Genomic DNA, 115343 nt, shown 5'->3' with positions numbered 1-115343 from the left:
GTGCTAATACATTTTGTAAAATAATTGGCGTATCAGGACTTGTGCCTAAATATTGTGTGTTTCCATTCATGTTGATGTCGTATTTTTTGTATCCACTCACTGCATATGTAGGGAAGTTTAAGAAATTCCCTGGATCGTTTAGTACTTCAGAAAGAAGGTCTGGTGTATCTGGATTGGTTCCTGAATATTGTACAATGCTATCACCATTTACATTTCCTGTCCACATGGCAACTTTTCCAGCAGCCATTCCAAAGGTAGTTTGCGCATTTGTACCAAAGGTGATTTGGTTTGCAGCATCGGTAAAATCTACAGTAGTGGACATACCAGATAAAGCGAAAGCGCTACTAGAAATGATTCCTAAGTGGTTTCTATGTTTTATAGCTATATAGTAATTTCCAGTATGAGCATCAAAAGATAGGGCAGTAGTACCATCAACCGAAACAATATCGCCGTCACGTTGTAGTAAGGCAGATTGTGCCGTTAAAACTAAACTATTATTATTTGCATCGCGTAATTCAACCCAAACCCAATCTATAATAGCATCATTTCCTGTACTATCAAATACGGTTGCTTCACACGAAATCATATCAGCATACGGACTTCTTGTTGGAATGATTCCAGCAATACGTAAATCATCACGCATTAGGTTTTCTTCTCCTGTATTTGGATTTAACGCAGCTCCTTGCAAGAATATTTTTGGAGAAAAGACTATCGTTTCGCAGTTAGCATCGATTCCTCCATCATCAATATTCCAGTTATAATTAACTATTAAATTTTGTCTTGCTGAAGCGCTTAAGCAATATGCACTTGTAGCATCTAAACTTACATCATAAGGAATATCATCAACTCCAACTATAGGATTACTATCTGTTGCCCAACCAATTAAAGTATCGTCATAATTAGCGACAGACATTCCAGAATATGTAAACATATTCTCTGCAGTTAGAACATTGCTCAAATCCCAGGTTGCAAGATTTTGATCAAATGTGGTTGCTCCGTCGAACATATAACTAATGTTATCTACACTCTGAACATCCCAAGAGCCAATGTTTTGATTGAAGCCTTCATTACCGCTAAACATCCCAAACATAGAAGTTACACCACTTACATCCCAGCTACTAATATTTCCATTAAAATGAGTTTCCCCATTAAACATAAACTCCATGTTTTTAACACTAGTTACATCCCAATCATTAAGATCTCGGTTAAATGTATTAGCATCGCTAAACATCCCTTCCATAGTAATTACGTTACTAACATTCCATCCATTAATGTCTCCGTTAAATTGTAAAGCATCGCTAAACATCAAGGTCATATCTGTAACACTACTTACATCCCATTGAGTTATATCTCCAGTAAATAAAACTGCTTCGAGAAATGTATACTTCATATTTTCAACATTACTTACATCCCAACCACTTAAATCTGGGTCTGTAATTTCGTAACAAACTGCAAACGCAGCAGACATATTAGTAACTTGCGATACATCTGGACTATCACTTGCATTTAGTTCCATGTTACTACAATAAGTAAAAGAATATGCCATAGATTTCCATTCTAGGTCTCCCCAAACATCTATAGATTTTAGTTTTGCGGCATTGCTTATATCGTCACCCCCATTACCTGCAGACATATGTGGAAAAACGCCTTCAATTCTTACTTTATGGTCTCCAGCTGTAAGGTATGTGTGCGATATATTTCCTGTTACATTTAAATCTACTTGTCCATCTCCCCAATTAATATTATAATCATAGACAAATGGTCCCTCTAATACATCTGGTAAACTTGGCAAGTCTGTTGAACTGGTATAAATAGTTATAGACTCATTGGCTTCTGTTGTTTGCCATGTGGTTGCAAAAAAGCCACATTCTCCACCATCTGAAATACCCCAATTGTATGGTGGATCAGATAATATACCTCTAGCAGCAGCTCCGTCACAGTATACACTGTTACCTCCATTAAAACTCACTCCAGTTGGTATTTGAGTTTCTCCTTCTGATGTATCTAGCGTACTCCAACCAATTAATAAAGCATCGTAGTTTTCGGTAGAAAGTGCAATTTCTTTAAACATATTATTAGCATTTGATAACATACTAATGTCCCAATCACCTAAGTTTTGATCGAAAATTTCGGCATTAAAAAACATACCTTCCATGTTAGTAACCGAACTTACATCCCAATTATTTAAGGGTTTATTGAATAACTGAGCATTGTTAAACATATAGCTCATGTTGGTAACATTACCCACATTCCATGCATTGATGTCTTGGTCAAATAGATATGCATCAATAAATAGGCGACGCATAGAAGTTACATTACTCACATCCCATGATCCAATACTAGGATTAAATAAGGCAGCACTGCATTCTCTAAACATTTCGGCCATACTTTCTACTTGAGATAAGTTGGGTACATCGGTTGCATTCATTTCAAGATTCGTACAATAGCTAAAAGCACTCTCCATCGTTGACCAAACTTGTGTTCCCCATTGGTCTATAGAAATTATTTTCTTGTCATTATTATTTAAGGCATCTTCAAAATAAATACGGGGAAAGTCACCAGAAATACTTATTTGATAGGTTCCTGCATTTTCATAGGTGTGTGAAGCATCTCCATTATGATTTATAGTCGTATTCCCATCTCCCCAATTAACAATGTAATTATAACCCGTTCCTGTTGTTGGTATTCTAACACTTTTATCGGTATCATCAAGAAACCATGTTGTTTTAAATTTGTTTTCTTCTGGTGTTAAACAATAAGCGGGTAGATACGTGTCATCTGTAGCAATATTCCACCCATAATCTGCTATTAATAATGCTCTAGCAGTATCACCTTCGCAATAGAAGCTATTTCCTCCACTAAAGGTAATACCTGTTGGGATGTCGTCTACGCTATCTCCAGGGCTTGTATCTGTTGCCCAACCGATTAACAGCGCATCATAATTAGCAACAGAAAGTTCAACTCCGCTAAACATTCCATTAGCTCCTAAGGTACCATTAGCCGTATTTAGAGAACTAATGTCCCACGCACCTATGTTTTGATCAAATGCTGTGGCTCCTGCAAACATTTCGTACATATTGGTAACGCTACTCACATCCCAATTCCCTATGTCTTGATTGAAAGAAGTCGCATTACGAAACATGGTATCCATTACCAACACATTTTCAACATTCCAGTTTGAAATGTCTCCATCAAAATCTGAGGCGTTATAAAACATGCTTCTCATATTGTCTACAAGACCAACATTCCATCCTCCAATTTCTTGATTGAATGCAGCAGCACTGAAAAACATGTTTTCCATATTTTCAACCAGAGCAACATTCCATCCTCCAATGTTTTTATTGAAAGAACTTGCTGAGTTGAACATACTCTCCATGTTGGTTACATTACCAACATTCCAACCACTTATGTCTTGATCGAAGGTTGAAGCTGCAAGAAAAAGTCCAAACATATCTGTTGTGTTGCTTACATTCCAACCATTAATGTTTGCATTAAAGTTAGTTGCAGATGTAAACATTTGTCTCATGCTAAGAATAGTACTCATTTCCCAATCATTCATGCTGTCATGTCCTGTGAATGCTTGACATCCAGAAAACATAAAATTGGTAGAAGTTACCAATGATAAATCAGGACTATCTGTAGCTGTTAATTGTACGTTAGAACATCCTTGGAATGCATTCTCCATGGATGACCAAACACCTGTTCCCCATTGATTTATTTCAATAATTTTATCTTTATCACCTTGGTTGTTAAAATAGATTCTTGGAAAGTTTCCAAAAATAGCGATTTCATATGTGCCTGCTGAATACAAAAAGCTTGTAGCGGTATCGCCATCTGTATATGTTATACCATCACTATTAAATGTTGTACCATTATAATTCCAATCAACTTGATAATCATAACCTGTTCCTGTTGTAGGTATAGTAATGGTTCCATTGTTTTCTACTGACCAAGTAGTAATAAAATAATCTGAATCACTACAGCCTCCACCATCTATAATATTCCAAGAATTATCTGTATTTAATATATTCCATGCATCTTCGGCAGCACAGTATCTACTGTTTCCACCATGAAAACCAGTATTCACAGGAATATCATCAATGCCATCACCAGGAACTGTACTACTATCTGTTGCCCAACCCATTAATATGGCATCATAAACAGCAGTAGATAACATCACGTTTTCGAACATACCGTCCATCTGAAATTGAAGCATACTGGACAAATCCCAATTGCCTATATTTTGATTAAAACTTGTTGCTTTAAACATATGAACCATTCGTAGAACATTGCTCGTATTCCAATTACTTATACTTGCATTTCCTATAAAAGACGTCTCCTGAAAGACGCGACTCATATTTGTAATAGTGCTTACGTCCCAATCCCAATTAGCTGTAGAGCCGTCAAGATTTGTGCTAAAAGCAAACATAAAATGCATATTATCTGCATTTGATAAATCTGGCGTGTCTTGTGCTGTAACGTCTATATTTTCGCAACCTGTAAACGCTCCAAACATACTGGTCCAAGGATTTGTTCCCCATTGATTAATGTCGATTATTTTATGATCTCCACTTCCACCACCAAAAAATATTCTTGGAAAGTCTCCTCTAATGGCTACTTTGTATTCACCAGTACCTGCATATTGATTTGAAGGACTTGTTGCATCTCCAGTATAAGTTCCGCCACTATTAAATCCATTAACGGGATCATAATTCCAGTCTACTTCATAATTATAAGTTTCACCTGAAGCAGTAGGAATGGTTATGCTTAAATCTGCAGGATCACTAAGGTTCCAGGTGGTAATAAAATGAGTGTCATTACAATTATTTATAGTAATATTTGCAGTACAAGAATCAACCGTTCCACAAGAATTGAAAACGAATAGTTCTTGCTGTGTCGGGCAATCAACAGGTTCTATAAAAGCTAATGTAGATTTTATAGAGCTATTATCATAACTCATACTAAATTCGGCATCTGTTGTAAAATCAGTCCCTGTGAAAATTACAAAATAACCATAATAAACCTTTCCTTCTTCAAGAGAACCTAATAGGCCTGTTGTTGAGCCTGATTGAACAGGCATTCCAGTAAGAGATTGACTAAAATTAATAGTAGTCTGTTCTTCATCGTAGATAACAAAAATCAACGGTTTGTTGGTATTTATCGTAACTGTAGCTGTACCTGAGTTTTCAGGAATAAAAGTCATTTTTTTATGATAGTATTCATCGCCATTTACATTTTCTATAATAGGCGTAGCTGTTGTCATTGTTTCTTCTATATACGAAGTTGAAAATGCTTTAAACCCTGTAGATCCATCATCTATGTCTTGAGGATATACTTTACCATTGTTTGCATCAAGCTCTGCTTGGGTTAGATCAATATCTTGACAAACCGCATTGGCAACTGTAGAGTTTATAACAGATACAGTCTGAGTACAAGTAACGATGTTTCCTCCATCATCAAAGGCATATAAGGTCGTTTGATTATCCGTTCCGACATCAGTACAGTCAAAGCTTAAAAATGCTTCTGTGGTTATGATATTTTGGTTAACCGAGAACGTGAAATTTGCTGTTGCATTAAATGCTTCACTACTAATTTCAACAAAATAAGTTTTATTGGCTATTAAATTGAACTCGGCAGGACCGTCGTTTGGCGAACCATCTCCATTAAACAATCGAAACGAATTTGAGATATATCCAGGACCGTCAAAAAGCCCTTCACCTGTCATTAGTAGCGGTCTTTGATCATGTAAGGATAATAAAAAACGATCATTATTTGAGGACGATGTAGTTCCAGAAACACTAAAGTCATACTGACCATCTTGCGGTACTTGGAAAGCATAAACGGCTACATAGTGCGTATCTAATCCGCCGCCTTCAAAAATATCAGTAGGACTATTGGTATCTATTACTCCAGAAAAGGAATTCCCTAAAAACCCAAAATTGAGGTTTCCTGAATTATCTGTAGATCCATTGTCTAAATCGATAGGAAATACGTCTACCGTAGCTCCATTATTTAAATCTGCTGTATAGTCTTGACATACTATCACGGGATCAAAGGTGTCATTAACCGTTACAAAAAGAGAGCAGAATGATGTGTTTCCAGATTCATCTGCAGCTTCTATTTTGTTATACGTAGTACCTACGGGGAATTCACTTCCGCTAGATAAGCCAGAAGGATAGGTAACGCTTAAGTTTGCTACATCGGTACAGTTGTCTAGAAATGTGGTCGTATAATTAACGATAACTCCTGTTCCTGTTGGACTGTTATCCACAACAATGTTATCTGGACTTGTGGGTGTAGGTGGTTGATTGTCTTCAACTGTAAATGTGAATTCGCACACTGCCGTTTCTCCAAAATCATTAGTAGCTGTATACTTCATAAGCGTATCTCCTATAGGGAAATCACTTCCAGAAGATAAACCTTCTACTTGTGTAACTATTGCGCCGCATGATGTATTTGCAAGCGTTGGAATATTAAAAGTAATGTTGTTAGTACAGACATCTGCATCAGTAAAAAATGTTTGGTCTGAAGGGCAAGTTTCAAATGCCAGTGCTGCTGTAGTCACTGTAATTGTAGAGTTACAACGGCTTGTTAGACCAGCGTTATCTTCCACAATTAATTCGATAGGGAAAGTACCTATATTACAATTAAAATTAAGGTCTGTACTATTAATAAGTGCATCTCCTTGATAGGTCACAGTATTAGCTGGAGTGTTAGTTGTAATATCAAAATAATAGGTTTCTCCACCTATTAAATTAAATGACTGGTCTCCAAAAGTAAATACGCCACCAGTATTCCTAACAGTGAAGCCTGCGTATTCATCTCTATCTGTTTGAAAATTACCACTATTTCTAACAGGAACATCATCCCATAAAACCATAACAATTCCTTGATTGTCACTGCTCGTTCCATTAAAGATAAATTCATAGTTTGCTGTGACAGGAGGCGTAAACGAATAACTATTAATGTAATAGGTTTGGCCGTTACCAAGTAGTTCATCAGTTGGACTAGTATTACTGGTAGCGCCATTAAAATTCATTGCGCTTAATGAAAGTGATGCTATACTACAGTTATCTGAAGAACCGTTATTTATATCTGCTACGCTTACAGTAGCTAAACCATTTGCGTCTAATTCTACAGTAACATCTTGGCATGCTGCATTAGGCGCTACGTCAATAACCGTCACTGTAAAAGATTCTGTAACCGTATTACCTCCGCCGTCAGTAAACGTAAATGTATTTGTTGTAGCACCTACAGGGAATGGTCCTGTACCTGATACTCCAGTAGTTTGATTAATAACACCTATGCAATTGTCATTTAATACGAGTGTGTAAGGAGAAATATAGCCTTCGCAAGTATCAGTTAGGTTAATTGTTTGATCGTTAGGAACTCCTGTAATAGTAGGGATTGTATCATCTATAACTGTAACGCTAAAAGATTCTGTAGTAACATTACCTCCAAGATCTGTAAAGGTAAGTGTATTTATAGTGGTACCCACTGGAAATGGTCCTGTGCCAGATATTCCAGTTGTTTGGTCTGTAACTACTCCGGGACAATTGTCAGTTACCATTGGTGTGTATGCAGCAATAAATCCTTCACAAGTATCAGTTAAGTTAATTGTTTGATCGTCAGGAATTCCTGTAACAGTAGGAAAAACGAGATCTTGAGGCGTTACTGTAAATGTACAATCTGTAGTTAAACCTGAACTATCTGTTGCCCTATGGGTCACGGTTGTTGTTTGATTAATTGGAAATATGGATCCGCTTTCAGGACCTGCAATACGAACTATAGATACAACCTCACAATTATCTGTAAATGTTGGTATGTCATAAGTTACAGGTGCAAGTCCGCAATTGTTAACCACAATGTTTTGTGGGCAAGACGTGTTTATAGGTGATAAGTTGTCTACAACGGTAACTGTAGTATCACAGGAATCGGTATTTAAAGAGGCATCATTTACAGTTAAAGTCACCGTGTTAGCTCCTAGATTAGTACAGTTAAAACTGCTTTTACTTATAGATCGAGAAACCACACCTCCAGGAGTATTATTATCAATGTCTAAAGGGCTTAAAGTTGCTTCTCCATTTGCATCTAAATAAATAGTAGCATTTTTACATTGTGCAGGAGGAGCAATTACATCGGTATAATGTATTTGAAATTTTTGATCTCTACCACCATCTCGCTGCCAATAACTAGTTGATGGATTTCTATACATAAAAAAACCGTCTGGATAGGTATTACCAGTACCTATATTAGATTGATCAACTTGGTAAGTAACCTTTCCAACAGTACCAGTTATTATAAATGTATATTTTGTGCCACTTACAACAGGAAAAGATGGTGTTAATTCAATTGTTTGTGCTGTTTCTGTTGAACTAGTTCCCCAATTTACAGCTTGTTGATACACAGGAGCTACCGTATTTACTCCTGTAAATGGCGGTGTACCTGCATATATATTTAACGTACCAGAAACAGATGCTGTAACTTCGGTTGTAAATACTTTAATACTTTGGATATGACCATTACAATCTGCTGTAAAGGATTGACCGTAATCATAACTAGTACTTCCAAACTCCGTATCGGAGACGTTTTGATAGATGTTATTTGGAACAGCACAGGTTTGTGCAAAAATAAAGTTTGATGATACTATAAAACAAATCAGTGGATAAATAAGTGCACTTTTTTTCATAAGGCTGTGGGCGGTTATTTTTTGCAAAAATATGCCTACACTAAGAAGAACAGCTATTTAGAAGGTATACAAAAGGGTTATATAGAGGTTACAAAAGGGTTACAATTTTGATTTTTTATTACTTAAAATATTGACTATCAATGTTTTTAGTGTGTATTTTAATAAGAGTTTAAAAACTCATGTAAATCATCGTTTGCTGTAAGGTTTAGTTTTTTTCGAAGTCGATTACGATTCATTTTTACAGAAGCTGGATTTATATTTTGTAGCGTAGCTATTTGTTTTGTGTCCATATTAAGACGGATTAAAGAACACAGTCGAATGTCATTTTTAGTAAGATTGGAAAAGTCACTTTTCAATTTTTCATAAAAAGAACTACTCAAAATATCTATTTGATTATGAAAATTTTCCGTACTCTCGTTGACTTTAATTTTATTTTTAATCTCTGTTTCTAGATTGTCTAGTTCGCTAGCTCTTTTTCTTCCCGTTGAAGATTTTACACTTTCTAACTTTTCTGCTAACACTAATGCCCATTCTTTATTGTTGGTAATATCTAAGGCAAGATGTTTTAAGTCTTTCTTTTTATAATTAATTTCATTTTGAAGCATTTCATTTTGAAGCTTTTCAAGCTTTATTTGCTCCTTTCTTCTACGTAAGATAAATAGAACGGTTGTGAAAATAAGCCCAAAGATGATTGCTATGATTGTTGTAAATTTCCAAAATTGAACAGAAGCTTCTTCTTTTATTTTTGCTTCTTTTATTTTTTGTTTTTCTACAATTTGAAGACTATCAATGGTTTTTTGTTTCTCATAGGAATATTTAGCATCTAACTGTGCAAACTCCTTAATGCTTTTTACATTTAAGTCTTTTATTTGTTGTCGTTTATACAATCTATAATAGGAGAAAGCTACCTCATGTTGTTTTAAGTCTGTATATGCATTACTTATTGATAGATAGCGATTAGCCAATAAGTTTTCTAGTTCCATTTCAACAACTAGTTCTAGAGATTTTTCATAATAGAAAAGCGCTTTTTTGGGTTGTTTTAATTTTCTATAAGCATATCCCAATGCTTTATAGCTTCTTTCCATTCCAGTTTTATCATTAATGGTTGCGCTTATTTCTAAATCTTGCTTAGAATAGGTAAGTGCTACTGTATAATTTTTTTTGCGACGTTCATAGCCTGATAAATTTGCTAAAGCTAAAGTCTTTCCTCTTTGGAATTTTATAGAGTCTGCGTATTCATAAGCTGTAATTGCATATTTTTTAGTTTGTTCAAGATCTTTATTAGTATAGTATACGGCAAAAGCATTTAAGATATTTACAACTTCTTCTTCATTATTATGTTTTTTAGCTAAACTTAGTGCCTTCGTATAAAATTGAAAAGCTTTCAGGCTATCTTTATAGTGATGATAAATTCTACCTAAATTTCGATATGATCTACCTAAAGTAAATGTTTCTCCAATGATTTCTTTTATTTTTAAACTTTCCTGTACGGTCTTAAGACTTAATGTATAGTTTGTTTGCTTTCTATAGTTATACCCTAATTCATCTAAGATTAAAGCCTTTTTTAATAAAAAATAAGGACTTTTTACTTCTTTGCTTAGTATTCGCTCATTAATAATATTTACTGCTTTTTCAAAATTGAGTTTAGAGTTTTTAAGGTTGGTATACTTTTCTTTAACTCCTAAATCGTATAAAGATTCAACTTCGATACTATCGTTTTGTGCATTTGATGAGAAGACAAAAAAGAATAGTGCAATTAGACAACATACGGTTTTGTTAAACCTTGTTATAGTTGAAAAAAGAATGGAATGATAGAAAATCATATAACGATTTGGGCTTGTACTTTTGTAAATGTATAAATTAAGGAATAAAAATGAACAATTGATGGTTGTATTTTTACTACATTTCTTTTCGTGTAGAGATTGAAATATTGATAGTTAGTGATTTATGTGCTTTCGACTTCAAGATAAGATTTAAGTAACTAATTTTACTAGAAAATTGTTTTAAAATAGAAGTTGACTGGTTAAAACACGAATACTGAAATTAATTTTATTATGAGACTTCTAAAAAAGAGTAAATGCAACAATTGTATTAACTATCGCCTAATTAGTACTACTGAACTATTTCCATTTAATGTAGATTTACATATTCATAAAAGAAGAATATTATTTATATCTAAAAATATGACTCAAAAGTATTATAAACTAGTAGCTCTTTTCGTTTTAATTGTATCATGTACTGATACTAAGATAGCGGACGTAACAACAACCAAAACTACTCCTACAACATCTATGGGAAACTATAATAATAAAGCAATCCAAGTATATACAACGGCTAAGGATACTGAATTAAGATTGACCAAAACGAGCGAGCAAACATTTAAAAATAAGGTTCAACCTTTAGAAACAGAAATTGCCATTTTTGTAAACCCAGCAAAAACCTTTCAAGAGTATTTAGGAATAGGAGGCGCAATAACAGATGCTTCATCTGAGGTGTTTTCTAAATTAGATGATGCACAACAAAACAAATTGTTGCAATCTTTATTTGGGAAAGATGGAATAGGTTACAACATTATCAGGACTAGCATCCATAGTAGTGATTTTGGTTTAGGAAGTCATACGTATATTGAAGAAGGTGATACAGAATTAAAGACGTTTTCCATAGAAAAAGACAAAGAAAAAAGGTTACCTTTTATAAAAAGAGCTATTAATTTGATTGATGAAAATGATTTAGTCTTTTATGCTAGTCCATGGAGCCCGCCAGCTTTTATGAAAAGTAATAAAAATATGTTGCAAGGAGGAAAGTTGCTTCCAGAATTTCGTCAAGCTTGGGCTAATTACTATGTGAAATTTATAAAAGCTTATGAAGCAGAAGGTATTCCAGTTTGGGGATTAACCATACAAAACGAACCCATGGCAACACAACGATGGGAATCTTGTATCTACACAGCCGAAGAAGAACGTGACTTCTTAAAAGACTACTTAGGGCCTACACTAGAGAAAGAAGATTTAGGAGATAAAAATATTGTTGTTTGGGATCATAATAGAGATTTAATTACCAACAGAGCAAATACAATTTTTGGAGATCCAGAAGCATCAAAATATGCTTGGGGAATTGGTTTTCATTGGTATGAAACTTGGACAGGTGGTTTGCCAAAATATGATAATTTAAAAAGCATAAATGAATCGTTCCCTTCTAAAAATATGCTATTCACAGAAGGTTGTCAAGAAAGTTTTGCTACAGAAAGATTACACTTTTGGCCAAATGCAGAGCGTTATGGAAATTCAATGATAAACGATTTTAATAGTGGTGTTGTTGGTTGGACAGATTGGAATATCTTATTAGATGAAAGAGGCGGACCAAACCATGTTCAAAATTTCTGTTTTGCGCCAATTCATGCAAATACAAAAACTGGCGAACTTATATATACACCAACTTACTATTATATTGGTCACTTTTCAAAATTTATCAAGCCAGGCGCATTGCGCGTAAGCACAACAACAAGCAGAACTACTATTGAAAGTACATCGTTTCAAAATAAAGATGGAAAAATTGTTACGGTTGTTATGAATAAAACCGATCGTAAAATTGCGTATAAACTGATTGTAGGAAATAGTGAAACATTATTAGAAATTGAACCGCGAGCAATGCAATCAATAATTTATTAAAATAGAATACCCAATAAGTTTTCAACCCAACATTATGAATAAAAAACTTGTTTTTATTGCATTTGTAGTATCATTAGGCGGATTCCTTTTTGGTTTTGATGCCGGAATCATTTCTGGCGTTATGTCGTATGCTGGTCCTGAATTTGATTTGAATGAAATACAATCTGGTTGGGTTGTAAGTTCTCCTTCGTTTGTAGCTATGTTTGCAATGCTATTTTCAGGAAGATTAAGTGATATTTGGGGACGAAAAAAAACACTAATTCTTGTGGCTTTTCTATATGCAATATCTGCGATACTATCTGCCGTAGCAACTTCTTATGAAATGCTGTATATAGCAAGAATGATTGGAGGTTTGGCTTTTGGTGCAGCCTTAGTTATAGCGCCTATATATATTGCTGAAATTTCATCAGCAGAAAATAGAGGAAAATTAGTTTCATTACAACAGTTAAATATCGTTTTTGGTTTTTTTGCTGCATTCTTAAGTAATTATTTATTCAACAAATATAATACAGTAGAAAGTGGTTTTCTAACAGATGAAAACGTTTGGAGGTGGATGCTAGGCGTAGAATTACTACCTGCAATATTCTATTTCATTTTCTTGTTTTTTGTACCTAAAAGTCCACGTTGGCTGTATTTGAAAAATAAATATGAAGATGCGAAAAAAGTATTAGAGCAAATTCATGGAAAAACAAAAGGCGAACTAGAAATTACTTCTATAGAAGAAAACATACATGCTGCTAAAAACAAATCGCCTTTAAAAATTAAAGATCTATTAAAACGATCGTTACGTTTTATTTTAATCATAGGCCTAATTGTAGGTGTCCTGCAACAAATTACAGGAATAAATGCAGTTTATTTCTATGCGACTTCAATATTTAAGCAAACAGGTATTGGTACAGATGCAGCCTTTTCATCAGGAGTTTTACTAAGTACAATTTCAGTGATTTTTACTTTTGTAGCCATCTATTTAATTGATAGAATGGGCAGAAGACCTTTATTACTTATTGGTACAGCTGGTATTGCAGTTAGTCTATTAATATGTGCCTATAGTTTTAACCAAGCAACTTATCAATTATCAGAAGAAAAAATTAATCAATTTGAATTTTCTGATTCCCAAAAATTAATGCCTTTTGCAGGGAAAGTATATGAGAATGATCTCGATTTTAAAAACGAAATAAAAGCTGCATTAGGAAACAAAACATATAATAAGAATGATGGAGCTATTTTAGAAGCTGCAACTACGATGAATGCCACTTTAGTTTTGATTGGAATATTAGGGTTTATAGCCTGTTTTGCATTTTCACTCGGACCAGTAATGTGGGTATTACTATCAGAGTTATATCCATTAAAATATAGAGGATTAGCCATAGGTGTAATTGCCTTTGTCAACTCGTTAATCAGCTTTTTAGTGCAGTTAGTTTTCCCTTGGGAATTATCAAACTTAGGAAACGCACTCACCTTTTTTATATTTGGGACGATTGCGTTAGTTGGCTTTTTTATAATGTTAAAAATAGTACCAGAAACCAAAGGTAAATCTTTGGAAGAACTAGAAATGGAGTTAGTTGTAACTTAGTAAAAGTTTATTAAAAGAAGCGAAGAATTGTTATTACATAATTTAGATTCATATAATATTCTAAAGTTTTAGTAAGTAAATTTCTTTAATAAGCATTTCTCAATTATGAACATACCTAAAAACACACACATTAATCTTTCTCAAATACTCAATCAAAAAAAATGAGCTTTGAAGGTTCGGGCTCGCAAAAATTGTAAAAACCTGTAATTTTTAAATTACAGGTTTTTAATTTTGTATGGTCTTACGGTTTAGTTTTTTAAAACTTTTAATGTAGTTGCTTCTCCTTTATCGTTTAAAACCTTCAGAAAGTAAATTCCTGAAGGTGCATTAATTTCAAAAGATATCTTATGTGCGTTATTAAATTTTTGGGAAAGTATTGTGTGTCCAACCATGTTTGTCAATGTTATATTAATAGTATTGTATAGACTATTTAACTGAACCATTACTTTTTTGTTGATAGGATTATTTAAAAGATGAATATTGTCTTTAAATTCATTATTTTCAATTCCAAGAGTTGTTAGTAATGTTACTGTTATAGTAGAATTTGTAGCGACAGAACCACAATTTTGTGCAGACATTTGAAATTCATAATTTCCGCTAGTGGGCGGAGTAAAGTTAAATGAAGCGTCGTCTCCACATCCAGATCCTGAATATCCAACTGGAGCGCCTCCTCCATCTGAAAAAATTGTAATTTCAGAATCATATGGAGTTCCACATGATGTTATTAAATATGTGCTTCCTGCAGTCATGTTATTTATTTGTGCGTGTTCATTCCACCAAATTGTTGTACAAAGTGTATTTGGATTACCAACAACAAAGGTAGATGCATCCATATCTGCGCAAAAATCTGTAGCTCCATTATATGAACATTGCGCATTAATAAATTGCATGCTTATTAATACTAAAAAGAAAAAGTAAATTTGTTTCATAATTTGTAGTTTATAGTTTTATTAGGAGAAAACGATATTTTAAGCAGCAGCTTTGTTAATGATGCTTTCCAGTTCTTTAAAAGTTTTTTCTTGTGTTCCTTTTAGCAATGCTTGTTTTATGAAACCTGCTATAATTTCAATAATATTTCTACGCACTTTTACACTTTTTCCAAAATATGCATGCATCATTTTATTGGGAATAATATGGTTAACCTTCACAGTATCTTTATTCGCGAAAAATACTTTTACAGCATGCATTCCGCTTTTTTTAATAATAATACATTGCTCCATTTGACCATTAACATCTGTTCTTTGCTCCCAAATATCATACTCTTTTGAACATTCAAATTTTGATTCTTTTTCTAAAAACGTATATAGTTTTTCTAAAGAATTGTAGTCCTTTTTAATTTCAATTAAATTTTCCATATGTTTGATTTTAAATTAGTTAATAACTACTTTTTTTGTGTATGTTCTGTTCAAAAAGTTTAGTTTTAAAATGTAGATACCTTTTGCTAAAGAATTTGTAACGATTGTATTTTCTGTTCCTGATGCCGATTTTGAGCCAGAAATATCATACATAGTATACTCTTTAAACTTAGCATTATCAGGATACATTACGCTAATTTCATCTATAGTTGTAATCACTTTTATATGATTAACTAATTCAAAATTAGAAACGCTTAATACATCTTCTGTTACTGTATTGAAACCTGTCCATAATGCGCCTGCATCTGTAACATAAGCCGCTGTTGTACCTGTTGGTATGTGAAGATCAATGTTTCCACGCTCAATGATACCAAATGTATCTCCTGTTCCAGTTACTATAGTTGGAGGAGTTGTGCTCTCTGAAGTAACACTTATTAAAGAGTTTCCAATAAAGGCAGAACCTCCAATGCTATTGATATTACTGTGGAGTACAATACTGGTTAATAAATTGTTGCGAAAAGTAATGCCGCCTATGCTTGTTATGTTGCTAATAAAATTAATGTCAGTTAATTGGTTAGAATTAAAAACTCCATCAGGAAGAACTGTAATGTGATCTGGAATTGAAACACTACTTATTAAATTATTACTAAAAGCAAATTCATCAATAGTATTGACATTGGCAGGAATAATAATACTAGATAATTGATTGTCTTTAAAAACAGCATTAGCTATTGTAGTTAAATTATTAGGAATCGTAATATTGCTTAGTTGATTATTTTCAAAAGCACTACCAGCTATAATGGTTACACTATTAGGAATTGTAATATTAGCTAATTGATTATTTCTAAACGCAGCAGCACCAATATCAGTGATCGTATTAGGAATAGTAACATTTGTTAATTGATCATTTTCAAAAGCAGCAGCTTTAATACGAGTAACACTAAATGTTACCGAGTTATTAGTAACCGAGGCTGGAATATTTACAACTGTTCCTCCAGTGGTGTCATAATCATTAATTTGAACTGTGTTTGGTGATGAAGAAGTAATTTGATATGTAAAATAACCATTTACAAACGTTTGCGAATGTCCTATAAGATTTACAAATAGGATTATTAAAATAAGTATAGTTTTTTTCATTATTTTCTGTTTAAGTTTTAAGGGAATCATTTTTAAATTTCAATAAAAGATCAGTGATAAGGATGTAATGATTATAACTATTGCAATAAATTTTAAAATTCTCATCTTATATTTAAAGTTTAGGGGATTCATTTTGAGTTAAAGAATAAAGCTTTTAATTAAACATTGCTCAATTAAAAGCTCTATAGAACTTTCCTAAATGATTAATGGAATCATTTTTTAGCCATTAGCGGCATGAATTTCTTCTTCTTTAGAAACTTCTTCATTAGGATCTGTAATTGGTGCCTCTGAAGTTTGGTTTTGATTTCTAGTTTGAGTTCCTCCAGTAATCTTACCTAATAATGTTACATTAATTTTGAAAACTTCTAATTTTTGATGTTTCATGATATTATATTTTTAAGTTAATAATGATCCAAAGAAACTTCTTTGTGGAATAAAAATAAACCATTGATAGTGGCGCTTTATAAAAGCTCATTGCTAAGTGATAAACGCTTTCGATATTGGGATAAAAGGAATCTTTGTATGATTCAAATTTTAAATTTGATATACATATAAATAGCTGAGGTTTGTAAATCGTAGTCAAATGAAAGTTAAGACTTCTAGTTTGTTAAGATTATTCTCTACAAGTGTAATTTACGGTTGATACAAGTATTTAATTTTAATAAATAGTATCTTATAAATAAGAGATATGTGTTTTAATTCTAGTTTCGAAATAAAAAACAGGATCACAATTATTTAGTTGTCGAAAGTCTCAAAAAAAAGATTCTGAATAAGAATAAAAAATGCCTTTATCTAAAGAGTAACTTTATGCACTGTATCATTATAAAGGTAGTATTCGTATGTAAAAGTGATGAACGTACATGAAATAGTGACAAACGATTTTATATGTTTTTGTTGAAGTTTCCTTATTGTTTAGAATAATAATATTTTTGTCAAACAACTCATTCTCATGCTAAAGAAAAAGTATTACTTTTTTATTATTGCGACATTGTTTTATTGCGTTTCTGTTACTGCGCAAAATTATGTGTACCAACATTTCTCTGTAGATGATGGTTTACCTAGTTCAGAAGTATATGATGTATATCAAGATAAACAAGGATATATTTGGTTTGCAACAGACAAAGGACTTTCTCATTACAATGGATACGAGTTTAAAAACTATACAACAAGTGATGGTCTGCCCGGAAATACAATTCTAAAATTTTACCCTCAAAAAAATGGACAAATTTGGTGCTATGAATATCATACGCAAAAACTATTTTATTTTAATGAAATGTTTGATGGTTTTCATTTGTATGAATACAATGATGTTTTAAAGAAAGAACTTAGAAGAGGTAGCATTATAAAAAGTATTTCTCTTATAAATAATGATATATATATAGGCGGATATTTTATGAATGGATTTACAAGTATAAATGATAAAGGGAAGCTAGTAAAAAAGTATGTGGATGAGAATTTTTATACTGAATATCATGAAGATATGAAGTTTGGTATTAAAAATGGAGTTTTTTTTATGTCATCTAATATTCCAGAAAAAGAACCAATAATATATATAGAAAGAGGATCAGTATCTAATAACATAAATGGAATTTCTTTAGATAATGACATGAGTATATTTATGGCAAATCAGGAAGTTTTGATTAAAAAAAAATTAACTGATCATATCATATACAACAAAAAAACACCAATCGGAATAAAAGTAATAAATGATGATTCCTTTTTTATAGGGTATAGAAATGGTGGTGTTAAAATTGTTGATTATTGCGGTGAAACACTTAATGAATTCTTGCCTAACGAATCAGTGTCTAATTTTTTAATAGACAATGAAGGAGGTTATTGGTTTACAACGGTTACATCAGGTGTCTATTATATTAAAAATGCAGAAATCCAAAGTATCGAAACTAATAAAGTTGTATCGTTAACAAAAGATGATGATGATAATTTGTTTCTAGGTTTTGAAAACGGTGATATCGCCAAAAAAGCAAACGATTCCATACAAAACATTTACACTTCTACATATGAATATCCTTCAACAATAGTAGAGTTTAACACTAGTACGAATGCATTATATGGCGTGTCCGATCGTAAAATAATGAACTTTAATACAAAAGAAGTTATTTGGGGCAATTACGTAAGGAGTCTATCATTTGCTAGAAATAAGTCATTTTTATCTTCAAATTTAACATATATCTTAGAGAAAAATAAAGACAATTTCAGGAGAACTGATGTGTCATTTTTAATACAAGATGTCGTTTGGTATAATGACACTATTTTAATAGCAACTTCAGATGGTTTGTATGTGAAGAAACAAGATTCAGTATTTAATATAGCAAATAAATTAAACGTATTAAAAAGTAGGTTAGATGATATAGATGTAAATTATAATACAAATAAAGCTTATATAGCTTCACAAGGTTCAGGTGTTATAGTATACGGAGATACTGTTTATAATATTTCCAAAAAAGAAGGAATTTCTAGTGATATTATCAATGAAGTACATATAGAAAATGATTCCATAATATGGGCATGTACAAATAGTGGTTTAAATAGAATAGTATTTCAAAACAATGATGAATATTCAATTACGACACTGACCAAAGAAGATGGTTTGATAAGTAATGAAATAGAAGATGTAGAAATTATAAATGATACTGTTTGGGTCGGAACTGTAAAAGGGTTGTGTTATTTCTCAAAAAAAATAGTAAACCAGAAGGAAAAGGCAAAAGCTAATTTTTTATCTCTAAATGCAATTACAGTTAATGGAGAACAGCAGCAACTAAATGACAAGCTCAGTTTGTCATATTCTGATAATAAACTGAGTTTTCATTTACAGGCTATAACGTATAAATATACTGAAAATATAAGGTATCAATACAGATTAAAAGAAACTGGAGAAGTCTGGGAACAAACGACAAATAGAGTAGTATCCTTTCCTTCATTAAGTCCTGGGAAATATACTTTTGAAGCCAAAGCATGTGTGTTGAACAATTGTACTGATACTACTGTATCGAAAGTATTTATAATTCATCCTCCATTTTGGAGAACAAACTGGTTTTATGCATTAAGTATTCTTCTATTCTCTGGACTTATTTACATATTCTTTAAAATAAGAGTGCTAACGTATAATAAAGATGTGATAAGAGAATTGATGCGTTTGATTATAAAATATTTAAAAAGAAAAGAAAAATATCTTTTAGTCAGATCAAATGGAGAAGATATAAAAATAAGTACCCATAAAATACTGTACCTAAAATCACAAGGGAATTATTTGGATATTATTACCAAAGATGAAACGTACACAATACGTTGCAAAATAGGAACATTTATTCATGAAACTCCCGATCCTTTAGAATATTTGCGTATCCACAAATCACATATAATTCGTATTGATCAAGTATCTGCAAAAGGTAGAAATTGGGTGGTTATCAACAAAGAAAAAATTGCTGTTGGTAAAACCTATTTGAAAGAACTTGATAATATAAAATTGTAGAATTTCTATTTGTCACTATTTTTACTTCTTTCGTCACAAACCTAGTAATAGAAGGTGTTTTTATATTATAGCCGAATATTTTTGCGCATTGTAATTTTCTAAACATTTTATAATGATAAAAAAAATACTTTGTGTTATTGTCTTATTTCCAATTATAATTATTGCTCAGAATACCTATGTTCCTGATGATAATTTTGAACAAGCGCTTATTGATTTAGGGTATGATTCAGGATCATTAGATGATTATGTTCCTACTGCAAATATAAATACCATTACTGACTTAGATGTTGGACAAAACAATATAACTGATTTAACAGGAATTGCAGACTTTATAGCGCTTCAAACGGTAAGAATTTCAAATAATCAAATACTAACAGTCGATTTTACAAGTAATAGTAATTTAACTCATATATATGCTACATTTGGGGATTTGACAAGTATTGATATTACAGGTTTAACAAATTTAGAAGAAGTATATCTTACATTTAATAATTTGACGAGTTTAGATGTGAGTTCAAATACTTCACTTACAAAACTTGAGTGTAATGCTAATAACATCACAAACCTTAATGTAAATAATAGCTCATTAATAGATTTAGTTTGCTCTGGAAATGATTTAACAACATTAGACCTTTCTGGAACTACTGCTTTGAAAATATTACAAATTAATGGAAATCAATTTGCAGAAATTGACCTCAGTAACAATACAGATCTTTTCTTTTTAAATCTAATTGGAAACCCAATTGAAGGATTAGACCTAAGTAATAATGTATTGTTAGAAACGCTTTACCTAAATTTAAGCGCTAACCTAACTACATTAGAGCATTTAGATTTAAGCAATAATCCACTCCTAAAAGGATTGTATGCCGAATATGCAACAAATCTGAAAACCATAAACCTAAAAAACGGAAACAATACTGCGATTACTACATTTTATGTAACTGATACTCCAAATCTTACCTGTATTGAAGTTGATGATGCAACATATAGTACTAACAATTGGACTTCTGTTGATGCGCATGTAAGTTTTAATACGGATTGTAATTATCTATACACATATGTGCCAGATAATAATTTTGAACAAGCTTTAATAGATTTAGGATATGATTCTGGAGTTTTGGATGATTATGTATTGACAGCAAATATTAGTGGAATCACAACTTTAGATATAAGCAACAAAGGAATCGTTGATATAACTGGAATAGAAGATTTTTCAATGCTAACTAGCTTAAACTGTCAAAACAATCTAATAGCAGCAGTGGATTTAAGTAATAATACACAGCTAGAAACATTAATTCTATGGCAAAACTCACTGAATTCAGTAGATCTAAGTGCAAATACTTCTTTAACATATTTAGACATTGATGAAAATAATTTGACAAACCTAGATGTAAGTGCCAATACGCTTTTAGTAGAACTATATTGTAATAACAACCAACTAACAACTGTAGATGTAACTGCCAATACACAACTTCAACAATTTCAATGTGCAATCAATCAAATCTCTAGTGTAAACGTAAGTAACTTAACAAATCTCAACACATTAGTGACCTATGAAAATCAATTGACAAGTATTGATGTAACTGCAAATGCTGGTTTAGAAATTTTATCCGTTGGAGACAATCTTTTAACAACAATTGATATTTCAAACAATGTATTATTAAAAGAATTTTATGGAAGTTACAATCAATTTACTACAGTAAATACAAGTACAAATACACTTTTAGAAAGGTTTGAAGCAGGCTTTAATCAAATAACAAACCTAGATTTTACTACAAATACCTTAGTATATCGTATTGCAGTTCCTGATAATTCGTTAGCAGGATTAAGCCTAACAAACAACACACAACTAACTGTACTATCAATTCACTCCAATAATGTAATATACCTAGACGTAAGTAACAATACGTTGTTAGACCAACTATATTGTAATAATAACAATCTTGCTGGACTCAATGTTCAAAACGGAAACAATACAAATTTTCAATACTTTTTTGCAGGCTCAAATCCTAATTTAGGCTGTATACAGGTCGATGATGCTAGTTGGAGTAATACACACTGGACAAACATTGATCCATCATCTACTTTTAGTACTAGTTGCAGTACTCCACAACGAACGTACGTACCTGATGATAATTTTGAACAAGCGCTAATTGACTTAGGATACGATTTTGGTCCATTAGACGATTATATATATTCAGAAGCAGTAGAATTGCTTATATATTTAGATGTTTCAGACAAAAATATAGTAGATCTTACAGGTATTGAAAGCTTTGGTTTGCTAGAAATTTTAGACTTCCACAATAATGATGTAGTTACTGTTGACTTAAATAATAATATTCAACTAAAAAGACTTTTTTGTAACAACAATCAACTAACGAGTTTAGATGTTGATGGATTAGGTTTTCTAAATACTTTAGATGTTAGCGACAACGCACTCACAAATATTTCCACAGGAAACAATACTCAACTTACTCATTTTTATTGTAATAATAATCAATTGACAAGTGTTTATCTAGAAGAAAACGGATTGCTATATCACTTTGAATGTGGCGATAATATGATAACGAATTTAGATCTATCTTTCAATACTAGCTTATTCCATTTAGATTTCAGAAATAACCAAATAAGTACAATTAACTTAAGCGGTTTAACATCTTTAGGTATACTAATAGGGACAAACAATGCTTTAAGTACTATAAATTTAAATTCAACTGGATTACTCTATTATCTATATCTAGGCGAAAACATGCTCACTTCTGTGAATACGACTAACATGTCAAATTTATGGGTGTTAGACCTTCATGACAATCAAATAGGAACACTCGATGTTTCTAACAATCAAAATTTATTACAATTTAGTGCTTCAGATAATTCGTTAACTGAATTAAATATTCAGAATGGAAACAATACGAACATGACATTCTTCAATGTGCTAAACAACTCAAGTCTAAATTGTGTTTTTGTAGATAATGCCAATTGGAGTACGACGAATTGGCCAGACAAAGATGCTACAGCTACGTATGTAAACAATCAAACAGAATGTAATTTACTAAGTGTTGAAGATACTGAAATGTCAAGTCAATTGACTGTATATCCAAACCCAAGTAGTACATCTACAAACATAGGTTTTGGTAAGAGTTATGCAAAAGTTACGATAGACATATATGATGCAATAGGAAAACAAGTTTTTACAGCTAATTACAACAATGTAGATAGGATAAAACTAAACACAACTAATTACACAGCAGGAATATACTTCATAAAAGTAATCATCGAAAATCAGCAAGAAACGATCAAATTGATTGTAAAAAAATAAACATCCTTAAAATATAGTACTAATCTTATCAAGCTGAGTTTTCCTTCTGAGAAAGATAAAAGTGAAATTCAGTTTATCATAAACAAAGAGAAAATGAAAATAAAACTATCAAACATAATTAAGTTTACAACAATTTTTCTGTTTACAACAATTACCTGTAATGCTGCAGATTTAATAGTAAGAAATGGCGGAGCTGGAGGAACATACGCAACCATATCAGCTGCAATAACTGCCGCAACTGATGGTGATAGAATCATCATACGACCAAAACCTTCGAATGTTCCTTACTTAGAAAGTTTAACTATAGATAAATCATTAACATTTGTCAGTGAAATTCATGGTGACAAGTATGAAGTACAAGGAAATATCAACCTTGCGTTTGTTTCTAATAGAAAAATTATAATTCATGATCTTAATTTGATTAATTTCAGATCTATCTCTGAAAATGGTTCTAGTTTTCTACCAACTGATACAGAACGAGCCGAAGTATATATTATAAATAGTACTATTTCTGGTGATATTTTATTAGACTATGCACGCTCAACAATAAATGTTTTTGGATCTAGTTTTGATGAATTAGAATTTGTACATGGAAAAATTATTGGAAATGAAGGAAGAGAAATACGCCTTAATTATGAAGGCGGAAATAATGCAGTATCTAATGAGGACGTTTATATCATTGCCAATAAAATAATTAATGGTTCTCTACAGTGTGAACCACGTTACAACCTAAACATATACAATAATTTTATTCAGGCAAACTCATCTTCACAAATACCATTAATTTTAGCAACTGGAAGCGTTGGTTCATCATATACGTATATGGTTGTAAATAATTATATAGAGACTACAAATACTCATACTGTTCAAGTAGCAACATCTTCTTCTGGAATGTCCATTAATTTAATTAATAATATTATCAATGCGCAAAATTCAATACATTATGAAGTTTTAGTAAATTCTTCCAATCCTTATGTTCAATTAATCAACAACATGTCTCCTACAGATTTTAGAGTTAATAGTAATGCAGATGTAGATACAAATAATACCGCCAATGCTACACTATCAACTACAGACTTTTTTACCACAGGCGATAATATCAATGCTGGGGTTTCGGATGCTATTTATACAGATATTGATTTAACAGTAAATGATATTGGTCCTTACGGCGGATCGTTTACTTGGGCAAACTTTTGGACTGGCGAAGTGCAAAAGCCGCATATTAGTTTTTTGAATACGCCTAGAACAATTTTTAACGGCACCACAACTTTTGAAGTAAATGGAATAGGAACTACTAATTAATTGCAACATGAAATACTATAGTTTATTTTTTCTGTTATGTTTTAGTATTTGCTCTTTTAGTCAAGTTAATTTAAGTGATACAGAATATTTTTGGGATACAGATGCAGGTGAAGGGAACGGAATTGCTTTTTCTGCAACGGATGGCAATTTTAATAATGCTTTGGAAGCTATTCTAGAAAGCGGAATTACAGTTCCTGCTACAGGTTTACATACGTTTAATATTCGATTAAAAAACTCAAATAATGTTTGGGGACCAATTTTTACGCAAGTAATAAATGTGAGTTCCGATATTGTTGCAGCTTCAACGACTTTAGCTGATGCGGAATATTTTTGGGATACAGATCCAGGCGAAGGCAGCGGAACTTCTTTTTCTGCAACCGATAGTAATTTTAATAATGCTTTAGAAGCTATTCTAGAAAGTGGAATTACAGTTCCAGCGACTGGTTTGCATACATTTAATGTGAGATTAAAAAACTCAAACAATACTTGGGGACCAATCTTTACGCAAGTGGTAGATGTAAGTTCGGACGTTGTTGGTCAATCAGTAACTTTAATTGATGCCGAATACTTTTGGGATACTGATCCTGGAGAAGGTAACGGCATTGCCTTTTCAGCAACTGACAATAATTTTGATAATGCCTTAGAATATCTATCTGAATCATCAATTGACATTATAAATCCAATAGGAACTCACGCATTCAATGTACGTATTAAGAACTCTAACAACATTTGGGGACCTGTATTTACACAAGTAATAGGTGTTGAAACTACGTTAAGTATAACGGAGAATTCTTTTGGAGAAACATTTATTTTAGCTCCAAACCCTAGTCGTTCAGCTACAAACATAAAGCTAGGTTCTCAATATGCTAAAATTCAACTTCAAGTGACAGATATGTTAGGAAAACGAATCTTTGTTGCTAATTACAATAATACAGATACTATAAGATTAAGTACCGCTAATTACACAAAAGGAATGTACCTTGTGACAGTAGTTTCTGAAAAGAAAAAAGCGACGATTAAATTAATAGTCAAGTAATCTATAACATAGGATAAATTAAAAATGTGTTTTTACACAAAGGTTTATCTCCTTCAAATACGCAATCAAAAAAATTAAATTTTGAAGATTCGGACTCAAAAGAGCGAACAAATTAACATTCTTGTTTTTTGTTCGCTTTTGCTATTGTTTTAAACTTACAAATAATGAAAGGGTTAGATGAGGTAGAAACTTAGTAAGATTGCTGAGTCGAGTATGACATTATAAGATATATAACGGTTTTTTATTACTTCGTTAAACATAACATTTTCATTTTGCTATCTCAAAGACAAGAAGTAAATTACACAAACTTTAATTGATATTAATAAATATATAACGACCTAAACCATTTTTAATAACAAGATGATTAAAAAGAAGCACATATTATTAATACTATTAGCAGCAATTTTAGGAAGTTGTGTCAAAAATGAAAAACAGGTTGAACAACAAAATTTTGATTATTTAGCCTTCAGTAAAAATGTGTTAAACTACAAGGTTACTCCTAAACACAAATTTGATAAAACTGGTTTAATGTTTTCAGATCAAGGAGCTTGGTTTGGATATAGTTTACAAGATTCAATATCAAATAGTGTAGGTTTTTCAGGTCCTTTTTTAATGACACAACAAAATGGAGTTTGGAGTAGTCAATCACTTGCTAGCTTAAGTCTAAAAGGAGAAAACAATTCTAAAATTATAAATTGGAACACTTCTCTAAAATCGCAACATAGTTTTTCTAGTCATTTAGAACAAACCTTTCAAAATGAGCAACTTCAAGTAAAACAAGAACTTGTATATGCATCCGGTCACACGGCGCTTCAAAAAATAATCATAACAAATACTACTTCTAAAGGCATCACGCTTCATCCTTCGGTAAGTGGAAAATTATTCGACATTGATATTACAGTAACTTCTGAAGATGAAACTATTGTGCTTTCATCTAAAAAATCGAATGCCAAAGGATATATAAAATTTCTTGAGGAATCAACATCAATAATGACTGTGGAAGATTATTACAATGCACATTTTGAAACATTATTTTTGGAGCCAGGAGAATCAAAAACCTATATCATAAGTCAAACTTTTATATTTCCTGAATATTCTTGGGAAGATGAAAAAGGGTACATTACTTCCAGTAACTTTGATGCTATTCTGAAAGAAAGAAAACTAGAAAAAAACAACCAACTAAAGGCACTTATTACGAATCTAAAACATACATTCAATGATTCTATTTACAAGCAAGTTATAACGAAAGCACAGCTAACATTACAAAACAATTGGCGTATTCCTGCTGGAGAAATTAAACACGAAGGTTTATTTCCAAGTTATCACTACAAATGGTTTAATGGGTTTTGGTCATGGGATTCTTGGAAACATGCTGTTGGACTTTCCTATTACGATACTAATTTGGCTAAAAAACAAATCAAATTAATGTTTGAGTTTCAAGATGATGATGGTTTTGTTGCCGATTGTGTATATCGAGATACTACTATTGAAGCTCATAATTATAGAGATACAAAACCGCCTTTGTCAGCTTGGGCTGTTGCCAAAATTTATGAAAAAGATAAGGATATTGAATTTGTAAAATATATGTATCCGAAACTTGAAAAATATCATCAATGGTGGTATAATAAGCGCGATCATGATAAAGATGGATTGTGTGAATATGGTTCTACAGATGGTAGTTTAGTTGCAGCAAAGTGGGAAAGCGGAATGGATAATGCCATTCGTTTTGATGATTCTAAAATTCTTAAGAATGGTGAAGATGCCTATTCGTTAGATCAAGAAAGTGTAGATTTAAATGCATACTTATATGCTGAAAAACTATATTTAGCGCAACTTTCTGAAGCATTAAAAAATAAAGATGCATTACAATATAGAAATGAAGCAGAAACCTTAAAAGCAAAAATTCAAAAACAATTTTATGATGAAATAGATGGCTGGTTTTATGATACTTCATTAGATGGAAAAACATTTATAAAAGGAGAAGGAAGTGAAGGTTGGACAGCTCTTTGGGCAAATGCAGCCACACAAAAACAGGCGGAAGCAGTAAAAATAAAAATGATGGATTCTGCAAAATTTTATACTAAAGTTCCGTTTCAAACAATGAGCGCAGATCATCCAAAATTCGATCCTTTAAAAGGCTATTGGCGTGGACCAAATTGGTTAGATCAAGCATATTTTGGTGTCAAAGGTTTGCGCAATTATGGTTTTCATGCGGAAGCAGACAAAGCAACAATTCAAATCATAAAAGGAGCAGAAGGGTTACTAGGAAAAGGAAAAGCGATTCGTGAAAATTATCACCCATTAACTGGTAAAGGCTTACACGCTCAAAACTTTAGTTGGAGCGCTGCTCATATCATACAATTACTATCAAAATAACATGGATTACAACGCTATAAAAATTACAATAAAACAAGCTGAAAACATTCTCTTTGAGCTTTTTAATATAACAGGAACAGCAGTTGTTCTTCCAGGTGAAGTAGATTTTAATTTTAGAATAAAAATAGAAAATGAAGAAGGCTATATTTTAAAAATATCTCGACCTGATGAAGATGAAAACTATTTAGACTTTCAGCAAAAACTATTACAATTTTCAGATCATAACGGTAAAAACCTTATTACTCCAAAAGTTATAAAAGACATAAACGGGAATGCTATTTCTGAGATTACAGATGATGTTGGTAACACGCGAAAAGTACGTTTGTTAACGTGGATTTCAGGAAGAGTTTGGAGTAGTGTAAATCCACAATTAGACACTTTACGTCTTAGTCTAGGAGAACAATGTGGTTCTTTAACAAAAGCATTAGATGGATTTGATCACCCAGAAGCGCATCGCAAATTTGTTTGGGACGTAGCACAATCACTTTGGACAAAAGAGCACCTTAATTTATTTGCTGAAGAAGAACGAACAATTCTTTCAACGTTTCAACAACAATTTGAAGATTCTCAAGAAACATATTCTAAGCTGCGAAAAGCAGTTGTACATAATGATGCAAATGATAATAATGTCATTGTTTCCGATGATGTATTAAATCCAACTGTAAAAGCAGCTATTGATTATGGAGATGCCATTCATACACAAATTATCAATGATGTAGCTATCACCTGTGCATATGCAATTATGGGACACAATGATCCATTAACTGCTGCATTACCAATCATAAAAGGTTATCATGCTAGCTTTCCTTTGCAGGAAGAAGAACTAATGTATTTATACACAACTATAGCAATGCGTTTGGTCATTACTGTAACGAAATCTGCGATCAATAAAATTAAAGAACCAACTAACGAATATCTATTAATTAGCGAAAAACCAGCTTGGGAAGTGTTAAAAAAGTGGCATTTGATTCATCCTGAATTTGCTGAACTTAATTTTAGAGAAGCCTGTGGTTTTACAGCGCATCCAAATCAAAGTACGTTTGAAAATTGGGCACGTAAAAATGATTTTAAACTCTCTGATTTGTTTCCCACTATTGCTAAAAATGAAGTATATCATTTAGACTTAAGTGTATCTAGCAAATGGATTGGACATCAGGAAGAATTTAATGACTTAGAACTATTTCAGTTTAAAATAAATCAACTTCAAAAAACAATTCCTACTAAAATTATTGCTGGAGGATATTTAGAACCACGACCAATATACACTTCTACAGAATATGACATTGTTAAGAATAATGGTCGCGAAAGTAGAACCATTCATTTAGGTGTTGATTATTGGTTACCCGAAAATACTGCTGTTCATGCGTTACTTGATGGAGAAGTAGTTATTGCTGTAAATGACGCAGGGAATAAAGAATATGGTGGTTTGGTAGTTTTAAAACACAACATAGATAATATCTCATTTTATACCCTATATGGTCATTTAACGGTTTCAAGCGCAACGCAACATGCTATTGGAGATCATATTAAAAAAGGAGCAAAAATAGCAGAATTAGGCAATTATCCTGAAAACGGAAATTGGGCGCCACATTTACATTTTCAAATAATGCTTTCTTTGTTTAATTATACAAAAGATTTTCCTGGAGTAGCATATTTTAGTGAGATAAACACATGGAAAAGTCTTTGTCCAAATCCAAATTTATTATTTAAATCGGATGCTTTACAACAAAGCGATACAATTACAAACGATGAATTACTCAACTACAGAAAACGACATTTAGGCAAAAGCCTAAGTCTTCAATATAAAGTGCCTATTAAAATGGTGCGCGGAGCTGGTCAATATCTAATGGATCAATATGGACGTAAATACCTTGATACGGTAAACAATGTAGCGCATGTTGGTCATGAACATTATAGCGTGGTAAAAGCAGGCCAAGAACAAATGGCATTGATTAATACCAATTCGCGCTACTTACATGAAAACATCAATACTTTAGCCAAAGAATTAATCGAGACATTACCGCCAGAACTTTCTGTGTTGCATTTTGTAAACTCAGGTAGTGAAGCAAATGAATTAGCCATGCGAATGGTGAAAGCAAATACAGGCGAACGCGATATTATTGCAAGCGAAGTTGGTTATCATGGAAATACAAACATGTGTGTTGATATCAGTTCCTATAAATTTGATGGTAAAGGCGGAACTGGCGCACCAGAGCACACTCACATTTTTCCAATGCCTGATGCTTTTAGAGGAAAATACAGAGGTGAAAATACAGCAGATGCGTATGCTGAAGAAGTGCAAAAACAAATCGATATTGTTCACAATAAAAAACGTGGTGTAGGAGCATTTATTATTGAACCAATTATTAGTTGTGGTGGACAAGTAGAATTGCCAGAAGGTTTTCTAGCGAAAGCTTATGAGAAAATTAGAGCAGTTGGTGGTTTGTGTATTTCCGATGAAGTACAAACAGGTTGTGGACGTATGGGAAAAACCTTTTGGGGATTTCAATTGCATAATGTAATTCCGGATATTGTGACCATCGGAAAACCGTTAGGAAACGGACATCCTATTGCTGCAGTAGCGTGTACCCAAGAAGTCGCTGATAAATTTGCGAACGGAATGGAATACTTCAACACGTTTGGTGGAAATCCAGTTTCTTGTGCTATAGCCACTGAAGTATTGCGAACAGTAAAAAGAGAAAAACTTCAAGCAAATGCTTTAGAAGTTGGCGAATATTTAAAAACGGAACTCAAAAAACTAGCGATAGAATTTCCAATTATAGGAGATATCCGTGGACAAGGTTTGTTTTTAGGAATTGAATTGGTTGATGTAAATTTGAATCCATTAGCCGAACAAACAGATTATTTAGCCAATAGAATGAAAGATCATGGAATCTTAATGAGTACAGACGGACCAGATCACAATGTATTAAAAATAAAGCCTCCAATTGTATTCACCAAAGAGAACGCAATAGAACTATTAGTTTATTTAAAGAAAATCTTCGCAGAGGATTTTATGAAGCAAATCTAATCTCCAATAAAACATATTTTTTTATCAAAAAACAATCAAGCACATGACCAAACGTTTATTTAATTTTTCAGCAGCAATACTCTTACTATTTTTAGTTGGATGTAAATCTACTCAAGACACACAAACGATAGTAAAAGAAGTTTCAACTTTTGAAAGATTGGCCGGCATAAAAAATGTTGTCAAAATAGAAAAAAGAAATCCTATCAGTCATTTTGATGAGAACTATGAAATTTGGTTTGAGCAACCTATAGATTACAACGATTTATCTAAAGGAACCTTTAAGCAAAAAGTATATGTAGGTTTTGAAAATAATACACTTCCAGTATTTGTGGAATTACAAGGATATGGAATTTACACAGAAAAAGCAGGAGAACTTGCAACGCATTACAAAAGCAATCAATTAACAATAGAACATCGATATTTTAATAATTCGCGCCCAGAAAATATTGAATGGAATACGCTTACAGTTGAGAATGCAGCAAAAGATCAAGCTAACATTATAAATGCTATTAGAAATGCTATCTATCCTGATGCTAAGTTTATCACAACAGGAATTTCCAAAGGTTGCCAAACAACAATGGCGCATCGTAGATATTTTCCAGAAAACGTAGATGCATGTGTATGCTATGTAGGTCCATTAAACTATCAAAGAGAAGATCCACGAGTATATGAGTTTTTAAAAAATGTAGGTACGCAAGAAGAACGTACTAAAGTAACTAGCTTTCAAGAATTATGTTTTGAAAATAGAGCTGAACTACTTAAAATTTTAGAAAAAACAGCTAAAGAAAGAGGAATGACTTGGGAATTTGGTGTAGAAAAAGCAATGGATTACACCATTTTAGAATATTCTTTTGCATTCTGGCAATGGGGAAATAAAGCTCAAAGTATTCCTCTTAAGACAACAGATATTCAAGAAATTTACAATCATTTAATTGCTGTTGTTGGTTATGGTTTCTTTGAGCGTAAAGCTGTAGATAATTTACAACCTTATTTTTGGGCTGCTTTAACAGAACAAGGAATTTACGGATATGAAACTGCTCCGTTTAAAAAATATTTAGGTACTGATGAAGTGTATAAGTTTGATTGGGCTTTCCCTGATGGAGTTTCTAAAAATTACGATTTAAAACCTATGCAAGAAATCAAATCATTTTTAGATACGGATGCACAAAAAATGATTTTTATTTATGGTGAATATGATGCATGGAGTGCTACTGCTGTAGAACTTAAAAATGATGCGAAAAACCGTGATATGTACAAATTTGTCAAATCGAAAGGAGATCATAGAACTCGTATTAGAAATTTCACCAAAGAAGAACGAGAAAAAATATATGCTATTATTGATAGTTGGCTTAAGTAATTTGATCATTAATAATGAAGCTAATTGCTTTTAAATCATAGATGTAAAACAAAAGATGGTATAAGTAGTCGGAAGTGATTATTTTATAATTTTGGTTAAATTGTGTTTATACACATTTCCAATTGGAATGATAGTTTCAGAAATTTTCAATCGATTTCCTTCGATGGTTTGTATCTTTTTTATCGCAATGATAAACGATTTATGAATGCGTAGGAACCGATTTTCGGGCAATGATTTTTCAAAATTTGTCAAGCGATCTAAAGTTGTAATTGTTTCATTTTCTAAATGAATTTTTACATAACTGCCTAAACTTTCCAGATAGAGAATATCGTCTAATTGTACTTGATGAATTTTTTTATCTCCTTTAATAAAGATGCGTTCAACGTTCGTTTCTTGAGTTGCCATTTGAATAGTTTTCGGTTTGGAACTTCCTTTTTCAGACAAATCCAATAACTTTTTATGATCTTGGGCTTTTTGTACAGCTTTCAAAAAACGTTCAAAACTAAACGGTTTTAATAAATAATCGATCACATTCAATTCGTAACCTTCCATTGCATACTCTTGATACGCAGTAGTGACAATAACTAACGGTGGATTTTTGAGCGTTCGTAAAAAATCTAATCCTTTTAGTTTTGGCATATTAATATCTAAAAAGATCAAATCAACTTCGTTTTCATGTAAATAATTGATCGCTTCAAAAGCAGAATGACACTCGTTCTCGATGGTTAAAAACGAGAGGTTGTCACAATAATTCTTTATAATTTTGTGCGCTAAAGGTTCATCATCTACAGTAATACAATTCATTAGATATTTAATTTTAAATCCACACAAAACACAGTTTCTTCTTTAGTAATATGTAATTCATGCGTATTTGGATAAATTAAAGATAATCTTCTTTTTACATTTTCAAGTCCTATTCCTATTTCATTTTTTTCATCGACTTCATTAAAATTATTCTCAATATGAAAATGAAGAAACTGTTCTTTTACAGTTAGTTTAATTTTTAAAAAAGCATCTTTTTCGAGCAAATCAAATCCATGTTTGAAGGCATTTTCTAAAAACACAATCAAAATCATGGGAGCTATTTGCAATCGATCATTCGTAATTTCTTTTTCAAAACTAATTTGTCCACGGTTATGATGTCGCATTTTTTGTAACGCAATAAAATTTTCCAAATATGTTACTTCACTAGTAAGAGAAACAGTTTCCTCTTTACAGTCATAAATGGTATAACGCATCATCTCAGAAAGTTTCAAAATAATATCCGGAGATTGATCTGATTTTTCAAGCGAAAGCGCATATAAATTATTCAATGTGTTGAAAAAGAAATGTGGATTAATTTGATTTCGTAATAGGGATAATTCTAGTTGAAGTCGATCATTTTCAATCTGTTTGATTCTAGAAAGTTGAATGAACCAACGATAGGAAAGGTTCAGTAATGTTGTAATCAACATAATAAACATCATGGCAAAAACTCCATTAAAAGGACTTTTCTTTTTCTCATTAATTTCATTAAACCAATGTTCGTCTATCCAAGGTTCTACAGTTCCTATAAATAATCCCCAAACAACAATTAATAAAATTAAAAACAGGGTGTATTGAATGTACTTTTTAGGAACAAGATATCTAGGAATCAACCAGTATACTATTAGGTATATAGCTGGAGCTAATAAAAAAATAATGCTTGATGAAGCTTGTAAAAAGTAGATTGAAAAAGTAGTAATAGATAAGGTTTCCCAAACTGAAATAGAGAATAGCATTGCAATACACACAGAAATACTAACTAATAGTAAAGCGTGTATGAGTATTTTTTTTTTGATAGATATCGTTTCCATAATTCGTACAATCACAAAAATATAAAAAGGAATAGAAGCGTCCTATTCTATTTAATAAACACGACATATTTACGCATGAACGCTTTGTTTTTATCAATAAACAAGGTTAAAGTATCACAGATGACTCTTTATGTTTAAAAACGGACTGTTGGTTAAAAAAAGTTGAAATGTAATTGGCTTAATTATTCTTTTGACACAAGATTTAAAAACATTCATCACATGAAGCTCACAATACAAAACTTAAACAAAACATATGCTAATGGAGTAAAAGCATTAGATAATCTTTCTTTAGAAATAGAAACAGGAATGTTTGGGTTATTAGGTCCAAATGGCGCAGGAAAATCTTCTTTAATGCGAACACTGGCAACACTTCAAGAAGCTGATACTGGAACTGCGTATTTAGGAGAAATTGACATCCTAAAAAATCCAATAGAACTCCGAAAAGTACTAGGTTATTTACCACAAGAATTTGGTGTATATCCTAAAATCACTGCGAAGCAATTGCTAGATCATTTGGCAATACTAAAAGGAATCTCACAACGAAAAGAGCGAAAAGAATTAGTGAATTATTTACTGCAAAAAGTAAACTTATACGAAAAACGAAACAAAGCTGTAAAAAGCTTTTCAGGAGGAATGAAACAACGTGTTGGTATTGCACAAGCTTTAATTGGAAACCCGAAACTTATTATTGTTGATGAACCAACTGCAGGATTAGATCCAGGAGAACGCAACCGATTTCACAATCTTTTAGCGGACGTAGCCGAAAATGTGATTGTAATTCTATCGACACATATAGTAGAAGATGTAAAAGAACTATGTCAAAATATGGCAATTATGAATCACGGAGAATTGATTTGTAAAGGAAAACCAGAAGCTGTTATTGAAGAATTAAACAATCAGGTATGGCAAAAAATGATACAGCGTACAGAATTGGAAAATTATGCCAATGATTACAAAGTAATATCTAACAAAATGGTAGGAGGAAAACCTTTAATTCATGTCCTAAGCGATAAAAACCCAGGTGAAGGATTTGAACAAGTACAACCTACATTGGAAGATGTCTTTTTTGCAAAAATCAATACGATTCAACAGTCTAACTAATCAAAAGCTATAGTATGTTTATAACATTTTTTCTCAAAGAAATAAAAACCGGTTTCAAAAGCCCGATGCTTTACATTTTTTTCTTCTTATTCGCGCTCATAACTACTATTGGAGTTGTCAATGAAAGGATTACACTTGGCGGATCGGTTGGAAATACATTTAAAAATGCGCCTTACATTATGTCGGTTTACATTGGCCGATTGTCATTATTTGCAGTACTCATTGCAACAGCATTTTTCAATAATGCTGCTTTAAAAGATTATCAGCACAATTTTAGTAGCATTCTTTTTAGCACCGCAATTGATAAGACGAGTTACTTTTTCGGGCGCTTCTTTGGCGCACTAATATTAGCTATTATTCCATTACTAGGAGTTTTCGTAGGATTTATGTTGGGAACGGACATGGCTGTTGATATGGAAATGATTTCCCCAAATAGAATGGGCGTTTTATATGGAAAAGCATTTGTAAATAACTTCTTCCTGTTCATTTTACCAAACATGTTTATTGTTGGCGCACTAATTTTTGCAATAGCAAATAAATGGAAAAGTACCATAGTATCTTTCATTGGAACAATTTTGATTATTGTTGGATATTTAATTTCTGGAGCATTTTTAAATGATGTAAGTACAGAGAGTTGGGCTGCATTGACAGATATTTTAGGAATCAATGCATATACAATTGATACAAAATACTTTACAAGTCTTGAGAAGAATACCGAAATCGTATCATTCAGTGGATTGTTAGTGTTGAATAGAATCGTTTGGATTGTTATTGCAACGGTAGTATTGGTAGCTTCATACCTGTCGTTTTCATTTACACAGAAAAATCAAAAAGTAAAAAAAGAGAAGAAAGCTATACTTACAGAAACGACGCAACTAGTTAGTTTGCCAAAGGCGAAAAGCAGTTTTGATTTCAAATCACAAAAAGCACAATTTATAAGCTTCTTTAAAATTAATTTCTTTACGCTATTTAAAAGTAATACGTTTAAAATTATGCTCATTATTGGCGCGTTAATTTTAATAAACAAACTTGTCAATGGACTTGAATATTATGGATTGCAATCGTATCCTGTAACCAATAAAATGTTAGATTTTAGTCGTCCAATAAGTATGATTGTTGGAATGATAATGTTAGTATTTTTTAGTGGAGAATTGGTTTGGAGAGCGCGCGCAAATCATATCAGTGGCGTTATTGACGGAACACCACACAATTCTTTAATAGTATTAATAGCAAAAATAGTTGCCTTAATAAGTATTAACGTAGTATTTGACATTTTCTTAATTATTGTCTCTATTATATATCAGTTATCAAATGGCTATACAAATCTAGAACTTGGCGTATATGCACTAGATTTTTTATACTCAGGATTGCCGTTATACATTACTTGGGCATGTATTTTCATTACGATTCAAATTGCTGTAAATCATAAGTATATAGCCTATTTCATTGCTGTGTTATTATTATTTCTGTTTGAATTTATTGTGGTTGATGCATTTGGAATTCAATCATATATGATGAATCTTGGGTTTACACCAACGTATACATATTCTGACATGAATGGTTTTAGTATCGCAGCAATTGCTAAAAATTGGTTCAATCTGTATTGGATTTTATTCGGAATAGTACTCGTAACTTTTACAAGTATTTTTTGGGTCAGAGGAAACTTAACCGGAATAAAAAATAGGTGGAAATCTGCTAAAAAACAATGGACAAAAAGTTACATCGTATGCTTAACAATTGTTTCAATTTTATTTGTAGCAACAACAAGCTTTGTGTACTACAATACGCAAGTAGTCAATGTATATCATTCAGTAGACGAAATTAAAGATATGCAAGAATCGTATGAAAAAAAATACAAGCAATACGATGGCGTTTTGCAACCAAAAATTACAGCTATTGATTATGATATTGCCATTTATCCAAATGAGCGAAATGTAGTAGCAAAAGCAAAAGTTACGATACAAAATAAAGGAAATCAAGCGATAGATTCTTTACATTATTCTTTGTTAAACTTTACAAGTTTTGGTAATGAAGGTATATTATTAAAAAAGTCCGATTGGAAAAAAAAGGTAACAATTCCGAATGCAGTATTAGTGCATAATGATACAACATTAGGATATCAAATCTTCAAACTGCATACGCCATTACTACCGAATGAAACGATGCAAATTGAATTAGAAACAACCTATACAAGCCAAGGTTTTGAAAATTCAGTATCTAACATTCGTGTAGTTCAAAATGGCACATTCTTCGATAGCTCTGATATTTTGCCAACTTTCGGATATGAAGTTTATAATGAAATTTCAAGTGCTAGTGATCGTGAAAATAGAGGTTTGGCAAAACATGAAGGAATGAAATCATTAGACGATGAACATGCAAAAGCAGAAAATTACATTACCAGAAACATGTCAGATTGGGTAAATATTTCAACAACGCTATCAACAGTAAATGATCAAATTGCAGTTTCGCCAGGAACTTTAGTAAAGCAATGGACTGAAAATGAACGTTCATATTTTAAATATAAAAATGATCATGTTTCATTAAACTTTACCAATTTTATGTCCGCCAAATATGAAGTGACTCGTAAAAAATGGAACGGAATCGACATAGAAATCTATTATCATAAAACGCACGATTATAATATTGACATTATGATTGCTGCGGTAGAAAAATCATTGAGGTACTATACAGAGAATTTTGGTCCGTATTATCACAAGCAAGCAAGAGTCGTAGAAATTCCTAGGTATTACAATTTTGCGCAAGCGTTTCCAGGAACAATGCCATATACAGAAGGTGGCGGATTTATTACAAATCTTTCAAATGTAGAAGATTACAACATCATCTATTCAACAATTGCACATGAAATTGCACATCAATATTGGGCACATCAAGTAATTGGCGCTAATGTGCAAGGCGCAACAATGTTGTCGGAGAGTTTTGCAGAATATTCATCCTTGATGGTTATGAAAAATGAATTGAAAGATCCTATTAAAATGAAGAAGCTATTAGCGTATGATTTTGAACGTTATCTCAAAGGAAGAAGTGCTGAAAATGGAGAAGAAAAGCCATTATATATCGTAGAAGATCAAGGATACATTCATTATGGAAAAGGAAGTTTAGTATTATACGCGTTACAAGAGTATATTGGAGAAGACAAAGTAAATGATGCATTGCGAGCATTTCTAAAAACATACGCGTACAAAGATGTTCCGTATCCAACAACATTAGATTTTTTAACCTATTTAGAACCGCAAATTCCAGCTGATTTAAAGTATGTGTTAACTGATTGTTAACTGATTGGTTAAAGAAGGTTACTTTATATGATTACAGTGTAACAAACGCGACTTATGAAGCAAAATCGAACGGAAAATTTGAAGTTACTATGGCCATTGAAGCTACTAAGTTTACTATAGATAGTGCTGGAAAATCACACGAAGTTGCACAGCACGATTGGGTTGAAATTGGCGTATATGCTGATGCTGAAGAAAAAGAATTGCTATTTGTAAAGCGTGTGCTAATTACAGCCAAACAGATGAATTTCACTTTTGAAGTAGACAAAATTCCTGCAAAAGCAGCTATTGACCCGAAACGTTTATTAATAGAACGTGTAATTGATGATAATGTGAGCATTGTAATTGAAACAATAAGGTAATGTATTATGTTGATTGTATGTTGTTTTTAGGATTTCTAATTTCTTTTAATAACGATTAACCAAAGAAAGTCAAACATTAATGTCTGACTTTCTTTGACTAAAAATACGTTTGAGATGTATTGTTATACTGGTTATTTAGGACATTGTTTCTCCGCTAGTTTTGAAAATTCTTTAAACTGCTTTTTTGTTTTCGTTATATTTTTTCCTAAGTTTTCAATTACAGTTCTTTTCCATCCTTTGTCTCCTATTGGATGTCTTTTTCCATTAGGCGGCATTACTTCGACAACTTTTGTCTTTTCACCCCAATAGTTTTTGCCAAAAAACCGGCTTATACATTCTTCATATTCCAATAATACAAAGACAGAATATCCGTTCATACCTATTAATTTTTTGTCAGCAGCTTTTTTAATTTTATCTAATCCTTTCGTAATTTTTCGAATCATGCTTTTTCCACCAGGAGATAAAGTTTTTCCAGGAGTTATAACGCTAAACACTTTTAAGAAAGTGAGTGCGTTTTTAAAGTCTTTAGCATCATCTACATCACGTCCTTTTGGTACAAATATAGTTTTAATGGCAGAGCAATCTCTAATGTCTCCTAATGTGCATTCCTCTTCAGGGTCATTTAGTAATAAAAATACAGGATTCATCAAAATTTCTAACTGATGTGCAATTCCTATTAATAAAATACCAGCTTCTAATAAAGCAGCTTCTACTATTCTACAGCCAAGCGATTTGATGGGTTCAAAATTTTCAGTTGCATTAGGTCCAATGATCCAGTAAAGTACATCATCCGCTTTGTATTGTGACTGACTTAACCATTGCGAACTTTCATACTGCTGTAATGCTTCGTCAAGACGTTGAACTTGCTGATTGTAAATTTTTAAATCTTCATGAAATTCTTCTGGGACTTGTTTTAAAATTAAATTTATATCTGGAATTTTTAAAAGTTCATTAATACTTGTTAAAGAAATTTGTCCTTTTCCTTTTTCGATAACTGTTGCTGCGTTTCTCAAATCGTTGGCAAAACGTTTTATTTTTGGAAGAAACTCTACCACAGTATCTACAGCAGCTGCACTTTGCTCTAATCTTTTTGCTATTGATGTACATGTTGGTCCTATAAACAGACTTCCTATAGTTCGAATTACTTTTGGTAGCACTAATAAATTTGGCACTACATCTTCATCTGGAAGAAACTCATCTAGTTTGCCTTCAACGGCTGCTTCAAGCATTATGTTAAGTCGAGTTTCTCCAATTCCTGAAACATTTAGTATTGATTCAAGATCAATAAATTTTCCAAAGATTTCTTTTTGCTGAATAATTTTTTCACCTAACGTGCTTCCAATGTCTTTACCTTCCTTTTCAAAAGCTTTGTCAATAAGTTCATTTGTTAAATCTTCTAAATTTAAAAAGGCAAGAAGTTTGCGTTTTCCTAATTCTTTTTTCATCTTTTTTTAATTAAGGATTAATTATTTTTTAGATGGCTAGTATCAAAAAAGTAATTCGTGTGGAGTAAAAGTGTGGGAGTTTTATGAAGGCTAAAGTATTTAAAATGAAAACACAAAATGACTTTATGGGACGAATAACAAGTATTTGATTACGAATTACATATAAGGTGTAAAATCTATTTATGTAAACAAAACTATAGGAGTGTTGAAAATGAATAATTGATCATTTTCTAGAAATTAAGACAATGATTGAAGTTGTTTTTTTAATGATTTTAATAACTAATGTTTATTGATAAACGATTTCAATTTCCTCAGTTAGAGGAATACTTTGACAGCTTAAAATGTACCCTTGTTTTACTTCTTCATCACTTAAAGCAAGGTTCTTTTTCATGTGCACTTTACCGTTTTCAAGTTTACATATACAAGTAGAACAAACGCCGCCTTCACAAGAATATGGTGGTTCTTTTCCAGCATTAATGAGTGTTCTTAGAATGGTTTTTCCTTTCGGAATAGACACTTGAATATTTTCTCCGTTAAGATGTGCTGTTAGTTTTGCATTCTCAAAAGCAACTGTAGTATCTTTTGAATCATTTCCTCCAAAACTTTCAATGAATATGCGTTCATCTGGAACATCCATATTCTTCAAAGCCTTTTTTGTGTTCTCAATCATTGTACCCGGACCACAGATGTAGTACTCAGTATTTTGCGCATAAGGCGGATATTCATTGATAAACCATTCAATGGCTTCAGTATCTACACGCCCTTTTCTAAAAGACTGTTCTTTAGATGTGCTCCATAAATCACTCCATTTACTTTTGGGACGACTCAACGTATGAATCAATATAAAACGATCTTGATACTCATGTTGTAATTTTTCTAATTCCTCTTTAAACATGATGGATTCTTGATTCCTATTTCCAAAAATCATGTGTACATAACTGCGTTCTTCTGTTAGCAGAATAGTTTTTAATATCGATAGAATAGGAGTAATGCCACTTCCAGCTGAAAACAAATAATAGGTTTTGTAATTTCCTTTTTTTAGTGCTGCAAAAAAACGTCCATCTGGTGGCATAATTTCTACAAGGTCGCCAACTTTAAGATTGTCGTTGATATAATTAGAAACCAATCCTTCTTTTACACGTTTTACACCAATACGCAAAGGTTCTTCTAGAACGGGAGAACTACACAAGGAATACGAACGTCGTACTTCTTCACCATTTATATTAAATTTTAAAGTTAAGTACTGACCAGGTTTATAAGTGAAAGTGTCATATAATTCATAAGGTACATCAAATGCAACTGATGTTGAATCTTCAGTTTCTTTTTTGACTTCTAATACTTTTAGTTGGTGAAATGTATTCATTGTTTAAACGTTTGCGTTAGGGATTGAACGATTTGTTTGAGCTCCTCGAAGAGAGCGAGTAGTGAAAGCCCGACCTTTATGGGAACGCCCAGATATTAACTACGATGTTTTTCTATCCATTCCTTCACAACACTTTGAAACTTGCTTACGGCAAATTCGCCTCGTTGTGCTTGCGCTCCGATACTAAACATTGGAGAACTTAACGATTTTTGTTGTTGCTCGCAGGCATAAATATCTTCTTCCATAAAATTTCCTGACGCCATTGGATCACTGGTATCGCCTTCGTATTTTCCTTTGTTGCCATATTTACTCCATACACTACTCATAGCAGATTTTGCCGCCTGTTTGGTATATCCCCATTCGCTTGCATTTGCAGTTTTGGTACGAAATGTAACCAATGTTCTGTCTGGCGCCAAAGGGATTACATGAAACGTGCTCCAAGATGATTCACTTTCGGCAAGTCCTATGTTTGGAAAAAACCAAGGTACATAAGCGCCTATTTTATCAACTGGTATGTGATCGATTAATGGTGTAGGTGATGCATTTTTAAAATCATCCATATACTCTTTTACTAAAGGTTCGTAAAACCAATAATGTGGTCCTTCCCAACCATATTTTGCTTTGGCATGATCGTACATGTTTAGTGTACCTTCATGTAAATGTGCCAAATGGTAGTGATCAATATTGTTTTCAATTACAATTTTCCAATTTGATTTTATTTCTTTCGTGTATATTCCTTCTTTATATTCTACTAATTCTTCAGGGATATGTGGACCTAAATGAGGTTCTATAGCACCAAAATATTCCATGATGTTGGGAGCATCTTTGTCTGGATGCACAAATAACATTCCTTTAAATATATCTACAGATGCTTCATGAAGATTTAAACCGCATTCATGCAATTCTTTATTACATAAGCTAGGAAATTCTTCTTCTTTTTTTGGAACACTGATTAATTTTCCTTCTAAATCGTATGTCCAATCGTGATAAGGACAAGTAATTGCTTTTTGTCCTTTACCAACGGCTCTTAATAATTGCGTTCCGCGATGGCGACACATATTATGGAAAGCGCGTAAGCGATTATCACGGCCTTTTACAATAAAGATATTATTCAATCCTGCTTGTATAGAAATGTAATCTCCAGGATTAGCCACATCTTCTATTAAACCTGCAAATTGCCAAGTTTTACTAAAGATGTGTTCCATTTCCAAATCAAACCATTCCTGAGATGTATACGCTGTAACAGGAAGTGCATGCATCATTCTTTCCTTTTTCATATTAAATATTCTAAATTATAACTGTCCAAAATAATTATACCAAGTACTAATTTCATGTTTTTTTATTCTTCAGGCATCCAATCTGGAGGTTTTACAAAAACTAATATTTTGTTTTTAATACCTTTTACTTTTCCAAGTTTTCTTGCCAATCTGGTTAATCCATGAAAAAATACTTTTACTGGATTTACACTGTTTAAAGGTTCAGAAATTCCATAGATTACTTTTTCTTCTTCAACTTCGAAAGTATCTAAGATGCGATCCCAAATGATTAAAATTCCAGCATAATTTTTATCCCAATATTGTTTGTTAGAACCATGATGTGCTCTGTGATGTGATGGCGTGTTGAAAATGTATTCAATAGGTTTTGGAAGCTTTCCAATCATTTCTGTATGTAAAATAGCTTGAAACGTTTGTACAAATAATTCTGCGGCAAACATTAAAAATGGATTGAAACCTAAAAACACAGCAGGAATTGAAAATAGTAAGGGGAAAATACCATCTAAAGGTCCAAAACGATAAGCTACAGACATATTAAAATGTGGCGAACTGTGATGCACTGTATGTGTTGCCCAACCAATTCCTATTCTGTGCATCAATCGATGTTCCCAATAATATAAAAAATCAGCTAATAATATGGCAGTAGCAACAGTAATCCAATTCATTGGTAATTGTGGTAGAATAGAAAAGTCTGAAGCAAATGTGTATAGTTTTAAGATAAATAATCCGCCAAGAATATATTCTATTGCCTGAAAAGCAAAAACAGTAAGCACATTAGCTACTGAATCAAGGAGTACATCTTTATTTAATCGCTTTAAATATAAATAGCGAAGTAATTCAATGATGAAAAATGGAATGATAATATATATTACACTTAAATCATTAAATGCATAAAAAAAGTAATCTACCAAATCTGTGTTTAACACAGCTACATTTAAATACTCAGCCACATAATGTGGAATTCCAACGATGGTTGCTATAATAGCAATACTATAAACTATTAATCGTGTGTTGCTCATGTTATTTTAGTTATAGTTAGATTGTCTTTTCCAAGTTTCTTTATACAATTGTCCTTCAACTGTCATGCTTACTTCAAGTGTATTTGCGTCTATCATTTTAAAAATAACTTCGTAATAACTTCCGCCTGGCAAGTACATTTTTCCATTCACATAGGTTCGATCCTTGGGAGTAACATTCGTTAAAAAATAATCTTCTTTTTTGTTTTTGCCTTTATATTCAGTTGTTCCATCATTATAATAATGTATTTTTCCAATGAACTTAGCTTCTAGTTGTTCGATTTCGTAAACAGCTTGGTAATAATCATTTTTGACATTCCAAACACCTATAATATTATCTTGTTGTGCACAAGATGTGACAATTGAGAAGAGTAAAAGTGACGTGAAAACTAATTTTAAGTACTTCATAATAAACTAATTTAATTTGATTACAAAGATCATCATCATATCATTTCCATTTTTTGACTTAAGTCAAAATCTCAAAGAAATCAGGATTATCAATAATATAATCATACACAGAGTAGAAAATTAATAGTGACCAAACCGCTATCATGATCCAATATAACTTTGGTGTTTCTTTTTTTGAAACTTCTTCTACAAAATGAATTGTGCCAGTTTTTAAAATATTAATAAAACCAAGTAATAAAAAGATGATCCAAAACCAGTTCCAATTAAAAATAATGGCAAGGAACATTAAAATTAAAGCAAGAAAGGTTTTCCATTTTTTCATATTAATAGTAATTATAATCTATAACTAAAGTTGAAAGCGAATAAGTCGCCATTAGAATCCAACTAACTATAATAAACCAATATAATACTTGATTTTCTTTTTTTGAAATTGGCTCAATAAAATAAGTTACTCCAGAAGAAATATCAGGAATTACCCAAAATAAGAATAAAACTCCCCAAGCCCATTCCCAGTTCATTAGTATTGCTATATACATTAGAATGAGTGCAACTATAGTTCTCCATTTTGTTGTTGTCTTCATGTTTAAATGTATGAATGTTAAATAATTATTCCAAATCTACGTAGCATCTTCTTTTCCATATTCCAAAAAAAGGAAAACTGGCCAAATAGCCATCCGTAGGCGACTAAGAATAGTTGATAACATATAAAGCTTAGAAAGATAAAAAGTGGATAGTATATAAATGGGTTTAAATTATCTAATGTGATACCTATAACCTTCAGGATAGGCCTTCCGATTGCTATGGAAGATGAACCTGTGATAGAGAATACAAAGAATATGACAATCAGTTGCCAAGGTTTTTCAATATTCCAACGTGTCATTAATTTTTTCATGTGTTTATGTTTATTGTTTTTCAATGGTCACATGTTGTTCGCTATTAATCATTTCTTTGGGAGAGAAACTTTTTAATATGCTCGTTTCATGTGTCTGTGTTTTATCAAAAGCAAAACTATACTTCGACTTAAAGTTTTGTTTTGACTTAAATCAAAAAAGATAAATAAAAGGTTTTCGTGTATGATTTTGACATAGATCAAAAAAAAGATTTTACATGACATTTAGTTTTGTCGTATAGAAGTATTCAACATGAGAAAAGCAATTTTAATAAGTATTATGATATTATTTTTTTCCTGCACTAAAAAGGAGAATCCTATGATAGGTTTATGGAAGGTTGATAGTAAATTTTATAAGGCTACTTGTGAAATTCTTGAAGAGGATGATACAATTAAAGGAGTCGTTATTTATTACAATGATAATACAACGGAATATAAATATAAAGAAGGAGAACCCAAAAGTTATTTTTTCAACAATGTAAAAGAAAAAGATGGCGCTTATGTAGATGCTATTTCTGGAGCTACAAAAACTGAAAATTCAAACAAAACTGCAACACTTACTTTAATAAGTAAAGATACTTTAGAAGTAATTACTTATATCATGCAAAAACCTTTAAAAGAAATTTGGACACGTAATTAGAACACTATAATTTATTATGAATAAAACAATTAAAAAATTAAGCTTTTGCACGCTTTTATCAATATTGATGTTAAGCTGCGCTACTGATGATATTAGAAATATTGCAGGACCAAGCGGATCTATTCCAAATCCTAATCCAACTGGTCCAACTGCCGTTAATCCTGTTGATATTACATCGGATGGATTTGATTTTATGGAAAAAATGCAAGGACATTGGGTTGGGACTAATTTAGTTATAAACCAAGAATATCCATGGTTTGCTTGGGATTATAGAGCAATTTCTCCATCTCATACATTTGGAATTCACGAAGGTGGTTCTGCGGGTAATTTATTGACTTCATTTTTTGTTACAAACTATAAAGGCAAGCGTACTATTATGGCACGTAATGGAGGTTTATTAAATGGTATTTATAGAACAAGCTATTTTGTTATGGACAAAGTAGAAGATAGAGATAATGGACGTTATTATAGATTAGTAGATGCTAAAGGAGGTGACGGAATTATGTATATGGAATTACGATTTCCAAATAATACTGATAGCTTATATTTTAATTCTTACACCAGTAATTTAGGTGGTCGTATACCTAATAGGCATATGACATTTAAAGGTAAAAGAATGCATGAAAATTTAGCACAAGAAGCTGCTACTGCAATAGGATATCCGCAGAATACTGTAGATGTAGGATTGGATTTTGCTGAAGGGTTTATGGAGGAATACTTCTATATAAGAGATGGAATTACAGAAGCCAATTCATCTACATTTTTAGCAGTACAGGAAACTAATAATATTTTTGAACTAGCGCCACAATCAGGCGATCCATATATCATTACAGATCATCCAAGTTTGGGTTATATTCAAATTGACATCGATAGAGGAGATATTCCTGACGATCAAACTTTACTCTTGTATCTCTCTAGAGATCCACTTACAGATGAGAACGGTTATTTTACTTCTGATTTTGATGCGTACGATACAATTCTACATTTTCCAATCTTATCAGAAGGAGAAGATGATTTTTTAATGACTTATATGCATCCAGGGACTTATTATGTAACAGTTGTTGCTGATTCTAATAATGACTTCTCAGTTTCTGAAGGCGATATTACACATACACAACGTATGATAACACTAAATCCTTCAGAACAGCAGCAAATCACAATAAATAACATTAATGTTCAAAATTAAAAGCATGACAAAACGATTCATAATACCTGCTTTAACCTTAATACTATTGCAAAGCTGCACAACAGCAATTATAGATGAAGGCGATCCATCTTTATTGCCGCCTATCACTAGAACTATCTCGTATCAGTCTGATGTCCAATCTATAATGACTAATAACTGCATTACCTGTCATGCTGGTCCGGCGCCAAATGCTGGATTGGATTTAGCTAATTATCAAAATACACGTTTTTCTGCTGAGATGGGAAATTTAATTCAACGTATGAATAATGCCGCAAATCCAATGCCTCCAAGTGGTTTGGTAACTCCAGAAGTAAGACAAATAATGGACAAATGGGTAACTGATGGTTTTCCTGAAAATTAATTTAAAAACAATTACATGAAAAAAATAGGAATACTACTAATGCTTTTTATTACTAGCTATGCTTCTGCTCAAAAATACTTCACAAAAACTGGACAAACAGAATTTAAAGCTTCTGTAGAGGCTTTTGAACCTGTAGAAGCCATTAATAGGAGTACAACTGTAATACTAAATACTAAAAATGGAACTATAGCTGCTTTGCTCTTTGTTAAAGCTTTTCATTTTGAAATTGCTTTAATGGAAGAACATTTTAATGAAAATTATATGGATTCAGATAAATTTTCTAAAGCAACTTTTAAAGGAAAGATTATAGATTTTGACATGGCTTCTATCTCACAAATAAAAAAAGAATATAAACTCAAAGGCATATTAACTGTACGAGGAAAAACTAAAGAAGTTGAAACTGTTGTTCATTTGAAAAAAGCAGCTGATAAAATAATGTTGACCTCCAAATTTGAAGTGTCTCCAAAAGATTTTGATATTGAAATCCCAAGTATTGTTAGCAATAAAATAGCAAATGCTATTCAACTAAAATTGAATTATGAACTTATCGAGAAAAAATAGCAACCAGTTATTAAATAAAAGCATAATGAAAAACTGTGTATTAGCAATAGTAATTATATTTTTAGGCTGTAATTCTTTAATTGCTCAAGATGATTTATTGAATGAATTAGAAGAAGAAGCGAAAGAAGTATCTTTTGAACAACCAGCTTTTAAAGCTATGAAAATAGGTAATTTACAATCTACAAAAGTTGCTGGGAAGAAAGATTTATACTTATATGTTTCACACCGATTTGGAAGTCTAAAAGATGGACTCACTACTTTTTTTGGTTTTGACAATGCAAACACTAAAATACAATTGGTTTATGGAGTTTATGATGGAGTTCAGGTTGGGTTATCTAGAGAATCCATTCGGAAAACGTATGCTACACATGTAAAAGTGAAATTGAAAGGACAATCTAAAGATTTTCCTGTAAACATTGTTGGTTATGCGACAGCAAATATTAGAACCGATTTACGTAAAGACCAGTTTCCTTTTTTAAAATTTGGAGATCGTATGAGTTATGCAACACAACTACTTATTTCAAGACGTTTTAGTAATAAATTCTCTTTTGAATTAGCACCAACTTTCGTTCGTCAAAATTTAGTTTTAGAACCATTTCAAAAACACAATCAAATTGCTTTAGGAGCTGGAACTAGAATGAAATTAAGCAAGCGAATGTCAATAAATTTAGATTATGTTTATAATTTTAGTAGACATGAAAACTCTATATACTCAAATCCATTAACTATCGGTTTAGATATAGAAACTGGAGGACATGTATTCCAATTATTATTCTCTAATGCACAATCTACCAATGAGCCTGGATTTATTAGTAATGCAGAAGGGAAATGGTTTGAAGATGTTTATTTCGGATTTAATATTGTTCGCGTATTTTAACCTCCTAACAACTGTTTTGCAAAGGTTTTTATAGCAATATAAAAGCCTTTTTTATTTTCCTCTAATTCTACTAAGTGTTGCTTGAGAAATTCCTAACATAGAAGCGATATGCCCTAAATTTGCGCGTTGCGTTATAGAAGGGAAAGCACTTACCAATAATTCATATTTCTCTTTTGCTGTTAAGAAATAATATCCCTTAAAAAAATCATCCAGTAAAGACATTTGTTCCTCTAAAATTAGTCTGCCAAAACGTTCTAATTTAGAGTGTTTCAAGTATAGTTCTTGCCATTGATTATAAGTCAATGATATCAACGTAGAATCTTCAGTAGTTTCAATATATTCGGAGGCAGGTTTTCTTAAGATATAACTATGCCATGAAGTAATCATCATATTTTCGGGATAAATCCAATATGTAATGTCCTTTCCATCTTGATAATGAAAGGTTCTAACAGTTCCTTTTGCTATAAAATAAAGACGTTCACAGGTTTTTCCTTCTTCTAATAAAAGGTGTCCTTTTGTAACTTCTTCAACTAAAACTAGATTGAGAATTTCTTCTTCTGCTTCTTCAGAAAGAGAGATGTATAATTTAATATATTGTAGAAATGAGTTCATAATTTTCAGGCTTCAATTTAGCGATTCTTTTAACTATATTTTTATAAATCCATATTTTTTCTGGACTAGCAACAGAAACTTAAGAGATTTTAGTAATCATATGTATAGGTTCGAATCTTGTCTAGGTCACAAAAATTGTAAAAACCTGTAATTTAAAAGATTACAGGTTTTTGTTTTTATACCCGAGCGGACAGTTTTATACTAAGTTTTTGATTTATAGTTGTTAAAAAGTTAGAATTTTAATATCTGTAGCTTTTTATCTCATAAAAGTTCTTTTATCGACTTCTTTCTTAAATTCTTCCGAGTTCAATGCTTTTTCAATTGGTGCTATATTCCAAATTTTTACCGTTCCGTCTTCTGATGAAGTAACTATTAAATCTTCATTATCGAGCCACGAAATACTATTTATTGATTTTGTGTGACCTATGAGTTCTTTCTTTAAAAATATTGACTCAAGATTAGAGATGTCATATATTTTCACAACTCCACTTTCAGCACCAATAATCAAGTTATCTCCCTTACTATGAATAGATTCAATTCTTGTTTCTTGCCCAATAGTTAGTAAAGGACTATTAAACACAGATTTATCGTTAAAATTTGATAGATTGATCGCATAGACGAAACGGTTTAAAGCTATAAAAATCCGTCTCTTATTAGCGCATACTCCTTTAATTTCTTCTAGCTTTAAATTTGGTTTTACATTAGATAAATTTAGAGTGTCTTTGGCTTTATAAGTTAAGTTAAAATCTCCATTAGGGACTATTGATTTTAAAAGGTAGGGTTTTTCATTATTTACATTAGCAATAAAAAAAATAGAATCAGAATCAATAGTGTTTATAAAATTAAAAGTTCCAATCTTTATTGTTGAATCTCTACTAAATTTGAAGTGTTTCATTTCTTTTTTAGCGGATATCTTTTTTTCAGTATTAATTTTATAGATGTTTTTTTTGTCATCAGATAAGCCTATAAAAGTATAATTTCTAAGATGGGTAAGAGCACTTAAGTTTTTAACTTTAGGGTTTAGCTTAATCTTTTTCGTATTATCTATATTTAATTTCTTTTCATACAAATCATTAGATTTTGAGAATACTATTTTAAGTGTGTCTTTTTTTGTTTTTTTATACAAAGAATAAGCTTCAACTCCCTCATAAATACTCCAGTCGGTATTATTATCTTTTGTAGTAAGATATATTTCCTTTGTATGTAATTTATTATTAGATTTTGCTATAATCATGTATCTATCATACTCTAGTTTTTGTACACTTATTTTTGAAACAGATTCTTTAGGATTAAGTGTTTGAAAATAAAAGGGTCTAATATTATAATTTAAAAATAACTCATAATATTCCTTAGAAAGGAGTGGAAAATCTTTAGTGAGTTTCAAATTATCATCATTATTTATTTTCGAAACGATTTTCGAAAAAGCTTTATATTTCTCTGTTAAATCATTATTTTCATATGTCTTAGTTGAATTAATATCAGCATTTATATTTCGAATATTTTTAGCATTTATTTTTAATGATTCTACTTCATTTTTAAGTTGAGTATTTTCACTATTCGAAATAATTACAATATATGTTACTATTAAAATAATACCTACAAATAAAATACTTATCAGGTATTCTTTGAATTTTCGATTTTCTACTCTTTTTTTACTAAGCTTCCAAAAATCCCACTTTTCTTTTTTATGCGAATCACTCCCAATAATTACATTGATATCATCTCTAATACTTTTAACCAAAGATGAGTTTAAAAAACTCAATTTTTTAACTTCATCCTCTTTTTGTTTTATATAAGTTTGAAATGAAGAATCAAAATGTTTTTTATAATATTCGATGATGTCTTCATCAATAGAAATTTTATTAATGATTCTGGCTAGTAAATTATGTGATAATTCTATAAAACCCCCTTTTATTTTTAATATTCTAGCTTTTAGTAATTCTTCAATAATATCTGCTAATGATTGTTCAAACTTTGAGGGAATATTTCCCCATATTTTTTGAGCTATTTTAGTTTGAAGCTCTTCATTATTGATTTTATAATAACTTGATTTGCTTTTTTTTACAGTAGTAAATGGAATTGTCTTTTTTGTGTTTTGTTCAGAAACAAAGTATTTTAAAAATTTGATGACTGTATCCCGATGCTCATTTCCATAAATACTGTTTTTTTTTACAATCAAAGCATCATTAATACCTCGAATATAATCAGTCAGTATTTGCTCTATACTTCCGTAGTTTTCTATCTCAGTATCCGTAAATTCTAGTGGATTTTCTTTAAAATTTATATTTTGTGGTTTCAGTAGTAACTCGCTATCATCTGGATATGTTCTAATAAAATCTTCTGTATATAATTTATCTAAGTAAATTTGAAGAAAAGGAAGATGTACTTTATTATTTTCTTCTAAATAGTTAATGATTTTATCGATTCTTCTATTCTTAACTTCTTCACTTATTTCTTCTAAAGGTTCACCTTCTTGTACGGTTATTTGATTGATTTCAAAATACTGGAAAGTCTTGCCTAAAATTTCTCTTGTGTTATCCCTATTTGGATCATTTATAAAGTATTTAAAATCCAATATATTTGGATAGTAATATTTTTCAAACACCAATAAATTAGAAAAGAATTCGGATTGAATACATATTAAATTATTAGAAAAAGTAACATTAGTGCTTATGAGTAAAAGTAGTACACTAAAATTTTTTATTTCGTTTTTGTTTCCATCAATAAACAATTCCTCAAACTGATCAAAAATAAAAAAAGGAGTATATGAAATAGTTTCTTTTTTTTCATTCAGCAACATATCAAATCTCTTCAGCTTTTCGGGATCAAATTTTTGCCCTTTCTTAGATTGTGAATTATTATCTGTAATATCCTTGAAAAGATTTTCAAGAGTATCTTTAAATTTTTCACCAAATAAATTAGTTAGACTATCAAAAAATGAATCAATAATATTATCTTTCCTTCGTATCGTTATAGATTTCCAGTCATTAAATTTATTTGCTAAACCACATTGCGCTAAGCTACTCTTACCAGTTCCAGATTTTCCATACAGAATAATTAAATTTGTTTTCTTATAAAGGTTGAAAATTTCTTTTATTTCATTTGTTCTACCAAAAAAGAGTTGTTTATCTTCTTTTTCATAAGAATTTAAGTAATTAAAAGGCGAACTGTATTGATATTTAGTTTTCATATGATTAGTTTAATGAATCAACAAAATGTGAAAGTTGTTTAAATATCTTTTTGGCTTCCAGTCTTTCTAATTCATTATTTCCTAATACATTAGGGTCAGGTAAGGTTATAGGATCATTAGGATCATTAATATTAGGATCATATACTGGTTTAAATACAAATTCCATCTTATCATTAAGAAATAACTTTTCTCTTAAAACAAATAAATCAATTTTTCTAGCTTTTGAATCAAATGAGTTTTTATCAAAATAAAACGGACTAAGGTTAATAACTATTGTTTTATCACTCTGTGTTTCACATAAATAAACTGAGTGTATATATATAAAGTTTTTATTGATAATTTCTTCTTCTTGTATAGTTACTTTTCCATTTGAAAGTTCTTCTAGTTTATATATTTCTTTTTCACCTGTTCTATGTTTTAAGTAATATCTTGAGTGGATAGATTTCACATAATAATTGTTTAAAAAATAAGAACCTTTAAGCAACCTATGAAGCAGTTTTTCTGATTTCCATAATAATTCATCTTTATTAGTATCATCAAGTGAAGATTCGTATAATGAAGCCCCATTTTTGAACAAATCAATAGAAGGCAATAGTTGCTGAATAAATTTCTTTTCTATTCTGTTACCATATATAGTTAAAATTTGATTGCAAAGGTCAGATAAACACTGAATGTCTTCTATATTATAATCTATAGATGGTTTTAATAAATCAGAAATTTTATTTTTGGAATTCTTTAATAATTCATTGTTGATTTCATCCCATAAGATCGATAATATAGAATATCTACATAAATCCAAATAACTATAAAAGTAATTTTTTATAAGTTGATACCTAGTTGATCCGAAAACTCTATTCTCCGAGTAATTTTCTACTTCTTCACCTACATCAAACCCTTTAATTATATTGCCCAGAAAAAATGGTGGTAGATTATAATATGTACTTATATACTTTCCATTAGATAATTCCTTAAATATTGTTTTTAAATGCCTGTTATTAGCAAACTCTTTAAGTTTTTGACTATCTGACTTCCCGATGAACTCCTTAGAATCACTTATATATTTTGAATCTATTTCAGTTAAACCATATTCTTTTATGATTTCATTTACACGAAATATAGGGTAAAATTTTAATCTACCTTGTTGTCTATCTTGTTCTGAATCCATTTCATATTCTATTCCAGATAAATAGATATTTTCTTCTATTTCCTGAAAAACACCACATCCCGAATAACCTACAACATCATCCTGTTCAGTATAATGTTCTGGTAGAAATATCCAATAATCGTCTTGTTTTTCTATAAGACTGCCTGGGAATTTCTTAACTTTTACATCATCTTGTTTCTTGTTATTTGGAAACCCATAAAGAAATAATGATGCTTGTGGTTTTATTGAATTTGATATAAATAGATTAACATCATCAATAAAGTCAACCTTAATCAAAGCTAAGTCTATTTCTTTATGATAATATACTTCTTGAATTTTTAATTTATTACCATTAACAGTAGTAATTGTATTAATACCTTTTTTTCCAAGAACATGCTTTGCTGTTATGACATATGTGAATTTATTATTAGAGGAAGGTTGGATTAAACATCCACTTCCACTATTAACTTTTACTACATATTTTTTATAGAGATTATCCATATTTATTCTAACAAAAGTGAATTGCTTTTTGATTTAAATAACTTGCTTTAAAAGCTGCATCGCGGAAATCTTCTTTTAAAAAAATTTCATCAACAATATTATAATTGAATAATAAACTACATTTTGGGTTACTATTAATTATTCTTGCCAATGTTAGTTTATTAGGTAATCCATGCTTTAATGCATTTGTAGAAATTACAAAAACATCACAGTCAATAAGTTCTAGTAACTCTTTTGAAGTATTCTTTTTACTACCATGATGGGAAACTTTAAATAAATCTAATTTTAATTTCTTTTCCTTACTGTATCCTAATTCTTTTAAAGATTCTATAATGACAGTTGGATGCGCATCTCCTAAAAAAAGTAACTTTCTGTCTTTATGCTCAAGTAAAAATGAAATTGAACTCCTATTAGGAACTGATTGATCTTCTTTAAAAGCATCTTTATTAGACATTAAATCATGTAATGGAATATGATAATCTGTCTTAACAGATGATGTTTTCAAAGATTCTGGTTTTTCTCGTTTCCAGTTATTATGTAATTTTTTTAAAGTTTTCTTACTAGGGGAAATGATTGTAATTTTGCTGTCGTCAATATTTTCTTCGGTTATTTTTTCTTTAATAGTCCTATCCCAACAATTGAGATTATTTAAAAAACTCTCTAAATCAATAGCTTGTTTAAAACTTGTGTCTAAACAGTCATATAGTCCAAGACTGGTATTTCTATCAGGATAATCGATAAAAGAATCAGAGTATTCAGCTATTAGCTTTCCTGAATTAAACCATAACTTTTTTATGATAGCTTTATCTAATTTACTGTCTTTAAATAATTCTAGTATTCCACCTATATGATCATCATCAATATGCGTTAGTATAAGAAGGTCAATTTTTTCATCTTTTTTCTGAATCAGCTCAACTTCTTTTTTTAAATCACCCGATCTTCTAGCTTTAATATAAGTATGTCTTGTTCCTCCATCAACTAGGATGTTTTTGGTGCTTCCATCTTTACCCTTAAAAGAAATTAAAATAGAGTCTCCATTATATGCTTGTAAAAGCTTTACAGAAATTGACATTGGTTAAGGTTATTTAGTGAATTCCTTTATAATTGTCTTAAGGTAAGTTCAATATCTAAATAATCCTTACGGGAAACCGTATAGGACAAAAATTTTAAAAAAAACCTAGTAGTTAATAAGTGCTTCTATATCAAAATTTTGGATGGATTTAGCATATAAGAATACTTCTCAATAAATACATTTATCTCCCTCAAATCCTCCACCAAAAAATTCGAACTTTGAATGTTCGAGGTCACAAGAGCGGACAAATTAACAGGCACTAACCCATAAACTTACACAGTTTATGGGTTAGTGCCTTGTGGGGCAATACTAGTTAAGATTTAACCTGATAATTTTAATAAATCTTTATATCAATATCATCATAAATTTTCGCATGAATATTTCTGCCTGATTTTAATGCCACTTTACCTTTATAAACCCCTATAACATCTTCTTCCTTACCTATTTTATCACCTCCGTACTTGAAATAAACAAGTAATGTGTCTTCTGGTTGTTTTTTAAGAGGGTTAAAACTAAAATTATATTTATAGGCTTTAACAATGACATCTCCTTTAGGGTCTCCATTGTCTCCTGAAAGTCTTATGACTTTAGCGCCTTTTTTTATTTTTATCAGCTTATTATTTTTCTTTATTTTCCAATTACCTAGTCTAGGTTTTCTGTTTATAACGAATAATATTAAGTATAACAGGCTTATTAAAAAAAATACACCGAATACCAGCTTTGTATAGGGATAGCTCTTTATGAGAAGGTTTTCACTTTTTCCATTAGGTAGGGTAGATTGTAATTGATTTAGTTGACTTCCATTATATGATAATACTCCTGATTCAAATGAAAATTGTTTTCTCGAAAGTGAATCTATATTATTATAGATATTCTCATACAATTCTTTATCATCTCCTAAAAAATCCAATTGATAATCAATTTTAATATGGTTTAAAACTTCTTTTGTACGCTTTAAACTTTTTATAAAAGTATTATCGTATCTAACTGAAATAGGAACTGTCCATATTCTAGTCTCATTCGGTTTGAGAATAAAATTATCAACGGTTAAACGTTCTTCGTTATCAATTTTAACTTCATTCTTGAAATCAATCATAATTAACGAATCTGAACAAAAAGTAATTTCTTTTAAATTAATTTTCAGAGGGAAATAATTGTATTCATTAATGAATTTAAAATTCAAGTAGGTGATTTTTTCATTAGGATAAAGCTCCATAAGCTCGGGTTTTTGTTGTTCACTTTTTCCCAAAAATTCAGCTCTAAATCTATTGGTAAATACTGTTGCATTATGTTTCCTATATTTCTTCTTATCAATTCCACATATTTCTAGTTCATTCAATGTGCCATTTTTTACTGTAGATAGATCATGATTATACATTGAATACTTCAAACTTTCAACAAGTTCTTTAGCAATGTTTTCAAGTTTGACGCTTTTATTTTTAAAAATATCTTTAAAGTTATTCTCTATGAAGTTTGGAATAGCATCTTTTCCAGCACTACCAGGATACTTATATAACAAGAACGAAGTATTTCCCATTTCTTTTATTTGAGACAATGTACTTTTTTTTAACCCTTCAATGTCTTTAGTTGAATTGAAGGTTGCGTGCACATCATCAGATATAAAAATTATGAATTTCTCTTTATCCTCATCTTCAGTATTTGTATCCTTAATTATTGTACGAATTGATTTTAAAATATCAGTAGCACCTTCTAAATTTCTTTGAATCCCTGATACTGTAAAGGGAGTTTTTTTGTATTGTTTCAATTTATCTAAAGAAAAATTGAATACATCTTCTTGTTTGATTTTAATTATATCAGTACCAAAGAAGTATACTTTCGTGCTTAGACCTTTATCGATAAAATTTTCTTTGATCTTTGTAATGAAATCTATATAAATCTTATTTTTTTCGTTTTCTCCTAAATTTCCATATACAGATCTAGATAAATCAATAGCTATCTGAAATTCATATTTATTCAATAATGCTGGATCTATATTTTCAATACCCTGAATTGTATAGTCGGTATTTTTTCTCTTATTTATATCACTAGCAGTCCTTACTATTAATTCCGTTGGTATCTCATTACTTTTTGGAAAAACAGTATTACAGCCCGCATAAAGAGTTATTATAATTAATATCCAAAAAATTATGATTCTTATCTGTTTCATTTCCATTATTGCGTTTTTTATTCATTAATAAATTCTGGACATAGTGCCTTTATATATGGTATTATTTTCGCTGCTAATACCTTTGCGTGTGAACTGCTTTTATTTTTATTATATAGAAATATACCATACGAATATTTTTCATTTCCAAAAACAATTAGAGTATGGTGGTTTGTATCATCTCCTGTTCCAGTTTTTGCATATAATATTGAATTATCTTCAAAAATATTATTATCATATAATTTAACTAATCTTATTTTTTTTGCAGTACCAATTTTTGTAGTTTCATTTAAAAATTTTTTTAATTCTGAAAGGTTTTCTGTATTTTTCATCTCAGAAAAAATTATATTTTTTTGATAATCAAACAGTGTAGGTTGCACCTTTTTTCCAGATATAATTCGCGACAAGCTTTGAGTTAAAACTACCAAGGGTATTTTTACATTATATTGACCTAAAGAGGTGCTTTTTATTTCAATATCAGAAGAGGAAGTGTCTAAATCTGTTCCTATAGATGGCGTATCATGTGGAATGGTTCTTATATTTAAATTATAATCTTTCCTTTCAATACGCGTATTATTTGTAGAAATATCAAAGTCTGAAGCTAAAATTTCAATAAACTCCTTTCGGTGATTTTTTATAAGATCTCTAAGTAATCCTTCACTAAAGGGGTTTGTAGATTTAGGAATATGTCTAGCCATTTTTTGCCCTTTGATTTTTTTATCTTTATAAGACATATCTATTTGTAATGCAATAGCACTCTGTATCATTTTCCATGTTGATGCGGTATGATGTCCTGACAATGGAACACTTGGAAATTCTTTATTGGTATGAATGACATTACGTCCATTTCTTAAATATTTGTTTGTTATAAAACTATTTTTTTCGTGTTCTAATGCGTTTGGTCTTAATATTGGATAGGAAACTAAACTCTTTATTTTTCCTGTTGCATTTTCAATGACTACAATCCCACCTACTTTGATATTATGATTTTTACAATGTCTTGTGAGGGCAGCATGCATAATAGCCTGTAACCTCTCATCTAGGCTAAGGTTATGTTCTTTTAAACTCTTATAATCTGATATACGTAATGGCAAATAACCATACATGTTTGCGTTACAGTATGATAATCGTTTTTCATTGTTTATTTTTCGGATGTGTATTGTGCTTTCTTTGTTGAATAATGTAGTGTAAGAAGCATTAGATGCTTCATTTTTATTTATTATAGAGATATCGTTAATAAGATTTAGATTGTGATTATGTGAAAAACCTGGATATAAAAAAAACTCTCCAGCCTCATTTGTATATAGCTGAACACCTTTTTTATTGAGTTCAATATCTTGATATTTAATTTTATTGGCTTTTGATAAATATTTTGAAAAATAGGCTAAATTGAGAGTTCGTTTATATTCTTTTAAGTATTGGAGTTTCCAAAAAGGTTTATTCTCTGAATCGAAATCAGTATTTATATCCAAATATCTATCTTGTCTAGCATTTTGTATTTTTGCAAGTTCTTTAATAATAAAATTTGCTTTCTTTTTAGCTTGATTTTTGTCTTTAATTATAAAAGAGCATATTTCTTCTAACTTTTGGTAGTTTACATTTCGTAAAAAGGAGTCAAAACTTTCGTATTTGTATACGTTTGATAGCTTACATAAAATCTCATTGTATTCATTTGCTTTTAAAGTATCACTAATTTTAAATGTGTATACCTGATTTGTATCTTTTGTAATAAATTGGTTTAATTCATTTTTATTATAAAGGCTCCACCCTACCAAGCCAGAGAAGAAGAGAAATGTGGTAAAAAAAATTCTTGAAAAGTGTTTATTTTTACCTACAAGAATTTTTAAGCTCGCGTTACCAATTCCTTGTTCTTCATTACTTTTATGAAAAAAAGCAAATGATAGTAATAAAAATAATGCAAAAAATATGTTTTCAAACCAAGAAAAAGATAGAAATGGTATAGATTGACCTGTTAGAGGAAATACTCTAAAAATAGCTCCTACCATGTAGACATACTGACTTATATAACTAATCAATAAAAAAGCAGTGATTGTTACAAATAGATTTCTATAAATAACGATATCTTTATTATTATTTTTATAATGTTTACTATAGTTTAGCGAAGCAATATATATTAAATGAATTGTTAAAAAGCATATTAAGAGTATGATAAATAGCGTAATATACCCTCCAAAATAAATCAAGGAATATAATAATATATAATCTGACCAAATAACGGTTTTTAAACTTTTTGGTACGTTAAGATCATTCCATAGCCCGTATTTTCCCTCATTAAATGCTTGATGTAATAATATTCTGTGTTTGTCTGTAGTTTGTCTATCAGATATTGGAACTTCATACTTTTCTGAATAATTCTTGGCTAACAATTTAAACCTATCTCCTTTATGACCTTCTAGTGTCGGTCCTATAATTTTCATAATTACTAATAAAAAGATCAATCCAATAGATATAAGTATTTTCCATTTTTTATTAATGATTGGGTTTAGGATTATGAGTAAAAAAAATGTAATTAATGAAAGCAAGAAGAATCCTGAATCCTTAGTTATTTTAAGAGAAATAAAAAGTATAACAATTAGTAATCCTATAAATTTAATTAGTTCCAATACTTGAGGATATCTTCTACTTTTTATAAGACCAAAAAAGACTAAGCTCAAAATAATTAAAAATCGAACTATTGAATGCGAAGGTATTATTTTTAAAACTCTTTGACTAGAATCGGTTGTAAATGCTAAAAATATAATTATTAAAACTATTAAACTCAACAAAACTGTTTTTGAAAAACTGTTTTTCTTAATTCTATTTATAAGTTTTGTTATTAGTTTTAGAAAAAGTGCCAGAATAGGAAATGTGCCAAGTATTACAAAAGTTTTAAAATCCAAACTCGGTCTCATGATTAAACATGATAAAATTAATGTCACAAATAGACCTGAAAATAACTTAATATTTAAAATTTTAGACCAATCAAAATATAAAAAGAAAAGAAGTAAAGATGGTAGTGAAATTCCAGAAAACAAATAATATTTATAGAGATAGGGATCAAAATTAAATTGAAATAAATAATGACTTAATAATATTATTGAGGCATTGTACAAAATCAACAAAATGATTATCGGAATCACAAAGACTAGAGTTGTTTTAAAAAGCCCACCTTTTGCTTTTTTATGAAGATATAGTAATAGTGAAGAAAATAAGTTGATGAAAAATATCATCCAAGATATGTTACTACCATTTTTTTTAACAAATTCTATTAGAATTGTAGTTCCTGGAATTGTATTAGAGGTTAACTTTTTGTCATTACTATAAATAGTATCCTTTTTAAATACAAGGACTTTTGATTCTGGATACTTAATAGGATAGTCAAAATGTATCAAATCTATAGTACTACAGTTTTCATTGGAAACAATATAGTTACCATAGGATAACTCTACAGAATCGATTTTTTGTTCCTGATAATTTTCCAATCTAAACCGCAAGTGATTAGGGTTAGGTATAAATAGAATATGGTATTTACGAGGTTTTTTCTTAATTATTTTCAAAGAAAAATATTGATTATTTCCTTCCGGATAAAATAGCTTTATTCCTTTTATAAGCTCTTGTTCTGGAATGGCTTTGCCTTCATCTGAATTAATAATTTTTCCATCAATTAAAATAACTTTTGGAAATAGAGTTCGCTCTTTTAAGTTATCATTCTTATCACCTCGATTAATAAGCTCATTTAGATGTAAGGTTACTTCTTTTGTATAGTCATCGTATTCTAATCTTCCTATATTTGATGGAATTAGTTTGGTCGGTAGCCATATATCTGCTATAGAATCAATTTGGTTGTTGAATTGATATGAATTGTTACGCTCAGTAGGGACAGCTCCTATTGAATAATGATTGTTTTCCGAAAAATCAACAGAAACACCTACAATCTGGAAATAGCGTTTTTGATTGTTGTAATTCTCACATACTAAATATAAACACGCAATAATACTTGCTATGAAAGTTACAACTAGAATCCAATAAGATTTAGTTATATACCAATTGTAAAAAGTTTTCTTTGTGCTCATGATGCTAGACATTCATATTCGTTCCATGGACCATATAATGATATTGCTTCTTTATTAAAATCATCGTATTTAACAAAGATTAACATTTCATCGTTATTAGTATTGTATTGTAATTCGTTTGTGAAAACAAACTGCTTAATTCTTGAATGTTGTTCTAGTTTGGGAGAACAATTAAAAAACGGAGGAATTTCAGTATTATAAGAAAATGGGGCATTTGCAATTATTCCATTAGGAACTACAGAATAGTCATGTAGCTCAATCAATACACCTATTAATTCTGTTAGCAACCTTTTAAACGTCATTTCTGTTTTTAAACAGGTATCTATTATTAGTTTTAATTTTTCATTAACGCTCTCTTTATAAAATGTTGTGTCATATTTTTTTGAGGTATATAATATGGATTTAATATTAGTCAAAGTGCCAATTGTAGATCGTATTTCATTATCACTAATAGCATTTATTTTAGCAGAAGCGTTAGTGTTTTTATCAGTAGCACGTAATAAAAAAAATAATTCTCTGTCATTGCCCAAAGAATTTCTAACATCAATAATACTATTGTTAAATGCTTTTTTTGCTAAAAAATTAATAAAAGGTACATCATCACCTTTATCTAATGCAGGAGAAGCCGTTATGCCTCTTCTTCTTCTTCTAATGGTTTTAATATTTCCAAGAATTGATTTTTGATTTGGCTTTCTGAAAAAATTTATAAATCGGTTTAAATTAGTGTTTGAAGAAGTGTCAAAGTTCAAAGAATCTTTTAATATCCAGTCTTTTACTTCTTTACTAATTTCTTCTAAATGGTTTTCTAATACATGTTTAACTTCTTGTTTTCCTTTGTTATTCGGTTGGATTAACTCTTTAAGTAATTCAGGGTTTTTAATCAGTGGATTCAATATTTTTTTTGTGTCAACTAAAATTGACTTGTCGCTTAAATCAGTTTCTAAAAAACTCACAAAACCTGAAACATTATTTATAAACAACTCTTTACAAATAAGCACGTAGTATCGTAATGTAAGCCAATTAACTAAAGGTTCAAATTCAAACTGTCGTTCCGTGCGTAATAATGAATAAATCGATTCAAAAAAAGAATTTTCATCTTTTGAGTCATCACTATCGTCTAAAGTGCTATATTTCAAAATAATATTCTCTATTTTTTTAAATAAGCTTTCGTATTGCTTGTCTGAAATAGAATACATTTTGAGCTCTTTGAGAGTAGGTTTTATTTCTTGTAAAAGATGCTCTAGAATTGAGAAAAAAGTAGTGACTTGTTCCAAGAAAATAGCACTTGGTAATTTAATTTCTTCTTTTTTCTTTTCTTTTTCTAACGTTAGGTTATCAGGTTGTATACTACTACCAATGGTGAAAATGTATTTCTCAGAACCAATGTTATTGAAAGCAGCTCCCAATTCATCAAGAAAATAATTGGTAAAATGTAAATATTCAATTAGCCGAAATCCATATTCTAGGAACAGGGTATCATCTTGGATAAAGGTATTCCCGCTTTTAGTTAATGAAGACAAATTATTGTTATTTAGCAGTAATACATATTGTATATACTGATCATTAATAGCCTGTTTTATTGATTGAATGATATTATCAGAAGATTTAATTTTATATAATGAGAGTATAACACAATTGACTTCTATATGAGTAACTCCAAAGATGCTTTTAATCTCGTCTTTTAAGGTTTTCAAATCAAGAGAATTAAAGTCAATTTTATCATTTTTATCAGAACTAGAAATAATAATCCAAATTTTTAACTTTGAAAAATCAACATGATGTACACTTTGTAACTGTGTATACTTATTTTTAATTGCCGTAAGTGTCAATTGATCTATCTCTGAAATAGATACATCCTTAAACAACTTACGATGATTTACCATAATTCCTTCTTCAGAAGATCTTGTTGACTTCTGTTTTGTATATTGATAAATTAAGGAAGGTGTTAAAATCATAGGTCTCTATCGTTTAAAGCATCATCTTCATTATCATCAGAATTTAAATTGGAGATTCTTGAATCAATTAATTTATGCCAATCAATTAATTGCGCATTCATTCTGTTTATAATTATAGCTTCATTATTTAAATCTATCGCTAGTTTTTTTAAACGAGTAACTTCTTTGTTCAATTTATTGATCTTTTGTGTAATCTTTTGTTGAAGTTGTTTCATCTCTTCAAGATTTCCATAACTAGCTATTTTTAAATCTATATGATAAATCAAAATATCTAGAAATAATTGAAATAATATATTATCTGTAAAGTTGGAAGTTACTAATGCGCTATGCTTTTTTAGTGACTCACTTATCTTAGGCTTGGAATTAGTAATACTGTTTTTAAGTTTGTAAAATGCATTTGTAGTTTTTACATTGGTAGTTGAATTTGATTCTTCTGAGATTTGAAAATTTTCACCAAACTCCATGACAACAGAAATATTGTCTCTCACATTGAAACTTCCATACTTTTCAAGAACTTTCTTAAATAGTTCTTTTTCCATTTGTATGTTACACGAAACTTTTAGCTGTAAGGTATTATTAGTTGTTTCTTTTGCTATTGATAATTTAATTTTTTCTTCTGAAAATAAATATCCAAAAGCGAATACCTTTTCTATAAAATATTTTTTAAGAGAAACATTAACTGTATGTATACTTTTCCATACTTCTTCTCTCTTTAATAAATATTCTCTAGCCTCAGCGTTGGTACTTAAGTAATTAGATGTTACGTGACTAAATCGTCGGTCATTATGCGGGAAGAAACTATGCTGTTGAATATTATGTAAATGATTGTAATATACATCAACATAATCCCCATCACTATTTCCATTAGACCATAATTTAAAAGATCTTTGGTTAAGCCCCACTTTTGCGTATAATGCAACATTATCATTTGAAGAATCGTAAAAGGAATAGGTCTCAGCAGGTTCTTCATTATCGCGAAGCCAAATAACAGATTGAAATTTATTGACTACTGTCTCTTTAGATAAAGGAATGTGGTTACCAATGATGGTTTTAATATTCTGAATTATTCTTTTAAAATTTGCATCGACATATTTTTCTGAGAAAAATAGATTGAATATCCCTTTTTGAAATAAATCTAGAATGATACGACTTCTAGATTCATCATCTAGTCGCTGTGTTTTTATGTTAGAAACAGAATCTTTATTAGAATCCAACTTTTCTATCAGTTTTTTAAAAACATCTCTATAGCTGTAATAATTTGCTATTTTTGAATCAATTCTCTTTTTTAATGTGCTTTTATATTCCATATTATTTTAAATCAAATTGATCAATATCCATATTTTTAGTTGTATCTTCTTCTTGTAATTTTTTTTCAGTACTATCATCTATTTTTTCACCAAGGATTCTATTTTTAATGTCAAAAAACCATTTAAAATAGGTTGTACCTTTGTCTTCATTATCAACATCTACTAGATCTTCACTATCTATATTATTATTATTATTATTATTGGTGTCAGATGGTATTATGGAGTTTACTTCTACTAAATAATCTTTAACTGTTTCTAAAGAAATTAGTTTATCAATTGCTGGAGGCTTGGATGTATTGGACACAAAGCTTTCAATATATTTAGAATAGATATCATTGACATCTATGCCGTTATATCCTATAAATTCTTTTTCCAGCTTTTTCCAAGGATTTTCTCTCTTATTAGATTCTGCAAATAGCTTGGGTTCAATGGCTTTTATAATATCATTTTTATTAACCTTATTATCATTACTGATTTTATTATCGCCTATGATCGTTTTTAAAACATCTAATAATTGATTTTGTTGTGATTTATTTTCAGCATAGCTAAAAGAAATAAAGTTGTTCTGTTCAAGCAGTCCTGACACCGCATTACTCTTTATTTCCTTTAATTCATTAAGCATGTCATCAGAAATATTTTCAATATTAGCCCAGATATCTTGAGTTGCTTTTTGAGATGAGTTTTTATACTCTCCATTAAAAAGTAATGTAATACAAGTAGAAATATAATTTTCAAAATCGTTTAGATTACTTTTTGCAATTCTTGATGTTTCACTTAAAAAGTTGTCAAAGAATATTACGTATCTGAGATTTAAACTTGTTGCATTATTTGAAAAAAAGGAAAAATTATACTTAGGGAATCTATTATAAAAGTTTAGTTCTTCGAAAAATGCCATAGCATTCATTTTAATCTTATTTGCAAGCTGAATATTTACTTCTTTATTTTTTTCAACAAGCATAGATGGACCTATTACAACTGGATAGAGATTTACTGAAGGGCTTGAGAATAAGTTTAAAATATCATAAAATATAGACGATCCTGTACCACCACAGCTACTGGAAATAACAACAACATTAGGCAGTGAAATGTCTTTTTTTGAGTCTAACTTCCTTAATAGTTCATTAATCCTATTTTCAACATATTGTTTTTTTGAATATAACATTAACCTTCCTATCATTCTTTTCCTTCCAGCTCCTCTTTCTAATGGTCTATTTGGTAAAGAATCTAAAAAATAAGACTGATCAATTGGAAAATAGGTGTTAAGTTTATCAAAACTTTGAGAGTCTCCTCCTTCATTTGTTATATCATTTATATATTGTTTTGGGTTTATACCTCCGAAGAAAAGATATTCTTCTTCTTGAATGCCTATATTATTTAGATTATGAAATCTTTCTAAATCAATTAGCAAATAGTGTAGGTTATTTGATACCTGGTAATTTGATAATTTCTTTTTTATTCCCGTGACTATTCTACCAGCATGCCCACCTAAGCCAACAAATAATATATTTTTATGGTTCATATTGTAATTATATCTATTATATCAGTAATAACTTTTCCTAAATGAAAGAAAAAAGATTATTAAAATAATAATTAAAGTTAAGATAAAGTGTATAGAGCTTTTTTAATAAATTGAACGATTTTAATTATTAAATAATTTTTTTCTTTAAATATTTTTGTCAGTAAAAGATAAAATTCTATCTAATTCGATATTGTAACGATATATTTTATCTTAACTACTAAAGTATGATCTTGATTTTTTAGTTCCTTACGGTTTTCCTCAATTTTGAATAATTTATTTTATGAAAATCATAATTACATTGAAAATGAAACTGCTACTTTTAATTTGACATGCATAAAAGCTTTCAGATCTTTAAATTAGAACCTATATGAAAAAAGATAATAAGACTCTTGTTCATAATTTTTACAAAAAAAATCAATGTTCAATTGTAATAATCATGGGGGTAGCATCTTCTTCATTTCCAGCAGTTTTTTGAATGTTAAGCATAACCCTTCTTGGTTGCGATAAATCGGCACTTTCTGTAATAGGGGTATCAGAATTCTTATTATTCACTTTTTGAAGATTCATTTTTAAATAATAGACAAGTAATAAAAATAACAGCATAGACAGTACTGTAAATAAGACTATAATTAAAATATAAACAATTGGTTTACTCATGATCTTGGGGTTAATTAAATACTTTTAGTTATAAGGTTAAAGTTAGCCTTGTAATCTCCATATGAAAGCTCATTACATGCTTTAGAAGGATAGTGGAAAACACTTTGCCAGTATTTAGCAATATTTGTCCACAGATAGGCGTCTGGTGTAAATAGTAAAAAACCTTTTTGATTCATCATTCATATTCTTTCCTTTCTCACCAGTCTGTAATTTCATTAAAATTACTGAGAATATTTTTCGGATAGTTAAAAGGGGTATTTCTTGTATTTAATTCCAGTTTGTGCGTAGAAGTGTTTTTCCAGAAAATAACTAACTTCCTTCTTTTTTTCTGCTGGAAAATCAAAGATAACTTACCTAATTTCTCTATGTAGCTTTGAAAATCAAAATAAAGATTAAGTACATTTTCTTTAACGGTATCCAATATACTATGTATACTACCTGTACAATCAATATATAATATTATATTAATGTTGTAAGTCATTCTTTGTTGCATAACATAAGTTTTAAAAGTTATATGTTACAAAAGAAGGTTAGAAAACCAAAGAAGTCAATCACGTGATTACGTGGTTTTTAAAATGATAAAGTATTTAGTTTGACTTTTATACACTCGGATAATATAATGGTTAGATAATAATACCCATAAAAATGAAAACTTTCAAATTACACTCAATCTCCTATAAAAGTAGGGATGCCAATTTAATTTATCAAAGCCATGCACTAGAATTATTTAACAAGAATGCTCTTAAATAATATTTATGGAATTTAAAATTGGGAAATTAATATAAAATAGACATAAATCAAATGTAAAGTAAACTATTGCACCTTTATCAGGATAGAGCAACTTTAGCATCACACGCACCAAAAATAGAAGAAGAGAAAAGCAGGCTTATTTTTGATGAGCTTGGCAATAGAAGAAATCATCGAACAAAATCTCAATCCAGACTGGATAGATAAACAACTGTTCAATGTGGATAAAGGAAATGTCGAAGTAGATATCAAACGAAGTTTTTTCAATAAGGATCTAATAAGAAAAGAAAAGTTAAATCAATTAGACCTATCATCCGAAAAAGCAGTAGAAATTTTAATGAAAAACCAAAAAGAGATTCTTAATACCCTAGAAAATTTAGATGCTATTACTGAATTAAAAGATAGAGCTCTTGCTTATAAAGATGTGAGAAAATAACTTGCCAAAATGGATAAGGAAATTACAAACATGAAAAAAAAGATTCAATTAACTGAAAAATGATATATGAAACTCAATTAAGGGCATTGACCAGCAATGGTTAGCAAAAATCGAAATAATTAATATTAAATAATATCAACAACTCACAAAATGATAAACAATTATAGATGATCTTATCACGTAATCACGTGGTATTTATGTGAGTAAGATAATAGTTTAAAAGACTTATAGTATCTTCGTTGTTATGAGTATTACTAAGAAAACATATAATATACTTTTTATTTGCTTATTGATATGTAGCCATCTAGTTGCTCAAGAATCTTCACAAGCAGAAGTTGAAAGTATCTTAAACGAAACCAAAACAGAAAAATCCAATGAAATTAAAGTACAGTTATTGGAGAGGGCATTGGAGTTGGCACAGGAAATGGGAGATAGCACCTTAAATAAGGTAAGATTAAGCTATGGAAATCATTATTTAAGATTTCGAGAATATGAGATAGCATCTAAATTTTATGTAAGTATTATTGAAACGAATGCTAGTACAAATCAAAAGGAAGTGGCTCATGCTTATAATAATCAAGGAATTATTTTTAAAAAACAAGGACGTTATACGGAAGCTCTTATATTTTTTAAAGAAGCAGCTAAAAACCATCTACAAAGAGGGGATGTTAAGAGTAGAGTGGGTTCTTTAATCAATGCTGCTCAGGTGTGTAAATATCAAGGGGATTTAAAGAAAGAAATGTCCTTACTCTTTCAAGTTAGGCCTCTTGTAGATTCATTAAAAAACAAATCATTACAGGCAACACTTTATTATAGCCTTTCCATTGCTCATAGAAGCATAAAAGAATATGACAAAGCTACTGATTTTCAAAAAAAAGCTATTGATATAAGGATTGCATTAAAAGATTATAAAGGTTTAGCCGCATCTTTTAACACTTTAGGAAATATTTATAGAGAACAACGGCTATTTGAAAAGGCGATTCCGTATTTTAAACAAGCCATAATTATAAAGGATTCTTTGAACTTGCTAGCATCCTTGGCAGTAAGTTTCCATAATTTAGCTTCAGTCTATGCGACAAAAACACAAAGTGATAGCGCACTATACTATTATAGGACAGCCTATCGCTTGAGAGATTCATTACAAGACGCTCATGGATTGGCTATGACGGGTAAAGAATTAGCCTTGAGTTACCTAAATATTGGAAAGCTTGATTCAGTAACACATTATCTTGATCAAGCAGAACGATGGGCGGAGAAGACAGAAGAACTTAGTATATTATTGAGGGTAACCGAAATAAAAAAAGCATATCATACACAACTGAAACAAAATGATAGTATACTTTTTTACAGTGATAAATATCTACAGCTCTACAAACAATTTTACGAAGAAGATAAAGTAAAAGCTCTTTTGAAATTTCAAGAACAATACGAGTCTAAAAACAAAGATGAACTTATCGTTGATTTAAAACAAAAAGAGGCTCAGTTATTGCAGGATAAAAAGATAAAGGATTTAAAAATCAAGCAAAGTAATTTAATTCTTTTAGCCTTTATCATTACCATGTTGTTGCTAGGTATTTTATTTGTCTATTATCGCAATCGCATGAAACTAAAGTATATTGAGGCTCATCAAGTAGGTCAGGAAATTATAAAACAACAGGTAGCAACATCACTACATGACCAAGTCGCTAATAAAATCTCGGGTATTCGTCTAAAAATAATAGCACTAATCAATGGTAATACAGATAGTAACGATCACAAACAAATCGCCGAAGAATTAGGAATACTCTATGAGAATATTCGTAAACTTTCACATCAATTAGCACCAGTAGCCTACCATCTAGAACGACAAACGTTATCACAAGCATTAAGTAATTTGTTTAGTGATTTTGAGCGTTATCGAAAAATAAAAATAGATGTTAAAGGTTTAGGAGATACTAAATTAGATGGACTAAAAAAACAAAGTCAGATAGCCTTGTATTGCATTTTAGAAGAGTTACTATTAAATAGCTATAAACATGCCAAAACAAAAAAAATCGATATTTGCCTTTCGGAAGATCGCAAAGACTTTACTATTCGAATAGAAGACTTTGGTATTGGTTTGCCAAAACAGTATAATAAAGGCATAGGGTTGCATAATATTCAAGCCAATGTAAAACTTTTGAGAGGGAGCTTTGAATTAAAAAATACAGATTCAGGCTGTGAGGCACAAGTAACACTACCAAAAAAACATAATGTAGATTAATGAAAACGCCTATCACTATTTTAGCTGTAGATGACGAACCTTTGGTATTAGAAGGATTGTATTCAGTCATTCGAAAAAAACTACCAGAGGTCACATTTTATACAGCCAATGATTTTAAAACTGCAAAGGGGCAACTCGGCAACAATAGTATTGATTTAGTTTTGTTGGATTTAGATTTTAGAAATTCAAAGACAGATGGCTTTAAAATGGCAGATTTTATAAGAGCTCAATACCCAGATATAAAGATTATTATTCTCACGGTTAATGTAAAGATTGATTATATAGAGGAATTATTTAGCAGTAAAAAAGTTGAAGGGTATCTGGATAAGAACCTGGAATTAAGCACCTTATATTTAGCTATTACAGAAGTCATGTCAGGCAATAATTATTTGGCACCGGAACTTACTGCTACAGTAGAACGTGGACGTTGGTACACAATGACTCAACGGGAACGACAGGTTGTAGAGTTACTCTCTAAAGGATTGGCGAAAAAACAGGTGGCAGAACATTTATTTATTTCTACAAGTACTGTAGATAGCCACGTAAGGAATCTTTTTAAACGATTTTCTGTCAATACAACTCAAGAACTTGTTGCAAAATACGTACAGTATATTTCAATAGCTACAGAGAATATTGAAGAAATTCCTGCATTTAAAAAAACCAAAAAGATATAATTATAAATAGCTCTTGAGTTATGAATATATACAAAAATAAAGAGACTCCTACTTTTGCTATTAGGCTCAAGTGGAGTCCCTACAAACATATAATCCTTTATAGAGGATTATTTAAAAATCAAGAACCGCCAATTACATCTACGTCATCATCATCAGAATCAGGATCACCCGTTGTAGATTGTTCTGTGTCATTTTGCATGTCATCTTCGGGAATTGAACAGGAAGTCACAAGCATTAATCCTAATAAAAGGATTGTTGGAATTAAAAAAACTTTTTTCATGATTAAAAATTTGTGTAATTGCAAAAGCGAGATCGATCTCTAAGCGCGCAACCTTTTTAATCACTGATTAATACTGCTAAATAACTCGATATATGAGAGGTTTGAAAGACCGAAATCGTCCCAAATCGTCCCTTTAAGGTTTTATGAATTATAAATGGAGAATTTTATGAAAAAGCATCAAGTACCAGGACTAATATTTTTAGTTCATTTAGTAAAAGAAAATGTAGCTCCTGAATGGGTGGGTCGAATGAGTCCGGATGATATATCAAAGTTATCCATAGCCATGGAAGAAGATCATGCCATAGTGATCAAAGAAAGAACTCTTGAACGATTTTTTAATTTATTACATACTATAGAAAAAAGAATTCCTGGACATGTAATGATTGATAGATTCAGTAAATATTATTCTATACGCTCTAACCAAGAAGATTTTTGGTCATTTGATAAATTTTGCAAACACTTTCAAGATAAGATTGAAGATTTTCATTTAACACGAAAATTTCCAACATTAATGTATATCTACTTAGATGAGATAGAGCTACAGAATAAGAATTTAGAATATGGAAATGTCAAAGAAGCTGAACAGTTAAAACATGACTTTATTCATGTCATTAAGCAACAATTTCCTAACAATATTTATCTCATAACAGAACTAGAGGTTCTGAATTTTTATGGATACTATACAACCTCAAAAGAAGATCATCTTGTTTATTTCAATAATGCTAAAGCGCAGATTGTGAATATTATAGCTTTGCTTAAAAGAGAATTCAAAAAAACATAACTTAAATGCAATTATTTGAGTTAGGATACTAAATCATTTTCGGGATCAGAATCGTCTAAAAAGGCTTTAACTATAGGGATATTTAGAATGTCTTGTTTTATCTCATCACTTACAGTTGGGTCACTCAAAATTTTAAATGTATTATTTAAGTCAATCCCCATGATTTTAGCTTTCTCCTTGATAAGATCTAATGAAGATGGTACCATAGGTTTTAAAGCCTCTGCTTTTAATTTAAGGGCTGCCTTTTTCTTGGGCGATAATGGTATTTTTTCAATCAGACCATGAGGGTCATCTATAATAATATTAGAGTCCATGTTTTTAAGAAAATACAGCAATATAACGAGTTCTTCTAAATTCAGTTCAATCGTTATTTTGACGCTTCCTTTCTCTATAGAACGAATCTTGACCGTTGTTTTGGGCAACGCAATAGATACTATACCTTGTAGTTGTTTCAATGCAGTAATTGTAGTATGTAAAGTCGTATCATCAGTATCAAAAGTAATTTCTAAGAGTCCTTTTGTAGTTATTTTTTGAATTGAAGCACCTTTTAAGTATATTATGAAATTAGTTTCGGCTAATGATTGTTTAAAAGGAGTATCTGTAGTATGAAATGTCCTGATGCTATCAACAATTGAAGAAAAAAGATTGGAGTACAACCACCACTTTACATCAGGTGCTACTAGCACATTGTATAAGTAGTCACTACTTATGTCACTATCTAAGAGTCCATCTTTAAGTTGCACTTTTAATGATAATTGACCATTTGTAGAACTCACAGAAGAAGTTTGGCTATCAACTAACGTTCTTACAATATCTTTAGTTTGATTAGTTGTAATGGAAACTTTAGGCGGTATAAGTCCAGTAATAAAAAAACTCAATAAAAAATTGGAAATTATAGTTTTAATTCTCGTTGGAGCAATCTGTATCTTCCAATTTGAGGGTTTAAAATTCAGGTTAGAAGAGCTGCCTTTTAAGTATTCTTGTTGGAAAAAAACATTAAATTTAGAAAAAGTAAGCTTATGCGACGAGAGGTTTTTGTGTAAATCATTTTCCCAAATTATTTTTAAACTTTCCTGAGAAAATTCAATTTCTCTGGTGTTATCGTTTTCGAATAAAGAATTAAGTGAATACATAATAATTTTCTATTTGTTTGAACTAACAAGATACCTTTAAAAACTAATTAAAATGACTACGTAATTACGTGATTTTTTTTACACATTTATCTTTGTAAAGATACAGATTTACAAAAGAGTATAATAATATCCTATGAAGGACTTGATAAACTTCGTAACCTTTATATGGAATCAGTACTTATAGAGGGATATTTTAGAATATTACAGAACTAAAATTTTAGACAAAACATTTTTTTAACAAAAAAAGCTAAATTTTATCACAATTTAGTTATTCATCACGCTAATAAAATGAAAACTCTAAGTACATTTTATAAAAGTCATATCAAAAATTTTGACTCTAAGCCTTTGATAGAGGCTTTACTTGCTGGAAAAACCTATTTTTGTTATCAGTATAGATAAACTGAAAACACAGCTATTCTATACAATTATAAGCAGAAAGATGCTCTTAGAATGTTGTTAGAACAGCTTTTTAGAAATAAAACAGAACTTGGAAAACTTATCAAATGATAATTAATATAAACAATATCGTTACGCTTATAGAGCCTTGAAATCATTTTTTTTTGTAAAAACCATCTTCTTCAAATAAATTCTTTTGCAAATAGACAATCTAAAGCTCTAAAATCAAAAAATATCTCTTTTGAAATAATATTAGATAATGTATAGGCTAAAGTTTTTAGATTACTTTTATGAAGTTCTTCATCTCTTGTAATAAAACTTAGTTTAGTATTAATATAATTAATGATTGTATTTGCTTGTATTTCTGAGCAAGGAGCAAGAAAAAATGTCTTTAATTTACCTCTTTTTTTTAAGCCCAAGAAAATAAGTACGCAGATACTTTTATCCTCTCCCATTAATTCTATTTTATCAAAGCTAAAAGAATCAAATTGCCTTGATATTTTCTCTAACTGAATACTTGGCAATATATTAAATAATGAATTGTGAGATGTACTTTTATTAAGTATGGACAGCCATTGCATACGCCAAGATTCATAGGCGAAAAGTAATAAGCTCGTATTTGCATAAATGGGTACAGTAGAGATACTCTTTTTGAATTCATCAAGTTGAGCAGGATTTTGTAGTAAAAAAAGTTCTATAACTTTTTGGTTTTCCTCATTTACAGTTTTTGCTATACAGGTTAATGGAACTAAAAACAATTCTTTAATTATTTCTTCCTCAAGATTTAGCACATCAAAATTTCTAAACAATCTTTCTCCCACACGTGATAAAATAAAAACGTGTTCAGTATCATCACTTCCTGAGATTAAAAATTTCCATTCTTCTTTAGGAATTTCCTCTAGAAAATAGAAACGACATTTGAGTTTTTCTGTAGAGATTGCTAAAGTTTCACTTTCAACACTTATAAGTAGGTTTGTGTTCTCATCTACAGGATCTTTTTTGATTTTAAATGGAATTTTAGCATTTTTAAAAGGAAAAATTTTATTCGTTTCATCTATAAGTGGTTGTAACAAATTTATATGCCGTTCACCTAATAATACATCGGTATTATATTCAGAGAATATATCACGAATAATTATATCCAACATCTTTTGAAACTCTACTCCGATATTATCAAGTTTACCATCAACTAATAACCCGTCGACATGATTGCCTTTTTCTGATTCAATAATATCAGTAATGTAAGGCTCTTTTGACATCTCAGAAAAAAAAGTATCAGTAATGCGCTTCCAAAATTTTTCTGATAAATGTTTACGGATAATCTCGAATCTTGAATCTGGAAATTCAATAGTATCTATTTCAAAAGGATTAAAATCTACTAATGATTTATTAGCAGTAGTAATTAGTTTTGAACTTTGGAAACAACAATTGATAATACTATATAATGCAATTCTTTGTAAATATGGACTATTGAGTCCTTTAAGGAGTGATATTCCTTGAAGGAAATACGTCAGATATTCTTTATTATTCTTTAACATATCTATTGGTTTTTCTGGAAAACCTGGAGTGCTTGCAACAATCAATACACTTATACAAGTCGCTCCTATTTCATGAACAGATCTACATCTATCTACTAAATATGTCAATATACTTTCATACTTTTTTCCTCTCGTTTCCCTTGCAAGGTATGCATACACCATAAGTAAGAACCCATAGGATGTTGATTGATTAAACGTTTCATGGAGGTGTTCGTGAATACTAACGAGTCTAGCATTTGGAGATGATGCATTGTCATTTTGCCAAATAGTCCAGTTTAAGTGGTCAAAACTGCCAAAGGAAGAATTATTAAGAATTTGATTTAAGTCGTTATTATTGAATTTCATACAATTTTGAGGTAGAATTAATATTTATTGTGATTCTCAATTATTTAATATAGCGAATTTGGTATATAATCATTATTTTTAGAGTAGTTTTATTTTGCATTACCTGTTATAACGAAAATATTATCATCATTTCGAAAAATATTTGGTTTTCCATTAATTAAAGGATTATTTGAAAAAAATCAAAAAGTTCCACTTATACCTAATTGTTCTTTTTACATTGTGTGTTTTTATTATAGGTTAACAAGAATTATAATTAAAAATAAAATTATGAAGCATTCAGAATATGTATAAACCTATCAAAAAATACATTTATCCTCTTCAAATCCTCAATGAAAAAGTTCGAACTTTGAATGTTCGGGGTCACAAAGAAATTTAATTGGTAGTAGTTATAAAACTCATTGTATAAATGATATTTGAAAATGAGCGTGATATGCAAATAATAAACCATATTAAATACAATATAATTGATCACAATTATGGTAATTCTATAATTTTTGAGCAATTTTTTACTATAAAATTTGTTACTAAGAAAAATATTATGATCTTTATCCATTCAAAACTCGTAGGAAACTATTAGTTAATCTTTCCCCTATTTTTTTAGAATTAAAATAATCAACTTCATGTGAGTGAGGACAGCGTAGCTTTGGTCTAAATCCAAGTTTGTATCATCATTATGGAACTATATTATTGGTTGATATTTATTGCGAAAATAGATTCATTCTACTGAAATATTACTACAAATACTCTTTCATACTACCTTTAAGAATTTAATACATCTCAAAAAAATTAATACATTTTTGAATACAAGTCTAGAAAATAAATTAATAGATAATTATTGGGTTAGTAAGCTAAAGTTATGCCCTATTATTAACGATAGTTCATTAACGCTGTTTAAGACGGAAGAACTTAGTATAAAAAAAGAAGAACTCTCTTATTTTAATAAACTTACTGCTAATAATAGCATTGTAGAATTTACAGTTCTTCTTACAATTTATAATATATTATTGGATCGTTATTTTGAACCGTCACATTTTATTGCTTCATCTGGAATAGCGAAGAATGAAGAAGTATTGTTATATAAAACTCAATCTGTTAAAGGGAAAGTTTTAAAACAATTTCTTAATGACGTTAAGAATGAAGTGCAAGAAGTATATAAATATTCAACGCATACGAGTAGTTCTGAAAGTAAGAACCCTTTTTATAAGTATGCTACTTTTGGTCTATCATTTAATGAAAATCTTTCTAGAAAAAGAACGCAGTTTCCTTTTTATCTAACCATTGATGAAAAGGAAGAAACTCTTTCTGTTTCAATTTCTTATGATGAAAATTTTACAACTGAATATGTTGCAAATCACTTTTTAGGAAATATAAAAGAATGGCTCATAAATCTTGAAGATTATATACCTCAGGAAATAGCTAAACTTTCTATTATATCTGAACAACAACGTGAAGAAATCCTATATTCATTTAATGATACTAGCGTTGATTATCCAAAAAATAAAACGTATCTCGATTTATTTTTAGCACAAGTAACAAAGTCTCCAGAAAATATTGCAGTAGTATTTGAAGATAAAAAGCTCTCTTATAAATATTTAGATGAACTATCAAATCAGTTTGCACATTATTTAAGGAATAATCACATCATTAATCCAGAGGATTTTATAGGTGTGAAGTTAGAGCGAAGCGATTGGCTTATTATTTCGTTTTTAGCAATATTAAAAACAGGAAGTGCATATGTGCCAATAGATTTAGCATATCCTAAAGAACGAATTGCCTTTATTGAATCTGATAGTCAATGTAAAATAATTATAGATGATTCAATTATTGATGACTTTAAAAACAAAAAAAATCAACCTACAACACTTCCGGAAGTTAACATGCTTGCCACAAATTTGGCGTATGTAATTTATACATCTGGCTCTACAGGAATTCCTAAAGGAACATTAATTGAACACAGAAATCTACTTAATTTATGTTTTTGGCACATCAAACAATATGATGTTAATGAGTCGAGTAGAGGAACATTATATTCAGGAATTGCCTTTGATGCTTCTATATGGGAAATGTGTCCTTATCTATTAACAGGAGCTACTCTATATCCTATTTCCGATCAAAGAATTCGTTTAGACATTCACGAATTAAAAACATATTTAAATAATCAGCAAATAACGCATAGTTATTTACCAACCACAATTTGTCATGAATTGGTTCATGAAGGTTTTGAATCAGATCAGCTTACAGTTTTAACTGGTGGAGATACTTTAAAGATAAAAAAAGCACCAAAATTTGCGCTATACAATAATTACGGTCCAACCGAAAATACGGTAGTTACTACTTTTTTTAATCTTCAAGATGACTATACATCTTCAATTCCGATAGGTAAGCCTATATCAAATACGCATTGTTATATTTTGGATGAGAATTTAGAAATTGTCCCAATTGGTATACCAGGAACGTTATATGCATCTGGTGCTGGTATAGCTAGAGGTTATTTAAACAACCCTGAATTAACAACGGAACGTTTTATCGCAAATCCTTTTGTAGAAGACGAGCGAATGTATAATACTGGAGATATTGCAAAATGGTTGCCCGATGGAAATATTGAGTTTTTAGGACGAAAAGATAGTCAGGTAAAAATACGAGGTCATCGTATTGAATTAGAAGAAATAGAAAATTCGATCATTCAATTTTCAGAAACGATTCAAAATGTTGTAGTGTGTGTAAAAGAAGTAGGAAAAGAAAAAGAATTGGTTGCTTATTATATTTCCAAAAAAGGGATTGAAAAACTAGCATTACATCATTTTCTTCAAGCAAAATTACCTTCATACATGATTCCGAAATATTATGTTGTTTTGGATGTGATACCATTAACGCCAAATGGTAAAATAGCTGTGAAATTACTTCCTGAAACAACTATAAATGATTTGGCTCAAAACAATTATGTAGCGCCACGGAATGAACTAGAAAAACAACTAACTGCTATTTGGCAAGAAGTATTGCATATTGAAAAAGTAGGCATCCAAGATAATTTCTTCGAACTTGGCGGACATAGTTTACTTATTGGTCAAATAATTAACAGAATCAATAAAGGATTAAACAAGAATATTACGTTTAAGTCTTTTTTCAAAAGTCCCACAATAGAAGAATTGAGTAAAAAACTATCAACGAGTGTTTACAATGCAATTCCTCAAACAATAATAAAACCATTTTATCCACTAACTACGTCTCAATATAGAATTTGGGTTTTAAGTCAGTTAGAAGGTGGGAATTTGGCATACAACATGTCTGGCGCAGTTACATTAAAAGGCGATTTAAATATTTTAAAATTTGAAGAAGCTTTTAACCTTTTAATAAAACGTCATGAAATATTAAGAACTAATTTTAGAGTTAATGAATTAGGAGACATACATCAATATATTGCGCAAGAAGATACATTTGAATTCCATCTTTTAGAAAAAGATATAGTGCTTCAACCAAAGGAGGAAATTGAACAACTTTTACATAAAGAACAACGGACTTCTTTTAATTTGGCAAATGGATTATTGCTAAGAGCAGCATTATTTAAAACTCAAAAAGGAGAACATTTGTTTTCATTAACCATGCACCATATTATTGGCGATGGTTGGTCTATGGAATTGTTGATATCTGAAGTCATTTCTACCTATAATGCTTTGGTTCAAAATGAGCGATATGATTTACCCAAATTAGAAACTCAGTATAAAGACTATGCAGTTTGGTTACAATCAGAATTAACTAAAAAGCATTACAAAGCAGCCGAAACTTACTGGCTTTCTCAGTTTCAAGGAATACTTCCAATTCTAGATTTACCAAGTTTTAAAAGCAGACCAAAAGTACAGACCTATAACGGAAATACACTAACTCATAGCTTTTCAGCATCTTTTTTGAAAAAGTTAAACATCTTTTCAAAATCAAAAGATGTTACTTTATTTATGACAATCATGTCTGGAATTAATACATTATTGTATCGGTATACAAACCAAAACGATATTATTGTAGGAACTCCAATAGCAGGAAGAGAACATCCAGATTTAGAAGGACAAATAGGATTGTATTTAAATACCTTAGCTATTCGAACAAACATAGAAGGATCTCATAGCTTTTTAGATGTTTTAGAACACCAAAAGCAAACGTTATTATCAGCTTACGAATATCAAAACTATCCTTTTGATGAATTGGTGAATAAGCTAAACTTACAAAGAGATACATCTCGTTCAGTATTATTTGATGTGATGGTCGTTTTACAAAATCAAGCGCAGCTTCATACTATAAAAACAGATAGGAACTTAGCAAATATCAAAGTTGAAGACTATCCAATGAATCGAAGTACTTCACAGTTTGATATAAGCTTTACGTTTGTAGAAAATGATGATTTAACACTTAGCATAGAGTACAATACTGATATTTATGATGTCTTTTTGATAGAACGTATGTTTACGCACTATGAAAATTTGATGATCGAAGCTATTGATCACCCAGAAGATTCAATAGCATCTTTAGCATATATTATTGAAAAAGAAAAGAAGCAATTACTGGAAGAATTTAATGATACTACTGTTGCATATCCAACAGAGAATACCATCATTGATTTATTTGAAGGACAAGTAGAAAAAACACCAGATCATATAGCGCTGGTATTTGAAAATAAGCAGTTAACATATACAGAACTTAATGAGCAAGCAAATCAATTAGCTCAATATCTAAGAGATACTTACACAATACAACCAAACGATTTTATAGGAATAAAATTAGACAGAAGTGAACAATTATTGGTCGCTATTTTTGGAATATTGAAATCAGGTGCTGCATATGTACCTATAGATATTAAATATCCACAAGAACGTATCGATTATATTGAAAAGGATAGTAATTGCAAGTTGGTTATAGATGCACAAGAGTTAGAAAGTTTCAACGTATCCAAAAGTGATTTTAGTGTTGAAAACCTGCAAAAAACGACCAGTTCAAATCATTTAGCGTATGTGATATACACTTCTGGAACTACAGGAAATCCTAAAGGTGTACTTATTAAGAATAGTAACCTTTCCGATTATTCATTGACGTTTAAAAACTACTTTGGACTTACAGAAAATGATAGTTTATTACAACAAGCAAGTATTTCTTTTGATACTTCTATCGAAGAAATATTTCCAATACTACTCAGTGGAGGAAAATTGGTTGTGATAAAAGAAAATAATGATTTCGATACATTGTTTAAGAAGTGTGAAGAACAACAAATATCACTTTTAAGCACCAATCCTTATGCGTTAGCATTTTTAAATCAACATTTAGCTCACTATCCATCTCTCAATTTTCGGGCTTTAATAAGTGGAGGCGATACGCTTAATTTTGAATACATTAATCATTTGTATGAAAATTATGAAGTTTACAATACTTACGGACCAACCGAAAGTACTGTTTGTACAACGTATCATAAAGTTGAATCTTACTCAAAAAAAGTACCTATTGGAAAACCTATTTCTAACAGAAAAGCATTCATTGTAAATGATGAGAATTGTTTGCAACCAATTGGCGTCGCTGGCGAATTGTGCATATCAGGTTTAGGTTTAGCGTCAGGATATTTAAATAAGAAAGAAATAACAAAAGAGAAATTTATCAATAACCCTTTTGTTGAAAATAGTGAAATGTATACATCTGGAGATTTAGCTAGATGGTTGCCCAATGGAACTATTGAATTTTTAGGTCGTAACGATCAGCAAGTCAAACTACGCGGTTATAGAATTGAATTAGGTGAAATAGAAACTGTACTAAAACAGTATGCTGAAGAAATAGAAAATGCTGTAGTTGCCGTAAAAGAAATCAATCAAGAAAAAGTATTAATTAGTTATTATATTTCTAGTAATCGTATAGATAAATTGAGCTTAAAGGAGTTTTTGCAAACGAAACTTCCTCAATATATGATTCCTGATTTTTATATGCAGTTAGACAGTTTTAAACTAACTCCAAACGGTAAAATTAATAGAAATGCATTGCCTATTATTTCGGGTGAAGATAGTATTCGAAAAACTTATATAGCCCCAAAAGAAGACATCGAAATAACGTTAGCCTCAATTTGGGAAGAAGTTCTTGGCATTGAAAAAATTGGAATCACAGATAATTTCTTCGAACTAGGTGGTCATAGTTTAAAAATTACAAAACTTCGAAATCTCGTCAATAAAAAATTCAATACAACCCTAAGTTTTAATGACTTCTTTATAGAAAGTACGATCAGGAATCAATCGAAACTTATAAAAAAGAGTACTAAATTCACATATCAAGACATTCCAAAATTAGCAAAGCAAGATAGTTATGTAGTATCATCTTCACAGCAAAGAATATGGATGTTAAGTCAGTTTGAAGGTGGAAATGTTGCATATAATATGCCTGGCGTTTTTGTTCTTGATGGAAATACAGACATTCAGGTAATGGAAAAAGCATTTCATTCACTCATTGAACGACATGAAGCTTTAAGAACTCGATTCAAACAAGATCCTATTACTGGAGAAATAAGACAAGTAATATGTTCTTTGGAAGAAAACAATTTTGAACTTTTATATGAAGAAACTAGGTTTTTAAATGCTTCAGAAAGTACACTAAAGGAACTAATTGAAACTGAAAGTAATTACAATTTTGACATATCTAACGAAAGTCTTTTAAGAGCTAAACTTATAAAAACAGAAGATAAAAAAATAGTTCTAATTTTTATAATACATCATATCATTAGTGATGGTTGGTCTTTAGGGATTATTACAAATGAATTATTCTCACTTTATAATGCATTCTTACACAAAGAAAAAAATCCTTTACAACCATTAGCCATACAATACAAAGAATATGCAGCATGGGAACAAAATCAATTAACATTAAGCAAAGCTAAAGAATCAAAAGAATATTGGGAAGTTCAATTTGAAGGAGAAATTCCAGTTTTAGAATTACCTACTACTAAAAAAAGAAAACCATATAAAACATATAGTGGGAAAATTGTTTCTCAGAAACTATCTAAAAATACTCTCAAGAAGTTTAACTCAGTATGTCAATCAAATAATAGTACGCTATTCATGGGGTTAATGACTGTTGTGAAATTTCTATTATATAAATACAGTAATCAAAATGACCTTATAATCGGAACACCAATTGCGGGAAGAGAACATGCGTTATTACAAAATCAAATAGGTATATACATTAACACATTAGCTTTAAGAACAAAATTTAAAGCGAATGATAGTTTTGAAACCTTACTTAAAAAAGTAAAAGAAACGACACTAGCTGCCTATGAACATCAGTTGTATCCTTTTGATAAATTGGTAAGTGATTTGCCTTTGCAACGAGACTTAAGTCGAAATCCATTATTTGATGTGATGGTTACCTTGCAAAACACAGATAATAATACAACAGCTACAAATACAATAGAAGGATTGCAAGTACATGAATATGTTAGTTCTGATACGGCAATGAGTAAATTTGATTTAGAATTTATTTTTGAAGAGAAGAATGACGAATTGGAGATCAATTTGCTATACAATTCAGCTATTTTTGATGCTACATTTATAGATGACTTACAAATGCACTTGACTATTGGAATTGAAAGTTGCATTGATAAACCTAATGAGTCATTATACAAACTTCCTTTTCTCACGTTAAAAGAGGAAACTCAATTAATTCATGAATTTAACGATACTGCACAAGAATACTCGAAAGAAAATACATTTTTAGATCACTTTAAAAAACAGGTCGCCAAGCAACCAAATGCAGTTGCCATTATTGATGAAACACAGCAATATTCGTATCAAGAATTAGATGTGCTTTCAACACAAATTGCAGCATATATAACTCTAAAATTTGATCACCAAAAAGATGCTTTAGGTGTACTTTTAGATCGTTCTGTGACTACAATTGCACTTTTATTAGGAATATTAAAATCTGGAAGATCATACATTCCGTTAGATCCAACATTTCCAATTGATAGGTTAAAATATATTATTAATCACAGTGGAATAAAAGCCCTTATTTGTTCGGAAGAACTATCAGAAATAACTACGGATGCAATAACGACACTCACAGTAAATGAAATTTTAGCAAACAGTAGTGATCTAGAGGAAACTATTGATGCTATTCCGAAAGGAAACGATACTGCTTATATTATATATACATCAGGTTCTACAGGGAATCCGAAAGGTGTTGAAGTTGGACATCGTTCATTGCTGAATTTTTTATTGAGTATTAATAAAACACCGGGAATTAAAAACACAGATATTTTATTTGCTGTCACTACGTACTCTTTTGATATTTCCATTCTTGAATTTTTTGCTCCTTTAATTTCTGGTGCAAGCGTTTATATTGTTAGTAATGAAACGTTGGTGGAACCAGAAAAAATAATGCACGAATTAGAAACGGTAAAACCAACAATAATTCAGGCAACGCCAAGTTTCTATCAACAATTATTTAACACAGGTTGGAAAGGTGATAAAGAGTTAAAAATATTATGCGGTGGAGACGCGCTGAGTGAATCTTTAGCTACTCAATTATTGGATGCTAATTTAGAACTTTGGAATATGTATGGTCCTACAGAAACTACGATTTGGTCAACTCTAAAAAAGATTGAAAAATCAAGTCAAGCTACGATCATCGGAAAACCTATTGCAAATACGGATATATACGTATTAGATGATTTTTTACAATTACAGCCCAAAGGAACCATTGGGAATCTATTTATTGGTGGTGATGGTTTGGCAAAAGGATATTTTAAACAAAAGGAATTAACAGCACAAAAATTTATAAAAAACCCTTTTGCGAAAGGATTTATATATGAAACGGGCGATGTTGTAAAATGGAACAAAGATAATGAACTTGTATTTTTAGGTAGAAATGATACACAAGTTAAAATTAGAGGATATCGTATTGAATTAGGCGATATTGAATCTAAAATGAATTTGATGGAAGTCATTGAAAAAGCTATTGTGGTTGCTAAAAAAGATCTTTCTGGTGATAGCATATTGACAGCCTATTTTACAAGTGAAAAAGATATAGATGTGAATCATTTACGCGCTCAATTAAAAGAAGTATTACCGTATTACATGATTCCATCTCAATTTATAAAACTTGCTACTTTTCCACTAACACCAAACAAAAAAATAGACCGTAAAGCACTAGTCAATTTAGATGATGTAAATTTAATATCATCTGTTGCTTTTATTCCAGCAAATACGGAAGTAGAAAAGAAATTAGTCGTTTTATGGCGCGAATTACTAGGCGTAGCACATATAGGAATCAAAGACAACTTCTTTGACTTAGGAGGACACAGTTTAAGCGTAGTTAAATTAATAGGTAAAATTCAAAAGGAGTTTTCAATAAAAATAACTGTAAACAAAATCTTTGAACATCCTATATTAGAAGAGCAATCACGCTTAATTGAAAATATACAAGTTGTGAGTCAAAACAATATGTTGGAAGACGAAGAAACAGAATTTGAAAATTTCTCTATATAATAAAAATCATTACACCAATCTTCAAGAAAATTTACATGAACAAAATTGTAACCATTTTAATACTCTTTATCAGTTTAACTGTAACTGCTCAAACTACAATTACAGGTACTGTCATAGAAAAAGAAACTAAAAACCCTTTAGAATTTGCAGAAGTTATACTATTGACGAATCAGTCTTCAGTTATAACAGGCGTTATTACTGATGCAAAAGGTGTATTTAAATTAAGTTCAAAAAAAGGAAACTACATATTACAAGTTGCATATGTTGGTCAAATATTATACACTAAAAATATAACTGTAACTGAAGAATCAATTGATTTGGGAACTATAGAAATTGTAAATTCCCAAGAGTTGGATGAAGTGCTCATTACGGCAAAAAAGAAATTAATTCAACGAAAAATAGATCGTTTAGTTTTTAACGTTGAAAATTCGTCAAAAGCATCTGAAGGTGATGCTTTAGAAGTTTTAAAAGTTACACCAGGTGTACGTGTGCAAAATGATAAAATTACGATGATCGGGAAAAGTAATCTTCAAGTTATGATAAATGATAAAATTGTACAATTATCAGATGAAGATTTAGCTAATTTTTTAAAATCGATTGCGTCAGAAGACATCAAAAACATAGAAGTTATAACAACGCCGCCTGCAAAATATGAAGCTTCAGGAAATAGTGGTTTGGTAAACATAACTTTAAAGCAAGCCAAAAAAGATTCATGGAATGCGCAGTTAAAATCATCATACACTCAACGCCGTTATGCAACTGGCGCTTTTGGAGGAAGTTTTAATTTTAATAAAAATAAATTTAGCATTGCAACTTCATTTAATTATAGTGATGGACCTTATTATCAAGAACAAGATGATTATGCGTTTTTCCCTGACGGAATTTGGTATACATCTTCGCCTTTTAAAGCAAATATTAAAAGAATAAACGGTAGAATAGATATCAACTATCAACTGACGTCAAATTGGACAATGGGCGGACAATACTTATACAACAAAACACCTGTATATGTTACAGACGCTCCATACACACCAGTTTTTGATTATGATACAAACGAAATAATAAGATCGCTTCAATCAGCTGGAACAATGGATTTGGCTCCAGAAATTCATTCTATAAATTACAATAATGAAGTTACCTTAGATACTTTAGGACGAAAAATAACTTTGAACTTAGATTATTTTACCTATAATAATCCCGACACTAAAACATACAATGGAGTTTCAATCATACAAAATCCGTTCGCAGAACAATTTTATAGAGGAACAAACACAAATAAGCAAGATGTAACAAATATATCTGCAAAATTAGATGTTGAATATCCTTTAAGTTGGATCGATTTAAGTTTTGGAGGAAAAATAACAAACTCAAAATCATTAAACGACATTTTATTTTTCAATAGTGGCTTAGTAGATAATCCAATTACCAACTTACCAATATCTCAAAATGATTTTGAATATGTGGAAGATATTCAGGCGTTATATATTTCTGCTAACAAAAAACTTAATGATAAATGGAATGCACAAATTGGATTAAGAATGGAAGCTACTCAAACAGATTCTAAATCTAACAATTTGAGTTTATCAACCAAAAATGATTATACCAAGCTTTTCCCTACATTCTATCTTTCTTATAACGCTTCGGAAAACTCAAACTTCTCATTCAATTATAGTAAACGTATTGAAAGACCTAGCTTTTTTGAATTGAATCCTAATATCTATTTTATCAATCCGTTTCAAACGATTGAAGGAAATGCATTTTTACAACCATCATTTGTTGATAATTTTGAATTAACAAATACGTATAAAAACTTTGTTACAAAGCTATATTACAGTTCTGAAGATAATTTGTTTTCACAAGTGCCATTACCAAATGCAACTACAAATATTATTCGTTTCACAAATGAAAACTTTATAAATACACAACGTTTTGGAATTTCTGAAAATTACACCTTTGATAAAGTATCATGGTGGTCTAGTAATAATAGTTTAGATGTAAATTATTCCAAATCAGAATTTAACTTAGCGGAAGCACAAGAAGATCAGAAAGGATTCAACGCAACGATTTCAACCTATAATGATTTCAATCTAAATACAGATAAAACAATACTTATGGGTGTTAATTACTGGTATAGTTTCCCTGGTGTAAATGGTATTTTTGATACCAAATCAGCAAGTTCATTATCACTATCCTTACAATTCTTATTGCTAAACAAAAACTTGAATGTTTCCTTAAGAGGAAATGATCTCTTTAAAACTTCAGCCGAAAGAACAACGACAACTGTTAATGGTGTATTTCAGACAGCTCGATATTACTACGACAGCAGATCATTTCAAGTATCTGTAAGTTATAAGTTTGGAAATAAAGATATCAAAGCCAAAAAACATAGTACTGGAAACGGAGATGAAAAAGGTAGAACAGGAAACTAGTACTAACAACTTTTCAAAATAAAACAATACGTGCGTGCTATACTAAAGTATGTGAACGTAAACTGATTATTTCTTTGACATAATGAACGATTTATTAAAAAAGCTACACAGCAAAAACATTAGGCTAAATCTAATTGAAAACCAGTTAGATATCAAAGCTCCGAAAGGAACAATGACTAAAGAGTTGTTGTCTGAAATTAGAGAGCATAAACAAGCGTTAATGTCTTTTATGGCTGAATATAAACCAGAAGCTGCTACACATATAACAATACCAAAAGCTGCTCATAAATCGTCTTATGTACTATCTTCTTCTCAATATCGATTATGGGTATTAGCGCAATTAGAAGACAACAATGGTGCATACAATATGCCGAGTCTCTTTTCATTAAAAGGCGCAATCAATATTCAAAATTTAGAAAAAGCATTTTTAAAACTTATTGAACGTCATGAAATATTACGAACAAACATTCGTGTTGAAAAGCAAACAGGAAGTCCTAAACAATTTATTACAGAAATTGATGCAAGTCGTTTTGCACTAAATTATATAGATATATCTGAAGAAAAAGAAGTCTCAAATACACTTCAAAATACTGTAGAAAAAGAAGTTAGTTATAATTTTGATTTAGGATCAGAAGCTTTATTTAGAGTTTCATTACTAAAAAAATCTGAAGATGATTACATTTTAATTTCTGTGATGCATCATATCATAAGCGATGGTTGGTCTTCTTCTATTCTGATTTCAGACTTATTTTCAGAATACCAATCAATTGCAAAAGAAGAAGATTCACAATTAAAACCTTTATCCATTCAATATAAGGATTTTGCAGTATGGCAACAATCTAATTTGAATAGTGCTAATTCTGAAACAAATAGAAAATATTGGTTAAATCAATTCAAAGAGGAAGTTCCAATAGTAGACATTCCAACATATAAATTAAGACCTGCTGTAAAAACATATAATGGTAAAACTATTGAAAAACATTTTAATTCAAATGTAATTCAAGATTTTAAAAAAGTATGTAAAACACAAAATGCGACCCTATTTATGGGCTTGCTCTCTGTAGTAAAGATATTGTTCTATAAATATACAAATCAAACAGATATTGTAATAGGAAGTCCTTTTGCAGGAAGAGAACATGCCGAACTCCAAAATCAAATAGGTTTTTATGTAAATACAATTGGTTTACGAACTTCATTTAAAAAATCAACTACTTTTAAAACACTTCTCAACCAAGTAAAGAAAACTACTTTAGAAGCGTATGCACATCAAGATTATCCATTTGATGAACTCATCAAAAACTTAGAACTTACAATTGATAGAAGCAGGAATCCTCTATTTGATAGTATGCTTACGGTTAATTCTGAAGAAGAAAATTCAAATGCATTTAATGTACTTGAGGATATCGTTATAGAAGAGATAACGCTTTCCGATGCAACAAGTAAATTTGATTTAGAATTTGTTTTTAAAGAAAGTAAACATAATAGTGATCTATTCATAACGTATAACACGGATATCTACAATGAAGACTTTATAAGTCAATTAACAAGTCATTTAGAAGTCATATTGGAAAGTATCATAGAAGATTCAGAATTAACTATTGCATCAATACCATATTTAACTGAAAAAGAAAAGACTACACTAATTGATAGTTTTAATGATACAAAAATAGATGCTAAGGATACTAACAAATCTTATATAGATGTATTTGAAGCGCAAGTAAAAAAGTTTCCAGAAAAAATTGCAGTCGTATTTGAAGAAAAACAGTTAACATATAAAGAATTAGATGAACTGTCAAATCAGTTTGCGCAGTATTTAATAACAAATTACACTATTGAATTAGAAGATTTTATAGGAGTTAAGCTAGAACGAAATGATTGGTTACTTGTTTCTTTTTTAGCAATATTAAAAACAGGAAGTGCATATTTACCAATAGATTTAGACTATCCGAAAGAGCGAATTGCTTTTATTGAATCTGATAGTCAGTGTAAAATAATTATTGATGATTCAATTATTGCTGAATTTAAAAACAACGCGAATCAACCAAAAACAAGACCACAAGTAAACATACAGGCTACTAATTTAGCCTATGTAATTTATACTTCTGGCTCTACAGGGATTCCCAAAGGAACATTGATTGAACACAGAAACCTTCTTAATTTATGTTTTTGGCATATTAATCAATATACTGTTAATGAATCTAGTAAAGGAACATTATATTCAGGAATTGCCTTTGATGCTTCTATATGGGAAATGAGTCCTTACCTGTTAGCAGGAGCTACCTTATATCCTATAGCTGACCAAGGAATTCGTTTAGATCTATCTAATTTAAAAACATTTTTAAACGATCAGAAAATAACGCATAGTTATTTGCCAACCACAATTTGTCACGAATTGGTTCATGAAGATTTTGTGTCAGATCAACTTACAGTCTTAACTGGTGGAGATGCTTTAAAAATAAAAAAGTCACCAAAATTTAAGCTATATAACAATTACGGTCCAACTGAAAATACGGTAGTCACAACTGCTTTTAATCTTCAAAATGAATATAAAAATTCAATTCCAATAGGTAAACCTATAGCGAACACAAGTTGTTATATTTTAAATGAAAATTTAGCAATTGTGCCAATTGGAATACCAGGAAAGTTATACGTATCTGGCGCTGGTGTTGCAAGAGGTTATTTGAATAATCCTGAATTAACAGCTGAGCGTTTTATAGCAAATCCTTTTATAAAAGGAGAACGCATGTATGATACTGGAGATGTCGCAAAATGGTTGCCAGATGGAAATATTGAGTTTTTAGGACGAAAAGATAATCAGGTGAAAATACGAGGTCATCGTATTGAATTAGAAGAAATAGAAAATACAATAATTCAGTTTTCAGATGACATTCAACAAGTTGTGTTACATGTAAAACAGGCAGGAAGTGAAAAAGAATTGGTCGCTTATTATACTTCCAAAAAAACACTTGAAAAATTGGCATTACATCATTTTCTTCAAGAAAAGTTGCCTTCATATATGATTCCGAAATATTATGTAGCTATCGATGAAATTCCATTAACAGCAAATGGAAAAATAAATATAAAATCACTTCCGGAAACAAGCATAACTGATTTGATTCAAAACAATTATGTAGCGCCACGAACTGAACTAGAAAAACAATTAGTTGCTATTTGGCAGGAAGTATTGAGTATTGAAAAAGTAGGAGTTCAAGATAATTTCTTTGAACTTGGCGGTCATAGTCTAATTGCTTCAAAATTAGTAAAAACCATTACGCAAGAAATTGGCTTAGAATATGGTATAAAAGAGGTGTTCCAATATCAAACTATAGAAGAGTTTATACGTCACCAACCTATAAAAGGAACACAAAGTGTCATTGAAAAAACTTCAGGTCCATTTCCGTTATCTCAAACACAATTACGATTATGGATTAATAGTCAACTAAGTGTCGATAAGAACAAGGATATTATTTTTATTAAAGGGAAATTAACGGAAGCATTCAACCTAGAAAAATTTACAATTGCGTTACATAAAGTACTCACACGACATGAAACACTTCGTTCAATATTCAAATACGATTCAAAATATACGGCAATTCAAGAAGTAGCTGAGTTGAATAATTTATCTGTAAAACAATTCATTGAAGAAATAGAACATGAAGAGCAAATAGATACTTCAGAAATTTCAAAATTAGACGTTCTTCCGCTCTTCAAACTGTATTTTATACAAAATGAATATGTGTGTTTATGTGTTCATCACATTATTTTTGATGGATTATCGTTCAACATATTTATGGAAGAATTATTTCATTATTATACAAATGAAAACGATTTACCTGAACTTCCTGTACAATACAAGCATTATTCAAAATGGGAACACAACCGCATTGAACAAAACGATCTTGATCCGCAAATTCTTTTTTGGCAAGAAAAATTAAAGCAGCCTATACCTTATTTTAAATATGCAAAACGAGATGAAATAAAATCTCATGCAAAAAAAGCATTGAGTAGAAGTCACAAAAATAATTTAGTTCCAGAACTATATGCTTCGATACAAAAGTTCTGTAAAGAAATTAAACTTACTGAGCATGCTTTTTTTCAGACAGTTCTAAAAATCACAATGTATAAGCTCAGCAATCAGGAAGATTTAATTATCGGACATTATACTGAAACAAGAAATACTGCCGACTTAGACAAACTCATCGGTGTATTTTTAAATGTGTTACCAATACGATCTCAAATAAATACAGAAAATAGCTATTTGAAATTATTAGTAGAAACTCAAAATGAAATTGTTGAAGCACACGAAAACAAAAATGTTCCTTTTAATATTCTATTAAAAAAATTGGAGCTTACTGCTTTTTCTCCTTATAGTTTTCCGTTAATAGATGTTTTTATGTCATACAATAATATAACATACAACAATCCTTTTGCGGCACTTATTGAATTTGAAGATGCAGACGTTTCTAAATATACAAGCGCTGATTATTCAATGCATCTAAACGTATCAAAAACAGCATTTGAGTATAAATTATCATGGGATTACAATGAAGAAATATATTCACCAAAGTGGATTGAAAAATGGCATAACAATTATGTTGAATTAATTAAAAAAATAATAAAAACTCCCAATCAAAAAATATAAAAGAAATCTAGTTTATGAAGAATTTAAAAAATGATTTTATTCAGTTTTCAGCAGAAACTTTAGAAATAAATGAAATAGAAGCTGATGTTAGTTTTATGGAAATGGGATTAAATTCCATTCAAATTATCAAATATATTAATCAAATAAATCAAGATTACGATAAAAGTTTGACTATCGTAGATCTTATGGAAAATGATACGCTAGATAAATTATTCCAAAAAATTGACGAAAATGAATAAAGCAAATCAAGTATCGTTTGCACAAAGGAGACTTTGGCTTTTACATCACTTTGAGGAAGAATCTACAGCATACAATGTCATCAATGCTTTTACGATCAGTGGTTCATTAGATGAAGTATTGTTGAAGAATTCTGTGTCATTTATGTTTGAAAGACATGAAATATTTAGAACAGCGATCTTAGAAACATCTGATGGATTAATACAAAGAGTACATCCAAATGTACTGGTACATATTGAAGAGGCCGATTTTACAGAAGTACATGAAGAAGAAAAAGACGCAAGAGCTAAATCTTTCTTCATGGAAATTGCAAACCATTCTTTTGATTTGGCATCGCCACCATTAGCCAATTTTGGACTTATAAAACTAGAAGAAGATCAATCTATTTTTATAATAAACATACATCACATTATTACTGATGGTTGGTCTCAAAAAATATTCTGTGAAGAATTATTTCAAACATATAATAACTTAGTAGCACAACAAGAAGTTAATTTACCTGAGGTTATAGGAAGTTATATAGAATTTACCAATGAAAATAATGCGGTTATTCAATCGTCCAAAGATACACTGCGAAACTATTGGATTCAAAAGTTACAGGATAAACCTTCGCTCATTGAACTTCCGTTCGATAAACTAAGGAAAAGTGTCCAAACATTCAATGGAAAACGTATTCAATTTAAGGTAAGTGCTGATGTAGAAACACAGATAACGGCGCTCATTAAGAAGTTTAAATTTGGAACGAGTTATTCGTTTTATATGACTGTGTTTAAAATACTACTGTATAAAATATCAGGACAAAAAGAGCTCGTGATTGGCGCACCAGTTTTTGGAAGAAATAATTCAAAATACTTTAATACTATTGGTTTTTTCGCGAATACAGTTGTGTTTAGAACATCATTAAAAAACACTGAAACTTTTGCCGAATACCATAAAAAAGTATTTACGGAAATTATGTATTCTATTTCGCATCAAGAGTATCCTTTTGATTTAATAGTTGAAGAATTGTTTTCAGACAGAGATATTAGTACATCACCTGTATTTAATGTAATGGTTGCTTATAACAATACGTTTACAGATACAACACCAACGAAATTTTCTCCTGGAGAACTAAGCATTAGTGAATATCAGCACTCAATGGAATACAACATGAGTAAGTTTGATATGACATTCTTTATCAATGATGATGATGACGAAAAATTGATAACATTAGAATACAATACAGATTTATTTGAAGAAAAAACGATTCTCAATTTCATTGCTAACTTTGAAGTATTGCTTCATGAAATCATACAAAATCCTTTTGATGCTATCGGTGATTATTCATGTCTATCAACAATTGATCAAGCTTTAATAGTAGAAAATAGCGCGACTAAAAACCCGCTTAAACATCAGAATATTTTAGAAGCAATTAAAGTCAATGTAACTGAAAATCCACATAAAAATGCAGTTGTATATGGAGAACATTCGCTTAGCTATAAAGAGTTGGACACACTTTCCAATGCACTTGCAAACTATTTAATCAATGAAATAAAAGTAAAAAACGGAGAAGTCATTGGAGTTTCTTTAGATAGATCTACAAATATGCTGGTTGCTATGCTTGCAATCCTAAAAACACGTACCGCATATTTAGCTTTAGATCCATACTATCCAAAAGATAGAGTACATCATATTCTTGAAGATAGTCAAGTGAAAACCATCATTACTGACACTGCTAATGTCAATCTATTTGACACATCATATCAGGCCATTAACATGGATGATTTGGACTTAAATGATGATGTAGAGTTAGCAGTATCTGGAAATGCTTTAAATGATATTTTATATGTAATATACACATCAGGGACTTTAGGTTTGCCTAATGGAGCAATGCTTTCGCATGGAACCTTATTAAACTTGATTGAATGGCAAATGTATGACACCACAATTGATGCTTCCAAAAATGTACTTCAATTTACATCGATCAATTTCTGTGTTTCATTTCAGGAAATATTCATAACACTTTGCTCAGGAGGAACAGTTCATCTCATTGATGAAATGAAAAGACAAGACATTAACTATCTAATAAATTTCATAGATGCGAATAAAATTAATGTGCTGTATCTTCCATTCTCGTACCTAAACTTTTTATTTAATGAAATAAAAAATACCGAATTTGGAACAAGTTTAGAACACATTATTACTGCTGGTGAACAATTGAAAATTTCTTCTGGTTTAAAGAAATATATAGAAGAACATAAAAACTTAAAAATTCACAATCACTACGGTTCTTCAGAAATGCATGTAGTTTCTGCATATACAATAGATCATAAAAATCTAAATGCAGAAAGACCTCCTATTGGGAATCCAATTACAAACATAGGAATATTTATTGTCGATGAAGACAATCAGCCAGTTCCACAAGGAAGTTGGGGAGAATTGCATGTTGAAGGTTGCTTTGAAGTTGATGGTTATATCAATAATAAAGAACTTACAGAGAAAAAAGTATTGCATGTTCCTGAAATTACAATAACGAACAAAAAACTATATAAAACGGGCGATATTGGTCGATTCAATAGCGTCGGAAATATAGAATTGAAAGGAAGAAAAGATAGTCAAATAAAAATAAGAGGATTTAGAGTAGAATTAGGGGAAATAGAAAATATTCTACTTTCATATACAGGAATAAATAATTGTGTTGTAGTAGCTCAAGGTGATGAAGAGAATAAAAGGTTAGTAGCCTATATTGAAAGTGCGCTAAACATATCTGAAATTAAGCTAAAGCTAAAAAGTAGTCTTCCAAACTACATGGTGCCGTATATTCATTTGATAGATAAAATACCATTAATGCCAAATGGTAAAACAGATCGATCACAATTACCAGAAGTTAAAATTACATCAGAAAAAGAAGTTGTGATGCCAAAAACACTTCAAGAAAAACAATTTCATGCCCATTGGAAAGAAATTTTAAAAAATGATGACTTCGGAATCACAGATAATTTTTTCGAAATAGGAGGAAACTCATTATTAGCAATTAGGCTAACTTCAAAAATAAAAGAAGAATTAAATGTTGACATTCCATTAATCAATATATTTCTATATCCTACTATTGCTGAACTAATTGAATACATATCTCAAAATGCTGCTAAATTGCATATACATACATCGTTAAAAGTATTTACACCAACGATAAACACTAAAAAAGATATCATGCTGTTTATTCCGCCAGTTTCTGGAGATTTATCGCAGATGACTTCCTTGATTACTTACTATTCAAAAGAACTCAATTGTATAGGGTTAGAATACCCAAATTCATATGATCCTAAAATAAATTCTATTGAGGAATTCTGTGAAATTTATAAAAAAGAATTCCAAGAAATCAAATTTGATTCAACTCAAAAAATATACATCATTGGATATTCTATGGGAACACAAATAGCATATGAGTTAAGCAAATGGTTAAGTGAAAAATTTGAAACGCAACTCGTCCTAATTGATAGTATTCCTGCAAAAGGTACTTTAGCATTATCAGAAGAAACTGCGATGAAGCAGAATATTAGAAAACATATTCTTAACTTCGAGGAGCTTTCTGAAAAAGAAATTACGCTATTCACAAATAAAATATTTGAAAACTTAAAAATACTTTCAAAATATAATGCTGAAGCTATAATAGACTGTGATATGTTGGCAATTGCTTCTGAAGAAAATAGCATAGAGATAAAAAAATGGAATGAATTTACTAGTGGAAAATTTGAAGCGCATGTAATCGCTGGAACAAATCATTTCAATATCATGAATAATGATAAAGAACTCATTAAAATTATTGAAAATGCAATCACTGTTTTACAATAAAATTAATTTACAGCAACAACACGTTCGTATAGAATCGTTCTCAGAAGATGATTTCTTTGAACTAAAAGTAATAGGTGTCAACCCGAAACTTTGGCGCTATATGAGTTCTCAATACACGACACCGGAAACCATAGAAAAACACTTGTATTCATTTCTGGAAAACCACAAAGAAGGAAGCATGATTCCAGTATGTATAAAAGACAATAGCACACAAAAAGCAATTGGAATGACATGCATTGGAAATATAAACAGTGAAAAAAATGAAGTAGAATTAGGTTGGACATGGATTGATGAAGCTTATCAAAAAACAAGCGCAAATAGAATCGTGAAATTACTGATGCTAAATTATATTTTCAATGAGCTAAACTGCGACAAAGTTGTATTTAGAGTAAATGAAAAAAATAATATTTCGATGCTTTCTTTGGAAAAAATTGGGGCATCGTTTAATGGAATCACAGAAATACATTTGCCAGAAAAAAAGAAATCTATAGGTGTAGCAAACTATTTTATACAAAAAAGTACTTGGAAATCTTCTTTAGAAACAAGACTCCAAAAAATGATTACTGCTTATAATTCATAAGGATGATGAACTTTAATTTTGAAGACGACTATACAATCGAAGATGAAGTGGTAAAACTATCGCCACTTCGCATCGAATCCTACACAGAGTTAAAGGAAATTGCCTTTGAACCTGAACTGTGGACATATGCGCCGCCTGAAATTAAAAATGAAGAAGATTTAAAAAATTACATACAATCAACTGTTCACAACAGAGCACAAAAAAAAGAATATCCATTCATAGTTTTTGACAAGCGAACACAAAAATATGCTGGCGTAACAAGGTTATTTGAAATAAATACCACGATCAAAGCATTAAGAGTTGGTTACACTTGGTACGGCAAAGAATTTCATGGAACAGGCGTAAACAAACATTGTAAATATTTATTATTTGAATTTATTTTCGAAAAGTTAGGCTTTGAACGAATTGGGCTTGGTGCACATGCTGAAAACAAAAGAAGTATTGCTGCTATGAAAAGTGTTGGATGCAAACAAGAAGGTGTTTTTCGAAACCTATTTCCTGCAGTTGCTACCAACGGAAGAGCTGATGCAGTTTTACTAAGCATCTTAAGAGATGAATGGCTAACCACAGAAAAGAAGTCCTTACAAAAGAAACTAGTTTCTAAAAACTAGTACATACACACTACATTTTATATCACAAAAACAATTATAAATGATCAAACATCTTGATTTTATAGTTCCCAAAGATAGGCTCTCAACCCAAAAAATCTTTGAGGAAGCTTTACAGAATAACAAGCTTCCAGAAGTATTTTCAACTGCCGAAGAAGGAACTGCATTTTTCAATGAAACGCTAAATCTAAAAGATGTTGCAATCGCAAAATCATTTAGTGAAACAGAAATGCTGCTTACATTGATTGATCGTTTTTTCGATCGGGAAATAGTCTCAAAAAGTGAAATTGATTTGCTCATCTTAATTGGAGATGATGTGAAATCGGGAAATAGACAAAAAAATGTAGCACACTACATTCAACATCATTGCAAGCTAGAAAACTCGGACATATTAGTAGTATCGGGAAATCATTGTTCAAACATAGAACACGCAATAATTCTTGGTGAAAACTTACTAAAAGCAGAAGCAAATGAAAATATTCTAATTCTGGGAGTCAATAAATTACAAAATAATGAAGATCGAATTGTTGGGAATTATGGAATTCATGGTGATGGAGCAGGACTTATTTATTTAAATAAAGACGAAGCAGACGGAATAAGCATTCTAGGAAAAAGTAAGTATACCAATGGAATTCTACATAAAGCTGACATGAATGAGAATAACTCTTTTCTTCTCTGCAAAAATTACATTACATGCATTTCAAAACTCATGAAATCGAATGAAATAAAGCCAGATAGTATATCAAAGATAATTGTTCAAAATGCAAATTATCTATTAATAGATCAATGCTTAGGTAGTTTTAAGTTTAAAAAAGAACAACTATTTCTTGATAACATAGGACAATTTGGACATTTAGATTGTATCGATTTCATCATAAATCTAAAATCAATACTAGATGAAAAACCTGCTTTGAATTCCACATTTATATCATTTGGAACTGGTTGGGCTGGTTCTAACATTGCATTACACTTACAATTAAAATAATTGACAACATTTTGAATACATCCATAAACAACCTAATAACTGGAATGAAATCCAGTACAGGAAAATTGATCACATACCAAGGAAGAAAACGAATAGATCTCAATTTCCACGATTTGTATCCAATGGTATTAAATGCCGTAGCATACTTGGGAAAATGTGGTTTAAAAAGCGGAGATACCGTTGGTGTTATTAGTAAAAATAACCTTTCGTGGGTTCTTGCAGATTTGGCTTGTATCTATAAAGGAATTAAAATTTTAGCATTAGATAGCGATTCAAATCTTGCCAAGTTTCAAGAAAAAAACATGTCTATTTCGGCAATGTTAGTTTCCAAAGATTACAAAAGAGAATCAACAGAAAGTAATCATATTTCATACATTACACTTGAAGATTTAATCATAGAAAAAACAGTTCCTGAAGAAGGAAAAAGTAAACCGCATCAATTTCAAGGAAAAGATGTGCTCTCGTACAAATCTACATCTGGAAGTACTGGGTTTCCTAAAATAATAGGTGCTTCAGTACAAGGTGTCGAAAATTCTATTCATTGCGTACAAGAAATATTTAAACATTCGGAAAAAGATATATTATTAGTTTTTTTACCGCTCAATTTGCTACAACAACGCTATTGGTTGTATTCAGCGATTCTATTTAACCTTACAATTGTTATAGTACCAAAAGAATATTTCTTTATGGCATTACTGCAAGAATCTCCAACGGTTATAATGGGAGTTCCATACATTTATGAAATTATAGCTACCACATATAAAAAGACCATTGCAAAAAATGAACGTTTACAAATTGATTATGAAAATCATTTAAAAGAGACATCTACTACAAAGCCTTTTGAACCTTTTATGGAATATTTAGGAGGAAATATAAACTATTTGTGGACTGGTTCGGCTCCTATAGCTGCTGACGTATTATCATTTTATTTAAAAATGGGAATTCCTTTATATCAAGGATATGGCATGAATGAAACCTGTATAATATCAAAGAATTATCTAAATAATAACAAAATAGGTAGTGTAGGTAAACTTTTCCCAAACATAGAACTCAAGTTTGATGCTCAAAATCAAATTCTAATAAAAAATAAATATCCTGTCTGTGAAAATTATACGATAGCTTCTTTAGAAGACTGTCAACAATTTTTTGTGGATGACAACTATATCGCAACAGGTGATACTGGTTATTTGGATGAAGAAGGTTATTTGTTCATCAATGGAAGACAAAAAGAAATGATTGCGTTATCCAGTTCAAAAAAGATTTTTCCTAGCGCATTAGAGTCTAAAATTATAGAGTCTGAAGAAATTGAAAACTGTGTTTTTTTTGGTGATAATAAACCTTATTTAACAGCTTTAATTCTGCCAAGTTCAGCAAAAATTTCTCATGAAAATGTTGAAGTTATTATTGCTAATTACAACGAACAAGTTGCTCCTGAAGAAAAGGTTTTCAAGTTTTTCTTGACACATGAAAAGTTTTCTGAGAAGAATAATCTGTTAACAAATCAGCACAAAATAAAAAGGAATAAAATAATAGAAAAATACAAAGAACAATTTGAATCTCTTTACACATCATAACTCATGAAACAATCAACATATGAAATCATCATTGAAAGTTTATCAAGTCAACTAGATGATGACTTCGAAATAACGGCAGAAAGTCGATTGAAAGAGGACTTAGGTTTTCCTTCCATTAAAATGATTATGTTTTTTACAAACGTCACCACAAAATTGAATATTAGCATCATGGACTTCACAGACTATGAATTAATCAACATTGAAACCGTGAACGATGTTCATGAATTACTCACAAAAAAATTACAAGAAAATGAATAAAACTGATCTCTTATTTAATCCTAATCTTATCATTGAGAATGAAGATGTTACACTTCGAATTGTAACAATGGAAGATATTCCTTCACTTGAAAAAATTGCACTCGATAAAGATATTTGGACATACTTTACAGATGAAATCAATTCTTTAGAAGATTTAAAGAATTATGTGCAAAGTTTGCGTAAACTATTTGAAGGTCATACAAATGTCCCGTTTGTTATATATGATAAAAAGAAACAAGAAATTGTGGGAATGTCTTCTTTCGGAAATATCTCTGCAAAAGATCAACGAATAGAAATTGGATGGTCATGGATAGCGCCAACTGCTCAAGGAAGCGGTATAAATAAAGCATACAAAGATTTACTTATAAACTTTGCTTTTGAAAAATTAGAATTTGTTCGTGTCGAATTTAAAACTGATGTACTCAATACGAAAGCAAGAAAAGCACTTGAAAAAATTGGTGCTACTGAAGAAGGTGTACTTCGATCGCATACTTTAATGCATCATAACAGAAGGAGAGATACTATTTACTATGCTATTTTAAAAGATGAATGGAAAAGTTAAGATGTATAGAATTAGCAGGTAATCCATTTGATATTGGATTCAGTCATGGAAAACAACTAAAAGATGACATTCAACATTTTTTGGGAGATCATGATGCGCTGATACACACACTAAGAAGAAAGGTTATTGAAAAGGAAGAGCTTTTAAAAATAATCAACGCTTATAAAGAAATGATTGGTTTGCATTGTCCTGAACTACTATTGGAATTAGAAGGACTATCTAAAGGTGCAGAAATTTCCATTGAAAATGCAGTTTTATTACAAATACGTAGAGAGCTAATTGGAACGAATAGTTTCACACTTACAGGCGATTGTAGTTCCTTTGCTATTAAGAAACCTGACACAGATATTCTTGGACAAACCATTGATCTTAATGGCGACATGACAGCTATTGGACAGGTTTTTAAAATCAATGGAGAAAGTCAAAAGCTTCCAAATGTAATTCTCTATTCATTTGCAGGTTTACTTGGTTACATGGGAATGAATAGTTATGGACTTTCAGTATGTATTAATATGGTGGTGTCGAGTGATTGGCAAATTGGAATTCCTCCATATTTATTAGTTCGAAAATTCTTGAATTGTAAAACGATAGAAGAATGTATTGAAGTTGTTGAAAAAATTCCGCGTGCGAGTTCAAGAAGTTTTACCATTTCTGATGGAAAAAGACAGGTTATTTTAGAACTCACCGTATCTGATTATAGAGTTATTGAAGGTGAACAATTATTACATACAAATCACTATTTGCACGAGGATTTTATCTCACAGGATAAGATGAATATATTCAGTCAAAACTCCTCAAGACAGCGTTTAAAATTACTCGAAAAAAAACTAGGTGAAGGAACGCTATCACTTCAACATATACATGAAGTATTTGCAGATCACAGTTTATATCCTGTTGGAATATGCGCCCACAACAAATCGAACATTCATCTCAATGAAACTGTAGCTTCTATAATAATGTATCCAAAAGAAAAACACTTTTATGTAGCAAAAGGAAAAGCTTGTGAAAGTGTTTTTGAACAATTTTCATGCGATTAAAACTTTCGTTCAAAATTACTAATACCATCCACACATCTAAAAAAGTTACTCTTTTTTAGTATCGTCATACCAAACAAAAATGAAAAAAAAATATCTATTAAATAATCAAAAATATTTGATTGTATCTTCAATGCCTACTCCAAACGGAAGACTTCATTTAGGGCATATATCAGGACCTTATCTTCCTATGGATGTGCTAAAGCGACGATTAAATAGAGATCAAGGAAACGCAAAATTGATTTCGGGTTCAGATGTTTATGAATCTCATGTATTGCCAAAAGCAAATGAAAATAAAAAAGATATAGAAACGGTTTGTTTTGAAAATCATGCTTGCATAGAGGAAGATTTAAACTTAATGAATTTGTCATATGATGTTTTCATAAATCCATTAGCGCCAGCACATCGAAATACATATAAAGAATTTATTCAAAAAGAATTTAAAAATCTTCAAGAAAACGGAGTTCTAGTTGCCATAGAAGAAGAATTGAAGGTTTCAAAAAAATACAATGATGTTATTTCTGGCTGCTGGATTCATGGCGAATGCCCAAATTGTAATCAGCCAACAGGAAATTATCAATGTGAAAATTGTTATAGCTTTTATAATCCGGAAGATGTAAAAAACATACACTCAACTAGAAAAGATGATTTAGATTTAGAAACAGTAGTATCTAAGAGTTTCTTCGTAAAAGTTGATCGTGAGGCATTAATCAATCTATTGCAAAAAAGTAATTTAAGTGATGTTCAAATGGACAAAATCGACAGTTTCTTTAAAACTCACAAAGGTTACATGCGCGTCACAAGTCCAGAATCATGGGGAATACCAGTGCTTGACGAAAAAGTGGATGCAATTCCCATGATGTCATTTCCATATGTTAGTATGCTATTCTATTCAATTTATTGTGCAGGATTGATGGATACAGAGAATTGGTTTTCTAAAAATTCGGATGCTATCATTATTAATGCACACGGAATGGACAACTTGGTGCCAACTTCGGTTGGAATGATTGGTTTAGGTTTGGAACTAACAGCATATAAAACGTTTGATTATCACATTGCAAATTATTTTCTGAATTTGGATGGATCTAAATTTTCTACGAGTAGAAACAATGCTATTTGGGTTGACGAAATTGTAAAAACGGAAGCTATTGAAAGTGATTATGCACGTTATTATCTAACTCTAAAGTCACCTCAATTTAGAGAAGTAAACATTACTAAAGAAGAATTCGTAACGATTGCTAAAGAAATTCAACAACGATTTACAAATGTTGTTGCTTGGGCACAATCATTACTATCTGAACAAGAACAAGTTTTTAATGTATCTGAAACAGTGCACGACACTTTTTTCAATATGCTTGAAGAAGAACAAAAAGCATTGAGTCCAGCTACATTTAACGTTGCACATTCCATTAAAATAATTGAAAAATGGTATGATTTAAAAGATACTATAATATCTAGTGATATTCGCTTTTGGTTATCAGGATTTTCTATTTTTCTGCATCCTGTACTACCCACACTTTCAGGAAATATATGGACAACTATACTAAAAAACGAAGGAGAAATTTCACTAGCTTATTTCTTGAATCAATTAGAAAAAGAAACAAATAATATCATTAACTAGTGAATACAACTTACGACATAACAATTATCGGAGGAGGAATTATAGGTTTATTTACAGCCTATCTTGCTTCCAAAAAGTTTACGGAAGCTACTATATTAGTGATCGATCAGAACTTCAAATCAACAGGAGCCACATTCTACTCTATAGCATTAGATATTCCATACGGACATTCTAAAGAGATCCAAGAATTATCTAAAATTAGCAGAAAATATTTTTCTCAATTAGACGAAATCATCTCCTATAAAAGACAACAAATTCCTTTTGTTGGAATTACAGCAAAGAATAATTTCAAAACTTTAGCAAGTAAATTTCATGCCGAATTACAGGATTTAGAAGAAATGAATAATGAGGTTGTTATTTCCAAAGATGAACTCGCTTTTTCAGAACTAGATGCTTGGCAAAGTATTCCATATGATTATTTAGATGCGCTCAAAAAAATCATTACAGCAGAAAAAAAAATAACATTTTTATCCGGACTTAAAGTATTGGGCGTTGAAAAAGAAAATGATGGTTTTGCGCTCAAAACTTCAAGAGGAATAGTTATAAATACCAAAAATGTAATTAATGCTACAGGTCCGTGGTTGGTAGATGACTTATGGAAACGTGAAAATGAAAAACTAGATGTTAGAACTAAAAAAATCATTTCGTATCATCTGCCTTTCCGTTTTGAAACAGGAATTTTCTTTTTTGATTATGACGCTTTTATCACACCAAAACTAGATGCTCCTAATGAAAGTATTTACAGTTTTAAAGCTAACGAATATGATGTAAAACCTCAGGTTGGAAACATTAACATCAACAAAATAAATAATGAAAAAGCATATGAATTGTTTAACACTTACTTTCCAAACAAGCTCAGTTTTGATCAATTCAGTATGCTTGAAGGTAGATGTTTTTGCGATGCATATGCAAAAGTACCTATCGCTAAAGAAATCACTCCAGGATATATTGTAGCTGGTGCTGGAAGTGGTTCTGGATTTAGGTTAGCGCCTGGAATAGCAGCAAAGGCAATTTCTTTTCTTCAATTATAATTAAATAAAAATACGCTCTCAAAAAGTGAGATCTAAAATAGTAGTTAAAAAAAGCAGTATGAAAACACATGATATCATTGGTATAGGCATTGGACCTTCCAATCTAAGTACCGCAGCATTATTGTATCCACATAAAAAAGATTTAAATTATCACTTTTTTGATAATAAAGAAGAGTTTAAATGGCATCCAGGAATGATGTTTCCAGATGTTACAATTCAGGTCTCTATCTTAAAAGATTTGGTTTCTATGGTAGATCCTACAAGTCCTTTTTCCTTTTTAAACTTTTTAAAGAAGACTGGACGATTGTATATGTTTGCTGCAAAAGGAAATTTTGATAATGTAAAAAGAAAAGAATTTGAGCAGTATTTTAAATGGTGTGCAGATGTTATGGATGAATTATCATTTTCATCAAAAGTTGAAGAAGTAACGTATGTAGATGACCTTTTTCAAATCATAGTAAATAATAAAAAGTATCAAAGTAAAAATTTACTTATTGGTGCTGGATTAACTGCAAAAACTCCTGATTGCAGTAAACCTTATTTAGGAGAAAAAGTTTTTCATAGCACTCAATTTTTAACAACATCTGTTGATTATTCTAATCAAAAAATAACTGTTGTTGGAGGTGGGCAAAGTGGAGCAGAGATTGTTTTACATTTATTGAATGATAAAAATGTGTCTCCAGAAAACATTAATTGGTGTAGCAGTAGCTATAATTTACTTCCGATGGAAAATACTCCTTTTTCAAACGAATTGTATAGTCCTAATTATAGTGAGTACTTTTTTGATCTTCAACAAGAATTAAAAGGAGAACTTCTAAATCTTCAAAAGTATACTAGTGACGGAATTAGTGAATCTACGCTAAGTCAGATCTATGAGTTACTATACAATAATAAATTTCTTCTTCAAAAAGCAGATATTAATATGTATATGAATACTCGACTTAATGGAATGCAAAAAAATAGTGACGGAAGTTTTGATATGCAATTAAACCAAAAAGATGACGGAAATGCAACAATACATCTAGAATCAGATATTATTGTACTTGCTACAGGTTTAGAATATCAGTTGCCAAAATTTCTAAATCCTATCATGGATAAACTAGTTACTACCGATGGAAAATTTGATACGAATGAAGATTATTCTATTAAAATGAATGAATCATTAAAAGGGAAAATTTATTTACATAATGGTTCTAGACATGTGAGAGGTGTTGCAGATCCTAACTTAAGTTTATTAGCATGGCGAAGTGCGAAAATCATTAATTCTGTAGCAAAAATTGATCTTTATGACACCTTAGTTGATAAATCTTTGATAAACTGGAATTTAAGCAAAAATAAAAAATATGAAGTTACTATTTAAAGACGCTGTTATAGAGGACACTATTTCTATTGAAGAAGCCATTACAGGAAACCATTCTCCATTCAAAATGTCAAAGTGGTCCTTAGAAAAAGGACTAACATCACCTGTAGATGTACATAAGGTAAAAGAATATTGGTTAATTTCTCAAGGAGAAGGAAAAATCAATTATAATGATGAGCGTATCATTGAAGTTAAAAAAGGAGATTTCATATTCATGGAATCCAATAAAACACACCAAATAGAAAACACTGGTTCAGAAGAGTTAATTGTGTTTTCAATATGGTGGTAGCTGAAAAATAACTATTTTTCCATTTGATGGTTTATCGCCTCCATCAAAAAGTTCTGAGAGTTCGCGATCATTAAAAAAGCCTAACAATTTAAATTGTTAGGCTTTTTTGATTTTAAATCTTTTTATTTTTTACAAAACACGATAGCTCCACAAGTTGAATATGAATCTACTAGCGAAAGAAAAGTGTCACCAGAATCTAAGGTGTTATCTTTATAGAAGTCTTTAAGATTTATAAGTATATCTCCAGCTAGTGTATGGCCAAACCTTCCAATATTATCGTAATACCCTTTATCAGCCTTACAACCAGTCATTTTAACAAATAACTTATTCGTAGGTAGTGTATAATTACTAGTAAATACTTTTTTGATATTTATAGGTTTTAAAATATTCTGTTTAAGAATAGCGCGGCTGATCCGATGCATAATTTTAAACTTTTCCATAGAATACTCATGTTCGTGAGCTTCTGAATTCTTTACCCATAAATAGGGCAAATTTTCATTGACCAAACTGCAAATGTCAAAATCACCATTCCCGGGTTTACTCAATATACAACTTACTGCTCCATCACTAAAAATTGATGTCTCGCGCTCCATTTTTCGTTTTTCATCTTCTCCAGTGATCATATCAGAACAAATCAAAAGAACATTGTTTGCCATTCCTGAAGCAATCATGCTTACGCCCACTTGTAAACCAGTGATAATATTAGCACAATCAGAAAGAGAAATGCCGATTGGTAATGCTTTATTTAAACCAACTCTCAACAACAATTTATTTATATCAATTATATTGATACTGTAACCTCTTGTAGCGTTTTCCGAAACATATAAAACCACATCAATTGCATCTTTTTCAACAGAAGTAGTTTTTAGCGTTTTTTCTATTGCATTAGCACAAAGGTCAATATTTGATATTTCAGATGCTGCATAGTACTTCGCTCCAGCTTTTTTATATAGCTCTAATGTATCCTGATCATTTATTAAAAAATCTAATGTATCAATGGGTTGACTTTTCCCTAATTCATATTCAATTGCTGAAAGAGAAGCGATTTTTTTCATTCATTTACTTTTTTAATCTATTAATTCTGGAATTGGAGTATGAAACCTATTTATACAGTACATATTTCTCTCTCATAATCTTGTATTTCGACAATTCTGGCTCCCAACTTGCTCTGATCTCTTCTTCAGATGTTCCAGCGATTATCTGTTTTTTTAGATTGACGGTGCCAGCTAATTTATCGAAATCTCCAATTTGTGAACTCTGAGACTTATCAAAAAACTTCTCTTTATCTGGATAGTTCTTGTAGAATTCCATTAACCATTTAAGGTTGATTTTCTTTGTTTTAAGCAATTGTTCAACGTCATAATTTCTTAAGTCTATACCGTAGCAAGTTTTATCCATATGTAATGGACTTTTGCTCATGCCTGATATGCTTTTTGGAGTAAATGAGAACTTGTATGTATCTTTTAATTTAGGGTTTCCTAACACTGTAAATGGTATATAAGTTCCTCTGCCTTGGCTAATTATTGTTCCTTCAAATAAACATAATGATGGATAGAGCATAATAGATGGTTGCGTGTTGAGGTTAGGTGATGGACTCACGGGTAATTCATAGTACGTTGAATGCGTATAGTTTTTAAGAGATATTACACGTAGTTTACAGGTAGCTTTATTTGGTAGCCAACCTTCTCCATTGATCATTTGTGCAAATTCCGCCATTGTCATTCCATGAGTTATAGGTATGGGAAATTTTCCTATTCCAGACTTAAGTTTCATATCTAAAACAGGTCCATCTACATAACCATTCGGATTAGGACGATCTAAGATGATCAACTCCTTATTGTTTTCTGCGCAAGCTTCCATTATATCATAAAGCTTATTTATATAGGTGAAAAACCTACAGCCTACATCTTGTAGGTCAAATACGATCAAATCCAATTCATCCATTTGCTCCTTTGTCGGTTTTCTTGTTCCTCCGTATAGCGATACGATAGGAATTCCTGTGGCAGAATCTACTTCATCTTTTATTGAAACGCCATTGCCTGCATTGGATCGAAAACCATGTTCGGGTCCAAAAATGTATTTTATATTGATTTTGTAAGAAAGAAGACTATCTACAAGTGAAGTGTTTTCAATTATTGAAGAGGTATTCACTAAAAGCCCAACTCTTTTATCTTTTAAATATGGTAAATACTTATTTACTTGATCTGCACCTGTTAGAATTTTTGGCTGATCAACTATTAGAGTTTCATTCTGATTCGTATTTTCAGAAGTAGTGGAGGTCTTTAGGTTTGAAAAAACAACTAAAGGAATAATTATTAATAAGCTTAAAATTATTAAAACTTTAAAATATTTCATAATTTTTATTTAAAATGAAAATAGTACATTCAAATGCCCTACTTTAGGACTTTAGAATTTAAATATAGTGCAAAATGGATAATAATCAGGGTCTTTTAAAAGAAAAAATAGCGAAAGCATTGACTGAAGTTCTGTCAAGAAATGTGCAGCCAAATGAATTAACTAATGAAGTTGATTTGATTGATGAAATTGGATTGAATTCATTACAATTTTTAGAGTTTATATTAGAGTTAGAAAATGAGTTTGATGTTGAAATTGATGTAGGAAGTTTGGATCTAAGATATTTTAAGAGATACGAGTATATAGAGAAGTTTATTAAAGAATGCATAGAAAAAAACAGTGCAAATTAATCAACTAATGAGAAAATATTTGTAGCTAATTTTCACAAATTATATGATATAGGTAGTAGCTTTTATAACAAATATCTTCAGTATAATAATGGATTATAAGTAACCTAATGTCTAAAAAATCATCTTCACTAAAGGTTTTAACATCTCTTTTCGGGTTTGGCGTATACTTTCCAGCTCGTATTGTGGCTAATGGTCTAGAAACAGCAGGATATGATAGCGAAGTATTGCTTATAGAACACCTCTTTACCGACGCAAAGAGAAAGACTTATGAAGCATCAAAAACTGCTTTCAGTAAAAACTATAAGCTTGCTAAACTAGCTACTAAATTGTCCATTGATTCATCTAACATGTTTGACCCAAATAAGGTAGAGACATTGTTTAAAAGATGGGAAGAAGAAAAAGTTTCTGAATTTTTGTGTTTTTCTGGACTTTGGCTAGATTTATTGTCTTTGTATTCCAAGTATAATCCACGACTTAGTGTAAAATTATGCAGACTTGATGCTGGTGATGCCGTGACATGGAGAGTGAATGATGAGATTGACATACAGGAAACGTATTCTTTTTTAGATCTTAACGAAGGAAAAATAAATTATAAACTATTAACCCCAACGCTAAATTATATTCCTTTTAACGAAAGAAAAGAATCAGTTGTGATTCATGGAGGTGGATGGGGACTTGGAAATTTTTTAGAAACAATTCAAAAATTGCCTCAAAATAGTAGTAAAAAAGTTTTAATAAAAGATATTCCTAGTACGATTCGTCGAGCCGAAAAAACTACTTTTTATCTAAATGATCCTAACTGGGATCCTATTAATAATGGTTTAGAAATCTCTCGTTTTCCAGCACTAGGTGAAATTATTTCAACAGATAACATATTGTTTTCTAATAATGACGAGTATCATAGTGTGTTAGATTTAATTGTTGAAAGCAAAGCAATTATTTCCAAACCTGGAGGAATGACGATCGTAGATTCGATTACTACAGGAACTCCGTTAATTTACCTTGATCCAATGGGAGAAAATGAAGAAGGAAATCAACTCTTAATTGAACGTCTTAAAATTGGCACTTCATTTAGTAAATGGCAGCAAGAAAATTTTTCAAATAACATGCTTTTGGAATTTCATGAGAATATTGAAAAGATAAAAACTGAACTTCCTGACCTAGTTTCAAAAATAATAGCTGATCTCAAAAATTAAAGCAATCAGCATTATATATTCGTTTTTTGTCATATGATCATTCGTCACCTTGAACTTGATTCAAGGTACTCATTATATAGATTGAATTTATAGCGATGTGTGATTCTGAATCAAGTACAGAATGACGCATTTCATACCTTTTATGACATTTAACAGCTATAGCTAACCCGAATTATAAACTTAGCTATCAGCTAGGGTGCTTAGTAAGAATTTTTTAGAATACTCTATTTCAGTTTTCAACGAAGAATCAACGGCATTGTAGTCTATGTTGCTATTAAATAATTCGGCTACATCTTCAGGCTTATCAATAACTCTATTTTCAAGGTTCACTCTTTTCAAGAAATCTAAACATTTGTTTTTCCTGTGAGTATTTAAAAACATCATAAATTCTGTTTGAAATTTTACAGAGAAAAGCAAACCATGAAACATACATGTAACTACCATATCAGCATTTTTCATATAACCCATCCATAAAAAAGGAGATAATGTAATGATACATTTATCACACCAATCATACGGTTTTCCTAGAGAAATAATTTTAAGGTTTCGCTCTTTTGCAATCTTTTTCACATTAGCTATAACATCCTTAGATGGTTGTAATTTATCAGAATAAAATATAATGTAGTTTTTGATAGAAGGTTCCTTAATTTCTGTACCGAAATCATATATCAAAGTTGGATCTAACACTAAATGCGGACCTTTTGTATCGTTCGGACGCGCTAATTTAGCGAAGTTTAACGTGTTGTGATCTCTAGCTCCAACATGTTTAAAATTCTTCATTAATCTTAAAATTGATCTTGGATGCTGTTTGTTATAATTATCGGGTCCTAAACTTGCAGCATATGCAATGATTGTTTTTGCGTTTATATTATCCGAAAAATAAGTAGTGTCTATTCCTCCCCATTCTTGCGTATAGCACCAAATTTGATCACTTCCAATAATGACTTTATCAAACTTCATCTTTTTAAGATCTGACGCTAAGTGAATTGGTTTTGTCTTTTTTAATTTTCGTTGGTGAAATTTAAAATTTAAAACCTTACCCAAGATTTTAAGATATAGTTTTATGTTTTTAGCACCTGGCTTTAACTCTTCATTAAACTCATTATTGATACTTTTCTTAGTTCTGTAATTAATGAATTCATTTTCTAATCCTCTCTCTAATAGAAACTTGTGTAATGCGTAGGCTTGTAAATAAGCTCCGTAATTGTAACAGTCAAAAAAAGTTAATATTTTAATCATAATTAATGTCTAATTATTTTACCTGTTTTAGTCCGTTTTATGGACGCTACAATTTCTACTCTATCAGGAATCAAAAAACTTCTCAATTGCTCTTTCAAGTATTCTTTAACAATACCCAAGTTTATATCTGTATCACTTGTTACTACTTCAGCAGTTAATATACCATTGATTAGTAAAACTCTACAATCATCAATAGCTGTATGCGTACTTAAATGTGTTTCAATTTCTATTGGATTTATTTTATAGCCTTTATACTTTATAAACGTATTTCTGGATTTAAAACTAAATTTGTCTGCTACATGTTCAAATATATCGCCAGTATGTATGTTCTTTTTTACATCTGGAAGATAAAAATGTTCAATTGATAATTCTCCAGTAGTAACATGTTCCTTCTCTTTTTCAATAGTTACTGTATAAATTGATGGAATTTCTCCTAATTCGTGAGGTTTACAATGTGGCGAATGCTTAAAATAATTTAGACTAACTACAGAAGGAATCTCAGTGATTCCGTAACGTATTGAGAAAGTTAGACTATCATATTTTGCATGAAACTTATCTAATAACTTTTGAGATACAGCATCGCCTCCCATTCCTATATGTTGTATGTTGGGTAGTTGTATTCTTTTTATGAATAAAGCCATTTGCTGGTAGAAATATGGAACGCCTTCTATAGCAGAAACTTGCGTACTTATATTTTTGTTAAATAGACATTGTATCGGATTGACGTACTCTTTTGTCGGTGGAAGTACTATTTTACTAGTTCCCGAAGTATACTCTATCAAACAACTTAAACCATATGAATGGAATAATGGAGCAGTGATTAAAACACTTTGATTTTCAGTATATGGCATCAATTTTTCTTCCTTGATACAGTTTATAGCATTTACGATCTGATAATACGTGGTTTTTACAAATTTTGATTTCCCTGTTGTTCCACTTGTATAAAAGTAAATACAACCTTGCCATTCTGTATTTTTTGAGTTTGTTTCAAAATGAACCTTTTTAGAAGTTTCTATGAAATCAATTTTATCATCATGATTTACTTCAAAATTAGTGTCTGACAAAATGATATCAATAGCTACATTCAAGGTTTCTAGCTCATTCATTCCAGCACGAGAATTTGGATCTTGAATAAGAATAATATCTGCTTCTAATTTTGTACATGCCCAGTACGAGACTATAAATTTAAATTGGTCAGTAAAACTAAGCCCTACAACAGGTCGATTTTTTGCTGTTTTATTCTGTAAATAGGTAGTAATTTTATTGATTATCTGAGTACATTCTGCATATGTATAATGAGAATTGTTGTGTTCTATGTAGGTACTTTGAGGGTTGGTTAGGTAGTTTTTGTGATATATTTCAAATAAATTAGAATATTCATTAGTTTTTACTTCCATTTTAATGCTTTTAGAAAATATCTTGGTGTAAAATTTATTTGATCACACTAACAAAGATGGTCAATTGTTTTCGGTTTTGGAAATTTTTTTATGATCTGATTTAAATTGCTACGATTTCATATTTTTTTATTGTTTCTAGCATTCTGACTATTCAGTTTTAGAACGTTTTATTTTTATAATGAGGACTATATTTTAAGAAAATATTCTAGTAACATTAATTCTTTTATTCTAACTTGGATGATTATTAATTTAAATATTTTAAATCATGAAAAAAAAGAAGCTTAAAACTTTAAAACTTAACAAGAGTTCAATTTCAGTTTTCGACTCAATTTTAGGAGGTAGAGCAAATTGTTCTGACGGAGAAACTTGTAATGATAAACCAATTGAACCTGTTAGATATACAGATCAAGACGTATCTTGGTGTTGGGAATAAAAAAATGATAAAAGCAAACTTCGGTTTGCTTTTTTTATGACAATAAGCTTTAGTAATTTTAAGCCTCTATGTATTCAATACTAAGAAGTGCTTCAATATTTTTTTAAGAAAATATTCTAGTAACATTAATACTTTTATGTTAACTTGTGTGACCATTAACATAAATATTTAAAATCATGAAAAAAAAGAAACTTAAAACTTTAAAACTTAACAAAAGTTCAATTTCAATTTTTGACTCAATTTTAGGAGGTAGAGGAAATTGTTCTGATGGAGAAACTTGTAATGATCCAGTACCAATTAATAATTCTGATATTGCTAACTGCTATACAAAACAAGATGTATCTATGTGTTGGGAATAAAAATAAATGGAAAAAGCAAACTTCGGTTTGCTTTTTTTATGATCCTAAACATTAGTTATTACAAATAATTTATAGAGAATTATAATGCAATATTTTAGTGATTTAACAGATACAATATCAAAAATAGATACCAATGATTTGATTTCTATTAAGAATAGTATATTGAATTGTTATAAGAGAAATGGAGTAGTTTATATTTTCGGAAATGGAGGAAGTGGCGCTACTGCATCTCATGTGGCTGGCGATTACTTGAAAACTATAAAAGGGTTGCGTGTTGTTTGTTTAAATGATAATACGACTGTGTTATCTGCCATTGCAAACGACATTCACTATGAAGAAATTTTCAGAGAACAACTGAAAAACATAGTACAAAAACAAGATTTAGTAATCGCAATTTCTGGAAGTGGAAATTCGAAAAACATAGTAAATGCTATTAAATATGCAAATTCAAGAAGTATAGAAACAATAGGTTTTTGTGGATTTGATGGAGGCGATTTGAAAAATATAGCTACTAAAAACATACATATTCAAATTCATGATATGGAAATCGCAGAAGATATACATCTTTCTTGTTTTCATGCAATTAAAAGAAGTATTGCAGATGATTTACGTATGAATCTTATATAATTTTCTCAAAAACTAACTGTTCAATCTTTTCTTGCGTAATTTCAATTCGAGTTACTTCTATTTCTTTTTCATCAATAATTGTATAACATCTGTTATAGATTCCAAACATAATATCTAATATTTCATTAATTTGAAAATCCAATAGATATACAAAGTGAAGTGATAAATAGAAATTAAGTGTATACGTTTGCAGGAAATCTTTCATAGCTGGCAAAACAATATACTCTCCACCTTCAATGTCCATTTTTATCAACCCAATTGTAGCTGGATTTATAGCATGTGTGTCTATTACTTTTTCAATTGTAATTGTTGGAACTTCAATAATATTTTCTGAACGTGATTTGTAAGTTCCTCTTTGTCCTTCAATGTTGTATTTTGATAAAAAAGAAGCATCATTTACCAATAGTGTAGATTCACTATTTCCCATGTCCCAATTACCTCCAAACTTAAGTGTTCCAGTACGATCGGCTAATGCTTTTTTCTCAAGAATAACATGCTTAAAATCATTAATAAGCAAATTATATTCCAAGGTCAATAATGCGATTGGATCTGGTTCAAAACAGATTACTTTTTCATAAAGTTTAGCCGCAAACAAAACAGTCGGACCAATCCATGCGCCTACGTCTACATATACTTTATTATTCGTAGCATATTTCTCTAAAATAATAAATGTCTCTTCTTCCCAATCTCCATTTTGAACACAATCTGTAAAAAAGCCATTAGGGCAATAATCTTCTATTTTATAATTGTCAAAAACTTTAAATTCAACATTTCTTTTTCTAATTATTTTTTCCATAATAATTAAATCAACATATCTTGAAAAATAACTTTTGAGCCATCTTCTTCAAAAGAAAAGTCAAACTTTCTATAGTTCGGTTGCAAGCTCTCAATCACTTTAGCTTGGTATTTTTCTTCACAATAAAAAAGCATAAAACCACTTGCGCCAGCTCCTAAAAGTTTGCCTCCTGTAGCTCCGTTTTTTAAAGCAGTTTCATAAATAGTATCAATTTCGTTCGTTGATATTTGATTAGAAATAGATTTCTTTAACAACCATCCTTCGTGAAGAATAGCGCCAAAGTCACTAAAAGACTCTTTTTCTAAAGCATTTTTTAAATCATAGACTAAGTCTGACATTTGAA

78 protein-coding genes (2 of these 78 only partly in view) are annotated in these 115343 nt (G+C 30.5%); 42 read left to right on the top strand and 36 right to left on the bottom strand.

The genetic code is table 11. The features are described from left to right. On the bottom strand, positions 1–8689 hold the 5' portion of the coding sequence (locus tag ACUUYC_RS02630) for a BspA family leucine-rich repeat surface protein (RefSeq protein ID WP_474263522.1). It extends 65 nt beyond the left edge of the window; only the first 8689 of its 8754 coding nucleotides appear in the window; its start codon is at positions 8687–8689; its stop codon lies off the left edge, out of view. 158 nt (positions 8690–8847) lie between these two features. Continuing rightward, a complete protein-coding gene (locus ACUUYC_RS02625) occupies positions 8848–10512 on the bottom strand; it encodes a tetratricopeptide repeat protein (RefSeq protein ID WP_474263520.1) in 1665 nt (554 codons plus the stop codon). A gap of 360 nt (positions 10513–10872) precedes the next feature. On the opposite strand from ACUUYC_RS02625, the gene ACUUYC_RS02620 reads away from it, so the two are divergent. Together ACUUYC_RS02620 and ACUUYC_RS02615 are read left to right on the top strand one after the other, a co-directional pair. Then, positions 10873–12357 carry a glycoside hydrolase family 30 protein gene (locus tag ACUUYC_RS02620; RefSeq protein ID WP_474263518.1) on the top strand — a complete coding sequence of 495 codons (1485 nt, stop codon included), beginning with the start codon at positions 10873–10875 and terminating at the stop codon, positions 12355–12357. Between the two features lie 34 nt (positions 12358–12391). Beyond that, the gene (locus tag ACUUYC_RS02615; RefSeq protein WP_474263516.1) at positions 12392–13930 is read left to right on the top strand and encodes a sugar porter family MFS transporter; all 1539 of its coding nucleotides are present in this window, start codon (positions 12392–12394) and stop codon (positions 13928–13930) included. Between the two features lie 248 nt (positions 13931–14178). On the opposite strand, the gene ACUUYC_RS02610 is transcribed toward ACUUYC_RS02615, so the two are convergent. The 4 genes from ACUUYC_RS02610 to ACUUYC_RS02595 all read right to left on the bottom strand — a co-directional run bounded on the left by ACUUYC_RS02610 (position 14179) and on the right by ACUUYC_RS02595 (position 16806). Then, entirely contained in the window at positions 14179–14859 is a 681-nt protein-coding gene (locus ACUUYC_RS02610; protein WP_474263513.1) for a T9SS type A sorting domain-containing protein, read from the bottom strand. A gap of 39 nt (positions 14860–14898) precedes the next feature. Then, positions 14899–15285, bottom strand: a complete 387-nt coding sequence (locus tag ACUUYC_RS02605; RefSeq protein WP_474263510.1) for a hypothetical protein — start codon at positions 15283–15285, stop codon at positions 14899–14901. 15 nt (positions 15286–15300) lie between these two features. Continuing rightward, positions 15301–16422 (bottom strand): leucine-rich repeat protein, encoded by a 1122-nt coding sequence (locus tag ACUUYC_RS02600; RefSeq protein ID WP_474263508.1) that lies wholly within the window; start codon positions 16420–16422, stop codon positions 15301–15303. Positions 16423–16641: 219 nt separating this feature from the next. Further along, positions 16642–16806, bottom strand: a complete 165-nt coding sequence (locus tag ACUUYC_RS02595; protein ID WP_474263506.1) for a hypothetical protein — start codon at positions 16804–16806, stop codon at positions 16642–16644. Between the two features lie 565 nt (positions 16807–17371). Between ACUUYC_RS02595 and ACUUYC_RS02590 the strand changes: the two genes are divergently transcribed. The 7 genes from ACUUYC_RS02590 (at position 17372) to ACUUYC_RS02560 (ending at position 32333) form a co-directional block, all read left to right on the top strand. Further along, positions 17372–19912, top strand: coding sequence for a ligand-binding sensor domain-containing protein (locus ACUUYC_RS02590; protein WP_474263504.1), 2541 nt, complete (start codon positions 17372–17374; stop codon positions 19910–19912). Between the two features lie 112 nt (positions 19913–20024). Next, positions 20025–23231: a leucine-rich repeat domain-containing protein gene (locus ACUUYC_RS02585; RefSeq protein WP_474263502.1), complete on the top strand. Its 3207-nt coding sequence runs from the start codon at positions 20025–20027 to the stop codon at positions 23229–23231. A gap of 93 nt (positions 23232–23324) precedes the next feature. Further along, on the top strand, positions 23325–24533 hold the full coding sequence (locus ACUUYC_RS02580) for a hypothetical protein (RefSeq protein ID WP_474263500.1): 1209 nt from the start codon (positions 23325–23327) through the stop codon (positions 24531–24533). Positions 24534–24540: 7 nt separating this feature from the next. Then, positions 24541–25569 carry a T9SS type A sorting domain-containing protein gene (locus ACUUYC_RS02575; protein ID WP_474263498.1) on the top strand — a complete coding sequence of 343 codons (1029 nt, stop codon included), beginning with the start codon at positions 24541–24543 and terminating at the stop codon, positions 25567–25569. Positions 25570–25929: 360 nt separating this feature from the next. Next, positions 25930–27945 carry an MGH1-like glycoside hydrolase domain-containing protein gene (locus ACUUYC_RS02570; protein ID WP_474263496.1) on the top strand — a complete coding sequence of 672 codons (2016 nt, stop codon included), beginning with the start codon at positions 25930–25932 and terminating at the stop codon, positions 27943–27945. A 1-nt stretch (position 27946) separates the two neighbouring features. Next, positions 27947–30976 (top strand): aminotransferase class III-fold pyridoxal phosphate-dependent enzyme, encoded by a 3030-nt coding sequence (locus ACUUYC_RS02565; protein ID WP_474263494.1) that lies wholly within the window; start codon positions 27947–27949, stop codon positions 30974–30976. A gap of 43 nt (positions 30977–31019) precedes the next feature. Then, positions 31020–32333, top strand: coding sequence for a S28 family serine protease (locus ACUUYC_RS02560; RefSeq protein WP_474263492.1), 1314 nt, complete (start codon positions 31020–31022; stop codon positions 32331–32333). A 78-nt stretch (positions 32334–32411) separates the two neighbouring features. On the opposite strand, the gene ACUUYC_RS02555 is transcribed toward ACUUYC_RS02560, so the two are convergent. Together ACUUYC_RS02555 and ACUUYC_RS02550 are read right to left on the bottom strand one after the other, a co-directional pair. Beyond that, on the bottom strand, positions 32412–33137 hold the full coding sequence (locus tag ACUUYC_RS02555; protein ID WP_474263490.1) for a LytR/AlgR family response regulator transcription factor: 726 nt from the start codon (positions 33135–33137) through the stop codon (positions 32412–32414). Beyond that, positions 33137–34168 carry a sensor histidine kinase gene (locus tag ACUUYC_RS02550; protein WP_474263488.1) on the bottom strand — a complete coding sequence of 344 codons (1032 nt, stop codon included), beginning with the start codon at positions 34166–34168 and terminating at the stop codon, positions 33137–33139. The genes ACUUYC_RS02555 and ACUUYC_RS02550 overlap by 1 nt, the downstream gene beginning before the upstream one ends. A gap of 219 nt (positions 34169–34387) precedes the next feature. Here ACUUYC_RS02550 and ACUUYC_RS02545 point away from each other — a divergent pair, with 219 nt between their 5' ends. The 3 genes from ACUUYC_RS02545 to ACUUYC_RS02535 all read left to right on the top strand — a co-directional run bounded on the left by ACUUYC_RS02545 (position 34388) and on the right by ACUUYC_RS02535 (position 38921). Further along, the gene (locus tag ACUUYC_RS02545) at positions 34388–35269 is read left to right on the top strand and encodes an ABC transporter ATP-binding protein (protein WP_474263486.1); all 882 of its coding nucleotides are present in this window, start codon (positions 34388–34390) and stop codon (positions 35267–35269) included. A gap of 65 nt (positions 35270–35334) precedes the next feature. Next, complete coding sequence (locus ACUUYC_RS02540; RefSeq protein WP_474263484.1) at positions 35335–38562, top strand: ABC transporter permease/M1 family aminopeptidase; 3228 nt, start codon at positions 35335–35337, stop codon at positions 38560–38562. Next, the gene (locus tag ACUUYC_RS02535; RefSeq protein ID WP_474263482.1) at positions 38556–38921 is read left to right on the top strand and encodes a hypothetical protein; all 366 of its coding nucleotides are present in this window, start codon (positions 38556–38558) and stop codon (positions 38919–38921) included. Before ACUUYC_RS02540 ends, ACUUYC_RS02535 begins: the two co-directional genes overlap by 7 nt. Before the next feature lie 131 nt (positions 38922–39052). Here the strand turns inward: ACUUYC_RS02535 and ACUUYC_RS02530 are convergent, their stop codons facing one another. The 8 genes from ACUUYC_RS02530 to ACUUYC_RS02495 form a co-directional block, all read right to left on the bottom strand. Then, positions 39053–40366 carry a ComEA family DNA-binding protein gene (locus tag ACUUYC_RS02530; RefSeq protein WP_474263480.1) on the bottom strand — a complete coding sequence of 438 codons (1314 nt, stop codon included), beginning with the start codon at positions 40364–40366 and terminating at the stop codon, positions 39053–39055. Positions 40367–40652: 286 nt separating this feature from the next. After that, positions 40653–41729: a 2Fe-2S iron-sulfur cluster-binding protein gene (locus ACUUYC_RS02525; RefSeq protein WP_474263478.1), complete on the bottom strand. Its 1077-nt coding sequence runs from the start codon at positions 41727–41729 to the stop codon at positions 40653–40655. Between the two features lie 95 nt (positions 41730–41824). Then, the gene (locus ACUUYC_RS02520) at positions 41825–43006 is read right to left on the bottom strand and encodes an aromatic ring-hydroxylating oxygenase subunit alpha (RefSeq protein WP_474263476.1); all 1182 of its coding nucleotides are present in this window, start codon (positions 43004–43006) and stop codon (positions 41825–41827) included. 62 nt (positions 43007–43068) lie between these two features. Further along, a complete protein-coding gene (locus tag ACUUYC_RS02515) occupies positions 43069–44022 on the bottom strand; it encodes a sterol desaturase family protein (protein WP_474263474.1) in 954 nt (317 codons plus the stop codon). Positions 44023–44028: 6 nt separating this feature from the next. Further along, on the bottom strand, positions 44029–44427 hold the full coding sequence (locus tag ACUUYC_RS02510; protein WP_474263472.1) for a DUF2147 domain-containing protein: 399 nt from the start codon (positions 44425–44427) through the stop codon (positions 44029–44031). A 58-nt stretch (positions 44428–44485) separates the two neighbouring features. Further along, complete coding sequence (locus ACUUYC_RS02505; protein ID WP_474263470.1) at positions 44486–44749, bottom strand: hypothetical protein; 264 nt, start codon at positions 44747–44749, stop codon at positions 44486–44488. A gap of 1 nt (position 44750) precedes the next feature. Then, entirely contained in the window at positions 44751–45008 is a 258-nt protein-coding gene (locus ACUUYC_RS02500) for a hypothetical protein (protein ID WP_474263468.1), read from the bottom strand. 17 nt (positions 45009–45025) lie between these two features. Continuing rightward, on the bottom strand, positions 45026–45307 hold the full coding sequence (locus ACUUYC_RS02495) for a DUF6787 family protein (protein ID WP_474263575.1): 282 nt from the start codon (positions 45305–45307) through the stop codon (positions 45026–45028). Between the two features lie 328 nt (positions 45308–45635). Here ACUUYC_RS02495 and ACUUYC_RS02490 point away from each other — a divergent pair, with 328 nt between their 5' ends. The 5 genes from ACUUYC_RS02490 to ACUUYC_RS02470 are packed head-to-tail and all read left to right on the top strand — an operon-like array spanning position 45636 to position 48941. After that, a complete protein-coding gene (locus tag ACUUYC_RS02490; RefSeq protein WP_474263466.1) occupies positions 45636–45956 on the top strand; it encodes an FMN-binding protein in 321 nt (106 codons plus the stop codon). Between the two features lie 16 nt (positions 45957–45972). Then, on the top strand, positions 45973–47142 hold the full coding sequence (locus ACUUYC_RS02485; protein WP_474263464.1) for a hypothetical protein: 1170 nt from the start codon (positions 45973–45975) through the stop codon (positions 47140–47142). Positions 47143–47146: 4 nt separating this feature from the next. Continuing rightward, a complete protein-coding gene (locus ACUUYC_RS02480; protein WP_474263462.1) occupies positions 47147–47503 on the top strand; it encodes a cytochrome c family protein in 357 nt (118 codons plus the stop codon). Between the two features lie 15 nt (positions 47504–47518). Beyond that, positions 47519–48064: a YceI family protein gene (locus tag ACUUYC_RS02475; protein ID WP_474263460.1), complete on the top strand. Its 546-nt coding sequence runs from the start codon at positions 47519–47521 to the stop codon at positions 48062–48064. A 25-nt stretch (positions 48065–48089) separates the two neighbouring features. After that, on the top strand, positions 48090–48941 hold the full coding sequence (locus tag ACUUYC_RS02470; RefSeq protein WP_474263458.1) for a DUF5777 family beta-barrel protein: 852 nt from the start codon (positions 48090–48092) through the stop codon (positions 48939–48941). A 51-nt stretch (positions 48942–48992) separates the two neighbouring features. On the opposite strand, the gene ACUUYC_RS02465 is transcribed toward ACUUYC_RS02470, so the two are convergent. The 11 genes from ACUUYC_RS02465 to ACUUYC_RS02415 all read right to left on the bottom strand — a co-directional run bounded on the left by ACUUYC_RS02465 (position 48993) and on the right by ACUUYC_RS02415 (position 67314). After that, on the bottom strand, positions 48993–49553 hold the full coding sequence (locus ACUUYC_RS02465) for a Crp/Fnr family transcriptional regulator (RefSeq protein WP_474263456.1): 561 nt from the start codon (positions 49551–49553) through the stop codon (positions 48993–48995). A 256-nt stretch (positions 49554–49809) separates the two neighbouring features. Next, entirely contained in the window at positions 49810–52743 is a 2934-nt protein-coding gene (locus ACUUYC_RS02460) for an nSTAND1 domain-containing NTPase (RefSeq protein WP_474263454.1), read from the bottom strand. 4 nt (positions 52744–52747) lie between these two features. Further along, on the bottom strand, positions 52748–54388 hold the full coding sequence (locus ACUUYC_RS02455; protein WP_474263452.1) for a serine protease family protein: 1641 nt from the start codon (positions 54386–54388) through the stop codon (positions 52748–52750). Positions 54389–54395: 7 nt separating this feature from the next. Beyond that, positions 54396–55460, bottom strand: coding sequence for a ComEC/Rec2 family competence protein (locus tag ACUUYC_RS02450; RefSeq protein WP_474263450.1), 1065 nt, complete (start codon positions 55458–55460; stop codon positions 54396–54398). A gap of 334 nt (positions 55461–55794) precedes the next feature. Further along, complete coding sequence (locus ACUUYC_RS02445) at positions 55795–57627, bottom strand: hypothetical protein (RefSeq protein ID WP_474263448.1); 1833 nt, start codon at positions 57625–57627, stop codon at positions 55795–55797. A gap of 17 nt (positions 57628–57644) precedes the next feature. After that, the gene (locus ACUUYC_RS02440) at positions 57645–61697 is read right to left on the bottom strand and encodes a hypothetical protein (RefSeq protein WP_474263446.1); all 4053 of its coding nucleotides are present in this window, start codon (positions 61695–61697) and stop codon (positions 57645–57647) included. Then, on the bottom strand, positions 61694–63652 hold the full coding sequence (locus ACUUYC_RS02435; RefSeq protein ID WP_474263444.1) for a hypothetical protein: 1959 nt from the start codon (positions 63650–63652) through the stop codon (positions 61694–61696). The genes ACUUYC_RS02440 and ACUUYC_RS02435 overlap by 4 nt, the downstream gene beginning before the upstream one ends. After that, a complete protein-coding gene (locus tag ACUUYC_RS02430) occupies positions 63649–64959 on the bottom strand; it encodes a hypothetical protein (RefSeq protein ID WP_474263442.1) in 1311 nt (436 codons plus the stop codon). Before ACUUYC_RS02430 ends, ACUUYC_RS02435 begins: the two co-directional genes overlap by 4 nt. Position 64960: 1 nt before the next feature. Further along, the gene (locus ACUUYC_RS02425) at positions 64961–66478 is read right to left on the bottom strand and encodes a tubulin-like doman-containing protein (protein ID WP_474263440.1); all 1518 of its coding nucleotides are present in this window, start codon (positions 66476–66478) and stop codon (positions 64961–64963) included. Between the two features lie 414 nt (positions 66479–66892). Then, positions 66893–67135, bottom strand: coding sequence for a hypothetical protein (locus ACUUYC_RS02420; protein ID WP_474263438.1), 243 nt, complete (start codon positions 67133–67135; stop codon positions 66893–66895). Between the two features lie 14 nt (positions 67136–67149). Beyond that, the gene (locus ACUUYC_RS02415; RefSeq protein WP_474263436.1) at positions 67150–67314 is read right to left on the bottom strand and encodes a hypothetical protein; all 165 of its coding nucleotides are present in this window, start codon (positions 67312–67314) and stop codon (positions 67150–67152) included. A gap of 722 nt (positions 67315–68036) precedes the next feature. Between ACUUYC_RS02415 and ACUUYC_RS02410 the strand changes: the two genes are divergently transcribed. The 3 genes from ACUUYC_RS02410 (at position 68037) to ACUUYC_RS02400 (ending at position 71234) form a co-directional block, all read left to right on the top strand. Next, entirely contained in the window at positions 68037–68318 is a 282-nt protein-coding gene (locus ACUUYC_RS02410) for a hypothetical protein (RefSeq protein WP_474263434.1), read from the top strand. 244 nt (positions 68319–68562) lie between these two features. Next, positions 68563–70560, top strand: a complete 1998-nt coding sequence (locus ACUUYC_RS02405) for a tetratricopeptide repeat-containing sensor histidine kinase (RefSeq protein ID WP_474263432.1) — start codon at positions 68563–68565, stop codon at positions 70558–70560. Continuing rightward, positions 70560–71234, top strand: a complete 675-nt coding sequence (locus ACUUYC_RS02400) for a response regulator (protein ID WP_474263430.1) — start codon at positions 70560–70562, stop codon at positions 71232–71234. The genes ACUUYC_RS02405 and ACUUYC_RS02400 overlap by 1 nt, the downstream gene beginning before the upstream one ends. Before the next feature lie 118 nt (positions 71235–71352). Here ACUUYC_RS02400 and ACUUYC_RS02395 read toward each other — a convergent pair whose 3' ends face one another. Then, positions 71353–71514: a hypothetical protein gene (locus tag ACUUYC_RS02395; RefSeq protein ID WP_474263428.1), complete on the bottom strand. Its 162-nt coding sequence runs from the start codon at positions 71512–71514 to the stop codon at positions 71353–71355. A 166-nt stretch (positions 71515–71680) separates the two neighbouring features. Here ACUUYC_RS02395 and ACUUYC_RS02390 point away from each other — a divergent pair, with 166 nt between their 5' ends. Then, positions 71681–72295, top strand: coding sequence for a hypothetical protein (locus ACUUYC_RS02390; RefSeq protein ID WP_474263426.1), 615 nt, complete (start codon positions 71681–71683; stop codon positions 72293–72295). A 20-nt stretch (positions 72296–72315) separates the two neighbouring features. On the opposite strand, the gene ACUUYC_RS02385 is transcribed toward ACUUYC_RS02390, so the two are convergent. Both ACUUYC_RS02385 and ACUUYC_RS02380 read right to left on the bottom strand, forming a co-directional pair. After that, positions 72316–73428 carry a hypothetical protein gene (locus ACUUYC_RS02385; RefSeq protein WP_474263424.1) on the bottom strand — a complete coding sequence of 371 codons (1113 nt, stop codon included), beginning with the start codon at positions 73426–73428 and terminating at the stop codon, positions 72316–72318. Positions 73429–74006: 578 nt separating this feature from the next. Beyond that, entirely contained in the window at positions 74007–75707 is a 1701-nt protein-coding gene (locus ACUUYC_RS02380; RefSeq protein ID WP_474263422.1) for a hypothetical protein, read from the bottom strand. A gap of 797 nt (positions 75708–76504) precedes the next feature. Here ACUUYC_RS02380 and ACUUYC_RS02375 point away from each other — a divergent pair. From ACUUYC_RS02375 to ACUUYC_RS02300, 16 genes are all read left to right on the top strand, one after another. Continuing rightward, complete coding sequence (locus ACUUYC_RS02375) at positions 76505–85207, top strand: non-ribosomal peptide synthetase (RefSeq protein ID WP_474263420.1); 8703 nt, start codon at positions 76505–76507, stop codon at positions 85205–85207. 35 nt (positions 85208–85242) lie between these two features. Then, positions 85243–87636, top strand: coding sequence for a TonB-dependent receptor (locus tag ACUUYC_RS02370; RefSeq protein WP_474263418.1), 2394 nt, complete (start codon positions 85243–85245; stop codon positions 87634–87636). Positions 87637–87718: 82 nt separating this feature from the next. Next, complete coding sequence (locus ACUUYC_RS02365) at positions 87719–92278, top strand: amino acid adenylation domain-containing protein (protein ID WP_474263415.1); 4560 nt, start codon at positions 87719–87721, stop codon at positions 92276–92278. Between the two features lie 14 nt (positions 92279–92292). Further along, a complete protein-coding gene (locus ACUUYC_RS02360; RefSeq protein WP_474263413.1) occupies positions 92293–92517 on the top strand; it encodes an acyl carrier protein in 225 nt (74 codons plus the stop codon). After that, positions 92510–96346, top strand: coding sequence for a non-ribosomal peptide synthetase (locus tag ACUUYC_RS02355; RefSeq protein ID WP_474263411.1), 3837 nt, complete (start codon positions 92510–92512; stop codon positions 96344–96346). The genes ACUUYC_RS02360 and ACUUYC_RS02355 overlap by 8 nt, the downstream gene beginning before the upstream one ends. After that, positions 96324–96926: a GNAT family N-acetyltransferase gene (locus tag ACUUYC_RS02350; protein ID WP_474263409.1), complete on the top strand. Its 603-nt coding sequence runs from the start codon at positions 96324–96326 to the stop codon at positions 96924–96926. Before ACUUYC_RS02355 ends, ACUUYC_RS02350 begins: the two co-directional genes overlap by 23 nt. A 2-nt stretch (positions 96927–96928) precedes the next feature. Then, the gene (locus ACUUYC_RS02345) at positions 96929–97537 is read left to right on the top strand and encodes a GNAT family N-acetyltransferase (RefSeq protein WP_474263407.1); all 609 of its coding nucleotides are present in this window, start codon (positions 96929–96931) and stop codon (positions 97535–97537) included. A 40-nt stretch (positions 97538–97577) separates the two neighbouring features. Beyond that, positions 97578–98519, top strand: a complete 942-nt coding sequence (locus ACUUYC_RS02340) for a beta-ketoacyl-[acyl-carrier-protein] synthase family protein (protein WP_474263405.1) — start codon at positions 97578–97580, stop codon at positions 98517–98519. 44 nt (positions 98520–98563) lie between these two features. Further along, a complete protein-coding gene (locus ACUUYC_RS02335) occupies positions 98564–100093 on the top strand; it encodes an AMP-binding protein (protein ID WP_474263403.1) in 1530 nt (509 codons plus the stop codon). 3 nt (positions 100094–100096) lie between these two features. Then, entirely contained in the window at positions 100097–100351 is a 255-nt protein-coding gene (locus ACUUYC_RS02330) for a hypothetical protein (protein ID WP_474263401.1), read from the top strand. Then, on the top strand, positions 100344–100913 hold the full coding sequence (locus ACUUYC_RS02325) for a GNAT family N-acetyltransferase (RefSeq protein WP_474263399.1): 570 nt from the start codon (positions 100344–100346) through the stop codon (positions 100911–100913). The genes ACUUYC_RS02330 and ACUUYC_RS02325 overlap by 8 nt, the downstream gene beginning before the upstream one ends. After that, entirely contained in the window at positions 100901–101950 is a 1050-nt protein-coding gene (locus tag ACUUYC_RS02320; protein ID WP_474263397.1) for a C45 family autoproteolytic acyltransferase/hydolase, read from the top strand. Before ACUUYC_RS02325 ends, ACUUYC_RS02320 begins: the two co-directional genes overlap by 13 nt. Positions 101951–102029: 79 nt before the next feature. Further along, a complete protein-coding gene (locus tag ACUUYC_RS02315; protein WP_474263395.1) occupies positions 102030–103568 on the top strand; it encodes a class I tRNA ligase family protein in 1539 nt (512 codons plus the stop codon). Beyond that, positions 103568–104599, top strand: a complete 1032-nt coding sequence (locus ACUUYC_RS02310; protein ID WP_474263393.1) for an FAD-dependent oxidoreductase — start codon at positions 103568–103570, stop codon at positions 104597–104599. Before ACUUYC_RS02315 ends, ACUUYC_RS02310 begins: the two co-directional genes overlap by 1 nt. 58 nt (positions 104600–104657) lie before the next feature. Beyond that, the gene (locus ACUUYC_RS02305; protein WP_474263391.1) at positions 104658–105959 is read left to right on the top strand and encodes a lysine N(6)-hydroxylase/L-ornithine N(5)-oxygenase family protein; all 1302 of its coding nucleotides are present in this window, start codon (positions 104658–104660) and stop codon (positions 105957–105959) included. Continuing rightward, positions 105943–106248 (top strand): cupin domain-containing protein, encoded by a 306-nt coding sequence (locus tag ACUUYC_RS02300; RefSeq protein ID WP_474263389.1) that lies wholly within the window; start codon positions 105943–105945, stop codon positions 106246–106248. Before ACUUYC_RS02305 ends, ACUUYC_RS02300 begins: the two co-directional genes overlap by 17 nt. Positions 106249–106370: 122 nt before the next feature. On the opposite strand, the gene ACUUYC_RS02295 is transcribed toward ACUUYC_RS02300, so the two are convergent. Both ACUUYC_RS02295 and ACUUYC_RS02290 read right to left on the bottom strand, forming a co-directional pair. Further along, positions 106371–107303 (bottom strand): beta-ketoacyl-[acyl-carrier-protein] synthase family protein, encoded by a 933-nt coding sequence (locus tag ACUUYC_RS02295; RefSeq protein ID WP_474263387.1) that lies wholly within the window; start codon positions 107301–107303, stop codon positions 106371–106373. Positions 107304–107349: 46 nt separating this feature from the next. Continuing rightward, a complete protein-coding gene (locus tag ACUUYC_RS02290) occupies positions 107350–108603 on the bottom strand; it encodes an exo-beta-N-acetylmuramidase NamZ family protein (RefSeq protein WP_474263385.1) in 1254 nt (417 codons plus the stop codon). Between the two features lie 74 nt (positions 108604–108677). Between ACUUYC_RS02290 and ACUUYC_RS02285 the strand changes: the two genes are divergently transcribed. Beyond that, positions 108678–108953, top strand: a complete 276-nt coding sequence (locus ACUUYC_RS02285) for an acyl carrier protein (protein WP_474263383.1) — start codon at positions 108678–108680, stop codon at positions 108951–108953. A 107-nt stretch (positions 108954–109060) separates the two neighbouring features. Beyond that, the gene (locus ACUUYC_RS02280; RefSeq protein WP_474263381.1) at positions 109061–110149 is read left to right on the top strand and encodes a hypothetical protein; all 1089 of its coding nucleotides are present in this window, start codon (positions 109061–109063) and stop codon (positions 110147–110149) included. Between the two features lie 180 nt (positions 110150–110329). Here ACUUYC_RS02280 and ACUUYC_RS02275 read toward each other — a convergent pair whose 3' ends face one another. Together ACUUYC_RS02275 and ACUUYC_RS02270 are read right to left on the bottom strand one after the other, a co-directional pair. Then, positions 110330–111388, bottom strand: a complete 1059-nt coding sequence (locus ACUUYC_RS02275; protein ID WP_474263379.1) for a polysaccharide pyruvyl transferase family protein — start codon at positions 111386–111388, stop codon at positions 110330–110332. A gap of 2 nt (positions 111389–111390) precedes the next feature. Further along, complete coding sequence (locus tag ACUUYC_RS02270) at positions 111391–112785, bottom strand: AMP-binding protein (protein WP_474263377.1); 1395 nt, start codon at positions 112783–112785, stop codon at positions 111391–111393. Between the two features lie 265 nt (positions 112786–113050). Here ACUUYC_RS02270 and ACUUYC_RS02265 point away from each other — a divergent pair, with 265 nt between their 5' ends. The 3 genes from ACUUYC_RS02265 to ACUUYC_RS02255 all read left to right on the top strand — a co-directional run bounded on the left by ACUUYC_RS02265 (position 113051) and on the right by ACUUYC_RS02255 (position 114204). Beyond that, positions 113051–113218 carry a hypothetical protein gene (locus ACUUYC_RS02265; protein WP_474263375.1) on the top strand — a complete coding sequence of 56 codons (168 nt, stop codon included), beginning with the start codon at positions 113051–113053 and terminating at the stop codon, positions 113216–113218. A 176-nt stretch (positions 113219–113394) separates the two neighbouring features. Continuing rightward, positions 113395–113577 carry a hypothetical protein gene (locus tag ACUUYC_RS02260; protein ID WP_474263373.1) on the top strand — a complete coding sequence of 61 codons (183 nt, stop codon included), beginning with the start codon at positions 113395–113397 and terminating at the stop codon, positions 113575–113577. Between the two features lie 84 nt (positions 113578–113661). Further along, entirely contained in the window at positions 113662–114204 is a 543-nt protein-coding gene (locus ACUUYC_RS02255) for an SIS domain-containing protein (protein WP_474263371.1), read from the top strand. On the opposite strand, the gene ACUUYC_RS02250 is transcribed toward ACUUYC_RS02255, so the two are convergent. Together ACUUYC_RS02250 and ACUUYC_RS02245 are read right to left on the bottom strand one after the other, a co-directional pair. Then, positions 114197–115000, bottom strand: a complete 804-nt coding sequence (locus ACUUYC_RS02250; protein WP_474263369.1) for an FkbM family methyltransferase — start codon at positions 114998–115000, stop codon at positions 114197–114199. The genes ACUUYC_RS02255 and ACUUYC_RS02250 overlap by 8 nt on opposite strands. A 5-nt stretch (positions 115001–115005) precedes the next feature. After that, on the bottom strand, positions 115006–115343 hold the 3' portion of the coding sequence (locus tag ACUUYC_RS02245; protein WP_474263367.1) for a GHMP family kinase ATP-binding protein. It continues 637 nt past the right edge of the window; 338 of the gene's 975 nt are visible here — the last part of the coding sequence; its start codon lies beyond the right edge, outside the window; its stop codon occupies positions 115006–115008.

It is taken from the genome of Kordia sp. E (assembly GCF_056033805.1).
The sequence above is the reverse complement of the archived record's forward strand: the minus strand, read 5'-3'. Positions and strand labels throughout refer to the sequence as shown.

Coding starts and splice junctions, on each gene's coding strand:
- ACUUYC_RS02625 (WP_474263520.1), bottom strand. CDS start 10,512: ATGATTTTCTATCATTCCATTCTTTTTTCAACTATAACAAGGTTTAAC.
- ACUUYC_RS02620 (WP_474263518.1), top strand. CDS start 10,873: ATGACTCAAAAGTATTATAAACTAGTAGCTCTTTTCGTTTTAATTGTA.
- ACUUYC_RS02615 (WP_474263516.1), top strand. CDS start 12,392: ATGAATAAAAAACTTGTTTTTATTGCATTTGTAGTATCATTAGGCGGA.
- ACUUYC_RS02610 (WP_474263513.1), bottom strand. CDS start 14,859: ATGAAACAAATTTACTTTTTCTTTTTAGTATTAATAAGCATGCAATTT.
- ACUUYC_RS02605 (WP_474263510.1), bottom strand. CDS start 15,285: ATGGAAAATTTAATTGAAATTAAAAAGGACTACAATTCTTTAGAAAAA.
- ACUUYC_RS02600 (WP_474263508.1), bottom strand. CDS start 16,422: ATGAAAAAAACTATACTTATTTTAATAATCCTATTTGTAAATCTTATA.
- ACUUYC_RS02595 (WP_474263506.1), bottom strand. CDS start 16,806: ATGAAACATCAAAAATTAGAAGTTTTCAAAATTAATGTAACATTATTA.
- ACUUYC_RS02590 (WP_474263504.1), top strand. CDS start 17,372: ATGCTAAAGAAAAAGTATTACTTTTTTATTATTGCGACATTGTTTTAT.
- ACUUYC_RS02585 (WP_474263502.1), top strand. CDS start 20,025: ATGATAAAAAAAATACTTTGTGTTATTGTCTTATTTCCAATTATAATT.
- ACUUYC_RS02580 (WP_474263500.1), top strand. CDS start 23,325: ATGAAAATAAAACTATCAAACATAATTAAGTTTACAACAATTTTTCTG.
- ACUUYC_RS02575 (WP_474263498.1), top strand. CDS start 24,541: ATGAAATACTATAGTTTATTTTTTCTGTTATGTTTTAGTATTTGCTCT.
- ACUUYC_RS02570 (WP_474263496.1), top strand. CDS start 25,930: ATGATTAAAAAGAAGCACATATTATTAATACTATTAGCAGCAATTTTA.
- ACUUYC_RS02565 (WP_474263494.1), top strand. CDS start 27,947: ATGGATTACAACGCTATAAAAATTACAATAAAACAAGCTGAAAACATT.
- ACUUYC_RS02560 (WP_474263492.1), top strand. CDS start 31,020: ATGACCAAACGTTTATTTAATTTTTCAGCAGCAATACTCTTACTATTT.
- ACUUYC_RS02555 (WP_474263490.1), bottom strand. CDS start 33,137: ATGAATTGTATTACTGTAGATGATGAACCTTTAGCGCACAAAATTATA.
- ACUUYC_RS02550 (WP_474263488.1), bottom strand. CDS start 34,168: ATGGAAACGATATCTATCAAAAAAAAAATACTCATACACGCTTTACTA.
- ACUUYC_RS02545 (WP_474263486.1), top strand. CDS start 34,388: ATGAAGCTCACAATACAAAACTTAAACAAAACATATGCTAATGGAGTA.
- ACUUYC_RS02540 (WP_474263484.1), top strand. CDS start 35,335: ATGCTTTACATTTTTTTCTTCTTATTCGCGCTCATAACTACTATTGGA.
- ACUUYC_RS02530 (WP_474263480.1), bottom strand. CDS start 40,366: ATGAAAAAAGAATTAGGAAAACGCAAACTTCTTGCCTTTTTAAATTTA.
- ACUUYC_RS02525 (WP_474263478.1), bottom strand. CDS start 41,729: ATGAATACATTTCACCAACTAAAAGTATTAGAAGTCAAAAAAGAAACT.
- ACUUYC_RS02520 (WP_474263476.1), bottom strand. CDS start 43,006: ATGAAAAAGGAAAGAATGATGCATGCACTTCCTGTTACAGCGTATACA.
- ACUUYC_RS02515 (WP_474263474.1), bottom strand. CDS start 44,022: ATGAGCAACACACGATTAATAGTTTATAGTATTGCTATTATAGCAACC.
- ACUUYC_RS02510 (WP_474263472.1), bottom strand. CDS start 44,427: ATGAAGTACTTAAAATTAGTTTTCACGTCACTTTTACTCTTCTCAATT.
- ACUUYC_RS02505 (WP_474263470.1), bottom strand. CDS start 44,749: ATGAAAAAATGGAAAACCTTTCTTGCTTTAATTTTAATGTTCCTTGCC.
- ACUUYC_RS02500 (WP_474263468.1), bottom strand. CDS start 45,008: ATGAAGACAACAACAAAATGGAGAACTATAGTTGCACTCATTCTAATG.
- ACUUYC_RS02495 (WP_474263575.1), bottom strand. CDS start 45,307: ATGACACGTTGGAATATTGAAAAACCTTGGCAACTGATTGTCATATTC.
- ACUUYC_RS02490 (WP_474263466.1), top strand. CDS start 45,636: ATGATAGGTTTATGGAAGGTTGATAGTAAATTTTATAAGGCTACTTGT.
- ACUUYC_RS02485 (WP_474263464.1), top strand. CDS start 45,973: ATGAATAAAACAATTAAAAAATTAAGCTTTTGCACGCTTTTATCAATA.
- ACUUYC_RS02480 (WP_474263462.1), top strand. CDS start 47,147: ATGACAAAACGATTCATAATACCTGCTTTAACCTTAATACTATTGCAA.
- ACUUYC_RS02475 (WP_474263460.1), top strand. CDS start 47,519: ATGAAAAAAATAGGAATACTACTAATGCTTTTTATTACTAGCTATGCT.
- ACUUYC_RS02470 (WP_474263458.1), top strand. CDS start 48,090: ATGAAAAACTGTGTATTAGCAATAGTAATTATATTTTTAGGCTGTAAT.
- ACUUYC_RS02465 (WP_474263456.1), bottom strand. CDS start 49,553: ATGAACTCATTTCTACAATATATTAAATTATACATCTCTCTTTCTGAA.
- ACUUYC_RS02460 (WP_474263454.1), bottom strand. CDS start 52,743: ATGAAAACTAAATATCAATACAGTTCGCCTTTTAATTACTTAAATTCT.
- ACUUYC_RS02455 (WP_474263452.1), bottom strand. CDS start 54,388: ATGGATAATCTCTATAAAAAATATGTAGTAAAAGTTAATAGTGGAAGT.
- ACUUYC_RS02450 (WP_474263450.1), bottom strand. CDS start 55,460: ATGTCAATTTCTGTAAAGCTTTTACAAGCATATAATGGAGACTCTATT.
- ACUUYC_RS02445 (WP_474263448.1), bottom strand. CDS start 57,627: ATGAAACAGATAAGAATCATAATTTTTTGGATATTAATTATAATAACT.
- ACUUYC_RS02440 (WP_474263446.1), bottom strand. CDS start 61,697: ATGAGCACAAAGAAAACTTTTTACAATTGGTATATAACTAAATCTTAT.
- ACUUYC_RS02435 (WP_474263444.1), bottom strand. CDS start 63,652: ATGATTTTAACACCTTCCTTAATTTATCAATATACAAAACAGAAGTCA.
- ACUUYC_RS02430 (WP_474263442.1), bottom strand. CDS start 64,959: ATGGAATATAAAAGCACATTAAAAAAGAGAATTGATTCAAAAATAGCA.
- ACUUYC_RS02425 (WP_474263440.1), bottom strand. CDS start 66,478: ATGAACCATAAAAATATATTATTTGTTGGCTTAGGTGGGCATGCTGGT.
- ACUUYC_RS02420 (WP_474263438.1), bottom strand. CDS start 67,135: ATGAGTAAACCAATTGTTTATATTTTAATTATAGTCTTATTTACAGTA.
- ACUUYC_RS02415 (WP_474263436.1), bottom strand. CDS start 67,314: ATGATGAATCAAAAAGGTTTTTTACTATTTACACCAGACGCCTATCTG.
- ACUUYC_RS02405 (WP_474263432.1), top strand. CDS start 68,563: ATGAGTATTACTAAGAAAACATATAATATACTTTTTATTTGCTTATTG.
- ACUUYC_RS02400 (WP_474263430.1), top strand. CDS start 70,560: ATGAAAACGCCTATCACTATTTTAGCTGTAGATGACGAACCTTTGGTA.
- ACUUYC_RS02395 (WP_474263428.1), bottom strand. CDS start 71,514: ATGAAAAAAGTTTTTTTAATTCCAACAATCCTTTTATTAGGATTAATG.
- ACUUYC_RS02390 (WP_474263426.1), top strand. CDS start 71,681: ATGAAAAAGCATCAAGTACCAGGACTAATATTTTTAGTTCATTTAGTA.
- ACUUYC_RS02385 (WP_474263424.1), bottom strand. CDS start 73,428: ATGTATTCACTTAATTCTTTATTCGAAAACGATAACACCAGAGAAATT.
- ACUUYC_RS02380 (WP_474263422.1), bottom strand. CDS start 75,707: ATGAAATTCAATAATAACGACTTAAATCAAATTCTTAATAATTCTTCC.
- ACUUYC_RS02370 (WP_474263418.1), top strand. CDS start 85,243: ATGAACAAAATTGTAACCATTTTAATACTCTTTATCAGTTTAACTGTA.
- ACUUYC_RS02365 (WP_474263415.1), top strand. CDS start 87,719: ATGAACGATTTATTAAAAAAGCTACACAGCAAAAACATTAGGCTAAAT.
- ACUUYC_RS02360 (WP_474263413.1), top strand. CDS start 92,293: ATGAAGAATTTAAAAAATGATTTTATTCAGTTTTCAGCAGAAACTTTA.
- ACUUYC_RS02355 (WP_474263411.1), top strand. CDS start 92,510: ATGAATAAAGCAAATCAAGTATCGTTTGCACAAAGGAGACTTTGGCTT.
- ACUUYC_RS02350 (WP_474263409.1), top strand. CDS start 96,324: ATGCAATCACTGTTTTACAATAAAATTAATTTACAGCAACAACACGTT.
- ACUUYC_RS02345 (WP_474263407.1), top strand. CDS start 96,929: ATGATGAACTTTAATTTTGAAGACGACTATACAATCGAAGATGAAGTG.
- ACUUYC_RS02340 (WP_474263405.1), top strand. CDS start 97,578: ATGATCAAACATCTTGATTTTATAGTTCCCAAAGATAGGCTCTCAACC.
- ACUUYC_RS02335 (WP_474263403.1), top strand. CDS start 98,564: ATGAAATCCAGTACAGGAAAATTGATCACATACCAAGGAAGAAAACGA.
- ACUUYC_RS02330 (WP_474263401.1), top strand. CDS start 100,097: ATGAAACAATCAACATATGAAATCATCATTGAAAGTTTATCAAGTCAA.
- ACUUYC_RS02325 (WP_474263399.1), top strand. CDS start 100,344: ATGAATAAAACTGATCTCTTATTTAATCCTAATCTTATCATTGAGAAT.
- ACUUYC_RS02320 (WP_474263397.1), top strand. CDS start 100,901: ATGGAAAAGTTAAGATGTATAGAATTAGCAGGTAATCCATTTGATATT.
- ACUUYC_RS02315 (WP_474263395.1), top strand. CDS start 102,030: ATGAAAAAAAAATATCTATTAAATAATCAAAAATATTTGATTGTATCT.
- ACUUYC_RS02305 (WP_474263391.1), top strand. CDS start 104,658: ATGAAAACACATGATATCATTGGTATAGGCATTGGACCTTCCAATCTA.
- ACUUYC_RS02300 (WP_474263389.1), top strand. CDS start 105,943: ATGAAGTTACTATTTAAAGACGCTGTTATAGAGGACACTATTTCTATT.
- ACUUYC_RS02295 (WP_474263387.1), bottom strand. CDS start 107,303: ATGAAAAAAATCGCTTCTCTTTCAGCAATTGAATATGAATTAGGGAAA.
- ACUUYC_RS02290 (WP_474263385.1), bottom strand. CDS start 108,603: ATGAAATATTTTAAAGTTTTAATAATTTTAAGCTTATTAATAATTATT.
- ACUUYC_RS02285 (WP_474263383.1), top strand. CDS start 108,678: ATGGATAATAATCAGGGTCTTTTAAAAGAAAAAATAGCGAAAGCATTG.
- ACUUYC_RS02280 (WP_474263381.1), top strand. CDS start 109,061: ATGTCTAAAAAATCATCTTCACTAAAGGTTTTAACATCTCTTTTCGGG.
- ACUUYC_RS02275 (WP_474263379.1), bottom strand. CDS start 111,388: ATGATTAAAATATTAACTTTTTTTGACTGTTACAATTACGGAGCTTAT.
- ACUUYC_RS02270 (WP_474263377.1), bottom strand. CDS start 112,785: ATGGAAGTAAAAACTAATGAATATTCTAATTTATTTGAAATATATCAC.
- ACUUYC_RS02265 (WP_474263375.1), top strand. CDS start 113,051: ATGAAAAAAAAGAAGCTTAAAACTTTAAAACTTAACAAGAGTTCAATT.
- ACUUYC_RS02260 (WP_474263373.1), top strand. CDS start 113,395: ATGAAAAAAAAGAAACTTAAAACTTTAAAACTTAACAAAAGTTCAATT.
- ACUUYC_RS02255 (WP_474263371.1), top strand. CDS start 113,662: ATGCAATATTTTAGTGATTTAACAGATACAATATCAAAAATAGATACC.
- ACUUYC_RS02250 (WP_474263369.1), bottom strand. CDS start 115,000: ATGGAAAAAATAATTAGAAAAAGAAATGTTGAATTTAAAGTTTTTGAC.